This window comes from Nocardia sp. NPDC046763, from assembly GCF_040645495.1.
In the GTDB taxonomy this organism is placed as follows: domain Bacteria; phylum Actinomycetota; class Actinomycetes; order Mycobacteriales; family Mycobacteriaceae; genus Nocardia.
Map to the genome: position 1 here is coordinate 170,965 of NZ_JBEYYI010000007.1, position 115,343 is coordinate 286,307.

The window sequence follows — 115,343 nt, forward strand, 5'->3', positions numbered from 1 at the left end:
GGCGGACCGGGTGGGCAGCTCCAGTTCGGCGTACACCACGCAGACGGCCAGCACCCGGCCGATCGGACCGGCGGCGTTCACCGGCCGCGCAGTTTCTCGACGGCGAGCCGGCCGGCCTGCGGCTCGTCGTGGGCGGGTACCGAATCCGGGTCGATGGCCGCCGCGCACGGGCCCGCCACCAGGGCGGTGTCGGCCGGGATGGTGCGTTTGATCAGGGCTAGGGCGATCGGGCCGAGTTCGTAGTGGTCGATCACGGTGCCCAGGACGCCGACGGCCCGGCCGCCCGCGGTCACAGGGTCGCCGGTCTCGGGGCGGGAATCCGCGGAACCGTCCAGGTGCAGCAGCACCAGGTGCCGAGGCGGCTTGCCGAGGTTGTGCACCCGGGCCACCGTCTCCTGGCCGCGGTAGCAGCCCTTGTTCAGGTGCACCGCACCGTGTTCGGCGGGGCCGCCGATCCAGTTCACCTCGTGCGGGATGGTGCGGTCGTCGGTGTCGACGCCCAGGCGCGGGCGCAGCGCGGCCACCCGTAGCGCCTCGAACGCCCACAGTCCCGCGGCCGCCGCGCCCGCGTCGCGCAGCCGCGCCCACCAGGTGGCCAGCTGTTCGCGGGGGACGATCAGGTCGAAGGAGTCCGCGGTGGGCCAGGGCATGCGGCGCAGGAAACCGCCGCCGGGCAGGGGGACCGCGCGATAGGTGCCGGGAAGGGCTGGGACGCCGAGGGTTTCGGTGAGCTCGGCCACACCCGGGCCCAGCAGGCTCAGCACCGCATGGTCGTTCGCGTCAACGGGTTTGGCGTCGGCCCAGAACACCATCTTCTGCAGGAAGCTCAGCAGCTCGGGGCCGCGCACGCCCTCGGTGTCGATCCACACCGTGCCGTCCAGGTCGGTGAGCACGAAGTGGTTGAGCACCCGGCCGTTCAGATCCAGGTCCAGATTCTCGGCCGATTCCCCGTCACCCAGATCGGCGACCGCCTGACTGGAGATGGTGTGCAGCCAGCTCAGCCGTTCCTTGCCGGTGATCGACAGCACGAATCGGTGGGAGCGATCGACCACCGCGACCCCGTGTATCGCCGTGCGCTGCTCGCCGAAGGGATCGCCGTAATGCCACGCGACCGGGGCATCCGGTGACTGCGGCAGCCCCGCGACAGCCCCTGGAACCTGCAGAATCGGACTGGGTGCAACCGATGTGGACACACTCCCACACTAACCCGCCTCTCCGAGCCTTCAGCGCACGGCTTCGGAGCCGTCGCCGGTTGGCACGCGTGCCGGCGGTCGGGAGCCGACCCGATTTTGGACGTACCGGTGAGTTACCCGGATCGGTGCGCGATCAGTTGTCGCGTTGGGAGACGGGACCGGGTGGCGTGATCAGGTCATGGGTGGGTTCGTCGTGCCCGGAACGATGTCGCCAATGGGCCGCGGGCAGGGGTTTACGGCGTGGCGGCGGGCGGGTTGACCGGCTGGGTGGCACGGTATGGCCGCCGGGGTCCTCGATCTGTCATAGGGTCGAGTCCATGGTGGAACGGGTTTTGGTGACACTCGACGGCGCGATCCGGGATCCGGACGCGCCGTTGTTGTATGCGGACGATATCGGGGTGCTGCGGGGGGACGGCATCTTCGAGACGGTGCTGGTGCGCGGGGGCGTGCCCGGTGCGCTGGAGCTGCATCTGGCCCGGCTGCGCCGCTCGGCGGAGGCGCTCGAGTTGCCCGTGCCGGATCTGGAGGCGTGGCGGTTCGCCGTGGAGCTGGCCGCCGAACAGTGGGGGAGCGAGCGCGAGGGGACGCTGCGCATGGTGCTCACCCGGGGACGTGACAGCGATCACGGAGCCGGTGGCGAACGAATGGCAAACGACAGTGGGGTATTGGCCGGCGCCGAACCGGCAACCACCGGTTACGTTTTCGTGGTGCCGGTCCCGGACCGCGTGGAAAAGGCGCGCACCGAAGGTGTTTCGGTGATCACGCTCTCGAAGGGCATCTCCATCGACGTGGCGCAGAACGCGCCGTGGCTGCTGCTGGGCGCGAAGAGCCTGTCCTATGCCACCAATATGTCCGCGCTGCGGTTCGCCCAGCGGATGGGCGCCGACGACGTCATCTTCACCAGCACCGAGCATCGGGTGCTGGAGGGGCCGCGCTCGACAGTCGTCGTGCAGCGCGACAACAAGCTCATCACCCCGCCCGCGCGCAATGGCGTGCTGCCCGGCACCACCCAGCGCGCGTTGTTCGCGCAGGCGGAGAAGGCGGGCTGGGAGTGCCTGTACGAGCCGCTGTTCACCGCCGACCTGATCACCGCCGACGCGGTCTGGATGCTGTCCTCGATCACCCTGGCCGCGCGGGTCAATTCGCTGGACGGTCTGCGCATGTCGGCGCCCGATAGTGCGAACGAGATCGTCGAGATGGTGAATCGCGGTATCGCGCTGCCGGGGAGCCTGTCGGACTGGTGATTCCGGCCGGGCCGTCGGTCCGGGGATCAAGGGACTTTCGCCTGATTCGGTCCCTGATTCGCCCGGCGGGGCGGGGACCTTGGTGGTCGATTTGTCACCTAGGGGCAACTTTTCCGCACACTGTGGCGCGGCGCATGTTGATCTGAAGACCAGTCGGCGTAGTGTCGTTTACTACGTCATGTCGTAGATCGGCAGGGAGGTCAGATGAGCGTCGTAGATCTGGCGCGCTGGCAATTCGGAATTACCACCGTCTATCACTTCATCCTGGTGCCCCTCACCATCGGCCTCGCTCCGCTCGTCGCGGGTATGCAGACCGCCTGGGTGATCACCGGTAAGGAGCATTGGCTCAGGCTCACAAAGTTTTTCGGCAAGCTGTTCCTGATCAACTTCGCCCTCGGCGTCGCCACCGGCATCGTGCAGGAATTCCAGTTCGGCATGGGCTGGAGCGAATACTCCCGCTTCGTCGGCGACGTGTTCGGCGCTCCGCTGGCCATGGAGGCGCTGGTCGCCTTCTTCATGGAATCGACCTTCCTGGGCCTGTGGATCTTCGGCTGGACCCGGCTGCCGCAGAAAGTGCACCTGGCCTGCATCTGGCTGGTCGCCATCGGCACCAACGCCTCCGCGTACTTCATCATCGCGGCCAACTCGTTCATGCAGCACCCGGTCGGCGCGAAGTACAACCCGGAGACCGGCCGCGCTGAACTGCACAGCATCTGGCAGGTGCTGACCAACAACACCACCCTCGCCGCCTTCCCGCACGTGGTGGCCGGATCCTTCCTCACCGCAGGCACTTTCGTCGCGGGCATCGCCGGATGGTGGATGGTGCGCAATGCGCGCAAGGGCAAGGCCGAGAGCAGCGAGGCGCCGATCGAGGAGGCCCGCACCATGTGGCGGCCGAGTGCGCGGCTGGGCCTGTACGTGATCCTGGTCGCCTCGGTCGCCCTCATCTTCACCGGTGATATCCAGGGCAAGCTCATGTTCAAGCAGCAGCCCATGAAGATGGCCTCGGCGGAATCGCTGTGCCACACCCAGACCGACCCCGACTTCTCGGTCCTGACGGTCGGCACCCACAACAACTGCGACAGCGTCGACCACCTCATCGAGGTGCCCTACGTGCTGCCGTGGCTGGCCACCGGCGATTTCACCGGCGTCACCCTGAAGGGCGTCAAGGACCTGCAGGTCGAGTACAACCAGAAGTACGGCATCGGCGACTACCGGCCCAACCTGTTCGTGACCTACTGGTCCTTCCGCGCCATGATCGGTTTCATGGGCGGCCCGATCCTGTTGGCACTGGCCGGATTCTGGGTCACCCGCCGCGGCCGGGTACCGGACAAGACCTGGTACAAGTGGCTTTCGCTGCTCGCCATCGCCACCCCGTACCTGGGCAATATCTCCGGCTGGGTGTTCACCGAGATGGGCCGTCAGCCCTGGGTGGTCGCACCCAACCCCACCGGCGACCAGCACATCCGGATGACGGTGCAGCAGGGCGTCTCCGGGATATCGGCGGGCACGGTGCTCACCTCGCTGATCGTCTTCACGGCGCTCTACGGACTGCTGGCCATCGGGTGGTTCTACCTGATGCGCCGCTACGTGATCGCCGGACCCGAGAAGGCGTCCACCGATGCGGCCACCCCGAAGATGACCGGGGAGCCCGTCGAGAAGCTTTCCTTCGCCTACTAGGAGTCGAGGATGAGTCTCCCAGAATTCTGGTTTCTCCTGATCGCGGTGCTGTTCACCGGCTACTTCGTGCTGGAGGGCTTCGACTTCGGCGTCGGCATGCTGATGCCCGTCATCGGCCGCGGCGACGAGCAGAAGAAGCGGACCGTGCTCAACACCATCGGCCCGGTGTGGGACGGCAACGAGGTGTGGCTGCTCACCGGCGGCGGCGCCATGTTCGCCGCCTTCCCGGAGTGGTACGCCAGCCTGTTCTCCGGGTTCTACCTGGCGCTGCTGCTCATCCTGGTCGGGCTGATCGCACGGGCCTGCGCCATCGAATGGCGCGGCAAGATCGACGATCCGCGCTGGCGCGCCGGGTGTGACGTGGGCATCGCGCTCGGGTCGTGGATTCCGGCGCTGGCCTGGGGTCTGGCCTTCGCGAACATCGTGCGCGGCGTGAAGCTGAACGAGCACAAGCACATCGCGGGTACGCTGCTCGACCTGCTCAACCCGTACGGCATTCTCGGGGGGCTGGCCACGCTGCTGCTGTTCCTGCTGCACGGTGCGGTGTTCATCGCCCTGAAGACCGGCAACGAGGTGCGCGACGACGCCCAGCGCATCATCCGGCTGATCTTCGCGCCCACCGCGGTGGTGGTGGCGGCCTTCGGCATCTGGACCCAGCTCGCCCACGGCAAGGGCTGGACCTGGATTCCGCTGGTGCTGGCCGTGGTCGGACTGGTGGTGGCGGGTCTCGCCGCCACCCAGGGCCGGGACGGCTGGGCCTTCACCGGCACCGCGGTCACCATCGCGGCGGCCACCGTGCTGCTGTTCGGGTCGCTGTTCCCGAATGTGCTGCCGTCCACCATCAATGACGCGTACAGCCTCACCGTCGACGGCCGCGGCGGCACCGTGGCGGCGTCCTCGACCCACTACACGCTGGTGGTGATGAGCTGGGTCGCGGTGGCCCTGGTCCCGGTCGTGCTGATCTATCAGGCCTGGACGTACTGGGTGTTCCGCAAGCGGCTCACCGTGGAGCAGATCCCGGCCCCGATCGGGCTGCCCATGGAATCCGCGAAGAGCTGAACGGAGCGGGCGCGCCGAACGTGATGTCCACGGGCCCGGCGCGCCCGTTCGCAGAGGAGATCGACCATGGCACGACCGGTGGACCCGCGACTGTGGCGGCACGCCCGCTCCGCACGCAGGTATCTCGGGGTGAGCGTGGGGCTGTCGCTGGTCACCACGGGGTGCATCGTCGTCGCGGCGCTCGCGCTGGCGCGGGTGCTCGCGGGGGTCATCACCGAACCGGACCAGCGCCGCATCGGTTCCTGGACAACCGAACTGGTGATCTTCGTGGTCGCGGTCGGGTGCCGGGCGGCCGCCACCTGGTGGCAGTCGCGGCTCGCGCACCGGGCCGGGGCGCAGGTGGTCGCCGAACTCGAGACCGCCGCCCTGGCAGCGGGGGCCCAGCTCCCGCCACGGGAATTGGAGAGCCGCCGTACCGAACTCGCGGTCGTGGTCGGCTCCGGATTGAGCGGACTGCGCGCCTACCTCGCGGGCTACCTGCCCGCCCTGTTGCTGGCAATGCTCGTCCCACCGGTGGTGCTGGCCGTGATCGCGGTGCACGACTGGGTCTCCGGCCTGATCATTTTCGTCACCCTGCCGCTGATCCCGATCTTCATGATCCTCATCGGCCTGCTCACCCAGGGGAAATCCGCCGGCACCCTGGCCGCCACCACTCGGCTCTCCGACCAGCTTCTCGACCTCTTCGCGGGCATGCCGACCCTGCGCGCGCTCGGCCGCGAGACGGGACGCGCGGACAGCGGTGGGGGAGAGGGCGATTCGCCGCGCGGCATGGCGGGCCGGGTTCGCGAGCTCGGCGATGTTCTGCACCGCCGGACCATGTCGGCGCTGCGGCTGGCCTTCCTATCCTCGATGGTCCTGGAAATGCTCGCCACCCTGTGCGTGGCCCTGGTCGCGGTCTCCATCGGCATGCGCCTGGTGTTCGGCCACATGGGCCTGCACGCGGGGCTGCTCGCCCTCATTCTCGCCCCCGAGGTCTACCTCCCGTTGCGCGCCGTCGGTGAACGCTTCCACGCCGCCCAGGACGGAATGGCCGCCGCCGACAAGGCTTTCGCCATCCTCGAGCCGGACACCGCGTCCGCCGACTCGGACGCGAACACCGATGCGGCATCCGCTGCGCCGATGCCCGTGCCGACCGGACCTGAGCACCCGAACCCGCACGGCCATATCGACATCCGCGAACTCACCGTGCAGGCACGCGACGGATACGCACCCGAAGGGCTGTCCGCCGCCCTCCGGCCGGGCACGGTCACCGTCCTCACCGGCCCGAACGGGTGCGGCAAATCGACAGCGCTGCAAGCCATCCTGGGCTTGCTCACCCCCGACTCCGGAAGCGTTCTCGTCGACGGCGTCCCGGTCTCCGACCTGGACCCCGACCACTGGTGGTCACATATCGCCTGGCTGCCCCAGCGCCCGGTCCTCGTCCCCGGCACCCTCCGCGCCAACCTCGAACTCCTGGGCCCCCCATCCGGCCCCGGCCAGGTCGACGCCGCCTGCGCCGCAACCGGTTTCGATGCCGTCCTGGCCACCCTCCCGTCCCGCTGGGACACCGTGCTCGGTACCGGCGGCATCGGCCTCTCCCTGGGCCAGCGCCAGCGTCTCGCCCTCACCCGCACCCTCGCCGCCCCACGCTCGATCCTGCTCCTGGACGAACCCACCGCCCACCTCGACGACGCCTCCGAGACAACGGTTCTCGCGGCCCTGACCGCCCGCGCCCGCGCCGGAGCCACCGTTGTCCTGGTCGCCCACCGCCCCTCGGTTCTCGCCATCGCCGACCACGTGGTCGAGGTCCGTGCCACGACCACTGCGCCGTCCGAGCACGAACCCGCACAGTCGGATACGACGGCGACCGCCCCACCGCAATCACAGGCCGCGACGGACCCGTCCGCCGAGCTCAGCGGGAACAGTGCGCCGAGGTCTGCCAACGCCTCCGTCGGAGTCGGTATCGACGGGTCAGCGGCCGCTCCGGAATCGCGCGCCTTCGGACCCGCGCCCGAAACCACCGGCGCCGAGACGGTATCGGGTCCCGGAACCGATCCGAGTCCCCGTCGGGCGGACGGGGGCGCACTCGGCCGGGCCGGTAGCGGCGCGGCGGGGAGCGCGGGTGTGGTGAGCTCGATGGAGGTGTCGGCGCGATGAGGGCGGTACTGGCCGATTTCCGGCGGATTCGGGAGCTGCTCGAGCTGTCGCGGGGGCGGATGGCGCTGTCGGTGGGGTGGGGCGTGCTGGCGCTCGGGAGTGGGCTCGGGCTGGCGGCGTTGGCGGCGTGGCTGATTGCGCGGGCGTGGCAGATGCCGCCGGTGCTGGATCTGAGCATTGCCGTGGTGACCGTGCGGGCGCTGGGTATTTCGCGCGGGCTGTGCCGATATCTGGAGAGGCTGGCCACTCACGATGTGGCGCTGCGGTCCATGAGCACCGCGCGGACCACGACCTATCGGACGCTGGCGGGTGCGGACATCTGGCGGTTGCGGCGGAGCGGGCCCGCGGACGGCGATGCTGCCGGACCGGCGGGCACGGAAGACGAAGCCCGGCAGGGAGATCCGACGAATCTGCGGCGCGGTGAGCTGCTCGGCCGGGTCATGAGCGATATCGACGATCTCGGGGCCGTGGTGGTGCGCGCGTTCGTCCCGATCGCGGTGGCGCTGATCCTGTCGCTGCTGGCCGTCGGACTGCTGGCGAGTATCTCGGTGCTCGCGGCGGTGATTCTGGCGGTGGCGCTGGCCGTTTCGGGCATCATCGCGCCGTGGCTGTCGGCGCGCGCGGCCCGGGAGGCGGAGCTCGCGGTCCGGACCGATCGCACCGAGTTCACCGCCGAGGCGCTGACCGTGCTGGATCACGCACCCGAATTGCGGGTGGCGGGCCGGCTTTCCGAGGCGGTCGGCGCGGCCGCCGCGGCGGGGCAGCGGGCGGTCGCGGCGGAGGATCGGGCGGCGGCGCGCAGCGCGTGGGCCGCGGCGGTGCTGCCGCTGTCCATCGGGGCGAGCGTGCTGGGCGCGCTGCTCATCGGAATCGTGCTGTACGGCAGCGGTTCTCCCATCCCGACCGCGGGTTTCCAGACCGTCCCGCCGGGCGGCATCACGCCGATGGCGTTCACCGTGCTGGTCCTGGTTCCGCTGTCCGCCTTCGAGGCCGTGGCGGTGCTCCCGGCCGCCGCGCAGGCCCTCACCACCGGCCGCGCCGCCCTGCGCCGCCTGGATCGGCTCGAGCATGGCGAATCCGAGCCTTCCGCACCGAATCTCCCCGTGCTGCCGGCGGGCCGCCGGATCGCCGTGGTCGGCCCCAGCGGCGCGGGCAAGACCACGCTGCTGATGTCCTGGGCGGGGCTCTTCGAGACGCCGCGCCCGGGCGTCACCTTCTTCGCCGAGGACGCGCACCTGTTCGGCACCACCGTGCTGGAGAACCTGCGCGTGGCCCGCGGCGACATCACCCCGGGCGAGGCCGAATCGGCCCTGCGCGCAGTCGGAGCCGGCGACTGGCTGGACTCCCTCCCCGACGGCGTCGAGACCGATCTGGTCGGCGGCGCGGCCGCGGTCTCGGGTGGTCAGCGCCGGCGCATCCTGCTGGCCCGCGCCCTGCTCGCCCCGGCCCGCGTACTGCTGCTCGACGAACCCACCGAGCACCTGGAGGCCGAAGCCGGGGCCGAACTACTGCGCCGCCTGCTCGACGAATCCAGCGGCCTGGTGGAGCCGGACCGCACCGTGGTCGTCGTCACACACCAGCTGCCGCCGGACACGAAGGCGGACACCATCGTTCGCGTCGAGCCGGGCGGCACCGTCGCCATCGATCGATTCATTCCCACAACGACGACCTGACCTGCGATTTCGCGATCCGAGAAAATATGTTGCCGCAACTGTCTCATCCGACTAATTTCGTCGGTACACAGGAAGGAGGTGGTTCGAGAATGATTTCTAGGACGCGTGAGGTGGCTGCCAGCTAGGCGCTACCGCTGCAATCGGATTCCGATCGCGCGAGCCCTCGCGAATCCAAGGCAGTCACCCGGCCCCCGAGTTACGGTCTGTCCGACCGGACCCACGTGAATGTTGCATCCGTGGGTACAACTCGGGGGCCGTACCTGTTTCGTACCGAGCCGACCGGCTGCCGTGCACACAGTTTCGCGACTCGGCAACTGATCTCGTGAGGATCGGGGTAACTCCTGGGGTACCCCCGAAATCGGTTCGGTACCAACGCAGGCACGGAAATCCAACGCCGACGGCTCCCAGCCGTCCGCTGAAGTCTCGGGGAGGCGGGTTAACCGATATACCGCTGCAAACGCGCCGAGAGCCGCGGCTCCAGTGCGCCGTCGGCGGCGATGCGCTCCTCGACATAGCCCAGGTCGCCGCCCTCGACAATGCCGTAGAGCCGCTTCGCGCCGCCCACCACGATGCCGGACTGGCTGCGGATCACCACGTCGGTGGCCAGCTCCCAGGAGGACTGGGTGAGCGCCTGGCCGTAGAACAGCTCGACAATGCCGGTGGAGTGGGTGAGCAGCAACTCCAGCACCTCGTCGTCACCGTCGATGCCGACCCGCCAGAACCCGCTCTCTCGCAGATCCGGGCCCGCGTACTTGCCCTGGGCGTCCAGCTTCCAGGAGCGCGCCTCCCAGGTCAGGTAGTCGCCGCCGTCGTGCGAGACGATGATCTGCTGACCGAAGCGGTAGTCGCCGGTCTCGAAATCATTGCCCTCGCCCTCACCGCGCCACACGCCGATCAGCGGCAGCAGCGCGAGCATGGAGGAACTCAGATCCGGGCCCAGCCGCAGATTCGCGGTATCGACGGGCAACGGCAGATCGGGGAGCGTCGGAACATTGAGCGCCCCGGTCGACTGGGCACGCTCGGCCGCATCCGCGACCGCCTGGTCGACGCTGCGCCGGGCGGCGGCAGCATCAGCGGACTTCACGCCCTCGCCGTGGCGAACGATCGGCGTCGACGACGACGAACCGTTGGCCATTCCGTTTTCGATGTTCTCGTGGGCCGGATCTGTCACGACTCGGTGAACAGCCGGTAGAGGACGTACAGACCGAACCAAGCGATCAGCACGGAGACGAGAACCAGCAGAATCTCGAAGGTAAGCACCACGTCTGGGAGTCTAATCGCATCGCCGGGAGCACGTGAAAACGACCCCGGGAAAACTCCGGCACGCGCGAGAACGGCCCCGGGATCACGAATCCCGGGGCCGTTCTTGATGTTTCGCCTACTTGGCGACAGTGACGTCCACGTTGTGGATGCCGGCGCCCTCCGGCGACACCTCGACGGTGCCGTTGCCGGATGCGGACAGCGCGCGCAGGGTCCACGTGCCCGGCGCCGCGAAGAAGCGGAAGTCGCCGGTGCCCGAGGCCACGACCTCGGCGGTGAAGTCGCCGTTGCCGTCCAGCAGGCGGACGAACGCGCCGCCGACGGTCTGGCCGTCAGCGGTCAGGACGCGGCCGGTGATGACCGTCTCCTTCTCGACGTCGACATTGGCGGGCAGGGCCTGGCCCTGGGTAGGTGCTGCACACATAGGTAATTACGCTCCCAACTCGATCGGTGCACCGACGAGGGACCCGTACTCGGTCCAGGACCCGTCGTAGTTCTTGACGTTCTGGTGGCCCAGCAGCTCCTGCAGCACGAACCAGGTGTGCGAGGAACGCTCACCGATGCGGCAGTAGGCGATGGTCAGCTTGTCGCCGTCCAGCCCGGCCTCCTTGTAGATCTCCGCCAGCTCGGCGTCGCTCTTGAAGGTGCCGTCCTCGTTCGCGGCCTTGGACCACGGCACGTTGATGGCGGTCGGGATGTGGCCCGGACGCTGCGACTGCTCCTGCGGCAGGTGCGCGGGAGCCAGGATCTTGCCCGAGAACTCGTCGGGGGAGCGCACGTCGACCAGGTTCTTGGCGCCGATGGCGTCGATGACCTCGTCGCGGAAGGCGCGGATGGACAGGTCCTGCGCGGCGGCCTTGTACTCGGTGGCAGCGCGGTCCTTGACCTCCTTGGTCAGCTCACGGCCGTCCAGCTCCCACTTCTTGCGGCCGCCGTCGAGCAGCTTGACGTCCTGGTGGCCGTACAGCTTGAAGTACCAGTAGGCGTAGGCCGCGAACCAGTTGTTGTTGCCGCCGTACAGCACTACGGTGTCGTCGTTGGCGATGCCACGCTCGGACAGCAGGGCAGAGAACTGCTCCTGGCTCACGAAGTCGCGGCGAACCTGGTCCTGCAGGTCCTTCTTCCAGTCGAGACGCACGGCGCCCTCGATGTGTCCCAGGTCGTAGGCCGAGGTGTCTTCGTCGACCTCGACGAGGACGACGCCCGGGGTGTTGAGGTTCTCTTCGACCCAGTCTGCGGAGACCAGGACATCGGAGCGAGCCATGTTGTTCCTTTCGATGCGGTGCCGGTTCAGGCGTTGCGTTCGTGTGGTTGAGGGATGGGCAGGGACTAGACGGAGGTGTTCACGGAGCTGGTCGAGGCCGGGACGTTGCCGCCCTGGGCGGTACGGAACCGCACGACCAGCGGATAGATCTTGCAGCCCAGGCAGATTCCGAAGGCCGCGTTGAGGAAGGCCGCGAACAGCGCGAATCCGGTGAAGATCGCGCCGGCCACGGGGCTGCCGGCCGCGAAGCCCAGCACGCCCAGCACTGCGAAGGCCAGGCCCACCAGTTGCGCGAACCGCAGCGGCGCAACGGGTTCCAGCTCGGTCGGCGCGCCGATGCGCGGGGCGACCGCGGCGGCGTAGAGCCGGCCGTACGGGCTCCGGCGCGGACCATAGGCCGCCCCCAGGCCGAACACGATGGCCTGCAGCGCGAGTAGCACGGTGGCGGCGGGAACCGAGACGGCGGCGAGGATCAGAACGAGGGCGAGCACCGCGGTGGTGATCCAGGCGGCGAAGCGGGGGCCGCGGACATCCACCTGCCCGGCGGGCGGTTTGCTCGGATGAGGGTTCGACATGGGAGTACTCCTGCGCTGAAGGTGTATTGGCCAGATCGCCGGAGGATCGAAACGATCTCTCGACAGCGGGACAAATCCGGTCGGCGACAGAGGAATACGAAAGGCCGACCGGCTAGCGGCACAGGCAGCAACAACCACCGAGGCGGCACAGGTCTACCGTGCGGCGTCGGGTGAGCATCAGCTCGCGGTTGGATTGCACGAGGGGGAGTTTACCCAATTTTCGGGGGAAATTGGACCCGGGGTCCGTAATGCTGATCACTCGGCGGAGTCGGTGACCGTTAAAGGGGTCAATGACGTGCGCAGATCCGCCGCCTTCGGAACGCCGGAGATGCGAAAGCGTTCCAATCCTCGAGAATCCAATCCGAAAGTGGTGGGCAGCGAGAGCACGTTCAGCTCGCGCGACAGCTCCGGATACGCGTCGATGTCGACCTCGAGATCCAGCGGCGGCAGCTCGGCCGACTCCAGCTCGCCGACCACGGACGCGACCACCCGGCGCGCCGCCGCGCACGGGCCGCACCAGTCGGCCGAGAAGTGCAGCACGGTGGGCCGTCCCGGGACCACGCCGGCCGCGGCCAGCAGCGCGGCCCGATTCGATTCGGGCTCAGGCGGATTCGCCGTGGCGGCGGCGCGCACGCGACCCTCGTTGCGGCGCACCAGGATTCCCACGCCGGTCGCCAGGACCAGCATGACCACCAGGATCTCGATCGCGATCACTGCTTCTGCAACCTGTCCAGGTCGACGGTCGCATTGCGGCCGGAGCCCTCCACCACGATCTGCCCGCCACTGGCCTGGACCCGGGTCGGGATGATGCCGAACGGCATGTTCTTGGTGTCGATGGTGTGGCTGAAGCGGGCCAGCAACGCGGGCCGGTCCTGCTCGGGGATGACGACCCGGTCCTGGTCGGGGAGTACCGAATCGGTGTCGGCCTGCAGATCCCGGCCGGAGATGGCGGTGGCGGTGATCCGCACCTCGTCGCCCTCCAGCCGCAGATCGGCCAGCACGTGCACCTTCTTCTTCGTCACTTTCTCGCCGCCGTCGCCGCGCGGGTCGCTGACCGCCTCGGTGACCGCCGCGGTGTCGGCGTCCGGGCCGATCGGCACGGTGCCCTCCAGGATGATGATGCCCCCGTTGGTCGTGGGGACACTGCCGGAACCGCCGGCGCCGTCGGACTTGTCGGTGGGCGGGCCGAAGACCTGCAGGTCCGGAATCTTGAACAGCCGGCCGAGCTCGGTCGGCTCGATGCGCATGCGGGCCTGCACCTCGTCCACCGGGACCTGGCCCACATTGCCGTCGATGAGATTGCGCATCGACAGGTGCACGCCCGCCAGATTGGCCTCGACCGTGATCCGGCCGGGAATGTCCGGGCGCATGGCGCGGGCGCGGACGTCGATGTTTCCGTACTGGCCGTCCAGCGCCTGGGCGACGAACGGATTCCGCAGCGACTCGTGAATGGTGATCTCCGGATCGGCGCTCAGGTCCGAACCGGTCCGCAGGAGTCGCGAGACCCGGTACTCGGAATACGCCGCTACCCCGAAATCGAGTAGGACGGCCAACCCTGCCAGGCAGAGCAGTCCGATGAGCAGCCTCCGGAAACGCATAGCTGCACCCTAATAGGGAGGTGTGTCGTTACCACCCGCCGACGTCCGACTCGGGCCGGTCGCGGCCCGGTGAATGACAGGTGAATGGGAACCGGACCGGACCGAACGGTTGCGACGGCTGGCCGGAATACGAGGGTGTCGGGCGAGACACGCTAATGTAGGCAGCGATTACCTGTGATGACCTGCATGGGGTAGTGGCGGACAGTGCGGTAGCCACACACATGCCAGATGGGATGGAGGGCCCCCATGGAGCTGCTCCTGCTGACCTCCGACCCCAACCCCGAGTCGGTGTTGCCGTCGCTGGCGTTGCTGCCGCACCACGTGCGACCCGCGCCGACCGAGGTGGCATCGCTGCTCGAGGCGGGTTCTGCCGATGTGGCGCTGGTCGATGCCCGCACCGATCTGGCCGCCGCGCGCGGACTGTGCCGTTTGCTGGGCAGCACCGGATCGTCGGTACCGGTGGTGGCCGTGCTGACCGAGGGCGGTCTGGTGGCGGTGAACGCGGACTGGGGACTCGACGACATCCTGCTTCCGAGCACCGGGCCCGCCGAACTCGACGCCCGGCTGCGCCTGCTGGTGGCCCGCAACGGCGGAGTCGCCAGCCCGGAGAACACCGGCAAGATCACTCTCGGCGAGCTGGTGATCGACGAGGGCACCTACACCGCCCGGCTGCGCGGTCGCCCGCTCGACCTGACCTACAAGGAGTTCGAACTCCTCAAGTACCTGGCGCAGCACGCCGGCCGGGTGTTCACCCGTGCCCAGCTGCTGCAGGAGGTCTGGGGCTACGACTTCTTCGGTGGTACCCGCACCGTGGACGTACACGTGCGACGCCTGCGCGCCAAGCTGGGCAGTGAATACGAGTCGCTGATCGGCACGGTCCGCAATGTCGGCTACAAGGCGGTGCGCCCGGCGCGCACGGCCGGCAAGGGCGACGCGGTCACCTTCCCCGACTCCGACGGCACCGACGACTCCGAATTGACCACGGCGAACGGCGCTCTCTGATGACCTCCTGGACCGACCGCCTGTCCGCCGAGACCGCCGCGCAGGTGCGGGCGGTCCTGGAGCGGGCCACCGCCGCCGACGGGGTGGCACCGATATCGGAACAGGCGGTGCTTTCGCTCGAAAACGATTCGCCCGCACGACATCTGGTGGACATCCGCGATGGCGCGGTCGCCGGGTACGCGAATCTGGTTCCGGCCCATGACGAGCATCCGGCCATGGCGGAGGTCGCCGTCGATCCGGCCTCCCGCGGGCAGGGTATCGGCGCAGGTCTGGTGGCCGCCGCGTTGGCCGCGGGCGGGCCGGGGGCGCGGGTCTGGGCGCACGGTGATCTGCCACCCGCGCAGGCTGTGGCGGCCCGCTTGGGTCTGTCCGTTTCGCGTGAATTGTGGCAAATGCGTCGAGATTTGGCTAACTCTGAGCTACCGGAATTGACGGTGCCCGAGGGGCTCGAACTGCGTACCTACGCAGGGCCTTCCGACGATGCCGAACTGCTGCGCGTGAACGGTGCAGCCTTCTCGTGGCATCCCGAACAGGGCGGCTGGACCGAGCGCGATATCGACGCCCGCCGCGCCGAATCCTGGTTCGATCCCAAGGGCCTGTTCATCGCCGTGGATCCGGCGCGGCCGGACCATGTCCTCGGATTCCACTGGACCAAGGTGCATTCCGATGAGACCCCGCCGATCGGTGAGGTCTACGTGGTCGGCATCGACCCCGATGCGCAGGGGCGCGGCCTCGGCCGGCTGCTGACCCTGGCGGGTCTGCACTATCTGCGGGATCGCGGTCTCGGTGCGGTGCTGCTCTACACCGAGGGCGACAACACAGCGGCCGTGCACACCTACACCCGGCTCGGTTTCACCCGATTCCACATCGACGTCGCCTACTCGGGTAGGTCCTGAAATCCCTTCGGCAACAGTGCGGCTAATGTCACATCCGGTGTGCCGCAATCAGGGTGGGTTGTTCATCTCTCGTTCACCCACGCTGGTCCAACTGTCAACCAGGCGCCCTTACGTTGCAAGTGGGCCGCAGACCGCTGCCCGGTGCGCTAGTTCGCAGCGAACAGCCGCCAGATCGCGCCCGTCCGACCGTTGAGGGGTTGGACGTGCAATCGTGATTCCCGGAGGAATAGGTGAATCTCAAGCGCAGCAGCGCCCTGCTCGGTGTGTTGGCCGCGGCCGGTGCCCTGACCCTGTCCGCGTGTGGCAGTGACAACAACAGCACCGCCAACGGCGCCGCCAAGATCGACGTCGCGTGCGGCGGCAAGACCTCGCTGAAGTCCAGCGGCTCTACCGCTCAGAAGAACGCGATGGACCGCTTCGTCGCCGCCTACCAGGCGAACTGCAGCGGCGCCAAGCTGGACTACACCGGCTCGGGCTCCGGCGCCGGCGTGAACGAATTCATCGGCAACCAGACCGATTTCGCCGGTTCGGACTCGCCGCTGTCCGCCGACAAGGGCGAGACCGACAAGGCCGCCGCCCGCTGCGGCAGCCCGGCCTGGAACCTGCCGGCCGTCTTCGGCCCGATCGCCGTCGCCTACAACATCCCCGGCATGGACGACCTGGTCCTGGACCCGCCGACCCTCGCCAAGATCTTCTCCGGTGACATCACCACCTGGAACGACCCGCAGATCAAGGCCCTGAACACCAACAAGGCCGACAAGCTGCCGTCGGACAAGATCGGCGTGATCTTCCGCTCCGACGAGTCGGGCACCACCGACAACTTCCAGAAGTACCTGACCGCCGCCGGTGGCTACACCAAGGGCGCGGGCAAGGCCTTCAACGGCGGCGTCGGCGAGGGCGCCAAGGGTTCGGACGGCACCTCGGGCGCGGTCGCGAACACCAAGTTCACCATCACCTACACCGAGTGGTCCTTCGCCAAGGCGCAGAAGCTGTCCACCGTGCGCGTGCTGACCACCGCCACCTCCAACGACCCGAAGCCGGTCGAGCTGACCGCCGAGTCCGCGGGCAAGGCCGTCGACGCCGCCAAGGTCGCCGGTCAGGGTAACGACCTGGTGCTGGACAACAGCTCGATCTACAAGCCCACCACCGCGGGCGCGTACCCGATCATGCTGGCCACCTACGAGATCGTCTGCTCGAAGTACAGCGACGCCGACACCGCCAAGGCCGTCAAGGCGTTCCTGACCTCGGCGGTCGGCAACGGCCAGACCGGTCTCGCCGACGCCGGCTACGTGCCGCTGCCGGACGCGTTCAAGACCAAGCTGACGACCGCGATCAACGCCATTCAGTGATCGCCTGATCGAAAACCACGATGACCGTGCACGACGAAGCTGCATCCTCGGGTCTGTCCGTTTCGACCGACCCGAGGGAGGAGCGTGCCCAACTGCCGGGGGATACTGCGCTGATGCCGACCGAACCCAGCACCAAACCGGCCGCGGGGCGCGGCGCACCCACGAAGTTCGGCGCGGAGTTCGCCTTCCGCTCGGCGGCCACGGCCGCCGGTGGGATCATCGTCGCCGCCATCGCCCTGATCGCACTGTTCCTGCTGATCCGGGCGTGGCCTTCGATCATGGCCAACAAGGCGAACTTCTTCACCACCACCGAGTTCAACGTCAAGGACGAGAACAACCTGCGCTTCGGCATCAAGGACCTGTTCATGGTCACGGTGCTGAGCTCGGTGTTCGCGCTGGCGATCGCCGTGCCGATCGGTGTGGGCATCGCGCTGTTCCTGACGCAGTATTCGCCGAAGGCGCTCGCGCGGCCGTTCTCGATCATCGTGGATCTGCTGGCGGCCGTGCCGTCGATCGTGTTCGGTCTCTGGGGTCTCCTGGTCGTGGCCCCCAAGCTGGGTCCCTTCCAGGACTTCCTGAACAAGAATCTGAACTGGCTGTTCCTGTTCTCCGACGGCAATGTCAGCATCGCCGGTGGCGGCACCATCTTCACCGCCGGTGTGGTGCTGGCGGTGATGATCCTGCCGATCATCACCTCCGTCAGCCGTGAGGTCTTCGGCCTCACCCCGCGCTCGCAGATCGAGGCGGCACAGGCGCTGGGCGCCACCAAGTGGGAAGTGGTGCGCCTGACCGTGCTGCCGTTCGGCCGCTCGGGCGTGATCGCCGGTTCCATGCTCGGCCTGGGTCGCGCGCTCGGTGAGACCATCGCGGTCCTGATCGTGCTGCGCACCTCGACCAAGGCCGGCCACTGGTCGCTGTTCGACGGCGGCTATACCTTCGCCTCCAAGATCGCCTCGGCCGCTTCGGAATTCAGCTCGAAGCTGCCGACCGGCGCCTACATCGCCGCCGGTTTCGTGTTGTTCGCTCTGACGTTCGTCGTCAACGCACTGGCTCGGCTGGCGGCCGGCGGGAAGGTCAACGGATGACCACCACACTCGACAAGCCGATCAAGGCGCCGACCTTCCGGCATGTCAGCGTCGCCCGCCGGCTCAAGAACAATATCGCCACCGGCCTGGTCTGGCTGTGCTTCGGCCTGGCCCTGGTGCCGCTGCTCTGGGTGCTCTACGTGGTGATCCAGAAGGGCGCGAAGGCCGTCGCCAGCATCGACTGGTGGACCAAGTCGCAGAACGGTGTGCTGCCCGATCAGCATGCCGGCGGTGTCTACCACGCCATCTACGGCACCATCGTGCAGTCGGGCATCGCCGCGATCATCGCGGTGCCGCTCGGCATCATGGCCGCCGTTTTCCTGGTCGAGTACGGCCGGGGCTGGCTGGCCAAGACCACCACCTTCATGGTGGACATCCTGGCCGGTGTGCCCTCGATCGTGGCCGCGCTGTTCATCTTCGCGCTGTGGATCGCCACCTTCGGCAACCCGCAGAGCGCCTTCGCGGTGTCGTTGGCCCTGGTGCTGCTGATGCTGCCGGTGGTGGTGCGCAGCACCGAGGAGATGCTCAAGCTGGTTCCGGACGAATTGCGGGAAGCCTCATACGCTCTCGGCATTCCGAAGTGGAAAACCATTGTGCGGATCGTGATTCCGACCGCCGCGCCGGGCATGATCTCGGGCATGCTGCTGGCCATCGCCCGCGTCATGGGTGAGACCGCGCCGGTACTGGTGCTGGTGGGTTACTCGAAGGCCATCAACTTCGATGTCTTCAACGGCAATATGGCCTCGCTTCCGCTGCTGATGTACCAGGAGCTGTCGAATCCGGAGCCCGCTGGCCGCGAGCGTATCTGGGGTGCGGCGCTGACCCTGATCCTGATCATCGCGCTGCTGTACCTCGCCGCCGCGGCGGTCAACAAGCTGCTGACGCGGAACCGATAGAAGGAAAGACTGATGGCCAAGCGAATTGACGTCAAAGACCTCAATATCTACTACGGCAAGTTCCATGCGGTCGCCAATGTCGGGCTGACGGTGCTGCCGCGCAGCGTGACCGCGTTCATCGGTCCGTCCGGTTGTGGCAAGTCGACCGTGCTGCGCGCGCTCAACCGCATGCACGAGGTGACCCCGGAGGCCCGCGTCGAGGGCGCGGTGCTGCTCGACGGCGAGGACATCTACGGCGCCCAGGTCGATCCGGTCGGCGTGCGCCGCACCATCGGCATGGTGTTCCAGCGGCCGAACCCGTTCCCCACCATGTCGATTCGCGACAATGTGGTGGCCGGGCTGAAGCTGCAGGGCATTCGCAACAAGTCCCAGCTGGACGAGGTGGCCGAGCAGTCGCTGCGCGGCGCCAACCTCTGGAACGAGGTCAAGGACCGCCTCGACAAGCCGGGTGGCGGCCTGTCCGGTGGTCAGCAGCAGCGGCTGTGCATCGCCCGCGCCATCGCGGTGTCGCCGGACGTGCTGCTCATGGACGAGCCGTGTTCGGCGCTGGACCCCATCTCCACGCTCGCGATCGAGGATCTGATCACCGAGCTGAAGAAGGAGTTCACCATCGTCATCGTCACCCACAACATGCAGCAGGCCGCGCGTGTGAGTGACCAGACCGCGTTCTTCAATCTGGAGGCGCAGGGCAAGCCGGGCAAGCTCATCGAGATCGACGAGACGGAGAAGATCTTCTCCAACCCGTCGCAGAAGCAGACCGAGGACTACATCTCGGGTCGCTTCGGCTAAAAATAGACCTTCCGGCGTTCACGGCCCCTGCCATCAGGCAGGGGTCGTTCCGTTTGTGCAGGTGGGGCCAGGTAAGCGGCCGCTGTGTGGCGTCGGTCATATGGCCTGTCGGTAATTGTGTGCAACCGTTCGTAACAGTTAGTCTGACCCTATTGGTAAACCGATCGGTTTAGTAAGGAGGTGTCGGATGACCGTCTCAACGGCGAGCCTGGGATCCGGACAGACCGCGGCGGAACTGCCGCAGCGGGCCAAGGTGGCGGCCCTGATCGCCATCTGTCTCGCGGAACTGCTCGTGGTCCTGGACAACACACTGGTCAATGTGGCCCTGCCATCCATGGCCGTACAGCTGCAGGCCGACATGAGCGGCCTGCAATGGATCGTCGACGCGTTCACCCTGGCCTTCTCCGGCCTGCTGCTCGCCATGGGACACCTCGGCGATCGGTTCGGACGACGGCTGTTCATGATCATCGGACTCGGCGGCGTCGCGGTCATGTCCGCCGCCGGCGCGCTCTCCTCCGGCCTCGGACAGGTCATCGCGGCCCGCGCCGGCATGGGCGTGTTCGCGGCCGTGGTCTTCCCGGCCACGCTGGCGCTCATCACCAATATCTTCACCGCGGCCCGCGAACGCGCCGCCGCCATCGCGCTGTGGACGGCCATGGCCGGCATCGCCGTCGCCATCGGCCCGACCGTGGGCGGCTGGCTGCTCGAGTACTTCTCCTGGCACTCGGTGTTCTGGATCAATGTCCCGGTGGCGCTGGTGGGCATCGGGGCGGTGCTGGCCACCGTGCCGGAATCCCGTGCCGACCATGTGGATCGGCTCGACCGCATCGGCATCCTGCTTTCCCTGGCCGGCGTGACCGCGCTGGTGTGGTCCATCATCGAGGCCCCCAAGCACGGCTGGTTCGCGACCGAAAGCCTTGCGGGCTACCTGCTTTCGATCGCCCTGCTGGCCGCGTTCGTGGCCTGGGAGCTGCGGGTGCCCGCGCCGGTGCTGAACATGCGGCTGTTCCGCAATCGCCGCTTCGCGCTGCCGTCATTGGCCATCACGGTGTCCTACTTCTCGGCGTTCGGCTTCCTGTTCCTGATCACCCAGTACTTCCAGGGTGTGAAGGAACTCTCGCCGTTCGAATTCGGCATCCACTCACTGCCTTTCGCGGTGGCGGTGGGCTTCGGCGCACCCATCGCGACCATGCTGGCGCAGCGGGTGGGCACCACGGCCATGCTGGTGTCCGGGCTGCTGATCCTGGCGGCGGCCATGTACATCGCGGGCCGGACCACCGTCGAGACCCCGTACCTGGGACCGGTTGTGGTGTCCATGATCCTGATGGGCCTGGGCTTCGCGGTGGTGCAGGGACCGGCGACCGAATCCATCATGGGCGCGGTGCCGCTGGAGGAGGCGGGGGCGGGCTCGGCGGTCAACGACACCACGCGTGAGGTGGGCGGCGCGCTCGGGGTGGCCCTGCTGGGCTCCATCATGACCTCGGTCTACGCCGGGAAGATCGGCGGCCGGATCGACGCGATTCCCGCGCAGATCATGAACGTGCAGCAGAAGGAACTGGCGGGCAATACGCCCATCAGCATCATCGGGATCGTGAAGGCGCCGGTGAATCCGCTGCTGGCGCAGGCGAAGGCGGATCTGATCCACGCCATGAAGGTCGCGGCCATGCAGGGCGCCGAGGCCGCGTCGTATGTCGCGGTCGGCACCCTGGTGGTGTGCGCGGTCATCGTGGCCGCGACGCTCCCGTGGGGCCCCGAACGGGGTCGGTCGATCCTGATGGGCTGGCGCGAGTCCGACGAGGACTGACAGCACCGAATCGAGGGAGTTCCGGGGTGCGCCCCTGAACTCCCTCGATCGCCGTCCTAGATGCTTTCCTTCTCGGAATCCGGGTCGGGCGGCAGCACGCCGGTGACCAGGAACACCACCCGCCGCCCGATCTCGACGGCGTGGTCGGCGAAGCGCTCGTAGTAGCGGCCCAGCAGCGCCACGTCCACGGCCGCCGCCACGCCGAACTGCCAGTCGCGGTCCATGATCAGCGTGAACAGGTGCTTGCGCAGGTCGTCCATCGCCTCGTCGTCGTCGGTGAGCTTGGCGGCCCGCTCGGGATCGCGAGACTCCAGCACCTCCTTGGCGGTGGCGCCCATCTTGACCGCGACCCGGCCCATCTCGGCGAAGTAGCTGTTGACGGCCTCCGGCACGGCGTGCGCCGGGAAGCGCCGCCGGGTCATCTTGGCCACGTGCAGCGACAGCACGCCCATCCGGTTCACATCGGCGACGATCTGAATCGCGCTGACCACCTGCCGCAGATCACCGGCTACGGGGGCCTGCAGGGCCAGCAGTGCGAAGGCCTTCTCCTCCGCCAGCTGGATCATCTCGGCGATGCGGTCGTATTCGGTGATCACCTGCTCCGCGAGCTCGAGATCGGCGCTGAGCAGGGACTGGGTGGCCCGCTCCATCGCCGATCCGGCGAGCCCGGCCATGCCGCCGAGCAGATCGGCGAGCTCGGCCATTTGTTCGTTGTAGATGACACGCATGACTCAAGACATTAGTGCGCACCGCTGACCAAGTCACCAACTGCGGGTTAACCGTCGGTGCCGGTCGGTTCCAGCGCCGATGCCGCAGTTCCGGCCAGCGGGACGCGCGGTCACTTGCACAGGTCGTCGGCGGCGTTGACGTGCTCGAGATCGGACGGAAGTGTGACCGGAGCCGCACTGGGCCCACCCGAGTCGCTCGGTGTGTCGGGCAGCGGCTGGCCGAAGGCGGTGGGCGACTTCACGGTGCCGGTGAAATCGGAACCGGCGACCACTTCGACAATGCTGCCCAGCCCGCTCGCCGGTTCCAGGATGGCACCCGGAATGGCGCTGGCCACCGTCCCGGCCTCGGCCTCGTGGCCGCTGGAGTAGCGGACCTTGGTCTTGGGCGAGGTGCCGTCGGCATAGTTGCCGGTGCTGTAGATCTGGAAGCCCTGTGCGGCCAGCTTGGTCGCCGTGGTGCCCGCGATGCCCACCTGGCCGGAGCCGTTGGACACCTGCACCGAGACGGTGCTCGGATCCACGGCCGCCGCATGGGGCTTGGCCACGGGCGCGGCACTGGTGCTGGGCGGGGTGTCGGTCTGCTTCTCGCCGGGCAGCGGCTGGTCGTCGATGATGGCACGGAAGATGGCCTTGATATCCGATTCGCGCGGGATCTCGTTGCCGTAGGAGGTGGTGCCCGCGGTGGGGACGGTCAGGAAGGTGATGGCCCCGGCCTGCATCTTCTGCATCGAACGGCCAAGTGTCAGAAGGTCTTTGGTGGTGACGTTGTCCATGAACGAGTGCTTGGCGAAGGCATCGATGAAGCCGTTGAGCTTGCCCGGATCGAAGAGCACCTTGCTCGACAGCGCACTGCGCAGCAGTGAGGACAGGAACCGCTGCTGCCGGTTGATGCGGTCGTAGTCGCTGCGCTCCTCGCCGTACACGTGCCGGGCGCGCACGTAGTCCAGTGCGGTGGAGCCGTTCACGACCTGCTTGCCGGGCGTGGTGAGCACGGTGCCGAGGATCTCGTCGACCAGCGGCTTGGTGGTGCACACCTCGACGCCCCCGACCACGTCGACCATGGATTCGAAGCCCGAGAAGTCGATGCCGACGAAGTGGTTGATCTTCAGGCCGGACAGTTTGGTGATCACCTTGGTCAGGCACTTGGGTCCGCCGAGGGCGTAGGTGGCGTTGAGCTTGTCGCCGTCGGCCGCGGGGAACTTCTCGCTGGTGTAGGCGGCCTTGTCGTTGTCCCAGCCCTCGCAGACCGGGCGGGTGACGTCCAGGTCGCGGGGGAAGGATACGGCGACCACGCGGGCCCGGCTGGCGGGGATGTTGACCAGCATGACGGTGTCGGAGCGCGCGCCCTCGGCGTCGTCCACGGTGCCCGCGCCGAGGGCGCCGTTGGCGCCCGCGCGGGTGTCGGTGCCGACGATGAGGAAGTTCTCGTCGCCGGTCTGCCCGTCGGCGTCGACGACGTCGGGTGAGTTGTCGTCGAGTGCGGAAACCTGCTGGAAATTATTGTCTTTGGCGCGCAGGTAGCTCCAGCCGCTGCCGGTCACGATGAGCGCGATGACGGCGACGACGGCGAGCGTGGCGCGGCCGGCCAGCTGCAGCCGCCGGTTGCGGCGGCGGCGCGTGCTCGAAACCCATTTGGCCGGTGCGGGTCCCACGGCCGCCGGGAGCGCGGTGGTCGGATAGTCGGCGGGCGACTTGACCTTTCGCGCGATCAGCGCCCGGGTGCGAGCGGTCGCGGTCGGGGCGGCCGGCGGGGGCGGCACGGTGTCGGTGACCGGGGGTAGTTCCACGGTGACCGGTTCCGCGGTCGGGTCGGCCGGGCGCGCGCCGCGATTGCCGGGTGCGTTCGCGACCCGGCGTAGGTGGCTGGTATCGCGCACAGCGCGCTGTGACCCGGTGTTGGCCGCGGGCTGCGCGCCGGTCGAGGCCGCCGGCTGTGATCCGGTGGCGGGCACGGGAGTCTGCGGGGCTGCCGGTTGCGGCGGCACGGGTGCCGAGCCGTTCGGCCCGGGGATTTCGCGGCTCGTCTCGGCCGCGGGTTCTTTCGGAGTCTCCGGTTCGTCCCGGCGGCGTCGCCGGGTCTGGCGTTCGCTGTCCACGCGGTCGACCAGGTCCTGGACCGAAATAGGTGCTGCGGCAGTGGGTTCGGCGTCGTCGGTGTACCGGGAGCGGTGGTCGGTGCGCGCCGGATCGTCCTCGTCCGCGGGGTAGCGCTCCCAGGGGGCGCGACCTCGGGGCCGTGGCGTACGCCCGTACCGATCGTCACCCACCAACGAACCTCACTTCGCTCTTGATGCCGAGGGCCATGATAACGATTTCGCCACGGCAAACCACTCGAACGTATGTCCACCGCAGGTGGGGCCGGTTTTTCGTGCTGTCGGGGTATGCGGCACGCCCGGGTGGGCACGCTTCGCAAAGTGTGCCAGGGCGTCGTCGCATCGCCCGGCAGCTGCGCCGGGTGGTGATCGGATCGAGCTCGGAACGGGAGCGATCAGCTGCCGCCGTGAATGACTCAGCCGCCGCTGTGCATGACGTCGGCCGCGGTGGGCACGGTCGCGTCCTCGGGATCGTCGAGCCAGCCGTCGGGGAGGGCCACCTTGGTCTGTGGGGAACCCTGGCGTCCGCGCGGGCCGAGCGCATCGGCCGGGAACGGCACGTCCGGCTCCAGCTGCCCGACCAGATCCGCGATCTGCGCCAGGCTGGTCACCGTGGCGAACTGCCGGCGCAGTGCCGAGCCCACCGGGAAACCCATCAGGTACCAGGCCATGTGCTTGCGGATATCGCGCATGGCCTTGTCCTCGCCGTCGTGCTCGACGAGCAGCGCGGCGTGCCGGTGGAGGATCTCGCCGACCTTGCCGAGGGTGGGGCCCTCCGGAATCGGCTCGCCGCGCAGGGCGGCGCTCAGCTCCGCGAACAGCCAGGGCCGGCCGAGGCAGCCGCGGCCCACGACCACACCGTCGCAGCCGGTCTCGGCCATCATGCGCAGGGCGTCATCGGCGGTGAAGATATCGCCGTTGCCCAGCACCGGAATGCCGGTCACGGTCTCCTTGAGCCGGGCGATGGCGGACCAGTCCGCCTGCCCGGAGTACAGCTGCGCGGCCGTGCGGGCGTGCAGCGAAACCGCTGCGGCGCCTTCGGCTTCGGCGATGCGGCCGGTGTCCAGGTAGGTGTGGTGTTCGTCGTCGATGCCGATGCGGAACTTGAAGGTGACCGGCACATCGCCTGCGGCCGCGACCATTTCGCGCACGATCTCCCGGAACAGCCGCCGCTTGTAGGGCAGCGCCGACCCGCCGCCGAGGCGGGTGACCTTGCGCACCGGGCAGCCCAGGTTCATGTCGATGTGGTCGGCCCAGCCCTCGCCGACGACGATCCGCACCGCCTCGCCCAGGGTCTTGGGGTCGACGCCGTAGAGCTGCATGGACCGCGGCGACTCGTCCGGCCCGAAGGCCATCATGTTCAGCGTCTTCTCGTTGCGCTCCACGATGGCCCGCGCGGTGATCATCTCGCACACGTACAGCGAAGTGGCGCTGCCGAATTCGCGGCACAGGGTGCGGAAGGCGACATTGGTGATGCCCGCCATCGGGGCCAGCACGACCGGCGGATCGAGCGGGTAGGGCCCGATCCGCAGCTCGGTCTTGGGGGCTTCGAGCGAGACAGTCACATCGTCCAGTCTCTCATCCGCGCGCTCGCGGCCAGAGCCGCGTACCGCCCGCAGTGCCCCCGGTCACAGCGGTCACCACATTCGCAAGCCGCGGCGGCGCACCACGGCGACCGCGAGCACCGTGCCGACAAGCCAGACCGCGAGCCCGACCCCCAGGTGGATCGCACCGCGCAGATCGCCCGGCATCGAGCGGCCCAGGTGGTAGCCGAGGATGGCGCGCTGCTCGCCGTCGATCGGCGCGACGAAATAGTAGAGCCCGTACGGCAGGACCAGGTGGGTAAGCCAGGGCAGCGTGCTGCGCCAGTCCCGGCGCGCGGCCCAGCGCTGCCCGAGCGCGCGTGGCGGGACCGCGAGCAGCGCCGACACGATATTGCCCACCCCGAGCCAGGCCAGGATCGGCAGCGCCACATCGGCGACCGAAACCCCGGCGCGCCGCATTGGGTGCGCGCTGGTCTTCGCGGTGAGCACGGCCGTGGCCAGCAGCGTCGGCAGTCCCACGATGATCAGCAGCGCGAGGTTCTTGACCACCAGGATGCGCTGCACCGGTACCCCGGCGGCCAGGCTCAGCCGGGTCCGGTCGGCATCCACGCCGAGCACATTCGTGGTGGTGACGTCGGCGAGCACGAAGGTCGCGAAGTAGACGCCGACCAGCACCACCCAGCCGTGCTTGTGCAGGGTGAGCGGCGAGATCAGCAGAAAGAGCCCCGACAGCACCACATTCGCGCCGACGCCCTCCAGCCACAGCGCGGGCGGGGTGAACGACCAGCGCACCTCGCCCGCGACCTGCCGCCACAGCGGCCGTCCGGGATCGATCGGGCTGGGGGCGGGATGGCGGCGCTCGGTGCGGAACTGGGTGAGCGCGCGTTCTCGTACGGCCAGCAGGGTGCCGCGCATCGGTTCAGTCCAACGAGTCGACAAAGTCGCCTATCCGGGCGGCCACGGCGCCGGGCAGCCGTCGTGGCAGATGGTGGCCACCCCCGCTGATCAGATCGATTCGGGCACAAGGCAACTGCTCGCACAGTGCGTGGGAGGTGGAGATCGGCACGACCCTATCGGCCGGGTCGGCGATGATCAAGGCCGGCACGCGGATGTCCGCGAGCCGCGCGGTCCACCGGTCCAGCGTGTCGAACATTTCCCGCTGTTCGGTCAGGAAACTGCGCCATACCGGACCGTGCCGGTGATGCACGCCGGCGAGCAGCGCGAGCGCGGTCCCGGCGGCGGTCCCTGCCGGGCTGTGGTCGAGGCCCTTGCGTGCCAGCCACGGCAGCACCGACCACGCGGTCAACGCCAGTGCGGTGCCGGCGAACGGTGCGGCGAGCAGCTCGTCCCAGGCGGTCAGGCAGCCCGGTCCCACGCTGGAGACCAGCACCAGTCCACGCACCCGGTGCGGCGCCAGTGCCGCGGCCGCCAGCGCGACCGCCCCGCCGTACGAATGCCCGGCCAGGACGGCACTGTCGATGCCCTCGTGGTCCAGCCGGTCGAGCAGCCAGCGGGCATTGTCTTCGATGGATCCCGCCGGTTCCGGATTGTCGCCGTATCCGGGGCGGTCGAGGGCCAGCGCGGTGAGCGATCCGGGCAGCCGGGCGGTCACCGCGTCCCAGTCGGAGCGATCGCCCGGTTGCCCGTGCAGCAGCACCACATTCGCGGTGCGGACCCGGGTGTCGAGGCTCATGCAGTCATGATCGGGCCCGCGGGCCCGAACCGGCCGGGAAATCCCGGTGAGCTTGCTGTGAGTCGCGCGCAGGGCGCGAAAACGGCCCCTCCGGATCGAAATCCGGAGGGGCCGTTGCTATTCGCTCGAGAGGCCGGGAAAGCCCGCAGCCGGCTAGCTGCCGGTGGCGGCCAGCTCCTTCTCGCGCTTGGCGGCCTCGCGGGCCAGCATGCGGTCGCGCTGCTCCTCGAACTTCACGACGTCCTTGCTGAGCTTCTCGAGGAAGGTGCCCAGGCGCTCCCGGGTCTCCTCACCGCGCGCGGTGAAGTCGTCGCGCTCGAAGATCCGCCACTTCTTGAGCACCGGGTTCACCACCTCTTCGAGGTGCTGGCGCAGGTCGTAGATGCCGTGCTTGGCCATCAGCACGCCATTGCGGCGGAAGTTGGGCATGCCGGCGCCGGGCATCTGGAAGTTCTCCAGGATGAGGGTGATGGCCTCGAGGGTCTGGTCGGGCGACAGGTCGAGGGCCGCACCGCACATGTTGCGGTAGAAGATCATGTGGAGGTTCTCGTCGGCGGCGATGCGCTGCAGCATGCGATCGGCGATCGGGTCGTCGCAGACGCGGCCGGTGTTGCGGTGCGAGACGCGGGTGGCCAGTTCCTGGAAGGTCACGTACGCGACCGAATAGAGGAATCCGGCATTGTTCGACAGCTGCTCGAGCTCCTCGGTGGGCGAGGCGAACCCGTTGGTCATGTGGATCATGCGGGCCTGCTCGAGGGCGACCGGATCGACGCCGCGGGTCACGACCAGGTAGTCGCGCATGACGATGCCGTGCCGGTTCTCCTCGGCGGTCCAGCGGCCGACCCAGGTGCCCCAGGCGCCGTCCTGGGAGAAGTTCTCGGCGATCTCGCGGTGGTAGGAGGGCAGATTGTCCTCGGTGAGCAGGTTGGTGACCATGGCCGCCTTGGCGACCTCGCTCAGTTTCGACTGTTCCGGATCCCAGTCGACACCACCCATGGCGGCGAAGTTGCGGCCTTCGTCCCACGGCACGTAGTCGTGCGGGTGCCATTCCTTGGCCAGGGAGAGGTGGCGATTGACGTTCTCCTCGGCAACCGGCTCCAACTCCGTCAGCAGCTCGAGTTGAGTCAGATCCTTTGCCATACGTGTGCCCTTCGTGTCGTGCGTCGTGCTGTCGTACCCTCGCCGGCCTGCCGCCGCGCCCATACCTTACGTGACCGTAGGGTGATGTGAAACTCACATGTGCGCCATTGCGGCGTAGGTGAGAGATGTCATATGACAGGCGGCCCACAGCGACGGGTGTATCGCCGTGGGCCGTAGTTCGTTAGCCGCGCATCCGCGCGAGATGCCCGATTACTTCTTACCCAGTAGCCCGCCCAGTACGTTGCCGAGCACACTGCCCGCGTTCTGGCCGACCGCCCTGCCCGGAATGTCGCCCGGACCGCCGCCGCTGTTTCCACCGGTGGCGCCGCCGAGCAGACTGCCGAGCAGATCACCGATCCCGCCGCCGGGCTGCCCGGCCGCGCCGCCGCCTCCACTCAGGGCCTTCTTGCCGAGGTAGGCCAGCACGATCGGCGCGAGCATGGGGAGCAGGTTGCCCATCAGGTCCTGGCTGATGTTGTTACCGCCGACATTGCCGAGAGCGCTGATCACCGTGTTCTTCTCGGCGCCGAAGGTCTGATCGACGATCTGGTTGCCGTTGGAGACGTCCACCTGACTCATGTCGACACCGCCGTCGAGCAGGCCGTGTGGCTGGCCGGCGACTTCGCTCTCCAGGTTCAGTCCGACCTCGGGGTTGCCGACCTGTGTCTGGAAGCCGCCGAGTAGGACGGGGACGGCCGCATCGATCGCCGTCTTCGCGGTCGCCTCGTCGACGCCGAGCTTCTCGGCGATCTGGGCGACCGGGACATTGGAGAGCAGGTCATCGAAGGAAGTCATGAACTCCGCCTGTGGTGATGGTTCCCGGGAAAAGCTCTGCTCCGGTCACGGTAGGTGAAGTCCGGACAGATTGCTACGGATTCGCGGATGTGGCGAGGGGCCCGGAAGTATGACTCCGGGCCCCCGCGTGGGTGTGCCCCCACCAGGGCTCGAACCTGGGACCTGCGGATTAAAAGTCCGTAGCTCTACCAACTGAGCTATAGGGGCGTGCGGGACGTCAGTTTAGTGCGCCGACCCCGCAAGTGTTAAACGAGTATCCGATTGTGCTCTGGCGGACGGTATTTGCGCAGGTCACGATGTGCCGTCGAGGTCCGGGCGGTGCGGCGCGGGCGCGCAACGGGGAACCGCGGAGGGCGGTGGCGTTCGCGGGGGGACGACGCGGTGTGCCGTTGGGTGACGGGCCGTGCCGATCGAGTGACGGGCCGTGCCGATCGGCGGGGCTCGGGGAGTCGCGGAGGTCGGTTGGGGGGACGATGTGGCGCTGTGAGGGTGCGGACCGGTCGGTGCGGCACCGCGAGAAGGTGGACCCCGGGGTGGGCAGGGGTCGGCGCGGAGTGTGGGCGGGGTGGGGTGGCGGTGTGGTCTCGCCGTGTCCACTGCCCGATGGGTTCCGGGCAGCCCGGTAAGCGGGCGCTGATTGCCGGTGCCGAGGGGTCCGGCAATCGCCTTGCCACTCAGTTTGTTTCGCTGCGCAGAAGTGTGAATATCATCCAATGGTGATGTGTGGCAAGCTATTTGGTGCTGGGGGTGGAAACCGGTCGGAGCCGGCGCGGGCGTGGGGCGGCGGCTCGGTGGCACTGCGGTGTCGATGTGGACAGCGCGCGCGGCGGCGATCGGTCGGCCGAACATCGGTGGGATATGGGCGAATTCGTCGATTCGAACCAATCATCCTTACGATTGCTGGGGAATTGCGGTTTTCGATAGGGGGTGTGCTGGCTAACTGACTTTCCGGTACACCTCACGCTGGGTGCGCTTTCCGGGTACGGTGACCGACTGGTGAATTCCCGAGGAACCGGGATTGCCCCGGCGGCACGGGATTCGGCTTATCGTTGATGTGCCCGAACGTGTCGCGACCGGTCTGGCCGATCGCGGCGCCATTACGATGAAGCTGCGGGGAGGCGGACCTGGACGACGTGAACGCCCGGGTGCGCACCCCCTGCGGTGCACCCGGGCGGGAAAAACTATACCAGTTGGTGTGTTTCAAGTTTTTCGCGCTTTTTCGTACCAAGAGTTTGGTAATTCCGGGCGAAGCCCGTTTTGAAGTATTTGAAAGACACGTAACTTTGCGTCGAGGCCGCGCGGCGGTCGGCGACGGTTAGCTAGCTTCGGAGGCGTTTCGAGCATGGCACGGCAACAAGAGCGGGCCCGCCGGACACGCGCGGCGATCATCAGGTCCGCCGCCGTTGAGTTCGGGAAGAGCGGCTATGCCGCTGCTTCGCTCAACCGCATATTGGAAGGTTCCCGGGCGACCAAGGGGGCCATGTACTTTCACTTCGACTCCAAGGAGGACCTGGCTCGCGCGGTGCTGGAGGCGGCGGTCGACCGCTATCGGGCATCGACCGAAAGGTGGCTCGCTCGAACTGATCTCGGGCCACTGGACGTGCTGCACGGCATGATCGACGAGATCGCGCTGCGGCTGGAGAACGACATCATCATCCAGGCCGAGTTCCGGCTCATCATCGAGCCGGAGTTCTACCGCGACATCCAGGCCGGCGGCGGCCGCATCCTCGGGCGCGCCATCCGGCAGCTCGCGGTGAAAGCGGCCGAGCACAAACAGCTCCGCCCGGATTCGGATCCGGACCGGTTCACCCGCACCTTGGCGGCGGCGCTGGCGGGCCAGCGCTATATCTCCGATGTGCTGGCGGGACCGGTGGATCTGCGGGCCCGGTTCGCCGAGGCGCTCGAGGTGATAGTGGACGCCACCGCGACACCGGAGTGGAGCGAGGAGTTCCGTCGCACCGGCTGGCGGGTGTCCGCCCGGCTCGAAGATCTCAACTTGGGACTCTGACCAGCTGATTTGGGAATCACGCGGAGCCTGTCATAAGCTATCTCCGCTCCCAACGGAAGCCGTTGAGCAAACGGTCCGGAGAGATCCGGCGGGCCCCCTTCGTCTAGCGGCCTAGGACGCCGCCCTTTCAAGGCGGTAGCGCGGGTTCGAATCCCGTAGGGGGTACAACGATGGCAACATCGTTGTCGGAGCAAGAGCAAGGCCCTGTGGCGCAGTTGGTTAGCGCGCCGCCCTGTCACGGCGGAGGTCGCGGGTTCGAGTCCCGTCAGGGTCGCAAGACTCCTTGCATGGCAAGAAGTTAGTACAGCGTGGCATTCGAATCGGGTGCCCACGGCCAGGTAGCTCAGTTGGTACGAGCGTCCGCCTGAAAAGCGGAAGGTCGCCGGTTCGATCCCGGCCTTGGCCACCAGATCTGGAAGACCCCGTCCCTCGGACGGGGTCTTTCGGCGTTCCGGGGTTATCCGCGTGTTTTTCGGCCTGTGGGTCTGATCTTGGTGGAATGCTGGACCTCATGGCTGAGGACAATCAGTGGTATTACTGCATCTCCCATCAGAAGGCGGAGCAGGGGAAGACTTGCTGGGTCGGCGATCGGATCGGGCCTTATCCGGATAAGGCGACAGCGGAGCGGGCGTTGGATATTGTGCGGGAACGAAATCGGCGCGCGGACCAAGAGGACGACTGACGCCGGAGTGACGGGGGTGACGCGCTGCTCGGTGCGCTCACGAGGCACTCAGGTTGACCAGGTACGGTTTCGTAGCCAGAAAACGACCAAGCGGGAGGGTAAACCTTGAAGGTCACGGTGGTGGTGCCGACCTACAACGAGCGGGAGAACCTGCCGGTCGCGGTGGAGCGGCTGACCGCGCTACCGGTGGCCGACCTGCATGTGCTGGTGGTGGACGACAATTCGCCCGACGGCACGGGTGAGGTGGCCGACAAGCTGGCCGCCGACCTGCCGAACGTGGTGAGCGTGCTGCACCGCACCGAGAAGGACGGTCTGGGCCGGGCCTACATCGCCGGCATCACCAAGGCGCTGGACGAGGGCGCCGACGTGGTCATTCAGATGGACGCCGACCTGTCGCACCCGGCCGAGGTCATCCCGGCCATGCTGGACAAGCTGGAGTCCACCGATGCCGGCGTGGTGCTCGGATCCCGTTATGTTCCCGGGGGTTCCACCGCGGCGGAGTGGAAGTGGTACCGCAAGGCGCTGTCGGCCTGGGCCAACTTCTACGTGAATATGATTCTGCGCCTGGGCGTGAAGGACGCGACCGCCGGTTTCAAGGCGTGGAAGGCGGACACGCTGCGCGCCATCGACGTCGCGTCGATCAAGTCCAACGGCTATTCGTTCCAGGTCGAGATGAACTACCGGACGGTCAAGAAGGGCATTTCGATCGCCGAGGTGCCGATCCGTTTCGAGGAGCGCACCAAGGGCGCGTCCAAGATGAGCCTGAAGGTGCAGCTGGAGTCCGCGGCCATGCCGTGGAAGCTGCTCTTCGGTCGCGCTGTCTGACTAACTGCCGGGCTCACTTTCGGGCCAGTGGAGCAGCGTGTCCACGAACAGCTGCCGGACCTGTTCCACCTCGGCGTCCATCCGGGCCGGATCCCAGCCGCTGACATCGATCGGCGGTAGGACGGCCACGTCCACGACGCCTTTGCGTACCACGGCCGAATTGCGCCACGCGATTTCGCCCGCGTTCCGGATCACCACCGGAATCACCGGCACCCCTGCCTGCCGGGCAATATGGAACGCGCCCTTCTTGAACGGCCCGATGCGCGGGGTCAGGGATCGGGTTCCCTCGGGCGCGATCACAACCGACAGTCCGCCGCGCAGGGTGTCGACGACGGGTCCCAGCGCGGCCTTGGCGGCCGCGGTGTCGGCGCGGTCGATGAAGGTCACCTCGACGAAGCGCATGAGGGGACCGAAGATCGGGTTCTTGGTGATCTCCCGCTTGGCGATGCCGGTGAATCCGGTGCCCAGCACCTCGGCCAGCACCACGATGTCGAACTGGCTCTGGTGGTTGAAGATGAACACGGCCGGGCGTGGGGTGCGGGCGTTCTCGGCGCCCACCACCCGGACCTTCACACCGGTGCCGCGCAGGGTGGTGTCCGCGGCGTAGGTCATCATCGAATCCGCCATCTGGCGGCGCTGTTTCGTGTGCGCCTTGGCGGCCACGCCGAACAGGGCCCCGCCCAGCAGGCCGGTGAATCCGGCCAGGGTGCGGGCGTAGTCGGTGGCTCTGGGCGCTTGCCGGGGCCGGAAGTGCAGCACCGGCCAATCCTTTTCGGCCGCCTCCAGCACGACGCGCGGATCCGGGTTCACCGCGACCGGGTGCCCGGCGGTCTGCAGCAGCGGCAGGTCGGCGGCGCTGTCGGCGTAGGCCCAGCTCTGGGTGAGGTCGATGTCGTGGGTGATGGCGAAGCGGCGCACGGCGTCGGCTTTGCCGTTGCGCCACAGCGGCTTTCCCTCCACGTGCCCGGTGAGCACGCCGTCCTGCACGGCCATGGCGGTACACAGGACGTGCGGGACGCCGAGTTCCTCGGCCACCGGCCGCACCTGGTAGCAGGTGACCGAGCTGATCAGCACCAGCGTGTGCCCGGCCGCCTCGTGCTCGCGCACCAGCCGCCAGGCCTCCGGGTAGATGTGCCCGTACACGTTGCGCGCGAACGCCTGTCGCCCGAGTCGAGCCAGCTCGTCCTCGGCTGTCCCGGCCCAGCCGTACATCACCGATTGCAGGAAGCGCTCGTACTCGCCCTCACTGCGCGCCCCGCGAATACTGCCGAGCAGGGTGGCGGTGAGCGCGCCCTGGGTGCTGCTGCGCCGCAGCAGTCGCCGGGGCAGCGGCGGCGGGTTGAATCCGTGCACGACGGTGCCGCCGAAGTCGAAAATCGCTGCGGCGCGCGGTCCTTGCGGTCCGGTGCGCACGGCTTCGAGGGCCGCGCCGAGATCCTGTGCGCCGACCGGGCGCTGGGTGACGCCGACGCCGGGCCGGAGCGGCGGTGCGGGCCGGCCCGCGCCGATTACCCGGACCCGGTGCGTCATAGCGCTTCCAGGCGGTTGGAGGGGTCGAGGGTGGCGGCCAGGGAGAGGCGCTGGCCGATGGCGCGCAGTTCCGCGGCGAAGCGGCTGCGGCGGGCGGCCAGATCGGCGGGATCGTCGGACGGGGTGAGCAGGCCGTGGTTGTCGGCGAGTTTGACCGCGCTGCCGAACAATTCGGAGGACACCGATTCGGGGCTGTGCAGCCGCTGTTGCAGCAGCATCTGTTTGCCGACCTGCAGGCATTCGTCGACCAGGGCCTTCTTGTCGATCTCGGCGACCGGGTCGCGGGCGGCCAGCCGTTCGGCCACCACCAGTTGCGCGTCGAAGAACGATCGCAGCACCCGGTGCGCCATCATGAACCCGGATTCGGCCAGCCGGGCCAGGATGTCGGAGCCGACGGTGCCCGCGGCGGTGCGCTGATGCCAGTCGGGGTCCACCAGCAGCATTTCCGCGGTGAGCTGGCTGGTGAATTCGGCCCGCTCCGGGAAGAAGAACTCGAACTTGAGCAGGTCGCGCAGCCGGAAGGCGGCCTCCCAGCCGACCCGGAGCTGATCGCCCTCGGGCGCCTCGACGGCGGTGAGGATGGCCAGTTCGAGGATGGCGCGGTTGACGAACCAGTGCACGGCGCTGTTGCGATAGAACGCGGCCTCCAGGTGTGCCCCGGCATTGATGGCGTATACCGGTTCCAGCCCGCCGCGGTACACGGTGACCACGGTGGCGACGGTCAGCTGTTCGAGCACCACGGCCAGCCCGTGATCGTCACGCAGCGCGTCGAGTTCGCCGCTGGGCAGGTTCCGGCGCTGGATGTAGCCGAGGACGGGCGCGATGGCGGTGCGTAGTTCGCCGCGGGTGAGGGCGCGCTCGTGCACGCCCAGCAGCACCAGGGTGGTGAGGGCGTTGACGGTGATCGGGGTGACGTCGTTGATGCCGACGGCGACCTCGAAGGCCAGCCGCTGCACGGCCAGGTGCTCGAGTTCGAGAGTCCGCTCGGGCGCCGCATTCGGGTAGACCGTCAGCGGATCGCCGTTCACGGCCAGCCGGTCGCGGGCCGAGAGCGGGGTCCCGAAGCGCACGTACACGCGCCCGGCCGAGTGCTGCTGGTTGCGCACGTAGCGGGCCAGCCAGGTCAGGCCCTCGGGTTGTTTGCGGCCGCCGGTCTGTTCGCTGGCGATGGCCCCGATCTCGTTGAGCCGCTCGTAGGTGATGGATACCGGCACCAGCATGACGTCGTCGATGCGTTTCGAACGCAGCGCGGCCGCAAGGTAATTCAGCAGCCCGTAGCGGGGCGGCCGGAGTTTGCCGGTGCGGGTGCGCCCGCCCTCGAAGTACCACTCCAGGTTGAAGCGCTTGCTGAGCAGGTAGGCGAAGTACTCCTCGACGACCGCCTTGTACACCTCGTCGTCGCCGAAACTGCGGCGGATGAACACGGTTCCGGTACGCCGCGCGATGGGCCCGATCGGCCAGAACTTGAGGTTGGCCCCGCCGACCACGTGGTTGGGCGGAAAGTCGTTGCGCGCCAGGATGTCCCCGAGCACGAAGGCGTCCACGTAGGACCGGTGCGAGGGCAGGAAGACCAGCGGGTAGCGCCGGTTGAGCGAGCGCAGCCGGTCCAGCCCGGACTCGTCGGCGTCGACCTTCCAGGTGGAGGCGTGCACGGGCCGCATGGCCTGGGTGAACAGGTCCGACACCAGCCGGCTCTGCGCCGCGACGAGTTCGCGCAGGCCCTTCTCGGCCCGCCGATACACCTCGCGCGCGGGCACGCCGGACTCCTCTGCGATGGCGTCGAGCCGCCGCAGGAATTCGGGCGAGTCCAGGATCTCCTCGACCACCAGCCGCGGCACCTTGTACCGGTCGCCGATGACGGCGCGTTCGGCGCGTTCCAGGGCGACGATGCCGGCGCGCACGATGGCCCGCCCGAAAGCGTCGGGCGCACCGGCGGATCCGGGATTGTTGGCGCGCAGCTCGCTGAGCCGGGCGGGTTGCCCGGTCAGCACCAGGTGCCGGTCGGGGGCCTTGCTGAGCAGCCGCCGCTGCATGAGCCGGTTGGGTTTGCGGGGGTTGGTGAGGGTGAGCAGGTCGCTGAAGGTGGTGCGGCGCACGCCGTCTCGCTCCGGCGGCAGCCACAGCACCCGGACCGGCACCACCAGCGGGTCGTCGCTGCGCCCGACCAGCCGGGCGGTGACGGCCGCGGGGTCGAGGTCGAGCTGGGTGACGGGGGCGGCGGTGCCGAATTCCTGGGTGATGCCGCCCTCGGCCAGCCAGTGTCCGACGAGGGCGCGCTCCACCGGGGAGGCGGCGTCGACCAGGGCGACCACGGACTGCGGAGCGGTGAGCGCGGCTTCGGGGAGCCGGCTGTCATGATCGAGCATTCTGGTTACCTCCGCATGAGCCGCTGCGATCCATTGAAGCCCAAACGCGCGGCGTCGGGCGGTAGGTCGGGCAATTCCCCGGTCGGGGCGTGGGTTTCGCGGCGGCGCGGGGCGTCGTGACGCAGGTCGCGATCGACCCCTCCCCGCTCTGGGAAAGGTAATGCTAACCTCGCTCATCAAGTTAGGTAAGCATAACCTTGGAGGTCTGGTGTCGGTCGCTGGCGAACGGGTACGGCTCGAGGGGGAGCAGCGGTGGGGCGAACACGTCACCGATCCGGTCGCGGCGGTCACCGCGCTGGCGGCGGCGGATCGCTTCGGCGAATACGTGGTGTACGAGCGGCCCGGCGAATGGGTGTTCGCGGCCGACCCGCTGGGCGGCGTCGAGCTGGACGCGAACGAACTGCGGGTGAGCTGGGACGGGCGCACCACCGCCGGGCCGTGGACGGGGAATCCGGCGCAGGCCGTCGACGGCGCGCTGGCCGCATTGCCGCTGGGCGGCCGGAATGCGTTCGGGTGGATCGGATTCGAGTTCTGCGCCTGGTCGCTGGGCGCGACCACGCACGTGCATCCGCGAGCGACACTGGCGCACCTGATGATTCCGCGCATCGAGGTGCGCATCGACGCCGCCGGGGTGCGGGTGTCGGGTGCGACGCCGTCCGAAACCGGCGACATCCACGCGCTGATCGCGGCCGCGCAGGACACGAGGCTGCCGGTCGCGCACCCCGTCGACGTCACCGTGGATCCCACGGGCTACCGGGACCGGGTGGCCACCGGCATCGCCGAGATCCGGGACGGCAGGTACCAGAAGGTGATTCTGTCGCGGAAGGTGGAACTGCCCTTCGCGGTGAACATTCCGGCCACCTACCGGCTGGGCCGCGTACACAACACCCCGGCGCGCTCGTTCCTGCTGCGCCTGGGCGGACTGGAGGCCGCGGGCTTCAGCCCGGAACTCGTCGCGGCCGTGGACGAGGATCGGGTGGTCACCACCGAGCCGCTGGCCGGGACCCGGGCCTTCGGGCGTGGCGACGAGGTCGATCTGGCCGCCCGCGCCGACCTGGTGCGGGATCCGAAGGAGATTGTCGAGCACGCCATTTCGGTGCAGACCTCGTTCGCCGAGATCGCGGCCGTGGCGGAGCCGGCCACCACCGCGGTCTCGGACTTCATGGCCGTGCGGGAGCGCGGCAGCGTGCAGCACCTGGCCTCCACGGTGCGCGGGCGGCTGGCGGCCGACCGCAGCCCGTGGGACGCGCTGGAGATGCTGTTCCCGTCGGTCACCGCCTCCGGGATTCCCAAGGCCGCGGGCGTCGATGCGGTGTTCCGCCTCGACCGCGATCCGCGCGGCCTGTATTCCGGTGCGGTGGTGACGGTTTCGCCCGACGGTGCGCTGGAGGCGACGCTGGTGCTGCGCGCGGTCTATCAGACCGGCGCGGGCGCGTGGCTGCGCGCGGGCGCGGGCGTGGTCGGGCAGTCCCGGCCCGAACGCGAATTCGAGGAGACCTGCGAGAAACTCGGCAGTATCGCGCCGTACGTGGTGCGCGCCTGAGCGTCAGACGCCGAACTCGACCCCGGTCAACCGCTCGGACAGCTCCCAGAGCTGCCCGGCGGTCTTCTCGTCGTGGGAGGCGGCATTGGAGCCGACCCGGGCCGGGTGACCGCGCCAGTTGAACCGGTCCGGCCCGTAGTAGCCGCCCGGTTCGACCTCGGCGGTGGCGGCGTACAGCGTTGGGAGAGCGCCCATCTCGGCGCTCTGCGCCACCAGTCGATTGCCGAGGCCGACGATCTGCTCCAGCAGGTTCTGGGTCTCCGAGCTGATCTCGGTGGCGGCATAGCCCGGGTGCGCGGCCACCGACAGTGTGGGTGAGCCGGTGAGCGTCAGCCGTCGCTGCAGTTCATAGGTGAACAGCAGCAGCGCCAACTTGGACTGCGCGTACGCGCCGAAACGGGAGTAGGTGCGCCGCTCCCAGTTCAGGTCCTCCAGATCGATGCGGCCGATGAAGTGGGTGATGCTGGAGGTGTTCACCACCCGCTCCGAAATCCGGTCCAGCAGTAGGCCGGTCAGGGCGAAGTGGCCCAGATAGTTGGTGCCGATCTGCAATTCGAAGCCGTCGGCGGTGCGCTGTTTCGGCACCGCCATCACCCCGGCGTTGTTGATGAGGACATCGGCGCGCTCGACACCCGCGGCGAAGGCGCGTACCGAGGCCAGGTCGGCCAGGTCGAGCTGGCGGATCTGCACGCTCCCCGGCATGGTCCGGGCCACGGCCTGCGCCTTGATCTCGTTGCGGCAGGCCATGATCACCTGGGCGCCGGCGGTGGCCAGGGCGCGCGCGGTGGCCTCGCCCAGACCGCTGGTGGCGCCGGTGACGATCACGATCCGGCCGGTCTGGTCAGGAATGTCCGATGTGTTCCACCCGCCCATGGCTGAACCCTAGGGCGTGTGGCTCAGTAGCGCGCGGCGAGGGCCTTCTTGTCGATCTTGCCGACCGCGGTGACGGGCAGGACGTCGGCCTGCCGCAACACATCCGGGAGCTTGTAGGCGGCCAGGCCGCGCTCGGTCAGGAAGGCCTTGATGGCGGCCGGCGACGGCAGCTCGCCCGCGGTCACCAGGACCACGCAGACCTTCTCGCCGAGCGCCGGATCGGGCAGGCCCACGGCGGCCGCGTGCCGGACGCCCGGATAGGAGAGCAGGTGTTCCTCGAGCTCGTCACAGGAGATGTTCTCGCCGCCGCGATTGATGACGTCCTTGATGCGGCCCGACACTATCAGGTGGCCGCTGGGCAGGCGGCGCACGAGATCGCCGCTGCGGTAGTAGCCGTCCGGGGTGAAGGCGCGCGAATTGTGTTCGGGGGCGCGGTAGTAGCCGCGCAGGGTGTAGGGGCCGCGGGTGAGCAGTTCGCCCTCCTCGCCGTCGGCGACGTCGTCGCCCTGCTCGTCCACCACCCGGACCTCGTCGGCGGGGGAGAGGGGGCGGCCCTGGGTGGCGCAGACCAGTTCGTCGGAGTCCCCGGCGCGGGTGTAGTTGAGCAGGCCCTCCGCCATGCCGAACACCTGTTGCAGTCGCACGCCCAGGGCGGGAACGACATCGCGGGCGTTCACCTCGGCCAGCTTCGCGCCGCCGACCTGGAGCAGGCGCAGCGAGGAAATGTCGGCGTCCTCCCACTCCGCGGCCGCGCACCACAGCTGGGCCAGCGGCGGCACCACGGCGGTGACGGTCACACGGTGGCGTTCGATGGCGGCGAAGGCACTCTCCGGGCTGGGATCGGTCACGAACGCCATGGCGCCGCCGGTGCCCACCGTGCCCAGCACGCCGGGGCAGGCCAGCGGGAAGTTGTGGGCGACCGGGAGGGTCGCGAGATAGACGTCGTCCGGGCCGAGCTCGCAGACCTCGGCGCTGGCCTGCGCGTTGTAGGCGTAGTCGTCGTGAGTGCGGGCAATGAGCTTGGGCTGGCCGGTGGTGCCGCCGGAGACCAGCATGAGCGCGATATCGGAGGCGTCGACCTCGGGTAGCGAATCGCCGTCGGCGGGAATCGAATTCAGGTCGGTGAACGGGCCGGGGTCGCCGAGCACCAGGACGTGCCGCAGGGCCGGGACCTGCGTGCTCACCTCGGCGGCGAGGGTGCGGTAGTCGAAGTCGGCGAGCCGGTCCGCCGTCACATAGGCGACCGCGCCGGAAAGCCTTGTCAGATGCTCGATCTCGGCGCGCCGGTGGGCGGGCAGGGTGAGCACGGGGATGATCCCGGCGCGCAGCAGGCCGAACAGCACCGGAACGAACTCGGGGACATTGGGCAGCTGCAGCACGACTCGATCGCCCGGCCGGATGCCCAGGGCGAGGAGTCCGTGCGCCATCCGGTCGGCCGCTAGATCGAGCGCCGCGTAGGAGGTCTCGGCGTCGCCCAGCAGCGCCGGTCGATCGGGCCACTGCCGGGCCGCGTCGCGCAGGAGTTCGCCCAGCGGCCGGCCCGCCCAATATCCGGCCTGCCGGTACTGCTCGGCCAGGTCGTCGGGAAACGGGACGAAGCCGTCGCGATGGTCCGTGGCGGTCGATGCGGTCGATGTCCCCGCGAAGGCGGTCGTTGTCTCGGCGGATGCACTCGATGTCACAGCTCTGACCTCCGACTAGTAAGGGTGACCTTGCATAGGTTAGGCAACCCTATCTCAATGGGTTACTCTGCTGTCGAAGGACATCCGAATTCCGGATCGGCAGCGGCCATCCCCTCCCTCGAACAAGGAGTACCAGCGGAAATGGAGTCACCCCAGGGGTCAGTGGCGAGCATCGCCCGGGACGAGATCCGCACCGCCATCGCCGGCCACCTCGGCCTCGACCCCGCCACCATCCCCGACCACGCCGACCTCATCGAGCTCGGCCTCGACTCCATCCGCACCATGAAACTCGCGGGTTCCTGGCGCAAACGCGGCCTGTCCGTCAACTTCGCCCAACTCGCCGCCGAACCCACCGTCGCCGCCTGGCACCGCCTCCTCGGCGGGGCGGGATCGAATACCCCCGCAGGCGACGGTGCCGCACCGACGGTGAATCCGGCCGCCGCCCAGGATGATTCGGGTGTATCGAGCCCGGAGCGCGTACCGAGTGGCCGCTCGGCCGCGCGCGATGTGATCGGCGACGCGGTGGTGCTCGGCGCGACCCGCGATGCGGTACCGGCCGGCGCGAATCAGGTTGTGGCCGCGGGCACTGCGACCGGAGCTGCGAGAACGGATAGCGAGGAGGCGGTCGCCTGGGCGGATGACGGGAGTCCGTTCGGGCTGGCACCGATGCAGCACGCGTACTGGGTCGGGCGGGGCGAGGGGCAGGAGCTCGGGGCGGTAGCGGCTCATCTCTATGTCGAATTCGACGGGGCCGGTGTCGATCCAGAGAAGCTGGCGGTGGCGGTTGAGAGGCTGGTGCGGCGGCATCCGATGTTGCGGACGCGGTTCCTGCCCGACGGGACCCAGCAGACGCTGGAGCGACCGGGGCGGGACGTCTGGAGTGTCACCGACCTTCGCGCGGCGGCCGCCGAATCGGTGGAGCGGACGCTGGAGGCGTTGCGGGAGCGCCGGACTCATCAACTCATGGCGGTGGAAGACGGTCAGGTCGTCGATATCGCACTGACCCTGCTGCCGGACGGGCGCACCCGGCTGCACCTGGATGTGGACATGCTCGCGGCCGACGCCATGAGCTACCGGATCCTGGTGGCCGACCTGGCGCGGCTCTATCACGGCGAGCAATTGCCGCCGCAGCACTACACATTCCGGCAGTACCTGGCCGAACATGCCGGTCCCGCACCGGAACACACCGCCGATCGCGAGTGGTGGCAGCGGCGGTTGCCGGAACTGCCGGGCGCACCGGAACTTCCGCGCGCCTCGGCTCCCGTCGTGCAACCCAGCCGCGGAACGACATCGGGCGCACACCCGAGCCCCGAGGTGGCGGTGCAAACCAGCTCCGGTACGGCGCCCGAGACTGCCGTGCACGTGAGCACCAGCGCGGCCGCCGAGGCCGGTGTACCGCCGGCTCCCGGCCCGGCATCGGGTGCGGGAGAGCGGGCCGCGCGGACGGTGCGGCTGCATCGCTGGCTGTCGCCGGAGGCCAAGGCACGCATGTTCGCCGCGGCGCACGCGCGGGGGATCACCCCCGCGATGGCGTTGGCGTCGGTGTTCGCCGAGACCATCGGCGGGTGGTCGGCGCAGCGGCGGTTCCTGCTGAATTTGCCGCTGTTCCATCGGGAACCGGTGCATCCGCAGGTGGACGGGGTGGTGGGTGACTTCACCTCCTCGGTGTTGCTGGAGGTCGATGTAACCGAGCCGGCCACCGTCACCGACCGGGCCCGCGCCCTGCAACGCGAATTGCATGCCGCCGGAGCGCATTCCGGCTACCCGGGCCTCGAGGTGCTGCGCGACCTGGGCCGTCTGCGCGGCGAACCGGTGCTGGCCCCCATCGTCTACACCAGCGCCATCAATCTCGGCGAACTGTTCGCCGACCAGGTCACCGCCACCTTCGGCGACCCGGTCTGGATCATCTCCCAGGGCCCGCAGGTGCTGCTCGATGCCCAGGTCACCGAGGTCCGCGGCGGCCTCCTGTTGAACTGGGACGTCCGCGCCGACGCCTTCCCGCCCGCCATGGTCGATACCATGTTCACCCGCTACATCGACGCCGTCCTGCGTCTGGCGGGCACCGGCGACACCGCCGAATTCCCGTGCGGCGTGGGGGCGGAGGCCGAGGCGGTCAGCGACCCATCGCCCGGTGCGGCGGCCGGGCCGACGACCACGCCGGTCGCCGCACCAGGCGATCCGACAGCCGCAGCACGCCATGCCGCGCCGCAGGGCGGCGATTCGGTCCGGGCGGATGTCCGCGACGCGGGGTGGGATGCCGAGGCGGCGGTGCGAATTCCGGTGGAGCAGGCGGTGGTTCGCGCTCGGGTGAACGGCACCGATGGTCCGGTGAGCGGGCGGGCGCTGCACAGTGGGCTGTTCGAGTTCGCCGCTGCGAATCCGGGTGCGTCCGCGGTCATCTGGGACGACGACCGCGCGGACGTATCCGGGGCACGGGTGCTGACCTATGGCGAGCTGGCCGGGCAGGCGCTCGCGGTGGCGGGCGCGTTGCGTGCGGCGGGGGTGCGGCCCGGAGATGCGGTCGCTGTGCAGTTACCGAAGGGGCCCGATCAGATCCTGGCTACCGCGGGTGTGCTGGCGGCCGGCGGCGTGTATGTGCCGATCGGGTTCGATCAGCCCGCGGCGCGCCGGGACGAGATCGTGCGGATCGGTGCCGTGGTGGCGGCGGTGTCGGCCGGGGCGGAGGTCACCGGGGTGCCGACGCTGGCGCTGAACGAGGCGCGACGGTATCCGGCACCGTTGGCCGAGGCGGTGATTCCGGATCCGGAGGCCATCGCGTATGTGCTGTTCACGTCGGGGTCGACGGGCCAGCCGAAGGGCGTGGAGGTGCCGCATCGGGCGGCGATGAACACCATCGACGACCTCAACGAGCGGTTCGGGATCGGCGCTGACGATCGGGCGCTCGCCCTGTCGGCGTTGGAGTTCGACCTGTCCGTCTACGACATCTTCGGCCTGCTGAGTGCCGGGGGTGCGGTCGTCGCGCTGGATGAGGGACAGCGCGGCGAGCCGGGCCGGTGGGCCGAAATGATTCGGCGCCACCGGGTTTCGGTGGTCAACTGTGTCCCCAGCCTGCTGGACATGCTGCTGGAGGCGGCGGCCGGGAAACCTGTGCATAGTTTGCGCATGGTCGTTCTCGGCGGCGACCGGGTGGACGTGGCGCTGCCCGGACGGCTCGCCGCGGTGGCCCCGGACTGCCGGTTCGCCGGACTGGGCGGGGCCACCGAGGCGGCCATCCACTCCACCATCTGTGAAGTGGTGAATGCCGGAGTGCCGCAGGAGTGGTCGGCCGTCCCGTACGGCACTCCGCTCCGTAATGTGCGCTGCCGTGTGGTCGGGCCGTCGGGGCAGGACTGCCCGGACTGGGTCACCGGCGAGCTGTGGATCGGCGGCGCGGGCGTGGCCGCCGGATACCGCGGCGACGCCGCGCGCACCACCGACCGGTTCGTCACCCACGAGGGCCTGAACTGGTATCGCACCGGCGATCTCGCGCGGTACCTGCCGGACGGCTGCCTGGAGTTCCTGGGCCGCGCCGACCATCGGGTCAAGATCCGCGGGTATCGCGTGGAACTCGGCGAGGTGGAGAGCGCCCTGCGCGCCCTGCCGGGCGTGCGGCACGCCATCGCGGCGGTGATCGGCGCGTCCGCACCGAAACTCGCGGCGGTCGTGGTGGCGGGCGACGGCGTCGCCCTCGAGGGCCCGGCCCTGCTGGCGTCGGCCGCGGACCTGCTGCCCGCCTACATGATTCCGTCCAGGGTCGAGCTCCTGGGCGAGCTGCCCTTCACCGCGAACGGCAAGCCGGACCGCAAGGCCATCGCGACCCTGCTGACCGCGGGTGAACGGGACGGCGAATTCATCGCTCCCCGAACCGATACCGAGCGCGCGGTGGCCGATATCGTCGCCACGGTGCTGGGCCGCGAGCGGGTCGGGGTGACCGACGACTTCTTCGCCCTCGGCGGCGATTCGGTGCTGGCGACCGCGGTCGTCGCGCGCGTGCGGGATTGGCTGGATTCCCCGGACACCGTGGTCGCCGACTTCTTCGCGGCCCGCACGGTCGCGGGACTGGCCCGCCGCCTGCTGGATCGTGAGGAGCGCGCCGGCGCGGCCGGCCGGCTGGACGAAGTGGCCCGCCTCTACCTGGAGGTGGCCGCCATGTCCGACGACGAGGTCCTCGCCCTGTCCTGAAATGCCCGATCCCCTCCCACGACTCTGTCACCGCCGTGCTCGGTGACGGTGGTGACGGTGTTCGCGGCGGTCACCATGCCGGACTCGGGCCGAGGCCGCTGGTGATGTGGTGCTTCGGCAATCCGGCGCGCACCAAATCCGGCGCAGACCAAGGGCCACAATCCACCAGACCACCGGGACATTCCGGCGGGAACCCTGTTTCCAGATCGGCACCAGAACGCCCGGCAAACCCGCGCGTAGCAGCGTGCCATGGTCGCGGACGCTACCGCTCGAGCAGGTCACCGTGTTAGAACGCGAGGCGGACACGGCGCGCCGGAGAACCCTCGGGAGGCGTCGGCAAATTCCGAATCCCGGAGCGGTTCGCGCCGACATCAGACGAGCACGCCGCCGCGCCCCTAGACTCGACCCCGTGAGTGGTTGGGACATCTCCGACATCCCCGATCAGGCGGGCCGGACGATCATCGTGACCGGCGCCAACAGCGGGCTGGGCGCCGTCACCGCGCGTGCGCTCGCCGGCGCCGGGGCGCGCGTGATCATGGCGTGCCGAAATGAGGTCAAGGCGCGGGCCGTCGCCGACGAGATCGGCCCCAATGCCCAGGTGCGCCGGCTGGATCTGGCCGACCTGACCTCGATCCACGAATTCGCCGACTCCGTCGACGGCGCCGACGTGCTGATCAACAATGCGGGCGTGATGGCGGTGCCGCTCAAGCGCACCGCCGACGGCTTCGAAATGCAGATCGGCACAAACCATCTCGGTCATTTCGCGCTGACCGGGCTGCTGCTGGACAAGATTCGCGACCGGGTGGTCACGCTCTCGAGCGGCATGCACGCCATCGGCCGCATCGATCTCGAGGATCTCAACTGGGAGGGGCGCTCCTATCAGCGCTGGGCCGCCTACGGGCAGTCCAAGCTGGCCAATCTCATGTTCGCGCGGGAACTGCAGCGCCGCCTGACCGCCGCCGGATCCACCAAGGTCTCGGTGGCCGCGCATCCCGGCTACGCCGCGACCGAGCTGCAGGGGCACACCGAGTCCCTGTACGACGCGCTCATGTCCATCGGCAACCGGCTGTTCGCGCAGAGCGCCGAAATGGGCGCGCTGCCAACGCTGTTCGCCGCCACCTCGGAGGTCGAGCCGGGTGGCTTCTACGGCCCGACCGGGCTGCGCGGCATGCGCGGCTACCCCGGGCCCAGCACCTCCACCGCCGCCTCCAAGGACGAGGTGACCGCGCGGCGGCTGTGGGAGCTGTCCGAGCAACTGACCAAGGTCACCTATCCGTTCGTTCGCCGCTGACCCGGAGGCCGGGGAAATGAGCATTCCATTCGACCGGCGGGATCAGCTCGACAAGATCCAGCAGGGACTGCTGCCGGGTGAACAGATCCTGGCCGTGTACGACGCCATCGGGGTGGGCACCGGATTCCTGGGGCTCACCGACCGGCGGGTCGTCATCCAGGACAACTCGTTCGTCGGGAAGAAGATCGCCATCACGAGCATCCCGTACGCGCGGATCTCGAGCGTCAGCATCCTGACCAACAAGTCGTTCGCGGGACAGTTCTTCTCGTCCGGGCATATCGCCATCAGCACCGGGCACCACATCTACGAGGTGGAGTTCCGGGGCGACGACAAGACGCGCCACGTGCACGATGTGATCCTGCACTACATCCTCCGCTGACCTGGTCCGTCCCAGCCTGTGAGATGCCCATCTCATCGATGGTGTCCCACGCCACACGCACGATTCGGGATCTCTGGTACAGTCCGGGACATGCAGCGTACGTATTTCTGGTTTAGCCAGCCGGCCCCGGGTGGGTCGCGCGGCGTGAACCTGCGCTGACATCCTCCACCCCGAGCCGGACGAAAACAGACCGGCTCGAAGGGGTTTCGAACAACTCTCCGTGGGTCGGCCTGGGACAGGAAACCCACCCATGACTACCACCGCCGATCTCGAACGGCATGCCGATCTGGACGATCAGCGCACGCTCAGCGTGAGCCCGCTGCGGTCGCCCCGTGAGATCCGTGCCGCCCACCCGATCGACGACACCCTCGCCGACATCGTGCGCGCCGGCCGCAAGGTCACCGTCGACGTGCTCAACGGCTCCGACGACCGCCTGATGGTGATCGTCGGCCCGTGTTCGGTGCACGATCCCGACGCCGCCATGGACTACGCGCGCCGGCTCGCCGCCAAGGCCGCCGAGCTGGACGACCGGCTGCACGTGGTGATGCGCGTCTACTTCGAGAAGCCGCGCACCACGCTCGGCTGGAAGGGTCTCATCAACGACCCGCACCTGGACGGCAGCTTCGACATCAACACCGGCCTGGACCTGGGCCGTCGCCTGCTGGTCGACATCACCGCGCTCGGGCTGCCGGTCGCGTGCGAGTTCCTGGACCCGATCACCCCGCAGTACATCGCTGACCTGGTCGCCTACGGTGCGATCGGTGCGCGGACCGCGGCCAGCCAGGTGCACCGGCAGCTGTCCTCGGCGCTGTCCATGCCGGTCGGCATCAAGAACGGCACCGACGGCGACGTGCAGGTCGCGGTGGACGGCGTGCGCGCCGCGGCCGCCTCGCACGTCTTCCCCGGCACCGACCTGGACGGGCGTTCCGCGCTCATCCGCACCGCCGGCAACCCGGACTGCCACGTCATCCTGCGCGGCGGCAGCAACGGCCCCAACTTCGACGCCGCCTCCTGCGCGGAAGCCCTGCTGCGCCTGGAGAAGTCCTCGCTGCCGCAGCGGCTGGTCGTGGACGCCTCGCACGGCAACTCCAACAAGGACCACAACAAGCAGGTCGACGTCGTCACCGATCTCGCCGAGCGCATCGCGGCGGGTGAGGACACCGTGGTCGGTCTCATGATGGAGTCTTTCATTGTGGCGGGCCGCCAGGACCTCACCCTCGGCCACCCGGAGGAGCTCACCTACGGGCAGTCCATCACCGACGCCTGCATCGACTGGGACACCACTGCGGCCCAGCTCGACCGGCTCGCCGACGCCGTCACCCGCCGCCGCGAGGCCCGCGGCTAGGCGGCCCGGCCACCTGACCAGCACCCGCTCGTCGCAAGTTCGCCTCGCGCGGAACGAGTCCGGCGTGCACACTGTGTTCGGCGCACACCCAGTCCGGCGGGTGTGCGCCGAACACCCTTCCGGGTGTGTCAGACACCCTCGGGCCAGTGCGGGCTGGGTGTCGCGGGGTCGTCGCGCAGGCGACCCGCCACCCAGGTGTCGCGGCGGACGCCGCGCTGGAGCGAGCCGCCGCGCAGCAGCCCCTCGTAGTGGTAACCGGCGCGGCGGGCCACTGCCGCGGAGGCGTGATTGCCGGCGAAGGCACGCCACTCCAGTCGCTCGAAGGCCAGCCCGGCGGGATCCAGACCCGCCGCGGTGACCAGGAGCGCGGCCCGCGTCATCAGGCCCTCGCCGCGGGCGGCCGGGGCGAGCCAGAAACCGATCTCGGCGGTATCCTCGTCCCGCCGGCGATTGGGCAGGGTCAGGCCGATCATGCCGATCACGGGCCCGTCCGCGGCGCGGCGCAGCGCCCAGGTGGGGCTGCGGGTGGCCCAGCCGGGGCCGACGATGTCGTAGATGAACTTCTCGGCGTCGGCGCGGTGATACGGGACCGGCATGGTGGTCCAGGCGCCGATGGACGGTTCCTGACACAGGGCCGTGATGGCGTCGATGTCGGAAACTGCGGGCGGCGACAGCCGGACCACGCCGTCGGAGAGAAATTCCGCGTCCATGCGGTCATGCTGTCACGGAAACGTGCGCGGGCACAGTGGGTTCTGGCCACCGGGGCGGTGGCGAGGCTGTCGGAGCCCGGCCGTAGGATCGATCCGATGGTTGCCGCTCTCCTTGCCGACTTGTTCGAAACGCATCGGCCGCATCTGCTGTCGGTGGCCTACCGGCTCACCGGCAGTATCAGCGACGCCGAGGACGCGGTGCAGGAGAGCTGGTTGCGGCTCGCGGTGGCCCGCCAATCCGAGATCGAGGATTTGCGTGCCTGGCTCACCACGGTGGTCAGCCGCATCTGCCTGGACCGGCTGCGCAGCGCCGCGGTCCGGCGGGAAAAGTATGTGGGGCAATGGCTCCCGGAGCCCGTGGTCACCGCGGTGACGCCCTCCAGCGCCCCGGACCCGCTGGCGGCCGTGGTGCGCAAACAGGAATTCCGATTCGCCGCCCTCGTGGTGCTGGATACGCTGACCCCGCCGCAACGTGTGGCATTCGTTCTGCACGACGGCTTCTCGCTGCCGTTCAGCGAAATCGCCGACATCCTGGGCATTTCCGTGGACTCCGCACGGCAGCTGGCCACCCGGGCCCGCAAGGCGGTGGCGGCCGCGCCCGCACCGGTCACCGACGACGAGCACAATGCCGCGGTGCAGCGACTGCTCGCCGCGCTGGGCAGCGGCGACGTCGACGCCATCGTGGCGGCGCTGCACCCGGACGTGCGTACCGTGGGCGACGGTGGCGGCGCCGTGTCCACCGCCATCAATGTGGTTGCGGGCGTGGACAAGAACGTCCGCCTCTGGCTGGGTCTGTGGCGCCGATTCGGGCTCTTCGACGCCGACCACATCGGACCCGCCCGGCAGCTCGAACCGGTCCTGGTCAACGGGCAGTGGGGAATTCTCGCGCACGCGATCCCGGCCCGGAACGGGTCCACCGGGAACCCGCAGCGCGTATACGCCTTCACCGTGTGGGAGGGCCGGGTGTGGGGCGTCTACGACGTGGTGAACCCTGCCAAGCTGATGGGCATCCGGCTGCCGCAGTGAAACGCGGCCGTGGTTGTGAGGTAACTCACCGTCGAAGGCCGTTTTCGCCGATGGATTAGGCTCCGGACATGCCGCGCATTCCCACCGTCGCCCGACTGCAGCCCTTCGCGTCGACGATCTTCGCCGAGATGACCGAGCTCGCCGTGCGCCACGGCGCGGTCAACCTCGGTCAGGGTTTTCCGGACAGCGACGGCCCCGCGAGCATGCTCGAGGTGGCGCGGCAGGCCATCGCCGACGGATTCAACCAGTACCCGCCCGGCCGCGGCGTGCCAGCCCTGCGGCAGGCCATCGCCGCCGACCGCGCCCGTCGCTACGGCACCCACTACGACCCGGACACCCAGGTGCTGGTCACCGTCGGCGCCACCGAGGCCATCGCGGCCACCGTGCTCGGACTGGTCGAACCCGGCGAGGACGTGGTGCTCATCGAGCCCTACTACGACTCCTACGCCGCCGCCATCGCGCTGGCCGGGGCGCGGCGCCGCACCGCGCGCCTGGTGCCCGACGGCGACGGCTTCGCCCTCGACCTGGACAGTCTGCGCGCCGCCATCACCCCGAAAACCCGGCTGCTGCTGGTGAATTCGCCGCACAATCCGACCGGGACCGTGCTCTCGCGCGCCGACCTCACCGCCATCGCGGACATCGCCATCGAACACGACCTGTACGTCATGTCGGACGAGGCGTACGAGCACCTCTACTACGACGGGCACGAGCACATCAGCCTGTCCACCCTGCCCGGCATGTTCGAGCGCACCATCGTGATCTCCAGCGCCGCCAAGACATTCAGCGTCACCGGCTGGAAGATCGGCTGGGCCTGCGCGCCCGCGCCGCTGCTGGACGCGGTGCTCGCGGCCAAGCAGTTCCTCACCTTCGTCGGCGGCGGGCCGTTCCAGCCCGCGGTCGCGCACGCGCTGAACACCGAGCAGCAGTGGGTGGCCGCGCTGCGGGACACGCTGTCGGAGAAGCGGCTTCGGCTCTCGGCGGCGCTCGCCGACGCCGGGTTCGGGGTGAAGCGCAGTGACGGTACCTATTTCGTGTGCGCCGACATCACGCCGCTAGGCAAGCGCGGGGAGGCGGAGCGGACCGAGGCCTACGCCTTCTGCAAGGAGCTGCCCGAACGCCTCGGGGTGGTCGCGGTGCCGGTGAGCGTCTTCGCCGACGACAAGGCCGCCTGGAATCACCTGGTGCGCTTCACCTTCTGCAAGAAGGAGGAGACCATCGCCGAGGGTGTCCGCCGCCTGCGCGCGGGCCACACCGCCGACGTCGTCCGCTAGCGCCGGACCGCCGGATGGCTCCGGGTTCGGGGTCCAGATGGTGGTGAGTGGACCGTGACAGCGGGTGGGTGGGGCCCGGAGAATTGGCCGCGTGATCGAGACGAGTGCGGTGTTGGGGGTGGCTGCGGCGGCGCTGGGGCTGGTGCTCACGCCGGGGCCGAACATGATGTATCTGGTGTCGCGGACCGTGTCGCAGGGGCGGCGGGCCGGGCTGGTGTCGCTGGCGGGGGTGGCGGTCGGGTTCGGGGTGTATCTGGCGGCCGCGACCGCGGGGATCACCGCGGTGTTCGCCATGGTGCCGGCGCTGTATCTGACGCTGAAGGTGGCGGGGGCGGTGTACCTGCTCCATCTGGCGTGGAAGACGTTCCGGCCCGGCGGGGTTTCGCTGTTCACACCGACGGAGTTGCCCGCGGATCCGACGCGGCGGCTGTTCACCATGGGAGTCGTCACCAATCTGCTGAATCCGAAGATCGCCATCCTGTACATGGCGCTCATTCCGCAGTTCGTGGTGCCCGCGCACGGGCGGGTGTGGCTCCAGAGTCTGTGCCTGGGCGCGGTCCAGATCAGCATCGCCATCACGGTGAACGGGTTGATCGTGCTCAGCGCGGGCGCCATCTCGGCCTTCCTGGCGCGGCGGCCGCTCTGGCTGCGGGCGCAGCGGTTCGTCACCGGCTCGGTGCTCGGCGCCATGGCCGCGCTGGTGCTGTCGGACCGCACCCGCCCGCTTCCGGCCTGACCGAATCGGTCACCGACGCGGTGGCCCGCCGCGAATTCCCGCGGCGGGCAACGCCTCACGCACGCAGCGTGCCTGGGTAGAGGAACTCGTCGGCGGGGCGGTCGGTGCGGTCGAGCCAGGCGGTGAAGAAGTCCTTCAGGTCGTGGGGTGTGCGGCTCTGCACGAACGCGCGGAACTCGGGCATGGACGCATTGCCGTACTGGTGTCCCATGACGAAGTCGCGCATAGCCGGGAAGAAGGCGTCGTCACCCATGGTGCGGCGCAGGGCGTGCAGGAACAGCGGACCGCGGTAGTAGACCGAGGTGAATTCGCTGCCCTTGCCGGGGTTCTGGAGCGCTATCTCCCAGAACTTGGGATCGTCATGGTATTTCGCGACGGTCTCTCGGTACTCGGCGTCGACGTCCTTGCCGTCCTTGCGTTCCGGCCACAGGTAGTCGGCGGTGTAGCTGGCGAAGCACTCGTTCAGGCAGACGTCCGACCACTGCTTCACCGACATGGAGTCGCCCCACCACTGATGGGTGATCTCGTGCACCACGGTGTCCAGGTCGGTCCAGGGCGCGTAGATGGGCCGCGTCTGGGTCTCCAGCGAGAACTGCAGATCGGTGTCGACGTAGATGCCGCCCGCGGTGTCGAACGGGTAGGGGCCGTACAGCTGCTCCTGGAAGTCCAGGATCTCCGGCAACCGCGACTCCACCTCCCTGGCCTTCAACGCGTCCGGCGCGAACGCGCTCAGCAACGGAGTTCCATTGGCGCGCCGCTGTTCCAGGAACTGGAACCGGTCGATGGCGACGGTGGTGAGGTAGCCCGCCACAGGCTGGCGCATCTCCCAGGAGACCGTACGGTCCGCGCCCTGCACGGTGTCGGACACCTTGTCGCCGTTGGACATCACCTCCCACTCCTGCGGCACGGTGGCGTGCAGCGTGAAAGTCGCCTTGTCCAAGGGCGTGTCGTTGAGCGGATACCAGGCGCTCGCCGAATGCGGTTCGCCCGCAACGAAAGCTCCGCCACTGGGCGAGAACACCCACCCCTCGCCGTCGGTGCCGGTCACCGCGCCCGCGTACTGCACCTGCACGGTGAACGGCAGGCCGGGCAGCAGCGGGATCAGCGGCGTGACGACCAGTTCGTGCTCATCGGTGCGGTCGAACCAGGCCGGCAGGTTGTCGACCGTCACCTTGGAGATCTGCGGCCCGTTGTAATCCAGGTTGAAGGTCCGCAGCGCCTGTGTGGCCACCGCGTCGATCCGGGTCGACCCGGTCAGCTGATGGAACGGCGGATCGTAGGAGATGGTGACGTCGTAATGGTCGGCGTGATAGCCGCCATTGCCGTCCATCGGATAGTAGGGATCGCCCAGCCCCGGCGAGCCGGCGAATGGGTCACCCGAATCCGCCTGCGCGGGAGCCATATTCGCGCCCGCCAGCAATACCGCCCCCACCGCCAGGTACCGCCAGTTCCGCCTCATGCGCTGCACCGACCCCTTTCCGCGCCGACCGCCGACCAGCCCGATGCTAATCCGCGCATCCGTCAGTTACCGCTGCCCGACACGGCAACGCTCGCGCCCAGTCCGATGATCATCACTCCGCCCGCGGCGCCGACCACCTCCAGCCGCTTGGGCGACCGGGCGAACCAGTTCCGCGCGGTACCCGCAAGCAGGGCGTAGACCGAGTCCGAGATCAACGCGACCACCAGGAACAACCCGCCCAGGATCAGCATCTGCGCCGGGACCGCACCCGCCTTCGGTGCCACGAACTGCGGCAGCACCGCGGAGAAGAAGATGATGGCCTTCGGATTGGTGAGCCCGACCAGCACCGCCTGGCGCAGCACCCGGCCGTTCTCCATGGGTTCGACCTTCGCCTCGAAGGCCTCGCGCAGCGAACGCCGTTGCCGGACGGCCTGGATGCCCAGGTAGATCAGGTACAGCGCGCCGGCCAGCTTCACGATCGAGAGCGCGATGGCCGAGGCGGCGAGAACGGCGCCCAGCCCGGCGGCCACCAGGCCCAGGACCACCATGATGCCGGCCGAATGGCCCAGTACCGACAGCAGTGCCGCGCGCCGCCCGTAGGTCAGCGCCCGGCCGATCACGAAAAGCACGCCGGGACCGGGGATTATGACAATGACAATGGATGCGACGAGAAACGCCAGCATATTCGCGGCGGGAATCATCGGATCATTCTATTTTCAACGGCCGCGCCTGTCGCCCGGATTGTTGCCTGTCGCCCGGATTGTTCAGCCGCGCAGTTCTTCCGGCAGCTGCTGCGGGTCCAGCAGCAGGCGCTTGGCATCCGCGCCGCGCACCTTGGTGGCCAGGTCCAGATTGTCGGTGAGCAGCTTCCACTCCACCTCGTGGATGGCCCCGCGGGCGCGCTCGATGATGTTCAGATCCCGGGTGCCCCAGGCAATGGGCATGGCGCTCACCGACTGCCACAGATCCCCGACGGGGCCGGGCGCGCGGTCCACCCGCACGGTCACCGCGGGCACGCGCTCCCCGGCCCGGGCCCGATGCCCGGGTAGTGAGCGGACCGTGCGGGTCACCAGCGCGTAGCGCGGCCCCGCGGTATTCGGCTTGGCCAGATCGACCAGGGCCAGCAGGGTGGCCCCGTTCCCGTGGGTCTCCGACACCACCGCGGGCACCAGATCGCCGGCGGCGTACAGCTTGTCCACCCGGCCGCGATGCGGCGTCCAGTACCCGATGAACAGCGCGGTCACCGCGGCGAGCAGGAACGCCACTGCCAGCAGCCACGACCAGGGGTGGTTCACCCAGATCAGGAATGCGGTGCCCAGTCCCAGCCCGATGGCCGCGCTGTACGCCCAGATGCGAAGCCGCCGCAGGTACGCCACGACCTCGTTGACCGCCCGGGCATGGTCGCGATCCACCGCGAATTCGAAGCGCCGCACGTGCGTCCCTCCCGCCTTATGGAGGCTCTTCCTCCACTTATCCTATCGTCGGCCCCAGCAGGTCGTCCGCATCGGTGATGCGATAGGCATACCCCTGCTCCGCCAGGAAACGCTGCCGGTGCGCGGCATACTCGGCGTCCAGCGTGTCACGTGCGACCACGGAATAGAAGTGAGCTTGGCCGCCATCGTGTTTGGGGCGCAGCAGCCGCCCGAGCCGCTGCGCCTCCTCCTGCCGCGACCCGAATGTGCCCGAAACCTGCACCGCCACCGAGGCTTCCGGTAGGTCGATGGAGAAATTGGCCACCTTCGACACCACCAGCACCGGGATCTCGCCGCGGCGGAAGGCGTCGAAGAGCTCCTCGCGCTCCCTGGTGCGGGTGGAACCCTGGATGACCGGGGCGTTCAGGTGCTCGCCCAGCTCGTCCAGCTGATCCAGGTAGGCCCCGATCACCAGGCTCGGCGCATCCTGGTGCCGGGCCAGAATCGATTCCACCACCGGCAGTTTCGTGCGCGCGGTGGAGCACAGCCGGTAGCGCTCCTCCGGCTCGGCGGTCGCGTAGGTCATGCGCTCGGTGTCGGTCAGGGTGACCCGCACCTCGATGCAGTCCGCGGGCGCGATCCAGCCCTGCGACTCGATGTCCTTCCACGGCGCGTCGTAGCGCTTGGGGCCGATCAGCGAGAACACATCGCCCTCACGGCCGTCCTCGCGGACCAGGGTGGCGGTCAGCCCGAGCCGGCGGCGCGACTGCAGGTCCGCGGTCATGCGGAAGACGGGGGCGGGCAGCAGATGCACCTCGTCGTAGATGACCAGGCCCCAGTCCCGGCTGTCGAAGAGCTCGAGATGCCGGTACTCGCCCTTGGTCTTGCGGGTGATGACCTGGTACGTGGCAATGGTGACCGGGCGGATCTCCTTGCGCTCACCGGAGTATTCGCCGATCTCGTCCTCGGTCAGCGAGGTGCGGGCCAGCAGCTCGCGCCGCCACTGCCGCCCGGCCACGGTATTGGTGACCAGGATCAGCGTGGTGGCCTTGGCCATGGCCATGGCCGCCGCGCCCACCATGGTCTTGCCCGCGCCACAGGGCAGCACGACCACGCCGGACCCACCCGCCCAGAAGGATTCCGCGGCCATTTCCTGGTAGTCGCGCAGGTGCCAGTCGCTGGACTCGTAGTCCAGGTTGATCTCGTGGGCCTCGCCGTCCACGTATCCGGCGAGATCCTCGGCGGGCCAGCCGATCTTGAGCAGCATCTGCTTGATGCGCCCGCGTTCGGACGGATGCACGACCACCGTGTCGTCGTCGAGGCGCGCGCCCAGCATGGGCTGAATCTTCTTGTGCCGCAGCACTTCTTCCAGCACCGCGCGGTCCAGGCTGACCAGCACCAGCCCGTGCGCGGGATGCTTGACCAGCTGCAACCGCCCGTAGCGGGCCATGGTGTCGACAATGTCCACCAGCAGCGGCTGCGGCACCGCGTACCGGCTGAAGCTGACCAGCGCGTCCACCACCTGCTCCGCGTCGTGCCCGGCCGCGCGGGCGTTCCACAGCGCGAGCGGCGTCACCCGATAGGTGTGCACATGCTCGGGCGCGCGCTCCAGTTCCGCGAACGGCGCGATGGCCTGACGCGCCGCATCGGCCGACTCGTGGTCGACCTCCAGCAGCAGCGTTTTGTCGCTCTGCACGATGAGTGGACCGTCGGTCACGACACCTCCTGGCTTTGTCCGGGCCCGAATGGGCCTGGTCCATTCTCCAGGAAGCCACCGACAATGCCACGTGACCTGCGTCCTTTTCGCTCAGGGCGCGCGTGACCGGCCGCGATACGGCCGGTCGATCTCGCGAAAAACGGTCAAGACCCGAGTTTCAGTGGCTACGATCACAAAACTTGGACGAATGTCCATTTGGACGATTGACCTGAAAGAACCGAACAGGGATGCCGATACACAGGACCATCACGGCCCGGATCGGGCGCGGGCGCGGGCGCTGGATCCGCGGACTGCTCACCGCGGCACTGGCGGGTGCGCTGATCGCGCCCGCCGTCGCCCAGGCCGCGCCCGAGGGCTCCACGCTCGCGCGACTCCACACCGACGGCGCGCGGTTCGTCGACGACAGCGGGCGGGTCGTCCTGCTGCACGGCGTCAACAATGTCGACAAGGTGCCACCCTTCATCGAACCCGGCGACGGCATCACCGTCACCGCCGACGATGCGGCGCTGCTCGCGCGCCACGGGTTCAACACCGTGCGCCTCGGCGTCTCCTTCGATGCGCTCATGCCGACCAAGGGCGTGGTCGACACCGCCTACCTCGACCGCGTCGCCGGCGTGGTGGACACCTTGGCGCAGTACGGGATTCACACTCTGCTCGACAACCACCAGGACGGACTCTCGACGATCTGGGGCGGCAACGGCTTTCCCGAATGGGCCATCCACGCGCGGCCCAGCAGCCTGGAGCCCAATGTCGGCTTCCCGTTCTACTACCTGATGCCCAGCATGAACTCCGGCTGGGACGAGGTCTGGAACAACACCTACGGAGTGCTCGACTACCTGGGTGACGCGCTCGGGGCGCTCGCGGCGCGGGTGAGCGGGCACCCGGGCGCGCTCGGCATCGAACTGCTGAACGAGCCGTGGCCGGGCACGGCCTTCCTGTCCTGTTTCCCGAACGGCTGCCCGGGCTTCGACGTCAAATACCAGGCGGCCATGCAGAAGCTGACCGATGCCGTGCGCGGCCGCAACGGCGACCTCATGGTGATGTGGGAACCCAATGTCACCTGGAACGAGACCATGCCCACCAACCTGGGCAAGAATCCGCCGATCAGCGCGCCCGACATCGCCTTCGCGCCACACGACTACTGCATCCCGAGTCAGCTCGCCATCTATTCGGGGCTGCCGACCTTTCTCCGCGGTCTGTGCCCGGTGCAGCAGGCCAAGACCTGGAGCAATATCGACGCCTTCACCGCCCGCACCCAATTGCCCACCCTGGTCACCGAATTCGGTGACGGCGACGCGACCGTGCTCGGCAATACCCTGAGTCGCGCCGACGAACGCTTCGTCAGCTGGCAGTACTGGACCTACACCACGCGGTTCGGCGCAGGCGCGCCGAAGCCGGACCCGTTCCTCGGAGATGTCGGCAAGCAGTTGGTGCGGACCTACCCGCAGGCCACCGCCGGAACACCGGGCCGGATGATCTTCGATCCCGGCACCGGCGACTTCGCCTACCGGTACACCCCCCGACCGGCGAGCGGGCCGACCGAGATCTATGTGTCCGATGTGCACTATCCGGACGGGTACGCGGTACGGGTCGACGGCGGCCATGTCACCTCCGCGGCGGGTGCCCGGGTGGTGACGGTGGAGGCGGACGCATCGACGCCGGTGACCGTCTACGTCAACCGGCCGGGGTCGAAGGGCGCGACCGTGCCCAGCGGTCCGATCGGGACGGGTTCGGCCGACAGTGGTTCGGCCGGCGGCTCCTCCGACAGTGGTTCGGCCAGCGGTTCGGCGGGCACCGGGTCGGGGGCCGGTTCGGCGCGGTGATGCGCGAAACCCGTTGATGTGCTTATGTAACGAGTTGAGGGTGGGGTGCGACACAGGGCGCAGGGACATCGTTGGACCTGCGCCCAGTTTGATCCGATCGAGAGGTATAGACCGTGAACGCCTTCAGCCTGCAATTGCTCAATGCCCTCCCCACCATCCTCGTGAACCTCTCGTGGCTGGGCATGCGCGGGCTGTCCATGCTGCACTGAGAAACTCATACAGTCCTGATATAACCCCCATGTCGGATGCGGGTATGGGCGGCACACAGGTATTCTCACCGCGTTCACAGCCGTGAATTGTTCGGTGAGAAAGGTTTTCGCTAGTGAAGTTCGCAGGAACGAGGACGCTGGTGCGCCTCGTACTCGCCCTCGTGGCGGTGGCCGTGGCCGTGCTGGCCGTTTCCGGCTGTTCGATGCTCAAGGACGCCAGTAAGTCCGACACCGCCAAGTCCAAGGTGGGTGACTGCATCAATGTCATCGAAGGCTCGGCCACCGACTCGAAGACGACGCCCGTCGACTGCTCCGACCAGAAGGCGGTGTACAAGGTCGCGGCGGTCTACGACAAGAAGACCGACTGCAAGGAAGAGGAGACCTCCTACGAGGAGACCCTCAATGGCGGCACCACCGCGTTCCTGTGCCTGAGCCCGAACTTCAAGGAGGGCGCCTGCTACAACGAGAGCCCGTCCACCGGCTACAAGTACGTGGCGTGCACGGCTCCCGAGGCGTCCTTCAAGGTGCTCAAGCGGATCGAAGGCCAGGACGACGAATTCGCCTGTGACGCCAACACCGCCACCAGCTTCCGCATCATTCACGACCCGAAGACCACCTTCTGCCTGGGCAGCCCGAAGGGGTAGCCCGACGCTCGGGACTTTCGGCCCGGTTCACGGACGGCATGACGAATGTCGTTCGGGTACCGGGCTTTTCCTGTTCCAGGGCGACCGAGTCCGCTATTCGACCAGGGCGACGGACGCGATGCGGTGCAGCGTGAAGTGACGGACCGCGCCGGTGACCGGATCCAGGGCGTCGAGCTGGCCGCCGCCGACCTTGAGGGGTTCGACCACGCGCTGGGTGGCGATGCCCTGGGCGTCCACGTAACCGATGTGGACGGGGCGGCGGGTGCGGGCGGCCAGCTGCAGCAGGTTGAGGGTGGCGGCGGTGCTGGTGCGGGAGCCGTCGGAGCGCACCGCCCGGCCGGGGCGGGCATTGGCGGCGCGTTCGCCCGCGCGGAGTTCGGCGACCAGGGACTGGAGCTGTTCGGTGCTCGGCGGGTTGGGCCGCCAGTTGGGGCGCTGCTGGCCCCGCGCGGCCAGGCGGGCCCCGCGAGGACGCAGGTCGACGATGGCGCCGGACGAATCCTCGCCCGCCGGACTGAAACCGGCGGCGCGCAGCCGCCCCAGCACCTCGCCCAGCGGCGCCTGCGAGATGGCGACGGTCGGGGCCACGGCGCGCAGCGCGAGTTCACCGGCCACGGGGGCTGCCAGCACCTCCGCCAGCAGCGTCGGGTCCTCACTGCGAACGAAGCTCTGCGCCATGCCCGCGCGCAGGCGGCCGTGGCGGCGGGCCACATCGTCGATGAGATAGGTCAGCGACTGGGGGACCGGGGTGCGGGAGTGCGTGGTGAACAGGTTGTGCAGTTCCGCGGCCGTCGCGCCCGCGTCCAGCGCCCGGCGCACCGAGATCTCGCTGATGCGGTAAACCGTTGCGGCGCCCGCAGATTCGACATCGGCGACCATGGCTACCCGGTCCTGGAGTTCCGGGGCGAGCGGACCGGGCGCGATGACCGTCAGATCCGCCTGCACCAGGACGTGGTCCACCGGCTCCGGCAGCGCGATCGCCATCTCGGATTCGGCGTCCTCGGGAATGCCGTGCAGCAGGGCCCGGCCCGCCGAGGTGACGGCGCCGCGCGCCAGCAGCCCGAGCGCCTCGGCCTCGGCCAGCGTGTTCGCCACCGCCTCCAGCCGGTAGTGCCGTCGACGGCGCGGCTGCCGCCAGGCCAGGATCCGGCCCAGGGCGGCGGCGGAAACCTCGGTGCCGGGCGGGAATTCGGCCAGCGCGCCCAGCACGGCGTGCCGGTCGCGCACGGCGTGCGCATTCCGCAGCTCCGCCGACAGCGCGGCCAGGGGCTTGTCATTGGCGTCGCGCAGGCCGATCATCCACGGGAACCGGTCCAGGTCCAGCCAGGCCTGCGCCAGCACCGTCCAGCGGCGCGGCGGCACCACCGCGAGCCAGGCGTCGGCGGTGGTAGTGGGTGTCCAGTAGTCCTCGGCTCCGTCGGCGTCGGGCGCGGGCTCGGGAGTGCCCTTGTCGATCAGCCGGGCAGCGGTGAGGACTTCGGCCAGCAGGCCGACCCGGTTCTCGTCGATGCCGGTCTGCTTGGCGACGCGGCGCAGCTCGCGGACGCCGAGACCGCCGGAGCGCAGCACCGGGGCGGGTGACCCGCCCAGCGCGTCCAGGACGGCCGTGCTGTGCCGCAGTAGTTCTCCCACCTCGCCCGCGGCCACCGCATTGATGTCGGCAGGGGCGTGCTTGGTCGAATCCGGGTGCGGCGGCACCAGCGCGTGCGGATCGCTGACCGGCTCGTTGCGCAGCACCTGTCCGACCGAGACCGGCAGCTCCACGGTCTCCTCGTCGATCCAGTTCAGCAGTCGATGCGCCAGCAGCCGCTGCACCGGGCGCTCGGAGGGGGTGCCGGGCGCGGCATCGCGGGTGCGTCCGCGCGGACCGGTGCCGGCCAGTTTCTCCAGCAGGGTCCGCTCCTGCGGAGTCGACGCGGCCAGGGCCGCGGTGATCTCGGGTTCGGTGAGCGCGTCCGGCAGTTCGGTGGTGCTGCCCAGCGGCCACGGCAGCGCCTCCTGGGCGGCGGGCGTCACACGCAGGGCGGTATCCGGGCCCCAGACGAGGGCGCGGGCGCGCAGCTTCTGTAGCGCGGCATTGACCGTGGCCGCCGGAACCCGGTCCGACAGCAGCTTGCGCAGAGTCTTGGCGGGCAGCGGCACGCCGCGGCCGCCGTCTCCGGCTCCTTGCACCACAAGGGTTTCGATGACGGCGAAATCGAGGGTGTCCAGCTCGTCGCCCGCGCGCAGCACCGAGGCGCGCTGTTCGGTGCGCGCGGCCAGCACGGCCATCGAACCGGGCAGGGGGACGGCCAGATCGGGCCGCAGCTGCAGCAGCGTCACGAGATCCTCGTCGCTGCGCTTGGAAAGCCATTCGGCCAGAGTCACATCCGCGCGGACGGCGGATTTCGCGGACTTGGCGGGACGGGCGGGCGCGGTCGCCGATGTTGCGGGCGCGGAGGCTGATCCTGCGGGAGCGGAGCCCGGTTCGGTGGGCGCGGCCGCGTCGCCGGTCGTGGCTGGGGTGGGGAGGTCGGTCACTTCACCCGATCCATCGGGCAGCCGGCATGCCGGGCAATGCGCGGGCGCGGTTCATCGGGCACGGTGCGGACGCGGTTCAGCGGCCGCCGCGGCGACCAGGCGGTAGGTGGGGCTTCGGGCACTATGCCCGCCCCGCGGGCCTGGGGTCGTATGCGCGGCGGCCGCCCGGGAACGAGCGCCGTTAACCGCATGGTTGTCGGTCGTGCGTCGGATCAGCGGTTGACGATGGTGTGCGGGTGCACATAGGGCAGCTGATCGGCCGGCAGCGGGAACTCGGTGTCCTCGCCATACGGGGACAGGCCGCCGGATCGGGTCGACGAGAGTTCGGTGACCGCGTGATCGCCATTGGCCATGTCCGGCCAGCCATTGTCGACATAGGGTTTGTTCGATTTGTTCACCACGCGCCCATTCTGGCATGCGGCCACCGGGACCGCCCCCTCCGGCACCCGAAGTTTGCCCCCGCCACGGCGTTCCACCAGCAACCCCGGAAATCGAGAATGCCCCGCATCGGCATTGATGCGGGGCATTCCGAAGAGGGAACGGGTGCTACTGCGGCAGCAGGCCCTTGTTCGCCTCGAAGAAGTTCACGACGCCGGGGTCCAGCTTGGTGCCGTTGGCCTTGGTGGCGTTGAGGAAATCCAGTGCGGGCTGCGGGATCTGGACGCCCTGCGACTGGGCGACCGCGATGGCGCGGTCCACGGCCTGGAAGACCTCCTGGGTGCCGTCGGTGCCGGCGCCGGGGCCCGCCTGCTGCGGGTTCCACTGCGGGGTGTCCGAGGTCGCGGGCGCGGGGGCGGTCCGCGGAGTGGAACCACTGGTCAGGCCGAGGCTCGAGGAGCAGGAGGGCCAGGCGCCCCAGCCCTGCGTGGCGAGCACCTTCTCGGCGACCGCGATCTGCTGCTCGCGGGTGGCCTGGTTGGCGGTGGGGGCGTACTCGCCGCCGCCCGATGCGTTCCAGGTGCCGGGGGAGAACTGCAGCCCACCCTGGAAACCGTTACCGGTGTTGATGCCCCAATTGCCGCCGGCTTCGCACTGTGCGAGGCGATCCCAGTCGGAGTCGGGTGCCGCGCTGGCGTTACCTGCCATGGCCACTCCGGCGCCGCCGAGAGCGATGCCCGTCAGGGCAACCTTGGCGACAGTGCGGCCGGTGTTGGTCGGCTTGCGATGGCGTCCACTCATTTTCGGGTCTTTCCTCTCGTACGCGCCTGCGAGGCCGACTACCGGGGTCGAACTGAGAGGTCGTCCGGCCCGGCGCACTGGATGTGCGCTGTTCCTCGTCTTCGCCCCTTTTCTCCAGTTGGGGGTCCGGTACCCGCGGGGCGAAGTTCGGTGCGGCGGGCCGGTGGCGCCGGGCTGACCCGGCGAGGAAGACACTACGACGACCGCCGCCAAAAATCACCATTTGGTAACCGCCGTGTCTGTCCGGGTCGCTAACCGGTGCAAGGGGTTCCGGATGGCTTCTTCGCAGGTGGTCACGGCGAGTCCCCGCCGATAGGGGTCTGTCACCGCTCTGTGACCTTCTTGTTATGTGACGAAGATCACATGCATGCTCGGGTAACGAACTGGGCAATCTCCGTGTCGTCGCCCGCGTGTCGGCAGGCTCCCGATCCTGACCCGGACGGTCAGCGGGACCGGCGACCCGACCAGAGCGCGTAGACCACCGAGAGCAGGAAACCCAGCGGCGCGCACATGGCGAGCAGATACAGCCACAGGCCCGGCTTCGCATCGGTCAGCAGATGCACGCCGAAGATCGCGAACACCGCCAGCAATCCAATCGCGAACAGGCCCAAGGCGATATACAGCAGCCAGCCCGCGGAACCGCGAGGGGCCTGCTTGGAAGAAGTGTCGGACACCTCTGAACCGTAAAACTGATGTGCTTGCGCTATTCGCACCGGGGTAGACTCTGTGTCAGTCGCGTCCTGCATAGCTGTGTGGGGCGCGTTCTTTTCGCAAACGGAAAGGTCGCCGGCGCATGCGTCCGGCGACCACGAATGTGCCCGGCTGCCCGGGCTTGAATGACGAACGGGTGAGCGCAGTGCCGACCGGCAAGGTGAAGTGGTACGACGTCGAAAAGGGCTTCGGCTTCCTTTCCCAGGATGAGGGCGAGGACGTCTATGTTCGATCGTCGGCGCTGCCCGATGGCGTGGAGGCCCTCAAACCGGGCCAGCGCGTCGAATTCGGAATGGCGGCGGGTCGCCGTGGCCCGCAGGCGCTTTCGCTGAAGCTGCTGGAGACCCCGTCCCTGCGCGAGGAGCGCGGCGGCCGTGGCGAGCGCGGCGACCGTCGCGGCGGCGGGCGCAATGACGCCCCCATCAACCGCAAGAGTACCGACGAGTTGCACGGCCTCATCGAGGACATGATCACGCTGCTGGAGACCAAGGTGCAGCCGGATCTCCGCCGCGGCAAGTACCCCGACCGCAAGACCGCCCAGCGCATCGCCGAAGTGGTGCGCGGCGTGGCGCGGGAGCTCGACCACTAGGTCGAGACGAGAAGCCAACGGGCCCCGGTGATTCCATCACCGGGGCCCGTTACGTTGTTGCGGCAGGACGGATCTCAGCTGAACAGCGCGGGATCGAACGCGGGGGTGTGCAGCGCCCAGATCCCGCGGGAGATGACACCCTCGTTGCCGTTCTCGTCCCGGGCGGGAATCGGCAGGTGCAGTTCCATGATGGCCAGGCGCACGTGCTCGGTCGGCGGGGTCTTGATGGTCAGGGTGAGCGGCTTGTCGTATTTGCGATCCTGATCCCGCTCCGGCTTGCCCGACAGCCGCCAGGGCTGCTTGTAGGTCAGGACCTCCGCGTCGGCCTTGTTGTTCGGCAGGCGGTAGCCGATCAGCATTTCCCACGGCGCGTCGGCGACCTCCTTGGGCAGCGAGATCTGCACCGTCGAGCCCGGGGGCACATCGAGATCGGAGATGGACTGGGTGGAATTGCACTTGCCCAACGCCAGCCGGTCCTTCGACACCTCGAGATTGCAGTACAGGAACGGATTCACCGACACCGACTTCCCGTGCGCGTACGCGGTGATCTGCGGATCCGGCTTGGTGGTGTGGCGGGCGATGACCACGATCGCGGCGAAATAGGCCACTGCCACCACGACTAGAACCGCCAGCAGAGCGATGATCGTGCGGGCTTTGGGTTGGTTCACCGGGGTTTCCTGTCCGTCACTGGGTGGGTTCCCCCGCGCCGTGCGCGGCGGGGATCTCCTGCTTGGCGTGCTGAGGTCGGTTACCGCCCAAACCAGGCAGCAGCGAATGACCACGGTAGCTGACCACGGTTTGGATCAAGCCCAGCGCCATCGCCGACGCGACCACGGTGAAACCGATCCACCAGGTCGGCGGCAGCATCACGCCCATCGCACCGCCGATCACCCAGGACAGCTGCAGCACGGTCTCCGAGCGGCCGAAACCGGAGGCGATCGATTCCGGCGGCAGATCGTCCTGGATGGCGGCATCGAGGGAGACCTTGGCCAGCGCGCTCGCGCACGCGGCGACCATGGTCGCGATCGCCGCGCCCATCAGGTTGTCCAGCAGGGCCGCCACGATCGCGACCGCCACGCAGGCGATGGTGCAGCTCAACACGATCAGTTGCGGGCGGCCGAGTTTCATGCGCGCGCCGCTCGCATTGCCGGTGAAGTTACCGATGGTCGCGGCCGCGCCGATCACGCCCAGCATGGCGATCTGCTGCACCGGACGATGCTCGGTGGCCTTGGCCACGAACGCGCCGTAGAAGGTGAGGAAGCCGGTGAGGACGCGCACGGTGCTATTGCCCCACAACCCGGTCACCACCGAACGGCCCAGTGGCTGACGGCGTTTGCTGGGCTGCACCTGGTCGGCCCGGTTGGGGTCGAGCACCTCGGTGCGGGCGTCGTTGCCGTGATACCCGAGGGTGGCCGGGACCTCGCCCTCGGTGACCTCGACCCAGGACGGGATGCGCAGGCTCAGATACGCGCCCGCGGCCGCGAGCGCGGCGGCGAAGAGCAGTGCACCGGTCGAGCCGGTCAGCTTGGCGATCAGCGCGGCCACGCCGCCCGCGCCCAGCGTGCCGCCGACCAGGCCGAAGACGGTGAGCCGGGAATTGGTGCGCACCAGGTCCATTCCCGGTGGCAGCACGCGCGGGGTCACCGCGGACTTCAGCACCGAGAACGACTTGCTGAGGATCATCATGCACAGGGCGAGCGGGTACAGCGCCCAGTTGTCGATATTGAAGATGAGCAGCCCGGCGATGAACACACGCAGCGCGAACGAGCCCGCCAGCGCGACCCGGCGACCGCGTTGCAGGCGGTCCAGCATGGGGCCGATGACCGGGGCGATCACCGCGAACGGCGCGATCGTGATCAAGAGGTACAGCGCCACTTTGGTTTTGGATTCCGCCGTGGCGCTCGCGAAGAACAGCGTGTTGGCCAGGGCCACCGCGATCGCGGCGTCGGTGGCGAAGTTGGCCATGGTGGCGTAGATGAGCGCGGTGAGACCCGACTCCTCCGCCCCGTCGGCCTTGGCGGCGCGCTGGAAGGTCGCGAAACCGCTCTGCGTCAGCTCGATGCTGCGGCGCGCCGCGACCCGGGTGACGGTCAGTTTGCGGGGCGGCTTGTGCAGCCCGCCGCTGTCCTGGGCATCCGGGGCGGCTTCGGGTGAAAACGATTGCGTGTGAGCCGTTTCCGGGTGCGGCGGTTCGGTGTGCGCGTGCCGCGTGTCGTCGGGGCGCGTCGGATGACCCTGATCGCGGTGTGCGGGCGGCGCGGATTCCGGCTCGTGTCGCCGGGATCGAGACGTGGACTCCGCGTCGTACCCTTCGGGGTCGTGCGAGCGCTCGTGGCGGTGCGAGCGCTTGGACTCCGGGGAGTATCCGGACTCCGGGTCGTAGCGCACCCGCCGCGTGGTGCCGAAGTCGTGCGGCTGCTGCCACGCTTGCGGCTCGCTCGCAGTTCCCTCGGGCGGCTGGGTCTCGTACGGCCGAGTCGGTGGGTTGTCCTTGGCCCTGTCGTGAGTTTCGGCCTTGTCGTGGCGGCGGCGCGCCCAGCGCGAGGTCCGGCCCTCGGGTTCGCCACCAGGGCTCGAGGGAGATTCGCCGCGTGACCTCGACGGCGGGTCGGTGGGACGCGCGGACGTACGCCGGGCCAGGAATTCCGGCACTTCGTTCTCGTCGCCCGGCGGGACGGGTCGACGGCCCGCGCGGTTGGCGGGCGGATAGCGGTCGTACCCCGGGTGCCGTTCGATCATGGGAGAGTCCTCGTCGCCCCAGCGACCTGGGTCGGCACCGGGGTCACGGGGAGGAGTCACGCACCCAATTCTTGCAGTGCCGTCGGCCGGTGGCTGCACTACGGCCGGTGTGGGCCGCCACAAGTTCGCGGCGACCGGTCGCGAGGGACCCGCTCAGGCGGGTACGAAACGCACTTCATAGGACGTCGGCCACTTCTTGCCGGTGAGAAGGAAGTGGTCGGTGCCGGGGAGGTGGGTGATGCCGTTGAGGACATCGGTGTCGGGGGTGCGGGCGCTGTCGGGGAGCAGGCCGGAGGCGTCGATCGTGGCGAGCACCTCGCCGGTGCCCGGATCGATGCGCAGGATGGTGTTGGTCGGCCAGGTGTTGGCGTAGACGGAACCGTCGGGGGCACAATCCAGTTCATTGAGCCTGGCGTCCTTGTGGCTGGTAAGCGCCATAGTCCCGGTGATCGCGAAGGTCTGCGGATCGCGGAAGGTGAGGGTCGAGCTGCCATTGCTCATGACCACGCGATTGTCCCGGGTGCACAGGCCCCAGCCCTCACCGTCGAAATGTGTGGTGCGCAGTTCCGCGAGGGTGCCCGGGTCGCGGGCGATGGCCACGCCGTCCTTGTAGGTGAGCTGCCACAGCACGTCGCCGGCCCGGGTGATGCCCTCGCCGAACAGGGGTGCGGGCAGGTCGGCGCGGGCGAGTTCGGCGCCGGTGTTCAGGTCCGTGGCCCGGATATAGGAATTGCCGGCGAGTCCGGTGCTCTCGTAGAGAACCGACCCGTCGACCTCCAAGCCCTCGGTGAACGCACCCGGGTCGTGCGGCCGGGTGGCGACCACCTCGACCCGCAGCTTCGGCGTGTTGTCAGTGCTGGTGCAGCCGGTCGCGGTCGCGGCCAGGGCCAGGGCCGCGGACAGCATGATCGTGGCGGCCGCTACCGGTGCACGGCGTTTACGCTCCATACGGCAAAATGTAGGGCGTGAGCGCGGTTGGAGTTTCGGAGTCCGGTATGCGGCCGATCCTGGCGGAGGCGGTCGAGCTGGCCCGCCGTGCGCTCCTGGACCTGGAACCGGTCGGGGTGGGCGCGCATCTGGGCGTGACCGGCGAGGACGAATCCTCGGCCACCCATCACTTCGAGGCGACGCTGCCCGGCTATCGCGGCTGGCAGTGGGCGGTCGTGGTGGCCGCGCCGCCGGAGGCGACCAGCGCCACGGTGAGCGAGTCGGCGCTGCTGCCCGGGCCGGACGCGCTGGTTGCGCCCGACTTCATTCCGTGGGATCAGCGCATCCGCCCCGGCGATCTCGCGCCGGGTGATCTGCTGGCCCCGCCGCTCGGCGACCCGCGCCTGGTGCCCGGCTATGTCGCCACCGGTGACCCGGCCGTCGACGAGGTCGCCCTCGAGATCGGGCTCGGCCGCACCCAGGTGCTCTCCCGCGAGGGTCGCGAGGAGGCCGCCGACCGCTGGTTCTCCGAATACGGCCCCGACACCGACATGGCCCGCGCCGCGCCGTCCACCTGTGGCCGCTGCGCCTTCTTCGTCCCGATTGCCGGCGCCCTGCATGCCGCCTTCGGCGTCTGCGCCAATGCCATGGGCGCCGACGGCCATGTGGTCCACGTCGCCTACGGCTGCGGCGCTCACTCCGACGTCGAACTCCCCACCGGCGGCGGCTCTCCCCTCTACGAGGCCTACGACGACGCCGCCGTGGACCTGTTCCCGACCGCCGACCTCCACACCGAAACCGCCGCGCTGGAAGCAGCATCCGCCGAGCCCGGCGAAACAGACGATTCCGGCGAGATAGCGGGTGCGGAAGCGCCTGCGAGCGACACTGATTCGACGCCCACCCTGGCCGATGCCGCCGTGACAGCTGATGCCGCCGACGCGACGGCCGACGCCGATGCGACCGCCGACGCTGCCACGACTATCGAGGCCGCGGCAACTGAACTTGCCGTCGTGGCCCAGGTGGAATCGGGCGAGACGGACGAATCTGGCGCGGTTCGGGCTGTGGAGACCGACGCGGTCGCCGCGGATACGAGTGTTGCGGCTGACGCTGATCCGGCGGCAGACCTGGCTGATGCCGCGGATGCGCGGGCAGGTGTAGTCGATGCGGACGTCGAGGTCGCCGCTGTTTCGGTGGTGCTCGAGAGCGGCGAGGCCGCACGAGCGTCCGAGAACGGCGAGGCTGCGGGAGCATCCGAGAAGACGGTGGCTGCGGACGATTCCGGCGCGGCCGGGTTGTTCGAGGCGGGTGATCCGGATGCGGTGTACGACGATGCGTGGGCCGTGAATGCGGTGCCGGTGGAGCCCGAGACCGGTTCGGCCGAGTCGCGCTGAGGCGATCGCCCGGCTAGGTTGTAGCGCCACCGGATTCCCGGCGGCGGGTGCGGTTTTCGATGGATCGTGCCGGAGTTCTGTGAGATACCCGGATGCTTGGCTCTGGCGTGCCATCAACGGTTGTGCGGAAGGGGTGTAGGGCGTGGTCGCGACCGATGCGGGGGATCCGTTCGGGACGGCGGAACTGCGGGCCGGGGTGGTGGCCGCCTGGCGCGGGTCGCCCACCCGGTTGCGGGAGGACGCCGCCACGGAGGCGGACCTGGTCCGGGCCGGATACCGGGACAGGTTGCTGACCGAGCTGGCGCAGAACGCCGCTGACGCGGCCGCCAAGGCGGGCGTCGACGGGCGGATCGCGGTGTGGCTGGACGGCCGTACCCTGCATGTGGCCAATACCGGTGCACCGCTGGATGTTTCGGGCGTGCACGCGCTCACCGCGCTGCGCGCCTCGGGGAAGACGGCCGCCGCGGCCGTCGGGCAGTTCGGCGTGGGATTCACCGCCGTGCTGACGGTGTCGGACGAGGTGGAGTTCCGCTCGACCGGTGGCTCGGTGCGGTTTTCGCGGGCGGAGACCTGGGCGCTGCTCGGCGTGGAGGGCATCGCGATTCCGGAGACGCCGGGCGATTTCGAGCCGCCCGCGCTGCGACTGGCCTGGGCCACCGCGGAGAAGCCCGCGAACGGCTTCGACAGCGAGATCGTGCTGCGGTTGCGCGAGAACGTGGACACCGTCGCCCTGCTCGCGGAGATGCGGTCGGAGGCGGCCGATCTGCTGCTGGAATTGCTCGCGCTGCACGCCATCCGGATCGGTGACGACGAGATCGCCAGTGCCGAGCGGGAACTCGGTGACGGCCTCACGGAACTGCGGGTCACCGGCCCGAATTCCGATGAGCGCGTGTGGTGGCAGTATCGCACCGAACGCGCCCGCTGGCTGCTGCCCGTGCGCGACGGCCGCCCGATCGCCACCCGGCCCGATGTGCTGCGCGCACCCACCCGCTCCGATGAGGAGCTGTCCATCCCGGCCCTGGTCATCGCCGATATCCCCATGCAGCCGGACCGCCGCCGCCTGCTCCCCGGTGCGCACCTGACCGCCCTCGCCGCCGGTTACGCCGCGTTCGCTCGCGCCCTGCCGCCACGCGACCGCCTGGTCCTGGTCCCGACTCCCGGCTTCGCCCGCAGCGAGGCCGACGGCCTGCTCCGCGAGGCCCTGATCGCCGAGCTCCGCGACAACGAGTGGCTTCCGGTCCTCACCGGCCGCCCGGAGCGCGCTGCCGAATACGCGCCGGCGCCAGAGGAATTCGACGCCGCGATCGGCGAGGCGGCAGCCGACGCGCCGGCCGGTCACGGTGTCGAGGCCGGTCGGGTGCAGGCATCGGGTGATCCCGATACCGCGGCCGCGCTCGAACTGGCCGCCGCGCCGGACGTCGACGCCGCTGCCGCGCCGACCGCCAAGGCGAGCGCGGCATGGGAGCAGGAAACCCTGCCGCTGTGGGATCTTCCGGCCCAGGACGAAGCGCCCGGCGACACGGTCGAACCCCACGACGCCATCGGACCGCACGATGTGGTCGCGACCTTCGACCCGACCGAGTTCGAAGAACCATCCCCAGCGGACCTGGGGATGGTTGTGGATGAGTCGGCGATCACCGAAACCCCCGGGGCGGGTGGAGATTCGCGGGCGAATGTCGCCTCGCCGCGCCGGGCCACCGTATTCACCGGTGCGACCGTGGAATTGGCCGACTTGCTGGCGGACATGGTCGGCCCGCTGGTGATTCCGGAGCTGTCGGGCCGCATGTACGCCGACGCCCTCGCCGTGCTGGATGTGCACCGGATCGGCCTGGCCCGGATCGCCGAGCTCTCGAGCAGCCTGGAACGTGAACCGCAGTGGTGGTATTCGCTCTACGACGCCCTGGAGCCGTTCGCGGTGGATCCGCTGGCGGTGGAGGAGCTGGGCGCGCTGGCGGTACCGCTGACCGACGGCCGCCTGGTGACCGGGCCGCGCACGGTAGTGCTGGATGACCGTCTGGAACAGGCGATTCCGGTGCACTGGGCACGCCTGGTGCATCCGGAGGCTGTGCACGAGCTGCTGGGCCGGCTGGGCGCGCGCCCGGCCGCGCCGGAGGATCTGCTCAATGACGCCGGGCTGCAGGCGGTGCTGGAGGACGATCCGGGCGATCCGGACACCGTCGACGCGGTGCTGAGGCTGGCGGCCACCACCCTGGCCGCACCGGGTGTGCTCCCGTCCTGGCTGGGTCTGGTCGAATTGCCCGATGTCGACGGCGAATCGACGCCGGCCGACGAACTGCTGCTGCCCGGAGCGCCGCTGGCCCGCGTGCTCGTCGAGGATTCGCCCTTCACCACCGTGGACGCCGGCGTGCTCGAGCGCTACGGCCCGGAGGCCCTGCGCGCCATCGGTGTCGGCTGGAGCTTCACCCTGGTCGCCGAGTCGGATCCGACCGGCCCGGACCACCACCTCGACGACGAGGAGACCTGGTGGGAGGGCCTGGCCGAGGATCCGGCCGAACTGGTGGCCGTCCGCGACCTGGACCTGGTGGACGACGCCGAATGGCCGGAGGCGCTGCGGCTGTTGCTGTCCGACGAGACGACTCGCCGGCTGCTCGCGGACCGCGACGGCTACACCGCGTGGTGGCTGCGCCATCACGCCCACATCGATGGTATTCCGCTGGGCCTGCTGCGCCACCCGGACGACACCCTGTTCGCGGGTCTGCTCCCGCAGCTGCCGGGCTTCGACGCGAACGATCTGGCGGTGCTGCGCGCCGTGCTCGCCGACCCGGAGGTGCTCACCCCCGCGCTGGCCGAGGAACTTCTCGACGCCCTCGCCGATCCGGCGAGAATGCCCACCCCGGAATCGATTTCACAGACGTACCGGCATCTGGCGGAGGCCCTCGACGCGGGCCGCTTGGACACCGAGGATCTGGTACTGCCGGGTCAGGTGCGCGCCCTGACCGGCGAGGTGATCCCGGCCGCGGACGCCCTGGTGCTGGATCGCCCGTGGCTGGGCCCGGCGCTGCCCGCCGATCGGCTGGTCGTGGGTGACCTGGCGTCGGCGCGCCCGCTGGCCACGCTGCTGGATCTGCCGCTGGCCTCCGAGGCGGTGACGGCGGAGGTGGTGAGCACCGGCCGGGAGACCAGCTGGACCGCCGAGCCGCTGGGCGTGCTGCTGCGCCTGCAGTTCGACTTGCCGTTGCCCACAGGCGATCTCGTGGTGCACGACGAACTCCGGGTCCGGCTGACGGGTGCGTTCGAGGCCACGGTGACGGTCGCGTGGTGGCGGGAGGGCGATATCACCCACGTGCAGGCGCAGCCGCAGAACTTCTCGCGCCGCTGAGGGTTCGCGGCGGCCCGAAAGGCCGTACGCGGGCCCGGCCTGGATGAGATACACAGGCGGGCAGGCGAATTCGGGTCCGGCGCGGGCGATGCTGCACAGTGCCCGCGCCGGAGCGGGGGAGGCCCGGGTCAGGCCGCGTGGGCTGCCACGGTGGTGGCGAGGACGTCCAACTGCTGACGGACAGCGGCGCTGTCGTTGTCGACCAGCCAGCGCAGCACGATGCCGTCGATGGCGGCCAGGATGAAACGGGACAGGGTGTCGACGGAGACGGTCCAGGAGGTGCCGGTGGCTTCGCGCGCGTGTTCGATGACGTCGGCGACCGTGGAGTCGTTGAAGGTGTACTGCTCCCGTGCGATGGCGAGTTTCGCGGGGGTCTGTTCGCCTTCGCGTAGGGCGTAGGTGGTGGTTTCGTAGGTGAGTAGTTGGCGTTCCGGAGTGGCTTCGATGTTGAGCCACATGAGTTCCAGACCGGCGCGCACCAATTGTTGTAGCGCTTCTTTTCCGGTTCCGACGTCCTGCCATACCGTTTCGTTGGCATCGACGGAATCGCGCAATTCCATCGAGAGCGCCTTGACCAGCTCGGTCATCAGCTGATCTTTGTTTTCGAAACAGTAATGCACCACACCGAGGGAAACACCGGCTGCCTGGGCAACATCGCGCGTGGTAACTCCTGCCACGCCCTTTTTTTCGGCAAGGCCGATGGCTGCCTCGATAAGGTGGGCCCGTCGTTCTTCGACGCTCAATCGGGAGGACACTCCAGGGAGTTAAGCCTCCGAGGCGCGTGCAGTCAATTCGCACGGTCCGCAAGTTCGTTTTGTCAGACCCTCCGGACGGCCGACCGGTCGCTTCGAGCGCTAATCCGGACCCGGGCCCCGCTAATCCAGACCGAGCTGTGCGCCTTTGTCCCCGCGCCGCGCGGCCCGGCGTTGAATCGTGAAGATCGTGTAGCCGAGCAGACCCACCGCCAGACCCATCAGACATACCGGCCGCGCAGTGGCCCACGCGTCGTTCCCCCACACCGCCACCGTCGCGATCAGGAAACCGATGGTGCCCACGGCCAGTACCGGGCGCGGATCGGTGAAGCGCGGGGGGATCTCCGGAACGGGCGGCGTGGTCACCCCACCAGACTAGAGGGGATGGCCCGGTTCGGGTGGCGCGCCGGGGCGGCCCGCCCGCACGCACCGGAACAGCCGACTCCCGCGCGGGCGGTCCCGTATCGTTTGCCTCTGTGACAACGCCTTCCGACATTCGAGCGCTCGCCGGTGAACTTTCGCTGGCGGTGGTGCGCTTGACTCGACATCTGCGAGGCCGGCGGGCCGATGCCCAGATTTCGCTGACCCAGCTGTCCGCGCTCGCCACGCTGAATCGGGAGGGCGCCATGACGCCGGGCATGCTGGCCGCCAAGGAGCGGGTGCAGCCGCCATCGATGACACGGGTCATTGCCTCGCTGTCGGAAATGGATCTGGTGGAACGCAACCCGCACCCCACCGACGGACGGCAGATCATCGTGTCGCTGTCCGACGCCGGGCGGGCCCTGATCGCCGACGAGAACCAGGCCCGCGAGGCGTGGATGACCGATCAGCTGTCCCGGCTGTCCCCCGCCCAGGTCGGCGTGCTCGCCGAGGCGGTCGGGATCATGAAGCAGATCGTCGACGAATCCGAGTGACTCAATAGCCGAAACGCCGGTCGCTGTCGACGATTTCGCGGCCCAGGGGAAACAGGGAGATCGGGATCAGCTTGAGATTGGCCCAGGCGAACGGAATCCCGATGATGGTGACGGCGAGGGCGATGCTGGTCATCAGATGACCCAGCGCCAGCCACCAGCCCGCCACGATGATCCAGATGATGTTGCCGAGCATCGAGCCCACGCCCGCGCTCGGCTTCTCCACCGCTTCCCGGCCGAAGGGCCAGAGCACGAAATTGGCGATGCGGAAGGACGCGACCCCCCACGGGATGGTCACGATCAGCACGCAGCAGATCAGTCCGGCGATGACATAGCCGATGGCCATCCAGAATCCGACCAGCACGAGCCACAGGACGTTGAGTATCAACTGGATGGGTTTCACGTACCCCAGCATGCCAGCGTCCGGTGCTCACCCACCACCGGGAAAACCCTGAACTCGCCAGGGATGGCCCTCGCCCGAATCGGGTGAAATGCCCTGAAATGCGGTTTGACGCTTTGACTCGTCGCTAATGTCGCGCAATCTCAGCTCATGCAGCTCTACTCATTCTTTCTGGCAAGGAAAGAATGAGGAGCGAATTTTGAGCAAAGTAATGCGACTATCGGTGGGCCCAGCTGCGTCAGCATGACTTATGACAGGCACATCCCGGTCGCCACCGCGCGCGCTGCTGTTCGACAGCGTCGGCAGCCGTTTTCGTCCATCCGCTCAGAAGAACCAGCCGAGTTCGGCGTCGCGTTCGGCGGTGAACGCCTCGTCGAACGCGCGCAGCACGGCCGTGTCCTTGGCCTGGATCCGGTTGGCGGCGGCGAAGACCCGGGCCCGGTACGCGCCGAAGTAGAGGCTGCCGAGTACATCTATGCCGAGTTCGAGATCCGGGGTGCGGCCGGTGGGCGCGCACTCGGCGATACCGTCGCGCACCCGCAGTGCGAAGCTGCCGCCCGCGTCGCGGAACGGATCGTCCACGGCCAGCACGATATCCAGATCCCGCTGGTAGGTGCGGGCGGTGAGGGCGGCGGGGACGTCCATGACCCGGGTCCACAGCGCGTCGCGGCGGCCGGTGACGCGCACCAGGCGCGGATTCGTGACCAGGTAGGGGAGTGGATCGTTATCGCTCAGCGCGGCCTCGACCGTGTCCACCAGATCCAGGCTCAGCAGCACCCGCCACAGCGCCGCATGGGCTTCAGCTGTGACCGCCCGCAATTCGCGGACGGAGGCGGTGTTCTTGTCCCGGTGCCAGGCGCGTCGCAGGATGGCGTAGCCGTCCGGATGGATCAGGAAGAACTGCGGTGAGCTCTCCTCGCTCTGCACGGCATCGGCGAAGAACCGCTGCTGCCAGCGGGCCGCGGGCCGCGCCTGCGCACCCGGGACCAGCCGCCGCCAGCGGTCGTAGATCTCGGGCAACCGGAGCTTCGCCTCTTCCGGATCGGCGACCTGCACGCCGCCGGGATCCGGTGTGGTGGAACGGAATTCGGCGGTGCGACCGCGCACGGAGATCTCGTTCTCGACAATGGACGGGCCGTAGCCGAAGCGGCCGTAGATGGTGCCCTCACTGGCGGTGAAGATGGTGAGCGGTATGCCCTCGGCCTCGGTGCGCCGATGCTGCTCGGTGTAGAGCGCCCGCAGAATGCCGCGCCGCCGATGAGTGGGCGCGACCACGACGCTGGTGACGCCGCAGGCCTGCACGGTGCGCGCGCCGGGCACGGTGAGGGTCATGGTGCGGTCGTTGGTGTGCCCGACTATGCGATCGCCGTCCACCGCCACCAGGGCCCGCTCGGTCGGAAAGACGCCGTCGCCGTATTCCAGATCGGCCGGGCCGACCCGCATCCCGAAGCAGATCTCCGAGAGCCGGATGATCTCCGCCCGCTCGTCCGCTCGCGCCGAACGCACGGTAATGCCAGTCGTCGATGCCATACCCCGAACATCCCACGTATTACCGGGCCCTGCACCCGATTTTCTCCGGTGTCACCTGCCGCGCCCCCGCGGCAGGTGACACCGAAGCTGAGATCGTTTCCGGCCCACGGGAACAAGATTGCCGTCGCACCCCGGCAGGATTCTCGACAAGTCCTTTTAAACGAAGAACCCCGCCGCAACGAAGTGTTGCGGCGGGGTTCTTCGGAAACCCTTCGGGCACCGGGCCCGTCGGGGTCAGCGACCGTTGATCTGCACGTAGTCGCGCTCGCCGTAGCCGGTGTAGATCTGGCGCGGACGGCCGATCTTCAGCGGCTCGCGGTGCATTTCGCGCCAGTGGGCGATCCAGCCCGGCAGGCGGCCCATGGCGAAGAGCACGGTGAACATGCGGGTCGGGAAGCCCATGGCCCGGTAGATGACGCCGGTGTAGAAGTCGACGTTCGGGTACAGGCGACGCTCGATGAAGTACTCATCGGTCAGGGCGGCCTCTTCGAGGGCCTTGGCGATGTCGAGCAGCTGGTCGTCGCCGCCGATCTTGGACAGGATGTTGTCCGCGACCTGCTTGACCAGGGTGGCGCGCGGGTCGTAGTTGCGGTAGACGCGGTGCCCGAAGCCCATGAGCTTCACGCCGTCTTCCTTGTTCTTGACCTTGCGGACGAACTCCTTGACGTCGCCGCCCTGGGCCTTGATGTCGTCCAGCATCTCCAGCACGGCCTGGTTGGCGCCGCCGTGCAGCGGGCCCCACAGCGCGTTGATGCCGCCGGAAACGGAGGTGAACAGGTTGGCGTCGGACGAACCCACCAGGCGCACAGTCGAAGTCGAGCAGTTCTGCTCGTGGTCGGCGTGCAGGATGAGCAGCATGTCCAGCGCCGCGGCGATCTCCGGGTCGACCTCGTAGGGCTCGGCCGGGAAGCCGAAGGTCATCCGCAGGAAGTTCTCCACCAGCGACAGCGAGTTGTCCGGGTACAGGAACGGCTGGCCGACCGACTTCTTGTACGCGTAGGCCGCGATGGTCGGCAGCTTGGCGAGTAGTCGGATGGTGGACAGCTCGACCTGCTCGGGGTCGCGCGGGTCCAGCGAGTCCTGGTAGTAGGCCGATAGCGCGTTGACCGCGGAGGACAGCACCGGCATCGGGTGCGCGTTGCGCGGGAAGCCGTCGAAGAACCGCTTCAGGTCCTCGTGCAGCAGGGTGTGCCGGCGGATCCGGTCGGTGAAGTCGTCGAGCTGGGCCTGGGTCGGCAGCTCGCCGTAGATCAGCAGGTAGCTGACCTCGATGAAGGTCGACTTACCGGCCAGCTGCTCGATCGGGTACCCGCGGTAGCGCAGGATGCCCGCCTCGCCGTCGATGTAGGTGATGGCCGACTTGGTCGAGGCAGTGTTCATGAAACCGGGGTCATAGGTGACGTACCCGGTGCTGGCGAGCAGCTTGCCCAGGTCGATTCCGTCATTGCCCTCGACAGCCTTGGCGACGGTCATCGGGTACTCGCCGCCCGGGTATTGCAGTACCGGCTTGGCGTCGTCGTCGACGTTGATGATGTTCTCAGCGGGCACGGAAGGATCCCTCTCAGGCTTGTAACCGTAGGCATCGGACACGGTCGGCGTGCGATGCGCTCGAGTCAACGCTAGCCGCTGTCCACTGCGCCCGACCAATGAGGGTGGCTCTTTGCTACCTCACAGTCACATCGTTCGCGGGTGAGGAGAGCGGCGGTCATGTGCTATGTGCATGAACCCCGCGACGTCACGCGAGCTGCACCTCCGAATGCGCACGTGCCACTCGGTATCGCACGAACGCCGGAAAAGCCAAGGCCGCGATCATCATGCCGATCACGACCAGGACACCACCGCCGGCCGCAGCCGTCGCGGTACCCACCGCCGCGGCCGCGAAACCGTGCGCAACATCACCGATGCGCGGTCCACCCGCCACGACGACGATGAAGACCCCTTGCAGCCGTCCACGCATCTCGTCGGTCGCCACCGACTGCAGCATGGTGGTGCGCAGGGCCGCGGAGAACATGTCCACCGCGCCGCCGAAGGCCAGGCAGGCCAGCGCGATCCAGAGCGCGAGCGTCATGCTCAAGCCGTACCCGGCCAGGCCCACGGCCAGGCCGAACCCGACCATGCCCAGCCCCCACAGCACGATGCAGACCACCACGGCCAGACCCTGGCGCCGCACCCGCGACAGCCAGCCGGAGAACACCCCGCCCAGCACCGCGCCCACCGACATGGCCGCGAACAGCAGGCCCAGTGCCGTTCCGCCGGAAGCGGTGTCGCCGAAGCTGTCCTGGGCGATCTGCGGGAACAGGGCGCGCGGCATGCCGAACACCATGGCCACCACGTCGACCGCGAACGAGGCCAGCAGGATGCGCTGGGTGGCCAGGTAGGCGAAGCCGTCGAACACCTCGCGCAGGCCCGCGCGCCGGGTCTCGCCGTGCGGCGGGATGGGCGGCAGCTTCCAGGTGGCCCACAGCGTGGCCAGCAGCGCGATGGAGTCGATCAGGTACAGCGTGGCCAGGCCCGCGAACGGAATCAGCATGCCCGCCAGCACGGGACCGGCGATGGCGCCGAACTGCATGACCGTCATGCTCAGCGAATTGGCCGCGGGCAGTTGCTCGGGCGGCAGCAGCCGGGGATAGATGGCGCTGCGCGCGGGCTGGTTCATGGCGAAGAACGCCTGCTGCACCGAGAACAGGATCAGCACCAGCCAGGCGTTGTTCAGCCCGGCGGCGGCCTGCGCCCAGAAGACCAGCGAGGTCAGGCCGGTGCCCGCGCCGGTGATGAGCAGCATCTTGCGGCGGTCCATGGCGTCGGCGAGCGCGCCGCCCCACAGGCCGAAGACGATGAGCGGGATGAGGCCGAACAGTCCGGCCAGGCCGACATACGAAGAGCTGTGGGTGATGTCGTAGAGCTGTTTGGGGACGGCTACGACGGAGAGCTGTGCGCCGATCACGGTGACGATGCCGGTGGTCCAGAGCCTCCGGTAGTCGGGATTCCGTAATGGAGTCATGTCGGCGAGCAGCTTCACCGACCCAACCTAGCGACGCTGAAGAGCGCTTGGGAAGGCATTTTGGGCCGATCATCCCACCATTTGAACGTGAGATATCCAACTCTTTCGGGTAGCTGCCAGGGGAGGCCCCCGGCAGCCACGAGAGCCGGTCAGGGTTGCAGGCGTTCGACTTTCATGACCGACACGTTGGTATTGCCCGGTTCGACGGTGACCCGGATGCGGTTGTGCATGCGGCTGCGGCGGCCCTGCCAGAACTCCACGGTCTCCGGCTGAATCTGGAAGCCGCCCCAGAACGGCGGCACCGGGATGTCGCCGACCTCGGCGAACCGGGCGGCCGTCACATCCATCTGCCGGTCCAGCTCGGCACGGGAGGCGATGGGCCGCGACTGCTCCGAGGCCCACGCGCCGAGCCGGGAACCGCGCGGACGGGACTGCCAGTACACCTCGGTGGCCTCGGCCGGGACCCGCCGCACCGGCCCGCGCACCGTGACCTGCCGGCCCATGGTGGGCCACACGAAAGTGGCCGAGGCATACGGGGTTCGGGTCAGCTGGCGGCCCTTGAACGATTCGTAATTCGTGTAAAAAGTCACACCTTCGGGAGAAAGCCCTTTGCACAGGACAGTTCGCGACGCGGGCCGCGGACCGGTTTCGGTGATCTCGACGGTGCTCAGCACCATCGAGTTCGGATCGGTCATCCCCGCGCTGGTCGCGTCCTCGATCCAGTTGCGCAGCAACGGCTCCCAGCCGTCGGACAGCCAGGTCTCGTCGAGGTCGGTTTCGGGGCCCGGATGGTTGTCGCCCTGATCGACTCCGTACTCGACCCGCAGGGCCGCGATATCGACGTCGGGGGTGGCGAATTTCTCCTGGTCAACCATGGGGCAGACGTTACTCCGGAGTAATGCGGGGGTTAAGCTCCAGTTGATCGGCGTGGCTGCCCAGAGATCGGGCGGCCCGACTTTGCAAGGAGAGTCACAACATGACTGCCAGCGCTGCGGTACCAAGCTCGGTCGTCCCCGACGGCTTCGTGAGCGGTCTCGAAGGAGTGGTGGCCTTCACCACCGATATCGCCGAACCCGACAAGGACGGCGGTGCGCTCCGGTACCGCGGCGTCGACATCGAGGACCTCGTCGGCAACTCGGTCACCTTCGGCGACGTGTGGGCCCTGCTGGTCGATGGCGAATTCGGCCGCGGCCTACCGCCCGCCGAGCCGTTCCCGCTCCCCATCCACACCGGCGACGTGCGCGTCGACGTGCAGGCCGGCCTGGCCATGCTGGCCCCGATCTGGGGCTACGAGCCGCTGCTCGACATCGACGACGACACCGCCCGCGAGAACCTCGCCCGGGCCTCGGTCATGGCGCTGTCCTACGTCGCCCAGTCGGCGCGCGGCATCTACCAGCCGGCCGTGCCGCAGGCGAAGATCGACGAATCGGCCACCATTACCGAGCGGTTCATGACCCGCTGGAAGGGTGACCCGGACCCGCGCCACATCGAGGCCATCGACGCCTACTGGGTGTCGGCCGCCGAGCACGGCATGAACGCCTCCACCTTCACCGCCCGCGTCATCGCCTCCACCGGCGCCGACGTGGCGGCCTCGCTGTCCGGTGCCATCGGCGCCATGTCCGGCCCGCTGCACGGCGGCGCCCCGGCCCGCGTGCTGCCCATGATCGAAGCCGTCGAGAAGAGCGGCGACGCCCGGGCTCTGGTCAAGGGCATCCTGGACCGCAAGGAGAAGCTGATGGGCTTCGGCCACCGCGTCTACCGGGCCGAGGACCCGCGCGCCCGCGTGCTGCGTGCCACCGCCGAGCGCCTCGATGCCCCGCGCTACGAGGTCGCCGCCGCCCTGGAGCAGGCCGCCCTGGCCGAGCTGCGCGAGCGCCGCCCCGACCGCGCCATCGAGACCAATGTCGAGTTCTGGGCCGCCGTGATCCTGGACTTCGCCGAGGTTCCGGCGCACATGATGCCCGCCATGTTCACCTGTGGCCGCACCGCCGGCTGGTGTGCCCACATCCTGGAGCAGAAGAAGCTGGGCAAGCTGGTCCGCCCGGCTGCCATCTACACCGGCCCGGCGCCGCGCAAGCCGGACGCCGTCCCGGGCTGGGATCTGGTGTCGCACAAGTAATCCGATCCGAACACGACGGTGGCCCGCAGCGAGAATCGCTGCGGGCCACCGTTTTTCATATCCTTCCCCGGGTCACCCCCCAGCCCCGGGAATCTCTCAGCCCTTCACGACGATGGTGCTGACGATCTTGTCGGCGAAGGTCTGCTTCTTGTCGTCCCAGGCGGGCCACAGGAAACCGAGGTAGCACGGGAGGGCGTCGATGAAATGCAGCAGGCGGCGCCCGAGGGCGAGACCGAAACCGACCGGCTGGCCCGTGGATTCGCGGATCAACCGGATGCCGACCACGCGCTTGCCCGGGGTCTGACCGGTGGTGCCCTCCTGGTGGCTGATGAACAGCAGGCCCGCGACGCCGACGACGAAGCCGAGCAGCAGGCAGATGATGCCCACCGCGTTCATCCCACCGCCCGTGCAGGACGTGTGGTACGTGCCGGGCGTGACGCTGCACTGCACCTTCGACGTGCCGGCGGTGACCGCGATGGTGCGCAGGATCGCCCCGGGCAGAATCCAGATCGCCCCGTCGATCAGGTACGCGCCCACGCGAGCGCCCCAGCTCGCATACTGTGCCCCGTACCCTCCGAACGGCGCATAGCCGGGCTGCGGCGCGCCGAACGCGGGTTGCGCTGCGCCGTAGGCGGGTTGGGGCGCGCCGTACGCGGGCTGCTGCGGAGCGCCATAGGGGGACTGGGCGTCATAGCCGGGCTGCGGCGCGCCGTACGCGGGCTGCTGCGGTGCGCCGTAGCCGGGTTGGGGTGCGCCGTACGCGGGCTGCTGCGGTGCGCCGTAGCCGGGCTGGGGAGCGCCGTAGCCGGGCTGGGGGGCGCCGTAGCCGGGGGCGGGCTGATCGGCGGGCGGGTAGCCGTATCCGGGCTGCTGCTGCGGGTACGGGTTGTTCGGGTATGTCAATGCGCTTCCTTGCAAAGGGATTGTTTCGGTCGGGCAGGCTACAGTCTGGAGCAATCCGGCCTTCGGGATGAACTGGAAATCCGACACGCTGTGAGCGCTGCACAATTGCTGATCCGCTCACCGGCGGCCCGGCCCCGAGGTGCCCGGCTGTGGGCGGCTGCGGCGAATTCTCTGGTGAAACAATGGATTGCAGCTGCACCAACGGCGGTGGCGAATTGGTTGCCGGACCGCAACGATTCGAACAATCATGATCGTGGTCCTGGCTACTGCGACCGGATTCACATAACCTGCACCGGTGCTCGACGCAGGACTGTCCAGGCGCGGCTTGTTTGCCGCGGGCGCGGCGCTCGCCGCGGGCCTCGTCACCGCCGGATGCGGTGTGGCGAACGGCAATTCGTCCGACCGCATCCTCGATCCGCGCGCCGGGGCCGATCCGGCCACCGCGCCATCGCGGTTACCCGCCACCACGGTGTCGCCAGACGCCGTGGCCGCGAAGTACGCCGGTCGGCAGCCGCAGGACTGGGGCATGGACCTCGACGGCATCGTGACGGGGTTCAATGCCACGGGCAAGCAGTTCGCGATCACCTTCGATGCCTGCGGCGGCCCCGGCAACAACGACATCGACGAGAACCTGCTGGCCTTCCTGCAGGCCCAGCAGATTCCGGCCACCCTGTTCCTGAACAAGCGCTGGATCGACGCGAATCCCGGTCGCGCGGGGCAGCTGGCCGCCAACCCGCTCTTCGAGATCGGCAATCACGGCACCGCGCACTGCCCGCTGTCGGTGACCGGCCGCGCCGCCTACGAGATCAAGGGCACCGCCTCCGCGCAGGCGGCCGTGGACGAGGTGTGGGGCAACCACCAGCGCATCACCGCCCTGACCGGCCACGCGCCCCGCTTCTTCCGCACGGGCACCGCGCATTACGACGACGTGGCCGTGGCGATCGTGAAGGAACTGGGCGAGACCCCGGTCGGCTTCTCGGTCAACGCCGACTTCGGCGCGACCGCGACCGCCGCCCAGGTCCAGAACAATATGACGGCCGCCAAGGCCGGCGGCATCTCCCTGGCGCACATGCACCGCCCGAAGTCGGGCACCGGCGCGGGCATGCTCGCCGCCCTGCCCACCCTGAAGTCCAACGGCTTCCAATTCGTGCACCTGCCATAGCAATTCGTGCACGTGCCATAACCGTTTCGGGCCCTTCGGTCAGTCGGGTTGCGAGGCCGCCCAATCCACCGCGACGGATTCGCCGCGGTCGACGGTGAAGAAGGCGACCTCCAGCTGCCGGCCCAGATCCACCAATTCCAGGCCGGACAGGGGCACCGGCTGCACCACCCGCACCCGCCACGGCCCCGGCTCGTCCCAGGCGTGCAGTTCCAGATCCAGCCGCAGCACCGGATCGTCTCTGCCGGTGTAGTCGGCTGCGACCGGTGTCGCGGCCAGCACGGTGGCGTGAGCGCGGCGGCCGTCGGTCAGGATCTTGGCGATACCGGTGCGCGAGGTCTCCTCGGGCGCGGGCAGATACAGCACCACCCGGTCGTCATCGCCCGGATCGACCCGGCAGCAGACCACATCGCCGGGCTGCATCCACTCCCGATCGGCGGCGTTCACCCGCTGCCGGACTCGCGTCTCGTAGGCATGCCGACCCTCGAGCTCGATCCGCACCCAGAACTCCTGCCCCGGCTCGGCCTCGGCGGTGCCGTGGACGCTGAGCACGGTCGCGGCGCCCTCGACGCCGTGCAGCAGCAGTTCGCGCCGGGCGGCGCCGTCGAGTGCGGGCCCGCGGCGGGCGAGGCCGCAGGAACCGAATTGGGAGGACAACCGTGCGAGCAGTCCGAGTCGGGGGCCGGGCGCGACCTGCGTACCGCGGCGCGGCCGACCGGGCGCGCCGGGTCCGGAAGCGGGCGGCTGGTCGGAAGCGCCGCGCGGTCGCTCGTGTGCGGCCATGTCCATGGCGGTCACCGTAACGGCTGTGTGGTCCCCGGCACAGCGATACGCTCGGTTTGCCGAACCCGCTCATGGGAATGTTTTCCGACCGGACCCGGGCGTGAGCGCGGGTGATAGCACCTCTACCCTTGTCGCCATGACCTCTGCGTTCCCGACCATCCCCGACGATCTCAAGCCCGCCGACGGACGGTTCGGTTGCGGCCCCTCCAAGGTCCGCCCCGAGCAGCTGCAGTCCCTGGTGGATACCGGTGCCTCGGTGTTCGGTACCTCGCATCGGCAGAAGCCGGTCAAGGACGTGGTGGCGCGGGTGCGCTCCGGTCTGCGCGACCTGTTCTCGCTGCCCGACGGTTACGAGGTCGTGCTGGGCAACGGTGGCACCACCGCGTTCTGGGACGCCGCCGCCTTCGGCCTGATCCGCGAGAAGTCGCTGCACCTGAGCAATGGCGAGTTCTCCTCGAAGTTCGCCTCGGTCGCCAAGGGCAACCCGTTCATCGGTGACCCGATCGTGGTGAAGTCGGAGCCGGGCGACGCCCCCGAGCCGACCTCCGACCCGTCGGCCGACCTGATCGGCTGGGCCCACAACGAGACCTCCACCGGTGTCGCCATCCCGGTCTCGCGCCCGGCCGGTTCCGAGCACGCGCTGGTCGCCATTGACGCCACCTCCGGCGCGGGCGGTCTGCCGGTGAACGTCGCCGACACCGACGTCTACTACTTCGCCCCGCAGAAGTGCTTCGCCTCCGACGGCGGCCTGTGGATCGCGCTCATGAGCCCCAAGGCGCTCGAGCGGGTGGAGGAAATCAAGAACTCGGGTCGCTGGACCCCCGAATTCCTCTCGCTGCCGATCGCGATCGACAACTCCACCAAGGACCAGACCTACAACACCCCGGCGCTTGCCACCCTGTTGCTGTTCGCCAACCAGATCGAGTGGCTGAATGGCAACGGCGGCCTGGACTGGGCCGTGAAGCGCACCGCCGACTCGTCCTCGCGCCTGTACTCGTGGGCCGAGACCAGCGCGTACGCAACCCCGTTCGTGCAGAACCCGGCGCTGCGCTCGCAGGTTGTCGGCACCATCGACTTCGCCGACAGCGTGGACGCCGCGCAGGTGGCGAAGGTGCTGCGCGCCAATGGAATCGTGGACACCGAGCCGTACCGGAAGCTGGGCCGCAACCAGCTGCGCATCGGCATGTTCCCGGCCATCGACCCCGAAGATGTGTCGCAGCTGACCCGCTGTGTCGACTGGGTCGTCGAAAAGCTTGCCTGAGCAGTAAAAACGACATCGGTTCACGGTTCTCTCACGATCTTCGGGAGATCGTGAAACCGGTTTCGCCGCTGGGGCGAATCGCTCACACTAATGCGGCGCGGAAGTCTGGGAACAGATTTCCGCGCCGCGTGTCTTGCCCCATGATTCTCAGAAGTGCACTACTGTTCCAGAACGTGGGCGGTGTCGCGAGCCTAGCTATAGCTGTGAGTTGCGCAGCGAACAGGAGGTAACGGTGCGTGAACTTCGAGTAATCGGATTGACGCCCGATTCCACGCACATCGTGTGCATCGATACCGAGAGCGGCCAGAAGTACCGGCTCGCCGCCGACGATAAACTGCGCGCCGCTGCCCGCGGAGATCTTGCCCGATTCGGCCAAATCGAGATCGAAACGGAAGCCACGATGCGTCCTCGCGATATCCAGGCCCGTATCCGTGCCGGTGCGTCGGTGGAGCAGGTCACCGAAGAGTCGGGTATGCCGCTGTCGCGGGTGGAGCGTTTCGCGTATCCCGTTCTGCTGGAACGCGCCCGGGCCGCCGAGCTGGCGCAGAAGGCGCACCCGGTCCGCAATGACGGTCCCGCGGTGGAGACCCTGATCGAGATCGTGTCGGCCGCCTTCGCCGAGCGCGGCCACAATATCGAGGTCGCCGAATGGGACGCCTGGAAGGACGAGAAGGGCTACTGGGTGGCCCAATTGCAGTGGCAGGCGGGCCGTTCCGTGATCGCCGCGCACTGGCGCTACCAGCCGGACGCGCACGGCGGCTCGGTGGTGCCGCTCGATGATCCGGCCTCGGACCTGATCGATCCCGATTTCGGCCGGGCGCTGCGCGGCCTGGCGACCATCCTGCCGGACCAGACCGACCCGGTGGTGGACGAGGTGCCGGTCCCCGTGCCCGCGCCCGCCCCGCGCGAGGAGCGGACCCCCGACTACGAGTCCGCGCCGGCGCGAGTCGCCAAGCAGCAGAACGTGGACGACTACTTCGAGCAGCGTGCCGCGGTCGGCGACGGCACCGTGCCGGTGACCACCGCCGCTGCCCCGGCGCCCGCGCCCGCTCCGGCGGCGAAGGAGCAGCCCGCTCCGGCGCTCCCGGCTGCGCCCGCTCCGGCCGCTGCCGCCGAGCCCGCGGAACCGGCTCCCGCCCCGGCGCAGCCGGCGGCGAAGGCCAACGCGCAGAAGCCGAATCGTGCGAAACGAGGCGGCAAGGCTCCCATGCCGTCCTGGGAGGATGTGCTCCTAGGCGTGCGGTCCTCGGGTCACTGAGTCCGTTTCAGGGGCCAACCGGGTCGGCCGCTCGAATCTTTCGGATGCTAGTGGATTGCTGAATCCGCAGACCATCCGCTCTGCGCCGCGCTGTGAAACAGCGTTGGCAACGGCGATATTTCGGCCCTCGCGGGAGTAGATTCATTGGGTCGGCGGTCAGTGCCGGACCGATCCACGTCGATGCCGACTGTCGGCCGCCGCATGTTTGCTACAAAGCAGCCAACCTGTGTGTAGTGACTGAGGGGAGGTGACGTCGGTGCCATCAACGGTCTCATCCCTGTGGTACGTCGACGCACCCGATCCGGTGGCCGTGCTGCGTGCGCACCCGGGATCCGACCCGGATGCCGCCTTCGCACTCGCCAAACAGCTCAACCCGGACCGCGACGTGGTGCCCGCCGCCTCGGGCACCATGAAGGTGTGGGCGGGCCCGGATCCCGGATCCATCTATATCGGTTGCTATCCCGGCGTCACGGTTGTCTGCTCCACTCGGGCCGCGCTGCCGCGCCCCACCAGACTGCCGGAGCTGCTGGTGCGTCCGCTCGCCTCCGAGCGGACCTACCTGATCTCCTACAACCTGTCCCTGGGCTGGGGCGCGTTCGCGTATTGGGAGCGCGGCGAATTCCGCCGTTCCTTCAGCGCGACCCGGGTCAATATCCTCGAGGACGAGGGCATGCCGCGGGTGTGGGAGCGGCCGCACTGGGCGGGCGAACATCCCATCCAGCTCGCGCCCGGCGAGCTGCCCGACCCGCAGCTGCTGCCCTTCGACCCGCCGAACTTCGCCGACGCCGCCAATCAGGAGTGGCTCGGGTTCCGTTATCGCGGGCAGGATTCCGAGCAGGGGCTGACCGCCGACCGGATCGAGGTGTGCGGCTTCTCGCTTTTCGCCAGGGGCGAGGCGCCGACGGTGGCGGAGGTCGTGCCGGAGGCGCCCGTCGAACACAACGACAGCAAACGCGGACTGCTGCGCTGGCTGCGCGGCCGCGACCGGGTCTCCTGACTCAGAGCAGCAGCAGACCCAGCCATGCCAGCAGCACGCCCGCGCCCAGGCCCGCGATCACCCAGCGGGTCACCGGGGCGTAGCGCCAGCGCCAGGCGGTCGGCGCGGCCCCGCCCACCGCGATCAGATTGACCGCCACCGACAGCACTGGATGGATCTGGGCCAGCGCCGCGCCGAAGGCGTAGACGCCGACGGCGGTCAGCGCGGCCACCATGACGACCACGGCGATGCCGCTGGCCCACGGGGTGGGCTCGGAATAGCCGTATCCATACGGTCCGTCGGGTGGATGGCTCACTGGGCACGCACTCTCTCGTAGAAGGCCATGGCGGCTGCGGTCGCCACATTAAGCGAATCGGTGCCCGCCGTCATGGGGATGCGGGCACGAATGTCACTGGCCCGCATGGTCTCCCCGGTGAGGCCGGGGCCCTCCGCGCCGAGCAGCAGGGCCACCTTCTCGCCGGTCATGGCGGTGGCAAGGGTGTCAGCCTTCGGGTTCGGAGTCAGGGCGATGATCTGGAAGCCGTTGTCGCGCAGCAGGTCCAGCCCCGCCGGGAAGGGCGGCAGCTGGGCGAAGGGGACCCGCAGTACGTGGCCCATGGAGACCCGCACGGCGCGGCGGTACAGCGGATCCGAGCAGCGGTCGCCGAACAGCACGGCGTCCGCACCCAATCCGGCGGCATTGCGGAAGATCGACCCGATGTTCTCGTGGTCGTTCACGCCCTCGAGCACCGCCACCGTGCGCGCGTCCGCGAGCACCTCGCCGGCGGTGAGTTCACGCGGGCGATAGGCGCCCGCGAGAACGCCCCGATTCAAATGGAATCCGACGACCTGCGCCATCACCTCGGCGCTTGCCCGATAATACGGAATTTCCACTCCGGTCAGCTCCTCGGCGAGCTGTTCGTATCTCTTCGCGACACCGAACAATGCGAAGGGAGTGAATCGTGAGGCCAGCATGCGCTGCACGACCACCACGCCCTCGGCGATCACCAATCCCTTGCCGCCTGGCAGGTCGGGGCGTCGATCGGCATTACTGAGGTCGCGGAATTCGGCGACCCGCGGGTCGTCCGGGTCGTCGATATCGATCACTTCGGCCACCGGGACATTTTCGCCTCCGCTGCGGGCGGGCGAATGCCCGGGGCATAAGGTGATCGAGACCCGATTCCGATCTATCGAAGAGGACAGCCCATGAGCAGCAAGCCGGAAATCGAGTTCCAGGACGGCCCCGCCCCCGCCGAGCTCGTGATCAAGGACCTCGTTGTGGGTGACGGCGCCGAAGCCAAGCCCGGCGACACCGTCGATGTCCACTACGTGGGCGTCGAGTACGACTCGGGCGAGCAGTTCGACGCCTCCTGGGACCGTGGTGAGTCCATCGTCTTCCCGCTGCGCGGCCTGATCCAGGGCTGGCAGGACGGCATCCCGGGCATGAAGGTGGGCGGCCGTCGCCAGCTGACCATCCCGCCGAAGCTGGCCTACGGCGAGGCGGGTGGCCACCAGCTGTCCGGCAAGACCCTCGTCTTCGTCATCGACCTCCTGGACGTCGTGAACTGACGACTTCCCGTCGACGAAAAACCCGTGCCCGCCGTGCTTTTCAGCGCGGCGGGCACGGTTGTTTTCCGGCCGGACCTCACACCTTCACGACGATGCTGCTGATGATCTTGTCGGCGAAGGTCTGCCGCTTGGCGTCCCAGAGCGGCCAGAGCCAGCCGAGATAGCAGGGGAGGGTGTCGACGATGTGGCAGATCTGGCGGACGAAGGCCATGCCGAAGCCCAGGGTCTGCCCGTCGGCCTCGCGGATCAGCTTGATGCCCAGCAGCTTCTTACCGGGGGTCTGGCCGCTGGTGCCCTCCATATAGATGAGGTACAGCCCGCCGATGATCGCGATGGCCGCGCCGATGAGCACCAGCACGATCCCGCCCGCGGACAGCCCGCCCGAGCAGGACGTGCTGTAGGAGGAGTCGGTCGAGTCGGTGGTGCAGTTCATGTCCTTGGACCCGACCGCGAAGCCGATGCCGTAGAAGATGCCCGCGGGCACGCCGATGATCAACCGGTCGATGAGGAACGCCCCCACGCGCGCGCCCCAACTGGCATAGGGCGCTTGGGGATACGCGGCGTAGCCGGGTCCGGGCAGATAACCCCCGGGCTGACCCGGATAGCCGCCCATCGGCTGCCCGTACCCGGGTGGCGGCTGTTGCCCATAGCCGGGCGGTGGCTGCTGGCCGTACCCGGGCTGCTGCCCGAATCCGGGCTGTTGCGGCTGCTGCGAGTAGGGATCGTTGCCGTAGGTCATCGGTTCCTCCCCAGGGGGAATGCGGGGCTTGGCCCCCGCATTGTCTCCCGAATCCCTAGCTCACGATGGCATTCATGATTGTTCCGGCGCTCGTGGCGATCGCGCCGCCGGCCATGGCGTTGGCGACCATCTTGGGGGAGGCCGAGCCGCCGCCCCACTTCTCCCAGCCGAAGCGCCCGCCGCCGTAGGTGATGGCCGCGAGGCCGGACATCTGGGTGAACCAGGTGAAGTAGCGGAACATCTTCATCACCTTGTCGGCTATGGGCGGGGCCTCCGCGGTGGGGTTGCCCATCTGGGCGAGAACCGTGCTGTACATGTCATGCGCGGCCATCAGCATGCTCACGATCGTTTCCTCTCCGGTACCAGGGCGCTGGGTGGAGCCAGGTCGGTAGAGCAGTCGAGCTTTCGAAACGGGTCGATTAGAGCAATCCGGGCAGATTCTATCCGGGTGAATCGCCGATCGTTGCTGATTGTTTGCGATCGTTATTTCCGAATGATGTCGACCGGGTCGGTGAGGGTGGCCGCGATGGCCGTCTGCTGCGGTACCCCGAGCTGCGGGAGCGCGCCCATCGCCTGATTGGTCTGATTGCCCAATATCTTGGTCACGGCTTGCAATTGGGTGACGCCACCGGTCAGCGCCTGCATGGCCGCCACCAGCTGGGTGCCCGCCTGATCGGCGATGGCCGGAATGCTCTGTGCCAGCGATGCGCCCTGATTCAGTTGCGTGCTCGCGTCGTTCAGCCTGCCGGCCGCGTCGCGCAGTAGTTGTCCGACCTTGGTATCCGGAGTGACCTGCGTACCCGTCAGATTGGCGAAGCCGCTGAGCTGGGTGTTGGCCTGATTCGCCACATTCTGCAGACCCTGCAGCTGGGTGATGACATTCGCCAGCTGCGGATCATTGGCGAACGGCAGCGCCTGCAACAGGGGCACCACGAAGTCGAGTCCATTGGACAGCGTGCCCGCCGCCTGGGTGACCTGTCCCATGGTAACGCCGGTCGAATCCAGCGCCGCGGCAAGCTGATTCGCCTGTGTGGTGGCGGCGCTCAGGGTGGAATTCAGCGCGTCGATGCCGGAGGTCAGCTGTCCCGCACCGGATTTCGCCTGATTCAGGAAGTCCATCATCTGGTCGGCGCCGCCGGAGAACTGCTGCGCCCCGTCGGCGGCCGCCTGCACGCCCGCACCGAGCAGCTGCGAGGTGCCCGCGATCTGCGACACCTGCAGCCGCGCGGTGTTCATGGTCGCGAACAGGGTGTCCAGCCCGGCGGCGCTGATCTTCTTGGTCACCTCGGTCACCGCGTCGTTGACCAGATTCGGGTCGGCGCGATCGTGGGTGGTGACGGTGACCTGCGCCCGCTTCGGCTTGTCGGTGAGCAGGGAGGTGATATCGGTACTGAGGTCGGTGGGCAGCGTGACCGCCGCGGCGTAGTCCTTGGTGCTCGCCTCGTCGACCACATCCCAGTGCCGGGTTCCGCTGCCCTGCAGCTCCTTTGCGATGCGCGCGCCCAGTGGCCCGGTATCGGCGTTGATGAGCGCGACCGCGGTGGGCGCGGAGCGCAGCCGGAGGACGCTGATCGTGCCCGCGGTGACCGCGGCGGCGAGCAGCAGGACGATCAGGACCCAGCGGGTGCGTTTTCCGAACACCATTCAGACCGTAGAGGGACGGCTTGTCCCCGGTTCTGATGGTTGTCTGAGAGTTCGGTAAAGACAGGTACGTTCACCCGCGGCCGGGCGGCGGCCCCGGCGGCGGCGCATCGCGGTCCGGAAGCTCCAGCACCAGGCGCACCCCGCCCAGCGTGCCGTCGTCGAAATAGGCTCGGCCGCCGTGCAATTGGGCCTGCTGCGCGACCAGCGCCAGCCCCAGCCCGGACCCGCCCTTGGCGGCATGGCTGCCCCGGAAGAACCGTTCGAACACCGCCTCCCGCTCCGCGGTCGGCAGTCCGCGCCCGTTGTCGTCGATGGAGATGACGATGCGCCCGTTCGCCGCCCGGTGCGCCGATACCAGCGCCTCGGTGGCCTCGCCGTGCCGCGCCGAATTGGTGAGTGCGTTGTCCACGGCCAGCCGCAGCCCGGTGGGCAGGCCCCGGGTGACGAGTTCGGCGTCGGTGTCGATGCGTACCTTCAGCTGCGGGAAGTGCCGCATGGCGTCGTGCGCGGCGGCGTCGCAGAGCTCGGCCACATCGGTGACCACGTGGTCGCGTTCATTGGTGAGGTCACCGGCGGCCAGCCGTTCCAGCGCCGCGAGGGTGGTCTCCACCCGGTTCTGGCCGCGCTGCAGGTCGCCGAGGATCTCCCGGCGCTGATCCTCGCTGAGGTCGAGGGTGCGCAGCACTTCCAGATCGGTGCGCATGGCGGTGAGCGGGGTGCGCAGTTCGTGCGCGGACACCGCGGCGAAGTCGCGTGCGGTCTCCAGCGCCGCGGCGATCTCGGCCTGCGCCCGATCCAGCCGCTCCAGCATGGTGTTGACGGCCTCGCCCAGCTTGTCGGCCTCCCTGACCCCCGAACCGTCCACGGGTAGCGGCGCATTCGGGCCGCCGGTGGGCCCGCGCTGATCGACCGCCGCGGTGAGCCGGACGATGGGCCGCACCGCGCGGCCGCCGAACAGCCAGCCCAGTCCGGCCGCCGCCGCCACCGCGGCCAGGGCAGCGAAGAACACGAACCGCCGCTGCTCCGCGGTGGCGTGCTCGGTCTCGGTGGTCGGAATGCCCAGGGAGACAACGCGTCCCGCGGGCTGGTTCTCGGTGGTGGTGAGCACGCGGTAGGTATTGCCGTCCACGGTGACGGTGTGATTGCCCACCGACAGGACGGGTAGTTGCACGGCGGTGCTGGTCATGGAGCCGTCGGCATTGCGCACGGTGAGCGCCAGCTGGTTGGTGGGTCCCAGCACATCGAGGACGGTCACCGCGAGTTGCGGCTCGATGAGCACGATCCGCGAGGTCAGCGCCAGCTGCTGATCGGCCTGACCGAGATTGTTGCGCTCGATGGCGGTGACGGTGACCCAGCTGAGCACCGCCACGATGATGTTCGCGCCCAGCGCCGCGGCCGCCGCGACCCGGAAGCGCAGCGAATAGGAGTGGCGGCGCCGACGCATTGGCGTGGAATCGGGTGCGGGCCGGTTCATTTGGGTGCGCGTAAGACGAATCCCACCCCGCGAATGGTGTGCAGCAGGCGCGGGGTGCCGTCGACCTCGAGTTTGCGGCGCAGGTAGCCGACGAAGACGTCCACCACATTGGTGTCGGCCGCGAAGTCGTAGCCCCACACCAGTTCCAGCAGTCGCTCCCGGCTCAGCACCACGCCGGCGCTGCGGGCCAGGGTGGACAGCAGCTCGAATTCCCTCTTGGTGAGCTCGATCTCGGTGCCGTGCAGCAGCGCCCGGTAGCCGGCGACATCGACTTCCAAGGGGCCCACGGTGATCGCGCCCGGAATGACGGAGGCGGGTACGTCGCTGCGCCGGCGCAGCAGCGCCTTGATGCGGGCGACCAGTTCTGCGAGCACGAACGGCTTCACCAGATAGTCGTCGGCCCCGGACTCCAGCCCGGCGATCCGGTCGTCGACCGAACTGCGCGCCGACAGGACGCAGATCGGCACCTCATTGCCCATGGCGCGCAGCGCGGTGACCACGCCCGCGCCGTCCAGCACCGGCATGTTCATATCGAGCACGACCGCGTCGGGGGCGGATTCGTTCACACTGCGCAGCGCCGCCGCGCCGTCCCGGGCGATGACCACCCGGAACCCCGACAGCCGGAGCCCGCGCTCGACCGATGCGAGCACATCCTCGTCGTCGTCGACGACCAGGACAGTGGGTACCGCTGTATCCAATTTGCCCTCCGCTTCGCTCCGGGCGGGTTCGCGGCCCTGGAGGTCTCGTTCTTCCCTCCCTGCGCTCCTCCGCTTCGCTCCCCCGCTCCAAGGCGGAGGTCGATCAAGCCGCAGTCCAGAACGAGACGGTCCGCGAACCTGATGTGGTGTGCCACCCGGGCGGCACACCACATCAGTATCGTCCGACGAAGGTCAGTAGTTGTGGCAGGAGTCGGCGACCTGCTGGATCGCCGCGGCGATTCCACCGGCCCGCGGGTCGGCCGCGGCCTGGTCGGCGGCGTCCGGGTTGTCCTTCAGGTACTGGTCGAGTTCGGCCTGACGCTGCTCGGGCGACAGCGCGAACTTGGCCTGCAACTCGGACTTGTAGCCCGGGTTCTGGTCCAGGAACTGGGCCAGGGCCGGGGCCTTGTCGTGCAGGGCGGCGTCCACCTGGGTGAAGGTGCAGGTCGAGTTCAGTAGCGGCGCAACCAGATCCGCGGGGGAGGCGGAGGCGGTGGCGGGCACGAGGGCGAGGGCCACGGCGGCGACCGCGCCGGCTCCGAAGAGCGCACCGACGCGGCGATTACGGACGAAGCTCATGCATCGACCTTTCTTGTTCGACAAGCAGAGCGAAACTTGGCGCGCGCGAATCCCGCGATCCGCGCCCGCCCGACGCTAAACCACCCGCATGGGAGGCCGATGAGCGAAGTATGAAAACTCTCTGAGGCTAGCCCGAGACGGTCGAATCCCCGGCCTGAGCGGCCGGATCCACCCCGGGCGCGCCGGTATCGAGGCTGGCCGGATCGACCCGGCGGAACGGGGTGGTGGCGACCGCGGCGGCCTCGGCGGCGGCAATGCGCTCCTTGTCCTCCATCAGGGTCACCGCGTCGCGGATCTGCTTCTCCAGGGTGGGCAGCATGGCGGCGTCGTCGATGGTCGGCGGCACCTCGAAGGTTTCACCCGCCGCGATCTGACGCATGGTGCGGCGCAGGATCTTTCCGGAGCGGGTCTTGGGCAGCGCGGTCACCGCGACCACGTCGTAGAGGGTGGCGATGGCGCCGACCCGCTCGCGCACCCGCTCGATGACCTCGGCGCGCAGCCGCTCGGACTCGATGTCGATGCCGGTCTTGAGCACCACGTACCCGATCGGCCGCTGCCCCTTCAGCTCGTCCGGGATACCGACCACCGCGGTCTCGGCCACGGCCGGATGCCCGGAGATGGCCGCCTCGATACCGCCCGCCGAGAGCCGGTGCCCGGCCATATTGATGACGTCGTCACTGCGGCCCAGGACGAACAGGTAACCGTCCTCGTCGAAGAAGCCGGAGTCCCCGGTCAGATAGTGGCCGGGATACGCGGAGAGATAGGAGCGCTCGTAGCGGGCGTCGTCGCGCCACAGTGTGGTCAGCGTGCCGGGCGGCAGCGGCAGCCCGATCACGATGTTTCCTTCTGTATTGGGTGGGACCGCATTGCCTTCGGAATCCAGCACCCGCAGCCGGTACCCCGGCACCGGCACCGAGGCCGAACCGGACTTGATCGGAAGCTGCTGCAGTCCGAGCGGATCGGCGCAGATGGGCCAGCCGGTCTCGGTCTGCCACCAGTGGTCCACGACCGGGCAGTCGGGCCGCTCCGCGAGCAGGGTCTCCACCGCCCACTCGTAGGTTGCCGGATCCAGCCGCTCGCCGGCGCAGAACAGCGCCCGCAACCGGGTGAGATCGTGCCGATGCGCGAGCGCGGCGTCCGGATCGGCGCGGCGGATGGCCCGCAGTGCCGTCGGTGCGGTGAACATCACGTCCACCTTGTACTCGTCCACCAGTCGCCAGTAGGTCCCGGCGTCCGGGGTCCCGATCGGCTTGCCCTCGTAGAGGATGGTGGTCGCCCCGACCAGCAGCGGCGCGTACACGATGTAGGAGTGCCCGACCACCCAGCCGATGTCGGAGGTGGTGAGCATGGTCTGCCCGGGGCCGACCTCGTAGATATTGCGCATGGACCAGGCCAGTGCGACCGCGTGCCCGCCGTTGTCGCGCACCACGCCCTTGGGCTTCCCGGTGGTCCCGGAGGTGTAGAGGATATAGAGCGGATCGGTCGCGGCCACCGAGACCGGATCGGCCGGTTCCGCGCCGACCTGCGCCTCGTCCCAGTCCAGCCAGCGGGCGGCGACGGTGTCGGAGGAGGCGGGCAGATGTTCGGTGGCAGCCTGCTCGGCGGGAAAACGAATGGTGGGGAAGCCGTCCCGATGCTTGACCAGCACGGTGCGGGGCGCGGTGGTCTGCGCGAGGTCGAGGGCGGCCAGCACGATCGGCGGGTATTCGATGCGGCGGCCGGGCTCCAGTCCGCCGGAGGCGGTGATAATCAGCACAGGTTCGGCATCGTCGATGCGGGCCGCGAGTTCATGGGCGGCGAATCCGCCGAAGACCACCGAGTGCACCGCGCCGATGCGGGCGCAGGCGAGCATGGCCACCACGGCTTCCGGAATCATCGGCATATAGATGACGACGCGGTCACCGGTCTTGACGCCCAGTCGGAGCATGGATCCGGCAAATCGGGCGACTTCGTCCAGCAGCTCCCGATAGGTGTAGATCCTTCTGGACCCGGTCATAGCCGAGTCGTATATTAGGGCCGGTTGTTCAGCGCGACCCCCTGCCTGGCCTCCGGTCGAGCCCTCCGGGGATGTGATCTCGCGCACATGCCGATCCAGGGCGTTGTAGGAGGTGTTGAGGCGAGCGTCGGGAAACCAGCGCGTCGGACGGGCCGCGGTATCGAGAATCTGGGTGGGGGGCACATCCCAGCTGATGGCTTCGGCCGCATCGCGCCAGAACTCCGAGGGATCGACCAGGCTCAGCTGATACGCCTGTCGGTACTCCTGCTTCGCGTTCAACCCGGTGACTCCCTAGCTCCGCCATGTGTCTTTTGAGATGCGCTGAGATGCCCGCCTCGATAGATCCAGCTGATTGTGGCAGACTTCACGCGACGTCCGGGCGGACGCCGCGACCTTTGATTTTGCCTGCAAATGGCAGGTCAGGGACCGGTGGTTGCCAAGAGGTCACACAAGAAGTTATTGATCCGTTAGAATCGCATGTCACATATTTCGGCCGTCATGGACGCAATTTCTCGGCCAGCCGCAGTTCTCGGCCAGCTGTGCCAGTCGAGCCCAGCGTGCGATCGCGGAGGCTCGCTGATGGCGCGTGGCTGGGGCCAGTTTGGAAAGTGAGTGGGAGATGCGTGACGCCGCTAGGTCCGGCAGCACCAAGCGCTGGGCGCTGAGCAACTGGGACCTGCGATGGAAGGTCACGGCGGTGCTCGCCGTGCCGCTGTTGGTCGCTGTTGTGCTGGGAGCGTCCAGGATCTCGGCGGAGTTCGCCGACTCCAGCCGGCTTTCGACGGCGACCGATCATGTCGGGGTCATCCCGGCGATCACCGGTCTCAGTGCTGATGCTGCGCAGGTCGCGAGTGGTCAGATGGTCATGCTGGGCCCGACCCAGTCGCTGACCTCGGATCCGGAACTCGCGCAGTTGGATACGGCCATCGCGTTCGCCGAGAAGGCCGCCGCGCGGTTGAGCGATATGCCCAGCGCCCGCTCGGCGCTGGACGAGATGATCGCGGGCGCCAAGAGCATCCGGGCCCAGGGTCTGGCGCCGTCGAAGTCGATTCCGGATACCGTCACCGCGGTCGAACGGATCCGCGGCGACAGCGTGCGCACGGTGGAGAACATCGTGTCCAGCGTCGCCGACAAGAACGTGGACCAGGCCAAGCTGCGCCTGGTCGACTCGCTGAACACCCGTTGGATGCTGTTCAACGAGGTCGCCGGTATGGCCGAGGCGTTGCGCAACAACCCGAAGGATGGCCTCAAGGACATTCAGATCGGCGTCAATACCGAGCGGCAGATGCTGGCCGTGCTCGCGCACCGCTTCCCGGACGGCGACGCCACCATCGCGGAGCTCGATCGGCAGGCAGACACTCGCGTGCAGCTGGTCAACGGCCCGCAGGCGCTGGCCGGGCAGCTGCCCGTCGCCGAGCTGAAGGATTCGCTGGTCGCCAGCATCAACGGCTACCAGTCCATCGCGACCGCCGCCACCAAGGACATCGTGTCCCGGGTGGACGATCTGGCCGCAGCGGCCCGCTCGGGCGCCATCCGCTACTCGATCATCGTCATCGCCACCATCCTCGGCGCCTTGGCGCTGGCCGTGCTGATCGCACGCGCGATGATCGTCCCGCTGCGCCGTCTGCGCCTGGCCGCCCTGCGCGTCGCCGAATACGACCTCGGCCAGGAAGTTTCCTCGCTGCGTGATGGTGCGGATCCCGAAGACGTTCCGCTGGAACCGATGCCGGTGCACACCGACGAGGAGATCGGCCAGCTGGCCCGCGCCGTCGACGACATCCACGGTCAGGCGCTCCGCCTGGCCGCCGACCAGGCCGCCATGCGTACCCAGGTCAACGACATGTTCGAGACCCTGGCCCGCCGCTCCAAGTCTCTTGTCGATCACCAGCTCTCGCTCATCGAGGCGATGGAGTACGACGAGAAGGACCCGCGCCTGCTCGAGAACCTCTTCCGCCTCGACCACCTCGCCGCCCGTATGCGGCGAAACGGCGACAACCTGCTGATTCTGGCCGGTACCAAACAGCGCCGGGGCAAGTCCGCGCCCGTCGAGATCGCCGACGTACTGCGCGCCGCCATCTCCGAGGTGGAGGACTACGAACGCGTCAAGCTGGGCGCCACCCCGCGGGGTGCGCTCGTCGAGCCCGCCGCCTCCGACCTCGCGCACCTGTTCGCCGAGCTCCTGGACAACGCGCTGCGCGCCTCGCCCCCGGAGACGGACGTCAAGTTCACCTTCGCGCAGGCGCACGATCAGGGTCTGCTGATCGAGGTCGCCGACCGCGGTATCGGTATGCCCCCGGCCGAAATGGCCGAGATCAACCGGCGACTGGAGGCCGTGGCCGAGGTCGGTCCCGACACCGCCCGTCACATGGGTCTGTTCGTCGTCGGCCGCCTGGCCGAGCGGCACGGCCTGACCGTGCGGCTGCGCCCGACCTTCGACATCGCCCGGGACCCGGGCGTGACGGTCACCGTGCACGTGCCCAAGCCGCTGATCGTCTCGGCGGGCGGGCCGATCTCGGTGCCGCCGCAGCAGGGTCAGCAGCCGCCGTCGGCTCCGGCTCCCGCGCCGCAGGGTGCGGGCAACCAGGCCGGTGCGCCGTCCTCCATGCAGATGCGCGCGGTCACCCGCACGGCGACCGGCAATGTGATGGTCACCGTGGATCCGGGTGTGAGCGGGCCGATTCCGGCTCCGGCGGGACAGACGCCGGGCGCCGCCCCGAGCCCGGCGGCGGCCAGCGCCTCGACCGGACTGCCGACGCGGCAGCCGGGCGCCCAGGTGCCGGGCGGTCTGCCGACCCGGCAGCCCGGTGTGAACGGGCCCACCGTCAAGCACACCATGACGGCCCCGGGCGGGTCGAAACCCGCCGGACTACCCCAGCGTGATCCGGGCGCACACGGTCCGTCCGCGCCCTCGGCCCAGCCGGGCGCCAATCTGCCGCAGCGCGGCCAGAGCACCGAGGGCCCGTCGCAGCCGCGTGGCGGTCTCGCCGCCAACATGCTCAAGCGTCAAGGTGCACCGGGCGGCATGCCGCCGCGACCGGGCGAGCCGGGAGCCGCGCCGGGCGGTCTGGAAACACGGGGAGGCGGAGCGCAGGGGGGTTTGCCGCAGCCGGGCCAGTCGGGTGCGATGCCGCAGCGCAATCCCGCTGTCGGCATGCCGCAGCGCGATTCCGCGCCGGGCGGAGCTCCGTCGGGACCGGGTGGTCTGCCGCAGCGTCAGCCGGGCACCAACGGTGCGCCGGGCCGCGAGACCGGCCTCGGCCAGCCGCAGCGCCCCGCGCCCGGCGGCCTGCCGCAGCGCGACGCGGGTAGCAATGCTGCGCCGCAGCAAGCGCGGGGAGGCGGAGCGGATTCGGGTCCGACCCGTCGTGAGCCCGCCGCCGGTGGTCTGCCGCAGCGTGATTCCGCCGCGGGTGGTCTGCCGCGTCGGGAGCCGGGCGCCAATGGCGCTCCGCCGCAGCGTGGTCCGGGTGCTCCGGGCCAGGGGCTGCCGCAGCGGGGTGCCGCGCCGCAGCGGGACGGGGCCAATGGCCTCGCCGCCGCTCAGAATTCGGACGTGCCGGGTCTGCCGAAGCGTGATGGCCTCGCGCCGCGCGACGGTGGCCTGCCGCCGCGTGATCCGGCCGCGGGTGGTCTGCCGCAGCGCGATTCGGCCGCCGGGGGACTTCCCCAGCGTGATCCGGCCGCGGGTGGTCTGCCGCAGCGTGGTGCGGCGGCCGGTGGCCTGCCCCAGCGCGACGCGGGCAAGGGTCTTCCCCAGCGCGACGCGGGCAACGGTCTGCCGCAGCGTGACGCGGGCAGTGGTCTGCCGCAGCGTGGTGCCGCGGGTGCTGACCCGTTGTCGGGTGGTCTGACTCAGCGTGATCCGCTGGGAGGTGGAGCAGCGCAGCGTGATTCCGCTGCCGGTGGTCTGCCCCAGCGCGGTGGCAACGGCCTGCCGCAGCGGGACGCTGGCAGTGGTCTGCCGCAGCGTGGTGCCGCGGGTGCTGATCCGTTGTCGGGTGGTCTGACTCAGCGTGATCCGCTGGGCGGTCCGCTGCCGCAGCGGGGCGCGACCGGTCTGCCGCAGCGTGATCCGGGTGCGGTGCTGCCGCAGCGCCCGAGCCCGATTCCGGGTGTTGGCCTGCCGCAGAACGGCTCCGACGCTGTCAAGGAGCCAGGACGGCACAGCTTCCGGTCGAATCCGCAGAAGGCGGCGTCGTTCTTCCAGACCCGTTTGCAGCCCGCCGAATCCGGTGGTGATGCGATCATGGGCGGCACGCCGATTTTCGCGGAGATGATGTCGGCGTGGCTGTCGGATCCGAATGCCGACCGGTCCCAGGTGGCATCTTCCTTCGAATCACCGGGTGACGAGGGCTGGCAGGCGGCCCGCCGCGTCAACGAGTCCGCGGCGGACAAGCGGACCGCCGCGGGTCTGCCGCAGCGCGATCCCGGTAACCGACTTGTGCCCGGCGGTGTCACCGGAAACGCTGACAAGGCGGCCCATCGGGACCCAGAATCCATCAGGTCAAGTCTGAGTCGTCACCAGCAGGGCGTCCGGGATGGCCGCGCGATGAAAGCTATGAACCTAACCGGAGATAAAGGAGACCGATGAACCCCGATCTAGGTGGTACGAAGCGTCAGCTGGATTGGCTGGTTTCGAATTTCGCCAATGAGGTTCCCGGCGTTGCGCACGCGGTCCTGGTGTCGGCTGACGGCCTGCTGATGGCCGCGAGTGCGCAGCTGCCCGTGGACCGTGCCGAACAGCTGTCAGCGGTGACCGCGGGGCTCGCGAGCCTCTCGGTGGGTGTCTCGAACTTGTTCGAGGGCGGCACCGTGTTGCAGTCGGTGGTCGAGATGGAACACGGCTACCTGCTGCTCATGGCGGTCGGCGACGGCTCGTACCTGGCGGTCCTGACGAATACGTCCTGCGACATCGGCCAGGTGGGATACGAGATGGCGTTGTTGGTCGAGCGAGTGGGCCAGACGGTTCAGGCCACACCTCGCGTCACGATGGGTTCCTGATGGCGGGATGGACATAGACAACGAACGCGTTGGGAGCGCCGAACCGAGCCTGGTTCGCCCTTATTCACTGACGGCCGGTCGCACCCGGCCGAAGGTGGAGCTCGCCCTGGAGGCGCTCGTCGCATCGCATCCGGTCGCCCTCGAGCGGCAGTTCGAACTCACCAATATCGAGACGTCAATCGTGGAGTTGTGCAGAGAATCGCCGTCGGTTGCCGAGGTAGCCGCGCGTCTGGGCATCCCGCTCGGGGTCGCGCGGGTGCTGGTCGCCGACCTCATCGATGCCGGCCATGTGCGGGTATCGGCGACATTGAAAGACGATTCCAGCGACGATGAACGTCGCGAGCTGATCGAAAGGGTTCTCAGTGGACTCCGGCGTATTTGATTCGACGACACAGGTCGACACGCGCACCAGCAAGCCCACGTCGGCCAAGATCGTCGTGGCCGGTGGTTTCGGTGTCGGCAAGACCACCCTGGTCGGTGCCGTGTCGGAGATCGTTCCGCTGCGCACCGAGGCTTTGGTGACCAATGCCAGTGTCGGCGTGGACTCCTTGACCGGGATCCCGTCGAAGGCCACCACCACGGTGGCCATGGACTTCGGCCGCATCAGCCTGGCCGATGACCTGGTGCTGTACCTGTTCGGCACGCCCGGCCAGTACCGCTTCTGGTTCATGTGGGACGACCTGATCAAGGGCGCCATCGGCGCGGTGGTGCTGGTCGACACCCGCCGGCTGGAGGACAGTTTCGCCGCCGTCGACTACTTCGAGGCGCGTAACCTACCCTTCCTGGTGGCCATCAACGAATTCGATGATGCGCCACGGTATCCGGTCGAGGACATTCGCCAGGCCCTGGCGGTGCCCGCGGACGTGCCGATCCTCTCGATCGACGCTCGTCGCCGGGAGCCGGTGAAGCAGGCTCTGGTCGCGGTCACCGAGTACGCACTGCGCAAGGTCGTGCAGGGGTACTGACACGCGGTTATCGGCGTCGACAGCAGCGACGCCGAGCACCGATATGCTGCCCGGACCCACCCTCTGGTTCGCGGCGCGTCTCGTTCTGGACCGAGTGGAGCGGGGGAGCGCAGCGGAGGAGCGGAGGGAGGGAAGAACGAGACCTCCAGCGCCGCGAACCCGCCCGGAGCGAAGCGGAGGGCAAATTGGGCACAGCGCGGGAGCTGCTCGGCGCATTGCTCGATCCCGGTTCCTTCGTGAGCTGGGATCGGCCACCCGTTGCGGTGGCGGCATCGGCCGAGTATTGCGAGGATTTGCTGGCTGCTGCGGCAACGGCGGGCACCGATGAGGCGGTGCTCACCGGGGAGGGGTTGCTGCGCGGACGGCGGGTCGCCGTGCTCGCGTGTGAATTCGGGTTTCTCGCGGGGTCCATCGGGGTGGCCGCGGCCGAGCGCATCGTGTCGGCGGTGGAGCGTGCCACCGAGCTGGGACTGCCGCTGCTCGCCTCGCCGACCTCCGGCGGTACCCGAATGCAGGAGGGCACAGTCGCTTTCGTGCAGATGGTGAAGGTCGCCGGGGCCCTGGCCGCGCACAGGGCGGCAGGGCATCCGTATCTGGTGTATCTGCGCGACCCGACCATGGGCGGGGTGTTCGCCTCGTGGGGATCGTTGGGGCACATGACATTTGCCGAGCCGGGCGCGCTGGTCGGGTTTCTCGGGCCGCGAGTTTACAAGGCGCTGTATGGGAAATCGTTCCCCGAGGGCGTGCAGACGGCCGAAAACCTTTACCACAATGGCGTTATCGACGGAGTTGTACCGGTGCCGGTCTTCCGCCGGATCGCGCATCGCGCCCTGAACGTCTTGTGCGACGGACCGCTGCCGCTGCCCGAAAACGATGGCGACCCACGCCGTTCCAAGGAGGGCGCCGCTTCCTTGCCGACGGGTCCGGAGGAGCGTGGCGGCCCGGCGCTGCTCGAGACCGGCGATGTCCACGGCTGGCAGTCGGTGCTCATCTCGCGGAGGGCCGATCGGCCGGGAACCCGGGAACTGCTGCGCCACGCCACCGATCGAGTTCCGTTGTCCGGCACCGGACAGGGGGAGCTGGATCGCACCGTGGTGCACGCGCTCGCCCGCTTCCGGGGTCAGCCCTGCATTGTGTTCGGTCACGATCGCGCGGGGCAGTCGCCCGAGAACACCATGGGTCCGGCGGCGTTGCGCGAGGCCCGCCGCAGCATGCACCTGGCCGCCGAACTCCACGTCCCCCTGGTCCTCGTCATCGATACCGCGGGCGCGGCGTTGTCCCGTGAGGCGGAGGAGCGCGGCCTGGCACCCGAAATCGCCCGCTGCATAGCCGATCTCGTCACCCTCGATACGCCGACGGTGTCGGTGCTGCTCGGGCAGGGCACCGGTGGTGGTGCACTGGCCCTGCTGCCGGCGGACCGGGTGCTGGCGGCCGCGAACGGCTGGCTGGCTCCGCTCCCGCCGGAGGGCGCGAGCGAGATCGTCTACCGCGACACCCGGCACGCCCCGGAACTGGCCGCCGCCCAGCGGATTCGCGCGCAGGATCTGCGGGCCGACGGGATCGTGGACCGCATCGTGTCCGAGTATCCCGATGCCGCGGACGAGCCGGTGGATTTCGCGCTGCGCATGGTGGCGGCCATTGCCGACGAACTGGCCGGTCTGACCAGTCGGTCCTCCGCGGATCTGCTGACGGCGCGGCAGCGGCGATACCGTCGCCTGGGTCTCGGGTCGTAGTTCTCGTCACATCGCACCAGGGCGACGCTGAGAAGTTGCCGCCGTGCGGATCCGATCCATTTTCTTCCCCATCGCGCGTTCGGTTGACGGGGTGGAACGGCGCTTCTACCTTCGGACTGGTGACTTATCGGTTCGAGGCCAGCGGCATTCCAGCGATTGTGCTCAGTGATGGCCAGGTCATGCCGAAGCTGGGGTTCGGTGTGTACAAACTCGTCGGCGACGAGGCAGTCGGCACCATTTCGACGGCCCTCGAGCTCGGGTACCGGAGCATCGACACGGCCGCCTTCTACGGCAATGAGGAGGAGGTCGGCCGCGCGGTCCGCGAATCGGGCCTACCGCGGGACGAGGTGTTCGTCACCACCAAGCTGTGGAACGCCGACCACGGCTACGACGCTGCCATGCGCGCCTTCGACGCCAGCGTCAAGCGACTGGGCCTCGACACCATCGATCTGTTCCTGATCCACTGGCCGCTACCCACGGTCGATCTGTACGTCGACACCTTCCGCGCGCTGCAGACGCTCAAGCAACAGGGCCGGGTGGTCTCGATCGGTGTCTCCAACTTCACCCGGGCGCATCTGGAGCGGGTGATGGGCGAGACCGGTGAGGTGCCGGCCATCAATCAGATTGAGCTGCATCCGTATTACGCGCAGTCGGAGCTGCGGGCCTTCCATGCCGCGCACGGCATCGTGACCGAGGCGTGGAGTCCGCTGGGGCGCGGGGCGGAGTTCAACGACTCGGTCATCATCGCGCTGGCGGACAAGCTCGGCCGGACGCCCGCGCAGATCATCCTGCGCTGGCACATGCAGTTGGGGAATGTGGCCATTCCGAAGTCCACGACGCCGTCCCGGATGGCGGAGAACCTGGTGGTCTTCGATTTCGAGCTGTCCGGCCGGGAGATGACGCAGATCGCCGGCATCGACAAGGGCGCGCGGCAGGGCGCGGATCCGCACTTCTTCGATCTGGACGCCCCCGCCTGAGCTCACGGTTCGTGCCGGGTGGGAATACCCAGGTACGAGGTCAATTCGACGGCGGCGGCCCGGCCCGCGCGATTCGCGCCGATGGTGCTGGCGGACGGCCCGTAGCCGATCAGGTGGATGCGCGGATCGGCCTCGACCCGGGTGGCGAGCCGACCGCCCATGATGATGCCGCCGCCGGGGCCGCGCAGCCGCAGCGGGGCCAGATGGTCGAGGGCGCTGCGGAATCCGGTGGCCCACAGGATCACGTCGGCGTGCTGGAAAGTGCCGTCGGCCCAGCGGATTCCATCGGCTTCGAGGTGATCGAACATGGGTCGCCGGTCCAGCACGCCGCGGTCGCGCATGGCCCGCACCCGCGCGTCCTCGGGCAGGCCGGTGACCGAGACCACGGAACCGGGCGGGAGTCCGCGCCGCACACGGTCTTCCACCATGGCCACCGCCGCCCGCCCATCTTCGGGTGCGAATTGCCCGGAGCGGAACACGGGTTCGCGCCGGGTCACCCACGTGGTGCCGGTGACCTGCGAGATCTCGTCCAGCAGTTGGATGGCGGTGATCCCGCCGCCCACCACGACCACGCGCTTGCCCGCGAATTCCGTTGCGGTGCGGTAATCGTGGGCGTGCAGCTGACGCCCCGTGAAGGTGTCCGCGCCCCGGTAGTAGGGAATGAACGGCTTGTCCCAGGTGCCCGTCGCATTGACCAGCCCGCGCACCCGCAGTGTCGCGTCCGGTGTCAGCTCCGCGTGCAGCAGCCCGTCGACCTCCCGATCCGGGCAGGTGGCCGCGGTGGCCCGGTCGCACACCAGACTGACCGACACCGGCCGGTGCACCCGCAGATCGAAGCGTTTCTCGTAGAGCTCGAAGTAGAGCGGCACGGCCGTGGCCGCCTGCGCGTTCTCCGAGCCCTCGGGCAGCGTCTCCGCGAACGACATGCCGGGAAGATCATGCACCCGATTGACGTTGCTCAATGTCAGTGACGGCCACCGGAACTGCCACGCCCCGCCGGGCGCGGGAGCGTGGTCGACAATGAGAAAGTCCTGCTCCGGCCGTAAACCGAGCCGCCGCAGGTGATAGCCGACCGATAAACCGGCCTGCCCGGCGCCGATTACGAGGATGTCGACATCGGGTGTTGCGGTCACCGACCCGACGGTACGCGCACCTAGAGTGAAGGCCGATCATGGGTCGACAGCGCAGGTGAGGTGGACAGTGGGGAAGGGACAGATGCTCGGAGTCAGCCGCGATGGCGAGGTAGTGACCATCGAACTGCAGCGTCCGGATCGACGGAACGCCCTGAACGAGGAGCTGATCGGGCTGCTGCGCGCGGCGCTCGAGGAGGCCGCGACCTCGGCCCGGGTGATCGTGCTGACCGGCCAGGGGCCGATCTTCAGTGCGGGCGCGGATCTGGACGGCGTGTATTCGGACAAGTTCCTGACCGGGCTGCTCGGCATGCTGCGCACCATCGAGACGATCCCGGTGCCGGTGATCGCGGCCATCAACGGCGGGGCGCTGGGCGCCGGCGTGCAGCTGGCCCTGGCGTCGGACCTGCGGGTCATGACACCGGACTCCTTCATCGCCGTTCCGGCGGCGAAACTCGGTATCTCCGTGGACCGTTGGACCGTGCGCCGGTTGTCCAACCTGATCGGGCCCGGCCCGGCGCGCACCATCCTGATAGGCGCCGAGCGGGTGCAGGCCGCGGACGCGTACCACTTCGGCTTCGCCAACCGAATCGGCACGCTGGCCGACGCGCAGGCCTGGGCCAGGCAGATCGCCGAACTCGCGCCACTGTCGCTGCGGCATCTGAAACTGGTCTTCAACGACGACGACACCCGCGGCCCCGACTCCCTCCAGCAGACCGCGGCCCTGGACGCCGCGTGGCAGAGTGCCGACGCGCAGGAGGCGCGCGTGGCACGCCAGGAGAAGCGGTCCGCGAAGTTCGAGGGCAAATGAACGAGCAGCGCGCGACCGCGAATGCGCGGAAACTGGTGGGTATGTCTGCGGGTGCATTCGGTCTTTCCTGGTTGGTGCGGGCGGCGTGGGGGATTCCCTCCGCCATGGGGGCCTCCATGTCCGCCATCGCGCCGACGGCGCACGGGGCGACCACCTATCGCAATCGGCAGTTCCACAACACCGAACCGAGCAGCCAGATCACCGGTTCCCCGCTGGAGCTGCTGTATCAGCTGGCCACCCAGCGCGACCGGGGCCGCCCGGCCGGGACGATCCCACTGGTGAAGCCCGCGCTGCCGGAGCAGGCGGGCGACCTGGCCGTCACCTGGTACGGGCACGCCACCTGCCTGATCGAGGTGGACGGCTACCGGGTGCTGGCCGATCCAGTGTGGAGCGAGCGGGTCTCGCCGTCGCCGCTGGTGGGTCCGGCCCGGCTGCATCCGGTGCCGTCGCCGCTGTCGGAGCTGCCGGCGCTGGACGCGGTGCTCATCTCCCACGACCACTACGACCATCTGGATCGCGACACCGTGATCGAGCTCGTGGACAGTCAGGACTGCGTGTTCATCGTGCCGATCGGCATCGGCGCGCATCTGCGGCACTGGGCGGTGCCCGATCATCGCATTGTCGAATTGGACTGGGCTGCTTCGGTTTCGCTGTCGGAGCTGCAGCGGGATCACGGTGACGGCACCGATCTGGTGATCACCTGCGCGGAGGCGCGGCACTTCTCCGGCCGCGGGCTGGTGCGCAACACCACGCTGTGGGCGTCCTGGTCGATCGCCGGTCCGACCCGCCGGGTCTACTTCGGCGGTGACACCGGCTACACCAAGGCCTTCGCGGAAGCGGGTGCGCGGCTGGGCCCGTTCGACCTGACCCTGCTGCCCATCGGCGCCTATGACCAGCACTGGCCGGATGTGCACATGAACCCCGAGGAGGCGGTGCGCGCCCACGCCGATCTGTGTGTCGGCGATGCGGGCTACGGGCTGCTGGTGCCGATCCATTGGGCCACCTTCAATCTGGCTTTCCACGGCTGGTCGGAGCCGGTCCGGCGACTCGTCGAGGCGGCAGAGGCGGCGGGGACACGCATCGCCGTGCCGAAGCCGGGCGAGCGGATCGATCCGATTGGCCTGCCACCACGGGATTCGTGGTGGGAAGATGTCCGCCAATAACGGGACAGAGATCGAAGGAGCAGCGCTGTGAGTCTCATGGACACGCTCAAGGGCTTGGTCGGCAAGGGCAAAGAGGTGGCGGCCCAGAACGCCGAGAAGATCGAGCAGGCGGTCGATAAGGCCGGACATGTGATCGACGAGAAGACCGGGGGGAAGTTCTCCTCCCAGATCGACAAGGGCGCGGAGGCGATCAAGTCCGCCATCAAGCCCGAGGCGGGCGCCGAGGCGCCGGCAGCGGCCTCCGCGGAGGCTCCCGCGGCCGAACCGGCCGCGGAGCCGGCACCCGCCGAGGCGACGGCCGAACCGGCCCCGGAACCCGCGCCGGAGGCCGCGGAAGGCGAACAGCCTCCGGCGTAATCGTCGCGGCGTCTCGCAGTGGTCGCACCGGTCGTTCCACGGGCTGTTCGGGAGTGGCGGGATCCCCGTCGCTGACCTGAACGGCCCGTTGGCATTTCACGGGTGGCGCGAGTTCTTCCGGGCCGGTTCGGGTTGCCGGTCTTTGTCGGGACCCGGACCTAAACTGCTGTCATGGGGTCCCGCAGGGATTTCGGGGGTATCGAGGTTGGGCTGACCAACCTCGACAAGGTGCTGTACCCGGCCACCGGGACCACCAAGGGGGAGGTCATCGACTATTTCACGGCCATCGCCCCGGCCCTGCTGCCACATATCGCGCAGCGGCCGGTGACCCGCAAGCGGTGGCCGAACGGGGTGGACGAGCAGTCGTTCTTCGAGAAGAATCTGGCCGAGCACGCGCCGAAGTGGTTGGAGCGGAGGACGGTTCAGCATTCCGACCGACCGGTCACGTACCCGCTCATCGACAATCTCGCGGGCATGGCCTGGCTCGGGCAGCAGGCGGCGCTGGAACTGCATGTGCCGCAATGGTGTTTCGACGGGGCCGAGGTCGGGGACATCACCCGGCTGGTCTTCGATCTGGATCCCGGGCCGGGGGCCGGGCTGGCGCAGTGCGCCGAGGTGGCGCTCATCCTGCGGGACGTGGTGCGCGAGGTGGGGCTGGAAGCCTACCCGGTCACCAGCGGCTCCAAGGGAATTCACGTCTACGTACCGCTGGACCGCAGACTCGGGCCGAACGGGGCGTCGGCGGTTGCCAAGCAGGTCGCCACCAACCTGCAGCAGCTGCGGCCGGAGCTGGTGACGGCCACCATGGCCAAATCGGCGCGCGGCGGGAAGGTGTTCCTGGACTGGAGCCAGAACAATCCGGCCAAGACCACCATCGCGCCGTATTCGCTGCGCGGGCGCACCGAGCCGTGGGTGGCCGCGCCGCGGGCCTGGACGGAGATAGAGAAGCCGAAACGGCTGCGGCACTTGCGCTTCGACGAGGTGCTGCGGCGCTGGCGGGAGCAAGGGGATCTGCTCGACGGATTGGACGAGCCACTGCCGGAACCGGTTCCGGACCGGCTCGACACCTACCGATCGATGCGCGACCCGGAGCGCACGCCCGAACCGGTGCCGCCGGGCCCGCCCGCCGCCGGGTCGGGGGATCGGTTCGTGGTGCAGGAGCATCACGCCCGGCGGCTGCACTGGGATGTCCGGCTGGAACGCGAGGGCGTGCTGGTCTCCTGGGCGGTGCCCAAAGGCCCGCCCACCGAAACCGGCGAGAACCGGCTGGCCGTGCACACCGAGGACCATCCGATGGAGTACCTCACCTTTCACGGGACGATCCCCAAGGGCGAGTACGGCGGCGGCGAGATGACCATCTGGGATACCGGCACCTACGAGACCGAGAAGTGGCGTGACGACGAGGTCATCGTCTGGCTGCGCGGTCAGCGGCTGACGGGGCGGTACGCGCTGATCCAGACCAATGGCAACCAGTGGCTCATGCACCTGATGAAGGATCAGACGCCGCCGGGGGTGAAATACAATGGGGCGCAGCCGGTTCCGGTCACGCCGCGCACCCCGGCGCCCATGCCGCGGGGACTGAAGCCCATGCTGGCGACGGCGGGTGATGTGGGGACCCTCGACGCCGAGCACTGGGCCTTCGAGACCAAGTGGGACGGGTTCCGGCTGATCGCCGAGATCGAGGACGGCGCGGTCACGCTGCGCAGCCGGGCCGGGCACGTGGTCACCGGGAAGTATCCGGGCCTGGCGGTGCTGGGTTCGGAACTGTCCGGGCACAGCGCGGTGCTGGACGGCGAGGCGGTGGTCTTCGACGATCACGGCGGCGCGAATCTCGGCCTGCTGCGGGAGGATTCGACGCGGGCGGTCTTCCTGGCCTTCGATCTGCTGTATCTGGACGGCACCTCGCTGGTCCGAAAACGCTACGATGACCGGCGGCGGGTGCTGGAAGCCCTTGCCGGGCAGGCGCGTTCGCTGATCGTGCCGAAACAGTTGCACGGGTCGGGTGCGGAAGCCCTGCGGTACAGCCAGGATCACGGCATGGAGGGTGTGGTCGCCAAGCGACGGGACTCGGTCTATCTGCCCGCGCGGCGCGGGCAGTCGTGGATCAAGACCCGGAACTGGCGGACGCTGTCGGTAGTGGTCGGCGGCTACCGGAGATCGGAGGTGCGGCAGTTCGCTTCGCTGCTGGTCGGTGTTCCGCACGAGGGGGAGCTGTACTACCTGGGCCGGGTCGGCACCGGGTTCAGTGAGCAGGAGATGAGCGACCTCGCCGATCGGCTGCGCCGCCTGGAACGCAAGACCAGTCCGTTCGACAATGAACTCACCGCCGACGAGCACAAGGACGCGGTGTGGGTGACGCCGAAACTCACCGGCACCGTGCGCTTCATGAACTGGACCGAGACCGGACGCCTCTGGCATCCGGCCTGGATTCCCAGCTCCGACTGACCGTTTCGGCTAGCTCGACTTCTCGAGCAGCGGCACGATGGTGTCGATATCGGTGACGATGGCGTGGCCCTGGAACGCGACCGCGCCGCATGGGCCCTCCGCAATCTCCCACTGCCCCACCCTCTTTCGCCACCCTACCCCTCCGGCGAACCGTGATCGGTGAGTTCTCGGCGCGGGGAATCGGGCGGAATTCCTCGGTGAGAGCTCCCCGATCCCGGCGCTCAGGCGGCGGTGCGGGCGGGGCGAGGCGCGGGGACCAGGCCGAAGCGGATGAGGCTTTCGGCGGTGTCGAAGAGTGTTTCCGATATGGGGCGCATGGTCCAGTTCAGGTCGTGTTCGGCCTTGGCGGCGCTCAGGCGTGCCTCGCGGCCGAGGTAGCGGACGGCAGTGCGGGCGTCGGGGTTGAAGCGGGCGCTGAGGCGGACGAGCCAGTCGGGGAGCACGCGGGTCGGTACGCGGTAGCGCTGTGCGAGGATCTGGGCCATCCGCGGGAAGGAGACTTCCTCGCCCGCGCAGATGTAGCGGTTGCCCGCGGCCTGCGGGGTTTCCATGGCGAGGCGGTGCGCGATCGCGAAGTCGCGGACGTCGACGGTCGCGAAGTTCAGGCGCGGGACGCCGGGCATGCCGCCGGCCAGCAGGGCGCGAATGCCGTCGACGGAGGTGCCGGCCTCGGCGCGCAGGAGGGGTCCGAAGATCGCTCCCGGATTGATCACGGCCAGTTCGAGATCCGGGTGCTCGGCGGCGAAATCCCAGGCGGCGCGCTCGGCGAGGGTCTTGCTCTTCTGGTAGGCGTCGCAGCGCGCGGTGTCCGACCAGTCCTTCTCGGTGTTCAGGTGGCCCTCGTTGCCGACCTCGACCGCCGCGATGGAGGAGGTCACGACGACCCGTTCGACACCACTCGCGGCGGCCGCGCCCAGCACCCGCAGCGTGCCGTCGACGGCGGGGCGCACCAGTTCGTCCTCGTGCTCGGGTACGCCCGAGGGGAAGGGCGAGGCGGTGTGCAGCACATAGCGGCAGCCCGCTGTGGCCGCTGCCCAGCCCGCGTCCGAACCCAGGTCGGCCTCGGCCAGCTCGATGCCGGGCAGGAGTTCGGCCACCTGCGCGGCGCGCGCGGTCGAGCGCACCGTGCCGCGCACTCGGTAGCCCTGGCCGAGTAATTCCTGGATGACATGGCCCGCGACATAGCCGGAGGCGCCGGTGACGAGAACGAGGTCGGACATTGCCGGACTCCAATCTGAGCAGTGCTTAGAATCTAAACAATGTATAGATTCCGAGGCCGGGAGCCGTCAACCCTTTACGCTCATCCCATGCCGCCGACCAAGGACCGCTATCACCACGGGGACCTCCGCGAGGAACTCCTGCGCGCCTCCCTGCAGCTGATCGAGTCCGAGGGCCTGGCCGCCGTGAGCCTCCGCAAGGTCGCCCGCGAAGCCGGCGTCAGCCCCGGCGCGCCTTACCACCACTTCGCCGACCGTGCCGCCCTGATGTCGGCCCTCGCCGCCCGCGGCTACGAAATCCTCGGCGCCGCAATGACTGTCGTCCGCGACAGCGCCCCCGACCCGCGCACCGCCCTGATCGCCATGGCCGAGGGCTACGTCGGCTTCGCCCGCGACCACGCCGCCTACTTCCGGATCATGTTCCGCCCCGAGCTCTCCCAGCCCGAGAAACACCCCGACACCGAGGCCGCCGGCGAGGCCGCCTACGCCGTCCTCGAATCCGCCGTCGCCGACGCCGTGGCCTCCGGCTTCCTCCCCGCCACCGACGCCGAAACCATGGCCCTGGCCTGGTGGTCCCTGGCCCACGGCATGGCCGCCCTCACCGTCGACGGCAAATTCGACCTCCGCGCAACCCAATCCGGCACCACCCCCGAGGCCCTCACCACACGCATCACTCACATCTTCGCCAACCTCATCGACCACCACCCGGCCTGACGGCGTTCCGGTCGAAGCGGCGGCACTCCGGTCGAACCAAGGGCACAGTGCCGTTGCGTGGTGGGCTGTGCCATAGCGAACCGGTGCTTCCCCTGGCCGACCGCGGAGATTCGTGGGGCCGACCGCGGAGATCTGTGCGGGCATTGCCCGCAGTCTGTGGAGATGTTGAGAGGTCGCGGTGGGTTGGGGTGCGGACACGGCAGACTGGTAGGCGTGACCGATTCGTACCAGATTCGCGGTGGGCTGGCCGAGCAGGTTGGCGTGTCCCGTGCCGGGAGCAGTGCCGGGGCGACGCTCCCCACGGGAGCGTTGCGGCCGATCGAGCTGGCCGCGTCGGCCGTGCTGGGCGGGGCGACGGTGGGGCTGGTGACGCTGGGGTCGCTGGTGCCGTTCGCGGCGGCGCTGCAACTGGTGGCGGCGGTGCCCATGGGGCTGCTGGCGCATCGGCACCGGTTCCGGGCGCAGCTGGCGACCACCATCGCGGGGACGTTGGTGACATTCGTGGCGGCGGGACTGCTGCCCGCGGAGAATCTGGTCGGTGTGGCGGTGATCGGGGGGATCATCGGGACGGTCAAGCGCAGGCGCGGGGGTCTGCCCGCGGTGGCGGTGCTGTCAGCGATGGCGGGATCCGCCATGGCGGCTTTGACGATCGGCATGCTGCTGGCCTTCGCGCAGTCTCGGCACCTGCTGTTCGACAACATCCGCAATTCCGCCGCGGGCATCGAAAACCTTGCGGCGCGCCAGTCTGCGCTGGAACCGCTGGGCCGCGCGGTCGCGAGCTACACCGACACCGTCCTGCACTGGTGGTGGGCCTTCGTGGGCGGCGGCATCATTGCGGCCATGCTGGTCAGCGGGGTGTTCTCCTGGTTCGTGCTCGGGCGGGTGCTGGATCGCCTGTCCTGGCTGCCGGGCCGTGACAGCCTGCTGGATGCGCCCGCGGACCCGCGTCCGGTCGCGCCGCTGCCGGTTACGTTGCAGGAGGTCGCGTTCCGATACCGGGGAGCGCGCACCGATGCCCTGCACAATATCGACCTGACCGTCGACGTCGGCGAATTCGTGGCGGTGGTCGGCCACAACGGGTCCGGAAAGTCCACGCTCACCAGGATTCTCGCGGGTCGCCCGCCGACCGCGGGCACCGTCACCCGGCCGGGCGCGGCGGGTCTGGGCGTGCGTGGCGGCACCGCGATGGTGCTGCAGCGACCGGAGAGCCAGACGCTGGGCGTGCTCGTCGCGGATGATGTGGTGTGGGGCCTGCCCACCGCGGATGCCGCGGCTGTCGATATCGACGGATTGCTGGCCGAGGTCGGCCTGGCCGGTATGGGCGGCCGCGAAACCTCGACCCTGTCGGGCGGCCAGCAGCAGCGGCTCGCGGTCGCCGCCGCCCTGGCCCGGCAGCCCACGCTGCTCATCGCCGACGAAGCGACCTCGATGATCGACCCCGATGGCCGTCGCGACCTGGTCGCATTGCTGGCCGACCTGCCGCGCAGGCATCCGATGGCCGTGGTCCTGGTGACCCATCACGAGGCGGACGCGGCCGCCGCGGATCGGGTGGTCCATCTGGAACAGGGCCGCTCGGTCGGCCATCTGCCCGCCTGGCCGCGTCCCGTCCGTGATTCACGCCGCCGGCCCATGGGCGACGCCGTCCTCGAATTGCAGGGCGTCGGCCACGCCTACAACCTCGGCACCCCCTGGGAAGCGCCCGCCCTGCACGACATCGACCTGAGTGTCCGCCGCGGCGAAGCCCTGCTCATCGTGGGCGGCAATGGTTCCGGCAAGTCCACGCTGGCCTGGATCATGGCCGGGCTGACCATGCCCACCGCCGGCAGCTGTGTGCTGCGCGAACCCATGGGCACGACCCGTCCGGTGCACAAGCGGATCGGGGCGGTGCAGCTGGCCTTCCAGCATTCCCGCCTGCAATTGCAGCGCCAGGACGTCGGCACCGAGATCGAGGACTGGGGCGGCCGCGGCAGTTACGCGGTCGCGCGTGCCCTCGATGCCGTGGGGTTGGACCGCGCGCTGGCCTCGCGCTCGGTCGAGGAGCTCAGCGGCGGGCAGGCCAAGCGGGTGGTGCTGGCGGCGATCGTGGCGAGCCACCCCCAGGTCGTGGTGCTCGACGAGCCACTGGCCGGGCTCGATCCGGAGGGCCGCGCCGGAGTAGTGGAACTGCTTGCCCGGCTCCGGGATTCGGGCCTGACCCTCATCGTCATCTCGCACGACGTGTCCGACATGGCCGCGGTGTGCGACCGTACCGTCCACCTGCGCGACGGCCGCCTCGTCGAGAACGGTTCCAATACTGTGCACGACAACCGAATTCAGGATTTCACCGGAGGTGTCCGATGAGCAGCGTCGTCCTCCGCGAGGTCCCCGTCGACAGCCCCGTGCATCGACTCTGGGCCGGTACCAAGATGATCGGCGTCTTCGCCGTCAGCGTACTGCTCATGTTCATCCCGACCTGGGGCCTGCTCGGTGTCGC

96 protein-coding genes, 4 tRNA genes and 2 pseudogenes (2 of these 102 only partly in view) are annotated in these 115,343 nt (G+C 68.9%); 50 read left to right on the forward strand and 52 right to left on the reverse strand.

Translation table 11 applies throughout. The features are described 5' to 3' along the window. Positions 1 to 81, reverse strand: the 5' portion of a protein-coding gene (locus ABZ909_RS14410; RefSeq protein ID WP_356998889.1) for an MOSC domain-containing protein. The gene continues 591 nt to the left of window position 1, outside the view; only the first 81 of its 672 coding nucleotides appear in the window; the start codon lies at positions 79 to 81; its stop codon lies beyond the left edge, outside the window. After that, on the reverse strand, positions 78 to 1,193 hold the full coding sequence (locus tag ABZ909_RS14415) for a folate-binding protein (protein ID WP_356998892.1): 1,116 nt from the start codon (positions 1,191 to 1,193) through the stop codon (positions 78 to 80). Before ABZ909_RS14415 ends, ABZ909_RS14410 begins: the two co-directional genes overlap by 4 nt. Positions 1,194 to 1,510: 317 nt before the next feature. Between ABZ909_RS14415 and ABZ909_RS14420 the strand changes: the two genes are divergently transcribed. The 5 genes and pseudogenes from ABZ909_RS14420 to ABZ909_RS14440 all read left to right on the forward strand — a co-directional run bounded on the left by ABZ909_RS14420 (position 1,511) and on the right by ABZ909_RS14440 (position 8,985). Next, positions 1,511 to 2,437: an aminodeoxychorismate lyase gene (locus tag ABZ909_RS14420; RefSeq protein WP_356998895.1), complete on the forward strand. Its 927-nt coding sequence runs from the start codon at positions 1,511 to 1,513 to the stop codon at positions 2,435 to 2,437. Positions 2,438 to 2,641: 204 nt separating this feature from the next. Next, complete coding sequence (locus ABZ909_RS14425) at positions 2,642 to 4,117, forward strand: cytochrome ubiquinol oxidase subunit I (protein ID WP_356998897.1); 1,476 nt, start codon at positions 2,642 to 2,644, stop codon at positions 4,115 to 4,117. Positions 4,118 to 4,126: 9 nt separating this feature from the next. Beyond that, on the forward strand, positions 4,127 to 5,176 hold the full coding sequence (gene cydB, locus ABZ909_RS14430; RefSeq protein WP_356998899.1) for a cytochrome d ubiquinol oxidase subunit II: 1,050 nt from the start codon (positions 4,127 to 4,129) through the stop codon (positions 5,174 to 5,176). A 66-nt stretch (positions 5,177 to 5,242) separates the two neighbouring features. Beyond that, a pseudogene (gene cydD / locus ABZ909_RS14435) lies at positions 5,243 to 6,970 on the forward strand (thiol reductant ABC exporter subunit CydD); the annotation flags it as partial. Between the two features lie 338 nt (positions 6,971 to 7,308). Continuing rightward, complete coding sequence (locus ABZ909_RS14440; protein WP_356998902.1) at positions 7,309 to 8,985, forward strand: ATP-binding cassette domain-containing protein; 1,677 nt, start codon at positions 7,309 to 7,311, stop codon at positions 8,983 to 8,985. Between the two features lie 436 nt (positions 8,986 to 9,421). Here the strand turns inward: ABZ909_RS14440 and ABZ909_RS14445 are convergent, their stop codons facing one another. From ABZ909_RS14445 to ABZ909_RS14470, 6 genes are all read right to left on the reverse strand, one after another. Next, positions 9,422 to 10,120 carry an FABP family protein gene (locus ABZ909_RS14445; RefSeq protein WP_356999258.1) on the reverse strand — a complete coding sequence of 233 codons (699 nt, stop codon included), beginning with the start codon at positions 10,118 to 10,120 and terminating at the stop codon, positions 9,422 to 9,424. Positions 10,121 to 10,363: 243 nt separating this feature from the next. Further along, positions 10,364 to 10,669 carry a DUF1416 domain-containing protein gene (locus ABZ909_RS14450; RefSeq protein ID WP_040854871.1) on the reverse strand — a complete coding sequence of 102 codons (306 nt, stop codon included), beginning with the start codon at positions 10,667 to 10,669 and terminating at the stop codon, positions 10,364 to 10,366. Positions 10,670 to 10,675: 6 nt separating this feature from the next. After that, positions 10,676 to 11,509 carry a sulfurtransferase gene (locus tag ABZ909_RS14455; RefSeq protein ID WP_356998904.1) on the reverse strand — a complete coding sequence of 278 codons (834 nt, stop codon included), beginning with the start codon at positions 11,507 to 11,509 and terminating at the stop codon, positions 10,676 to 10,678. Between the two features lie 65 nt (positions 11,510 to 11,574). Next, positions 11,575 to 12,084 (reverse strand): DUF4395 domain-containing protein, encoded by a 510-nt coding sequence (locus ABZ909_RS14460; protein ID WP_356998906.1) that lies wholly within the window; start codon positions 12,082 to 12,084, stop codon positions 11,575 to 11,577. Between the two features lie 255 nt (positions 12,085 to 12,339). Continuing rightward, positions 12,340 to 12,798, reverse strand: a complete 459-nt coding sequence (locus tag ABZ909_RS14465) for a thioredoxin family protein (RefSeq protein WP_356998909.1) — start codon at positions 12,796 to 12,798, stop codon at positions 12,340 to 12,342. Continuing rightward, positions 12,795 to 13,682, reverse strand: coding sequence for an LmeA family phospholipid-binding protein (locus ABZ909_RS14470; protein ID WP_356998912.1), 888 nt, complete (start codon positions 13,680 to 13,682; stop codon positions 12,795 to 12,797). Before ABZ909_RS14470 ends, ABZ909_RS14465 begins: the two co-directional genes overlap by 4 nt. Before the next feature lie 246 nt (positions 13,683 to 13,928). Between ABZ909_RS14470 and ABZ909_RS14475 the strand changes: the two genes are divergently transcribed. The 7 genes from ABZ909_RS14475 to ABZ909_RS14505 all read left to right on the forward strand — a co-directional run bounded on the left by ABZ909_RS14475 (position 13,929) and on the right by ABZ909_RS14505 (position 21,503). Next, the gene (locus ABZ909_RS14475; protein ID WP_356998914.1) at positions 13,929 to 14,684 is read left to right on the forward strand and encodes a response regulator transcription factor; all 756 of its coding nucleotides are present in this window, start codon (positions 13,929 to 13,931) and stop codon (positions 14,682 to 14,684) included. Then, positions 14,684 to 15,580 carry a mycothiol synthase gene (gene mshD / locus ABZ909_RS14480; protein ID WP_356998916.1) on the forward strand — a complete coding sequence of 299 codons (897 nt, stop codon included), beginning with the start codon at positions 14,684 to 14,686 and terminating at the stop codon, positions 15,578 to 15,580. The genes ABZ909_RS14475 and mshD overlap by 1 nt, the downstream gene beginning before the upstream one ends. Before the next feature lie 230 nt (positions 15,581 to 15,810). Then, positions 15,811 to 16,929, forward strand: a complete 1,119-nt coding sequence (pstS, locus tag ABZ909_RS14485; RefSeq protein ID WP_356998919.1) for a phosphate ABC transporter substrate-binding protein PstS — start codon at positions 15,811 to 15,813, stop codon at positions 16,927 to 16,929. Positions 16,930 to 17,042: 113 nt separating this feature from the next. Then, positions 17,043 to 18,014: a phosphate ABC transporter permease subunit PstC gene (gene pstC / locus ABZ909_RS14490; protein ID WP_356998922.1), complete on the forward strand. Its 972-nt coding sequence runs from the start codon at positions 17,043 to 17,045 to the stop codon at positions 18,012 to 18,014. Next, positions 18,011 to 18,910, forward strand: a complete 900-nt coding sequence (gene pstA, locus ABZ909_RS14495; protein WP_356998925.1) for a phosphate ABC transporter permease PstA — start codon at positions 18,011 to 18,013, stop codon at positions 18,908 to 18,910. The genes pstC and pstA overlap by 4 nt, the downstream gene beginning before the upstream one ends. Positions 18,911 to 18,922: 12 nt before the next feature. Next, positions 18,923 to 19,699: a phosphate ABC transporter ATP-binding protein PstB gene (gene pstB, locus ABZ909_RS14500; protein ID WP_040854892.1), complete on the forward strand. Its 777-nt coding sequence runs from the start codon at positions 18,923 to 18,925 to the stop codon at positions 19,697 to 19,699. Between the two features lie 187 nt (positions 19,700 to 19,886). Continuing rightward, positions 19,887 to 21,503, forward strand: coding sequence for an MFS transporter (locus ABZ909_RS14505; protein ID WP_356998927.1), 1,617 nt, complete (start codon positions 19,887 to 19,889; stop codon positions 21,501 to 21,503). 56 nt (positions 21,504 to 21,559) lie between these two features. Here the strand turns inward: ABZ909_RS14505 and phoU are convergent, their stop codons facing one another. The 8 genes from phoU to ABZ909_RS14545 form a co-directional block, all read right to left on the reverse strand. Then, the gene (gene phoU / locus ABZ909_RS14510) at positions 21,560 to 22,231 is read right to left on the reverse strand and encodes a phosphate signaling complex protein PhoU (RefSeq protein WP_356998930.1); all 672 of its coding nucleotides are present in this window, start codon (positions 22,229 to 22,231) and stop codon (positions 21,560 to 21,562) included. 110 nt (positions 22,232 to 22,341) lie between these two features. Then, entirely contained in the window at positions 22,342 to 24,498 is a 2,157-nt protein-coding gene (locus ABZ909_RS14515) for an LCP family protein (RefSeq protein ID WP_356998933.1), read from the reverse strand. Between the two features lie 242 nt (positions 24,499 to 24,740). Continuing rightward, a complete protein-coding gene (gene dusB / locus ABZ909_RS14520) occupies positions 24,741 to 25,889 on the reverse strand; it encodes a tRNA dihydrouridine synthase DusB (RefSeq protein ID WP_356998936.1) in 1,149 nt (382 codons plus the stop codon). A 72-nt stretch (positions 25,890 to 25,961) separates the two neighbouring features. Beyond that, the gene (locus ABZ909_RS14525) at positions 25,962 to 26,783 is read right to left on the reverse strand and encodes a hypothetical protein (RefSeq protein ID WP_356998939.1); all 822 of its coding nucleotides are present in this window, start codon (positions 26,781 to 26,783) and stop codon (positions 25,962 to 25,964) included. Positions 26,784 to 26,787: 4 nt separating this feature from the next. After that, on the reverse strand, positions 26,788 to 27,561 hold the full coding sequence (locus ABZ909_RS14530) for an alpha/beta hydrolase (RefSeq protein ID WP_356998942.1): 774 nt from the start codon (positions 27,559 to 27,561) through the stop codon (positions 26,788 to 26,790). Between the two features lie 153 nt (positions 27,562 to 27,714). Beyond that, the gene (locus tag ABZ909_RS14535) at positions 27,715 to 28,701 is read right to left on the reverse strand and encodes an acyl-ACP desaturase (protein WP_356998944.1); all 987 of its coding nucleotides are present in this window, start codon (positions 28,699 to 28,701) and stop codon (positions 27,715 to 27,717) included. A gap of 210 nt (positions 28,702 to 28,911) precedes the next feature. Next, positions 28,912 to 29,496: a DUF937 domain-containing protein gene (locus tag ABZ909_RS14540; protein WP_356998947.1), complete on the reverse strand. Its 585-nt coding sequence runs from the start codon at positions 29,494 to 29,496 to the stop codon at positions 28,912 to 28,914. A 134-nt stretch (positions 29,497 to 29,630) separates the two neighbouring features. Continuing rightward, a tRNA-Lys gene (locus tag ABZ909_RS14545) sits at positions 29,631 to 29,703 on the reverse strand. A gap of 1,135 nt (positions 29,704 to 30,838) precedes the next feature. Here ABZ909_RS14545 and ABZ909_RS14550 point away from each other — a divergent pair. The 5 genes from ABZ909_RS14550 to ABZ909_RS14570 all read left to right on the forward strand — a co-directional run bounded on the left by ABZ909_RS14550 (position 30,839) and on the right by ABZ909_RS14570 (position 33,011). Beyond that, complete coding sequence (locus ABZ909_RS14550) at positions 30,839 to 31,504, forward strand: TetR/AcrR family transcriptional regulator (RefSeq protein WP_356998950.1); 666 nt, start codon at positions 30,839 to 30,841, stop codon at positions 31,502 to 31,504. A 92-nt stretch (positions 31,505 to 31,596) separates the two neighbouring features. After that, a tRNA-Glu gene (locus ABZ909_RS14555) sits at positions 31,597 to 31,669 on the forward strand. Between the two features lie 35 nt (positions 31,670 to 31,704). Beyond that, a tRNA-Asp gene (locus ABZ909_RS14560) sits at positions 31,705 to 31,778 on the forward strand. Between the two features lie 58 nt (positions 31,779 to 31,836). After that, positions 31,837 to 31,913, forward strand: a tRNA-Phe gene (locus tag ABZ909_RS14565). Between the two features lie 396 nt (positions 31,914 to 32,309). Then, positions 32,310 to 33,011: a polyprenol monophosphomannose synthase gene (locus ABZ909_RS14570; protein WP_040855099.1), complete on the forward strand. Its 702-nt coding sequence runs from the start codon at positions 32,310 to 32,312 to the stop codon at positions 33,009 to 33,011. Here ABZ909_RS14570 and ABZ909_RS14575 read toward each other — a convergent pair whose 3' ends face one another. Further along, the gene (locus ABZ909_RS14575; protein WP_356998953.1) at positions 33,012 to 34,541 is read right to left on the reverse strand and encodes an HAD-IB family hydrolase; all 1,530 of its coding nucleotides are present in this window, start codon (positions 34,539 to 34,541) and stop codon (positions 33,012 to 33,014) included. It lies immediately after the preceding gene. Beyond that, a complete protein-coding gene (locus ABZ909_RS14580; RefSeq protein ID WP_356998956.1) occupies positions 34,538 to 36,907 on the reverse strand; it encodes a glycerol-3-phosphate 1-O-acyltransferase in 2,370 nt (789 codons plus the stop codon). Before ABZ909_RS14580 ends, ABZ909_RS14575 begins: the two co-directional genes overlap by 4 nt. A 208-nt stretch (positions 36,908 to 37,115) precedes the next feature. Between ABZ909_RS14580 and ABZ909_RS14585 the strand changes: the two genes are divergently transcribed. Beyond that, the gene (locus ABZ909_RS14585; RefSeq protein ID WP_356998958.1) at positions 37,116 to 38,450 is read left to right on the forward strand and encodes a salicylate synthase; all 1,335 of its coding nucleotides are present in this window, start codon (positions 37,116 to 37,118) and stop codon (positions 38,448 to 38,450) included. A 3-nt stretch (positions 38,451 to 38,453) separates the two neighbouring features. Here ABZ909_RS14585 and ABZ909_RS14590 read toward each other — a convergent pair whose 3' ends face one another. Together ABZ909_RS14590 and ABZ909_RS14595 are read right to left on the reverse strand one after the other, a co-directional pair. Further along, positions 38,454 to 39,323 (reverse strand): oxidoreductase, encoded by an 870-nt coding sequence (locus ABZ909_RS14590; protein WP_356998960.1) that lies wholly within the window; start codon positions 39,321 to 39,323, stop codon positions 38,454 to 38,456. A gap of 23 nt (positions 39,324 to 39,346) precedes the next feature. Further along, a complete protein-coding gene (locus ABZ909_RS14595; RefSeq protein WP_356998962.1) occupies positions 39,347 to 41,005 on the reverse strand; it encodes an AMP-binding protein in 1,659 nt (552 codons plus the stop codon). A gap of 141 nt (positions 41,006 to 41,146) precedes the next feature. On the opposite strand from ABZ909_RS14595, the gene ABZ909_RS14600 reads away from it, so the two are divergent. From ABZ909_RS14600 to ABZ909_RS14615, 4 genes are all read left to right on the forward strand, one after another. Next, positions 41,147 to 45,187, forward strand: coding sequence for an amino acid adenylation domain-containing protein (locus ABZ909_RS14600; protein WP_356998964.1), 4,041 nt, complete (start codon positions 41,147 to 41,149; stop codon positions 45,185 to 45,187). Positions 45,188 to 45,596: 409 nt separating this feature from the next. Then, positions 45,597 to 46,478, forward strand: coding sequence for an oxidoreductase (locus ABZ909_RS14605; RefSeq protein WP_356998967.1), 882 nt, complete (start codon positions 45,597 to 45,599; stop codon positions 46,476 to 46,478). 16 nt (positions 46,479 to 46,494) lie between these two features. Next, positions 46,495 to 46,857, forward strand: coding sequence for a PH domain-containing protein (locus tag ABZ909_RS14610; protein WP_356998970.1), 363 nt, complete (start codon positions 46,495 to 46,497; stop codon positions 46,855 to 46,857). 250 nt (positions 46,858 to 47,107) lie between these two features. After that, entirely contained in the window at positions 47,108 to 48,202 is a 1,095-nt protein-coding gene (locus ABZ909_RS14615) for a 3-deoxy-7-phosphoheptulonate synthase (RefSeq protein ID WP_356998973.1), read from the forward strand. A gap of 128 nt (positions 48,203 to 48,330) precedes the next feature. Here ABZ909_RS14615 and ABZ909_RS14620 read toward each other — a convergent pair whose 3' ends face one another. Then, the gene (locus tag ABZ909_RS14620; RefSeq protein WP_356998975.1) at positions 48,331 to 48,912 is read right to left on the reverse strand and encodes a GNAT family N-acetyltransferase; all 582 of its coding nucleotides are present in this window, start codon (positions 48,910 to 48,912) and stop codon (positions 48,331 to 48,333) included. A gap of 96 nt (positions 48,913 to 49,008) precedes the next feature. Between ABZ909_RS14620 and sigJ the strand changes: the two genes are divergently transcribed. From sigJ to ABZ909_RS14635, 3 genes are all read left to right on the forward strand, one after another. Continuing rightward, positions 49,009 to 49,938: an RNA polymerase sigma factor SigJ gene (gene sigJ / locus ABZ909_RS14625; protein WP_356998978.1), complete on the forward strand. Its 930-nt coding sequence runs from the start codon at positions 49,009 to 49,011 to the stop codon at positions 49,936 to 49,938. Between the two features lie 68 nt (positions 49,939 to 50,006). After that, the gene (locus tag ABZ909_RS14630; protein ID WP_356998981.1) at positions 50,007 to 51,209 is read left to right on the forward strand and encodes a pyridoxal phosphate-dependent aminotransferase; all 1,203 of its coding nucleotides are present in this window, start codon (positions 50,007 to 50,009) and stop codon (positions 51,207 to 51,209) included. A gap of 91 nt (positions 51,210 to 51,300) precedes the next feature. Beyond that, positions 51,301 to 51,945 carry a LysE family translocator gene (locus ABZ909_RS14635; RefSeq protein WP_356998984.1) on the forward strand — a complete coding sequence of 215 codons (645 nt, stop codon included), beginning with the start codon at positions 51,301 to 51,303 and terminating at the stop codon, positions 51,943 to 51,945. Between the two features lie 55 nt (positions 51,946 to 52,000). Here the strand turns inward: ABZ909_RS14635 and ABZ909_RS14640 are convergent, their stop codons facing one another. The 4 genes from ABZ909_RS14640 to ABZ909_RS14655 all read right to left on the reverse strand — a co-directional run bounded on the left by ABZ909_RS14640 (position 52,001) and on the right by ABZ909_RS14655 (position 56,533). Next, the gene (locus ABZ909_RS14640; RefSeq protein WP_356998987.1) at positions 52,001 to 53,404 is read right to left on the reverse strand and encodes a M1 family metallopeptidase; all 1,404 of its coding nucleotides are present in this window, start codon (positions 53,402 to 53,404) and stop codon (positions 52,001 to 52,003) included. 62 nt (positions 53,405 to 53,466) lie between these two features. Further along, complete coding sequence (locus ABZ909_RS14645) at positions 53,467 to 54,105, reverse strand: LysE family translocator (RefSeq protein ID WP_356998990.1); 639 nt, start codon at positions 54,103 to 54,105, stop codon at positions 53,467 to 53,469. Between the two features lie 63 nt (positions 54,106 to 54,168). Beyond that, positions 54,169 to 54,837, reverse strand: a complete 669-nt coding sequence (locus ABZ909_RS14650) for a DUF3239 domain-containing protein (protein WP_356998993.1) — start codon at positions 54,835 to 54,837, stop codon at positions 54,169 to 54,171. A gap of 37 nt (positions 54,838 to 54,874) precedes the next feature. After that, positions 54,875 to 56,533, reverse strand: a complete 1,659-nt coding sequence (locus ABZ909_RS14655; RefSeq protein WP_356998995.1) for a DNA repair helicase XPB — start codon at positions 56,531 to 56,533, stop codon at positions 54,875 to 54,877. A gap of 227 nt (positions 56,534 to 56,760) precedes the next feature. On the opposite strand from ABZ909_RS14655, the gene ABZ909_RS14660 reads away from it, so the two are divergent. Together ABZ909_RS14660 and ABZ909_RS14665 are read left to right on the forward strand one after the other, a co-directional pair. Continuing rightward, complete coding sequence (locus tag ABZ909_RS14660; protein ID WP_356998998.1) at positions 56,761 to 58,356, forward strand: cellulase family glycosylhydrolase; 1,596 nt, start codon at positions 56,761 to 56,763, stop codon at positions 58,354 to 58,356. A gap of 322 nt (positions 58,357 to 58,678) precedes the next feature. Further along, entirely contained in the window at positions 58,679 to 59,209 is a 531-nt protein-coding gene (locus tag ABZ909_RS14665; protein ID WP_356999001.1) for a hypothetical protein, read from the forward strand. Positions 59,210 to 59,302: 93 nt separating this feature from the next. On the opposite strand, the gene ABZ909_RS14670 is transcribed toward ABZ909_RS14665, so the two are convergent. The 4 genes from ABZ909_RS14670 to ABZ909_RS14685 all read right to left on the reverse strand — a co-directional run bounded on the left by ABZ909_RS14670 (position 59,303) and on the right by ABZ909_RS14685 (position 63,582). After that, a complete protein-coding gene (locus ABZ909_RS14670) occupies positions 59,303 to 61,576 on the reverse strand; it encodes a helicase-associated domain-containing protein (protein ID WP_356999261.1) in 2,274 nt (757 codons plus the stop codon). A gap of 365 nt (positions 61,577 to 61,941) precedes the next feature. Next, positions 61,942 to 62,130, reverse strand: a complete 189-nt coding sequence (locus tag ABZ909_RS14675) for a hypothetical protein (protein ID WP_356999003.1) — start codon at positions 62,128 to 62,130, stop codon at positions 61,942 to 61,944. Between the two features lie 145 nt (positions 62,131 to 62,275). Further along, positions 62,276 to 62,908, reverse strand: coding sequence for a transglycosylase family protein (locus ABZ909_RS14680; RefSeq protein WP_356999005.1), 633 nt, complete (start codon positions 62,906 to 62,908; stop codon positions 62,276 to 62,278). A gap of 443 nt (positions 62,909 to 63,351) precedes the next feature. Continuing rightward, a complete protein-coding gene (locus tag ABZ909_RS14685; RefSeq protein ID WP_356999008.1) occupies positions 63,352 to 63,582 on the reverse strand; it encodes a hypothetical protein in 231 nt (76 codons plus the stop codon). A gap of 182 nt (positions 63,583 to 63,764) precedes the next feature. Here ABZ909_RS14685 and ABZ909_RS14690 point away from each other — a divergent pair, with 182 nt between their 5' ends. Then, on the forward strand, positions 63,765 to 64,208 hold the full coding sequence (locus ABZ909_RS14690; RefSeq protein WP_356999264.1) for a cold-shock protein: 444 nt from the start codon (positions 63,765 to 63,767) through the stop codon (positions 64,206 to 64,208). 74 nt (positions 64,209 to 64,282) lie between these two features. Here ABZ909_RS14690 and ABZ909_RS14695 read toward each other — a convergent pair whose 3' ends face one another. The 3 genes from ABZ909_RS14695 to ABZ909_RS14705 all read right to left on the reverse strand — a co-directional run bounded on the left by ABZ909_RS14695 (position 64,283) and on the right by ABZ909_RS14705 (position 67,895). Beyond that, on the reverse strand, positions 64,283 to 64,876 hold the full coding sequence (locus ABZ909_RS14695; RefSeq protein ID WP_356999010.1) for a DUF2771 family protein: 594 nt from the start codon (positions 64,874 to 64,876) through the stop codon (positions 64,283 to 64,285). A gap of 16 nt (positions 64,877 to 64,892) precedes the next feature. Then, the gene (locus ABZ909_RS14700) at positions 64,893 to 66,947 is read right to left on the reverse strand and encodes an MFS transporter (protein WP_356999012.1); all 2,055 of its coding nucleotides are present in this window, start codon (positions 66,945 to 66,947) and stop codon (positions 64,893 to 64,895) included. A 153-nt stretch (positions 66,948 to 67,100) separates the two neighbouring features. Continuing rightward, positions 67,101 to 67,895 (reverse strand): glutaminyl-peptide cyclotransferase, encoded by a 795-nt coding sequence (locus ABZ909_RS14705; protein ID WP_356999014.1) that lies wholly within the window; start codon positions 67,893 to 67,895, stop codon positions 67,101 to 67,103. Between the two features lie 47 nt (positions 67,896 to 67,942). Between ABZ909_RS14705 and ABZ909_RS14710 the strand changes: the two are divergent. Both ABZ909_RS14710 and ABZ909_RS14715 read left to right on the forward strand, forming a co-directional pair. Continuing rightward, positions 67,943 to 68,644: pseudogene (locus ABZ909_RS14710) on the forward strand (DUF3027 domain-containing protein); the annotation flags it as partial. A gap of 763 nt (positions 68,645 to 69,407) precedes the next feature. After that, entirely contained in the window at positions 69,408 to 72,605 is a 3,198-nt protein-coding gene (locus ABZ909_RS14715; protein ID WP_356999017.1) for an ATP-binding protein, read from the forward strand. 128 nt (positions 72,606 to 72,733) lie between these two features. Here the strand turns inward: ABZ909_RS14715 and ABZ909_RS14720 are convergent, their stop codons facing one another. Together ABZ909_RS14720 and ABZ909_RS14725 are read right to left on the reverse strand one after the other, a co-directional pair. Next, complete coding sequence (locus ABZ909_RS14720; protein WP_354830864.1) at positions 72,734 to 73,348, reverse strand: TetR family transcriptional regulator; 615 nt, start codon at positions 73,346 to 73,348, stop codon at positions 72,734 to 72,736. A 132-nt stretch (positions 73,349 to 73,480) separates the two neighbouring features. Beyond that, positions 73,481 to 73,723 carry a DUF2530 domain-containing protein gene (locus ABZ909_RS14725; RefSeq protein WP_356999020.1) on the reverse strand — a complete coding sequence of 81 codons (243 nt, stop codon included), beginning with the start codon at positions 73,721 to 73,723 and terminating at the stop codon, positions 73,481 to 73,483. Between the two features lie 110 nt (positions 73,724 to 73,833). Here ABZ909_RS14725 and ABZ909_RS14730 point away from each other — a divergent pair, with 110 nt between their 5' ends. Next, positions 73,834 to 74,271 carry a MarR family transcriptional regulator gene (locus tag ABZ909_RS14730; protein ID WP_356999022.1) on the forward strand — a complete coding sequence of 146 codons (438 nt, stop codon included), beginning with the start codon at positions 73,834 to 73,836 and terminating at the stop codon, positions 74,269 to 74,271. Position 74,272: 1 nt separating this feature from the next. Here the strand turns inward: ABZ909_RS14730 and ABZ909_RS14735 are convergent, their stop codons facing one another. The 5 genes from ABZ909_RS14735 to pdxH form a co-directional block, all read right to left on the reverse strand. Then, positions 74,273 to 74,662, reverse strand: a complete 390-nt coding sequence (locus tag ABZ909_RS14735) for a YccF domain-containing protein (protein ID WP_356999267.1) — start codon at positions 74,660 to 74,662, stop codon at positions 74,273 to 74,275. A 330-nt stretch (positions 74,663 to 74,992) separates the two neighbouring features. Then, positions 74,993 to 76,198, reverse strand: coding sequence for a GNAT family N-acetyltransferase (locus tag ABZ909_RS14740; protein WP_356999025.1), 1,206 nt, complete (start codon positions 76,196 to 76,198; stop codon positions 74,993 to 74,995). Positions 76,199 to 76,432: 234 nt separating this feature from the next. Next, positions 76,433 to 77,746, reverse strand: a complete 1,314-nt coding sequence (locus tag ABZ909_RS14745; RefSeq protein WP_356999027.1) for a citrate synthase — start codon at positions 77,744 to 77,746, stop codon at positions 76,433 to 76,435. A 187-nt stretch (positions 77,747 to 77,933) separates the two neighbouring features. After that, positions 77,934 to 79,199 carry an MFS transporter gene (locus ABZ909_RS14750; protein ID WP_356999270.1) on the reverse strand — a complete coding sequence of 422 codons (1,266 nt, stop codon included), beginning with the start codon at positions 79,197 to 79,199 and terminating at the stop codon, positions 77,934 to 77,936. A 149-nt stretch (positions 79,200 to 79,348) separates the two neighbouring features. Continuing rightward, positions 79,349 to 80,074: a pyridoxamine 5'-phosphate oxidase gene (pdxH, locus tag ABZ909_RS14755; RefSeq protein ID WP_356999029.1), complete on the reverse strand. Its 726-nt coding sequence runs from the start codon at positions 80,072 to 80,074 to the stop codon at positions 79,349 to 79,351. Positions 80,075 to 80,175: 101 nt separating this feature from the next. Here pdxH and ABZ909_RS14760 point away from each other — a divergent pair, with 101 nt between their 5' ends. Continuing rightward, positions 80,176 to 81,318 (forward strand): citrate synthase 2, encoded by a 1,143-nt coding sequence (locus ABZ909_RS14760; RefSeq protein WP_356999031.1) that lies wholly within the window; start codon positions 80,176 to 80,178, stop codon positions 81,316 to 81,318. A 96-nt stretch (positions 81,319 to 81,414) separates the two neighbouring features. Here the strand turns inward: ABZ909_RS14760 and ABZ909_RS14765 are convergent, their stop codons facing one another. After that, entirely contained in the window at positions 81,415 to 82,221 is an 807-nt protein-coding gene (locus ABZ909_RS14765) for an RDD family protein (RefSeq protein WP_356999032.1), read from the reverse strand. 295 nt (positions 82,222 to 82,516) lie between these two features. Between ABZ909_RS14765 and ABZ909_RS14770 the strand changes: the two genes are divergently transcribed. Further along, the gene (locus ABZ909_RS14770) at positions 82,517 to 83,383 is read left to right on the forward strand and encodes a polysaccharide deacetylase family protein (RefSeq protein ID WP_356999035.1); all 867 of its coding nucleotides are present in this window, start codon (positions 82,517 to 82,519) and stop codon (positions 83,381 to 83,383) included. Positions 83,384 to 83,422: 39 nt separating this feature from the next. Here the strand turns inward: ABZ909_RS14770 and ABZ909_RS14775 are convergent, their stop codons facing one another. Next, complete coding sequence (locus ABZ909_RS14775) at positions 83,423 to 84,169, reverse strand: hypothetical protein (protein WP_356999037.1); 747 nt, start codon at positions 84,167 to 84,169, stop codon at positions 83,423 to 83,425. Between the two features lie 130 nt (positions 84,170 to 84,299). On the opposite strand from ABZ909_RS14775, the gene serC reads away from it, so the two are divergent. The 3 genes from serC to ABZ909_RS14790 all read left to right on the forward strand — a co-directional run bounded on the left by serC (position 84,300) and on the right by ABZ909_RS14790 (position 87,679). Then, the gene (gene serC, locus ABZ909_RS14780; protein WP_356999040.1) at positions 84,300 to 85,424 is read left to right on the forward strand and encodes a phosphoserine transaminase; all 1,125 of its coding nucleotides are present in this window, start codon (positions 84,300 to 84,302) and stop codon (positions 85,422 to 85,424) included. 232 nt (positions 85,425 to 85,656) lie between these two features. After that, on the forward strand, positions 85,657 to 86,682 hold the full coding sequence (gene sepH, locus ABZ909_RS14785) for a septation protein SepH (RefSeq protein ID WP_356999042.1): 1,026 nt from the start codon (positions 85,657 to 85,659) through the stop codon (positions 86,680 to 86,682). A gap of 256 nt (positions 86,683 to 86,938) precedes the next feature. Then, positions 86,939 to 87,679: a hypothetical protein gene (locus tag ABZ909_RS14790; protein ID WP_356999045.1), complete on the forward strand. Its 741-nt coding sequence runs from the start codon at positions 86,939 to 86,941 to the stop codon at positions 87,677 to 87,679. A gap of 1 nt (position 87,680) precedes the next feature. On the opposite strand, the gene ABZ909_RS14795 is transcribed toward ABZ909_RS14790, so the two are convergent. Both ABZ909_RS14795 and ABZ909_RS14800 read right to left on the reverse strand, forming a co-directional pair. Further along, entirely contained in the window at positions 87,681 to 87,974 is a 294-nt protein-coding gene (locus ABZ909_RS14795) for a DUF2537 domain-containing protein (protein ID WP_356999047.1), read from the reverse strand. After that, positions 87,971 to 88,774, reverse strand: coding sequence for an RNA methyltransferase (locus tag ABZ909_RS14800; protein ID WP_356999049.1), 804 nt, complete (start codon positions 88,772 to 88,774; stop codon positions 87,971 to 87,973). The genes ABZ909_RS14795 and ABZ909_RS14800 overlap by 4 nt, the downstream gene beginning before the upstream one ends. A 90-nt stretch (positions 88,775 to 88,864) precedes the next feature. Between ABZ909_RS14800 and ABZ909_RS14805 the strand changes: the two genes are divergently transcribed. Beyond that, positions 88,865 to 89,227 (forward strand): FKBP-type peptidyl-prolyl cis-trans isomerase, encoded by a 363-nt coding sequence (locus ABZ909_RS14805; protein WP_356999052.1) that lies wholly within the window; start codon positions 88,865 to 88,867, stop codon positions 89,225 to 89,227. Positions 89,228 to 89,303: 76 nt separating this feature from the next. On the opposite strand, the gene ABZ909_RS14810 is transcribed toward ABZ909_RS14805, so the two are convergent. From ABZ909_RS14810 to ABZ909_RS14840, 7 genes are all read right to left on the reverse strand, one after another. Continuing rightward, positions 89,304 to 89,966 (reverse strand): RDD family protein, encoded by a 663-nt coding sequence (locus ABZ909_RS14810; RefSeq protein ID WP_356999054.1) that lies wholly within the window; start codon positions 89,964 to 89,966, stop codon positions 89,304 to 89,306. A 55-nt stretch (positions 89,967 to 90,021) separates the two neighbouring features. After that, positions 90,022 to 90,303, reverse strand: coding sequence for a hypothetical protein (locus tag ABZ909_RS14815; protein WP_356999273.1), 282 nt, complete (start codon positions 90,301 to 90,303; stop codon positions 90,022 to 90,024). Between the two features lie 146 nt (positions 90,304 to 90,449). Beyond that, entirely contained in the window at positions 90,450 to 91,610 is a 1,161-nt protein-coding gene (locus tag ABZ909_RS14820; protein ID WP_356999057.1) for a hypothetical protein, read from the reverse strand. 70 nt (positions 91,611 to 91,680) lie between these two features. Next, positions 91,681 to 93,084: a HAMP domain-containing sensor histidine kinase gene (locus ABZ909_RS14825; protein ID WP_356999060.1), complete on the reverse strand. Its 1,404-nt coding sequence runs from the start codon at positions 93,082 to 93,084 to the stop codon at positions 91,681 to 91,683. Further along, on the reverse strand, positions 93,081 to 93,782 hold the full coding sequence (locus ABZ909_RS14830) for a response regulator transcription factor (protein WP_356999062.1): 702 nt from the start codon (positions 93,780 to 93,782) through the stop codon (positions 93,081 to 93,083). Before ABZ909_RS14830 ends, ABZ909_RS14825 begins: the two co-directional genes overlap by 4 nt. 192 nt (positions 93,783 to 93,974) lie before the next feature. After that, complete coding sequence (locus tag ABZ909_RS14835) at positions 93,975 to 94,361, reverse strand: hemophore-related protein (RefSeq protein ID WP_356999065.1); 387 nt, start codon at positions 94,359 to 94,361, stop codon at positions 93,975 to 93,977. Between the two features lie 127 nt (positions 94,362 to 94,488). Continuing rightward, on the reverse strand, positions 94,489 to 96,636 hold the full coding sequence (locus ABZ909_RS14840) for an AMP-binding protein (protein ID WP_356999068.1): 2,148 nt from the start codon (positions 96,634 to 96,636) through the stop codon (positions 94,489 to 94,491). Positions 96,637 to 96,976: 340 nt separating this feature from the next. On the opposite strand from ABZ909_RS14840, the gene ABZ909_RS14845 reads away from it, so the two are divergent. From ABZ909_RS14845 to ABZ909_RS14870, 6 genes are all read left to right on the forward strand, one after another. After that, positions 96,977 to 100,948, forward strand: coding sequence for an ATP-binding protein (locus tag ABZ909_RS14845; RefSeq protein WP_356999071.1), 3,972 nt, complete (start codon positions 96,977 to 96,979; stop codon positions 100,946 to 100,948). Then, complete coding sequence (locus ABZ909_RS14850) at positions 100,945 to 101,358, forward strand: roadblock/LC7 domain-containing protein (protein WP_029930951.1); 414 nt, start codon at positions 100,945 to 100,947, stop codon at positions 101,356 to 101,358. Before ABZ909_RS14845 ends, ABZ909_RS14850 begins: the two co-directional genes overlap by 4 nt. A 7-nt stretch (positions 101,359 to 101,365) precedes the next feature. After that, entirely contained in the window at positions 101,366 to 101,740 is a 375-nt protein-coding gene (locus tag ABZ909_RS14855; protein ID WP_033085504.1) for a DUF742 domain-containing protein, read from the forward strand. Further along, entirely contained in the window at positions 101,721 to 102,323 is a 603-nt protein-coding gene (locus ABZ909_RS14860) for an ATP/GTP-binding protein (RefSeq protein ID WP_354830800.1), read from the forward strand. Before ABZ909_RS14855 ends, ABZ909_RS14860 begins: the two co-directional genes overlap by 20 nt. 185 nt (positions 102,324 to 102,508) lie before the next feature. Beyond that, complete coding sequence (locus tag ABZ909_RS14865) at positions 102,509 to 104,056, forward strand: carboxyl transferase domain-containing protein (protein WP_356999075.1); 1,548 nt, start codon at positions 102,509 to 102,511, stop codon at positions 104,054 to 104,056. A 119-nt stretch (positions 104,057 to 104,175) separates the two neighbouring features. Further along, positions 104,176 to 105,033, forward strand: coding sequence for an aldo/keto reductase (locus tag ABZ909_RS14870; RefSeq protein WP_356999078.1), 858 nt, complete (start codon positions 104,176 to 104,178; stop codon positions 105,031 to 105,033). Between the two features lie 2 nt (positions 105,034 to 105,035). Here the strand turns inward: ABZ909_RS14870 and ABZ909_RS14875 are convergent, their stop codons facing one another. Next, positions 105,036 to 106,166 (reverse strand): NAD(P)-binding domain-containing protein, encoded by a 1,131-nt coding sequence (locus ABZ909_RS14875; RefSeq protein ID WP_356999080.1) that lies wholly within the window; start codon positions 106,164 to 106,166, stop codon positions 105,036 to 105,038. A gap of 82 nt (positions 106,167 to 106,248) precedes the next feature. On the opposite strand from ABZ909_RS14875, the gene ABZ909_RS14880 reads away from it, so the two are divergent. The 4 genes from ABZ909_RS14880 to ABZ909_RS14895 all read left to right on the forward strand — a co-directional run bounded on the left by ABZ909_RS14880 (position 106,249) and on the right by ABZ909_RS14895 (position 110,939). Beyond that, a complete protein-coding gene (locus tag ABZ909_RS14880; RefSeq protein ID WP_356999083.1) occupies positions 106,249 to 106,974 on the forward strand; it encodes an enoyl-CoA hydratase in 726 nt (241 codons plus the stop codon). A 41-nt stretch (positions 106,975 to 107,015) separates the two neighbouring features. After that, a complete protein-coding gene (locus tag ABZ909_RS14885) occupies positions 107,016 to 108,137 on the forward strand; it encodes an MBL fold metallo-hydrolase (protein WP_356999086.1) in 1,122 nt (373 codons plus the stop codon). Between the two features lie 36 nt (positions 108,138 to 108,173). Beyond that, positions 108,174 to 108,494 carry an antitoxin gene (locus ABZ909_RS14890; RefSeq protein ID WP_356999276.1) on the forward strand — a complete coding sequence of 107 codons (321 nt, stop codon included), beginning with the start codon at positions 108,174 to 108,176 and terminating at the stop codon, positions 108,492 to 108,494. Positions 108,495 to 108,665: 171 nt separating this feature from the next. After that, positions 108,666 to 110,939, forward strand: coding sequence for an ATP-dependent DNA ligase (locus tag ABZ909_RS14895; protein WP_356999089.1), 2,274 nt, complete (start codon positions 108,666 to 108,668; stop codon positions 110,937 to 110,939). A gap of 221 nt (positions 110,940 to 111,160) precedes the next feature. On the opposite strand, the gene ABZ909_RS14900 is transcribed toward ABZ909_RS14895, so the two are convergent. Further along, positions 111,161 to 112,159: an aldehyde reductase gene (locus ABZ909_RS14900; RefSeq protein ID WP_356999091.1), complete on the reverse strand. Its 999-nt coding sequence runs from the start codon at positions 112,157 to 112,159 to the stop codon at positions 111,161 to 111,163. An 87-nt stretch (positions 112,160 to 112,246) separates the two neighbouring features. On the opposite strand from ABZ909_RS14900, the gene ABZ909_RS14905 reads away from it, so the two are divergent. From ABZ909_RS14905 to ABZ909_RS14915, 3 genes are all read left to right on the forward strand, one after another. Next, complete coding sequence (locus tag ABZ909_RS14905; protein ID WP_356999093.1) at positions 112,247 to 112,870, forward strand: TetR/AcrR family transcriptional regulator; 624 nt, start codon at positions 112,247 to 112,249, stop codon at positions 112,868 to 112,870. Positions 112,871 to 113,131: 261 nt separating this feature from the next. Continuing rightward, entirely contained in the window at positions 113,132 to 115,210 is a 2,079-nt protein-coding gene (locus ABZ909_RS14910; RefSeq protein WP_356999278.1) for an ATP-binding cassette domain-containing protein, read from the forward strand. Beyond that, positions 115,207 to 115,343, forward strand: the beginning of a protein-coding gene (locus tag ABZ909_RS14915; protein WP_356999096.1) for an energy-coupling factor transporter transmembrane protein EcfT. The gene runs 628 nt beyond the window's last position; 137 of the gene's 765 nt are visible here — the first part of the coding sequence; its start codon is at positions 115,207 to 115,209; the stop codon falls past the right edge of the window. The genes ABZ909_RS14910 and ABZ909_RS14915 overlap by 4 nt, the downstream gene beginning before the upstream one ends.

Coding starts and splice junctions, on each gene's coding strand:
- ABZ909_RS14420 (WP_356998895.1), top strand. CDS start 1,511: ATGGTGGAACGGGTTTTGGTGACACTCGACGGCGCGATCCGGGATCCG.
- ABZ909_RS14425 (WP_356998897.1), top strand. CDS start 2,642: ATGAGCGTCGTAGATCTGGCGCGCTGGCAATTCGGAATTACCACCGTC.
- cydB (WP_356998899.1), top strand. CDS start 4,127: ATGAGTCTCCCAGAATTCTGGTTTCTCCTGATCGCGGTGCTGTTCACC.
- ABZ909_RS14440 (WP_356998902.1), top strand. CDS start 7,309: ATGAGGGCGGTACTGGCCGATTTCCGGCGGATTCGGGAGCTGCTCGAG.
- ABZ909_RS14445 (WP_356999258.1), bottom strand. CDS start 10,120: ATGGCCAACGGTTCGTCGTCGTCGACGCCGATCGTTCGCCACGGCGAG.
- ABZ909_RS14450 (WP_040854871.1), bottom strand. CDS start 10,669: ATGTGTGCAGCACCTACCCAGGGCCAGGCCCTGCCCGCCAATGTCGAC.
- ABZ909_RS14455 (WP_356998904.1), bottom strand. CDS start 11,509: ATGGCTCGCTCCGATGTCCTGGTCTCCGCAGACTGGGTCGAAGAGAAC.
- ABZ909_RS14460 (WP_356998906.1), bottom strand. CDS start 12,084: ATGTCGAACCCTCATCCGAGCAAACCGCCCGCCGGGCAGGTGGATGTC.
- ABZ909_RS14470 (WP_356998912.1), bottom strand. CDS start 13,682: ATGCGTTTCCGGAGGCTGCTCATCGGACTGCTCTGCCTGGCAGGGTTG.
- ABZ909_RS14475 (WP_356998914.1), top strand. CDS start 13,929: ATGGAGCTGCTCCTGCTGACCTCCGACCCCAACCCCGAGTCGGTGTTG.
- mshD (WP_356998916.1), top strand. CDS start 14,684: ATGACCTCCTGGACCGACCGCCTGTCCGCCGAGACCGCCGCGCAGGTG.
- pstC (WP_356998922.1), top strand. CDS start 17,043: ATGCCGACCGAACCCAGCACCAAACCGGCCGCGGGGCGCGGCGCACCC.
- pstA (WP_356998925.1), top strand. CDS start 18,011: ATGACCACCACACTCGACAAGCCGATCAAGGCGCCGACCTTCCGGCAT.
- pstB (WP_040854892.1), top strand. CDS start 18,923: ATGGCCAAGCGAATTGACGTCAAAGACCTCAATATCTACTACGGCAAG.
- ABZ909_RS14505 (WP_356998927.1), top strand. CDS start 19,887: ATGACCGTCTCAACGGCGAGCCTGGGATCCGGACAGACCGCGGCGGAA.
- phoU (WP_356998930.1), bottom strand. CDS start 22,231: ATGCGTGTCATCTACAACGAACAAATGGCCGAGCTCGCCGATCTGCTC.
- ABZ909_RS14525 (WP_356998939.1), bottom strand. CDS start 26,783: ATGCGCGGCACCCTGCTGGCCGTACGAGAACGCGCGCTCACCCAGTTC.
- ABZ909_RS14530 (WP_356998942.1), bottom strand. CDS start 27,561: ATGAGCCTCGACACCCGGGTCCGCACCGCGAATGTGGTGCTGCTGCAC.
- ABZ909_RS14535 (WP_356998944.1), bottom strand. CDS start 28,701: ATGGCAAAGGATCTGACTCAACTCGAGCTGCTGACGGAGTTGGAGCCG.
- ABZ909_RS14540 (WP_356998947.1), bottom strand. CDS start 29,496: ATGACTTCCTTCGATGACCTGCTCTCCAATGTCCCGGTCGCCCAGATC.
- ABZ909_RS14550 (WP_356998950.1), top strand. CDS start 30,839: ATGGCACGGCAACAAGAGCGGGCCCGCCGGACACGCGCGGCGATCATC.
- ABZ909_RS14575 (WP_356998953.1), bottom strand. CDS start 34,541: ATGACGCACCGGGTCCGGGTAATCGGCGCGGGCCGGCCCGCACCGCCG.
- ABZ909_RS14580 (WP_356998956.1), bottom strand. CDS start 36,907: ATGCTCGATCATGACAGCCGGCTCCCCGAAGCCGCGCTCACCGCTCCG.
- ABZ909_RS14590 (WP_356998960.1), bottom strand. CDS start 39,323: ATGGGCGGGTGGAACACATCGGACATTCCTGACCAGACCGGCCGGATC.
- ABZ909_RS14600 (WP_356998964.1), top strand. CDS start 41,147: ATGGAGTCACCCCAGGGGTCAGTGGCGAGCATCGCCCGGGACGAGATC.
- ABZ909_RS14610 (WP_356998970.1), top strand. CDS start 46,495: ATGAGCATTCCATTCGACCGGCGGGATCAGCTCGACAAGATCCAGCAG.
- ABZ909_RS14615 (WP_356998973.1), top strand. CDS start 47,108: ATGACTACCACCGCCGATCTCGAACGGCATGCCGATCTGGACGATCAG.
- ABZ909_RS14620 (WP_356998975.1), bottom strand. CDS start 48,912: ATGGACGCGGAATTTCTCTCCGACGGCGTGGTCCGGCTGTCGCCGCCC.
- sigJ (WP_356998978.1), top strand. CDS start 49,009: ATGGTTGCCGCTCTCCTTGCCGACTTGTTCGAAACGCATCGGCCGCAT.
- ABZ909_RS14630 (WP_356998981.1), top strand. CDS start 50,007: ATGCCGCGCATTCCCACCGTCGCCCGACTGCAGCCCTTCGCGTCGACG.
- ABZ909_RS14640 (WP_356998987.1), bottom strand. CDS start 53,404: ATGAGGCGGAACTGGCGGTACCTGGCGGTGGGGGCGGTATTGCTGGCG.
- ABZ909_RS14645 (WP_356998990.1), bottom strand. CDS start 54,105: ATGATTCCCGCCGCGAATATGCTGGCGTTTCTCGTCGCATCCATTGTC.
- ABZ909_RS14660 (WP_356998998.1), top strand. CDS start 56,761: ATGCCGATACACAGGACCATCACGGCCCGGATCGGGCGCGGGCGCGGG.
- ABZ909_RS14680 (WP_356999005.1), bottom strand. CDS start 62,908: ATGAGTGGACGCCATCGCAAGCCGACCAACACCGGCCGCACTGTCGCC.
- ABZ909_RS14700 (WP_356999012.1), bottom strand. CDS start 66,947: ATGATCGAACGGCACCCGGGGTACGACCGCTATCCGCCCGCCAACCGC.
- ABZ909_RS14705 (WP_356999014.1), bottom strand. CDS start 67,895: ATGGAGCGTAAACGCCGTGCACCGGTAGCGGCCGCCACGATCATGCTG.
- ABZ909_RS14740 (WP_356999025.1), bottom strand. CDS start 76,198: ATGGCATCGACGACTGGCATTACCGTGCGTTCGGCGCGAGCGGACGAG.
- ABZ909_RS14750 (WP_356999270.1), bottom strand. CDS start 79,199: ATGACTCCATTACGGAATCCCGACTACCGGAGGCTCTGGACCACCGGC.
- pdxH (WP_356999029.1), bottom strand. CDS start 80,074: ATGGTTGACCAGGAGAAATTCGCCACCCCCGACGTCGATATCGCGGCC.
- ABZ909_RS14760 (WP_356999031.1), top strand. CDS start 80,176: ATGACTGCCAGCGCTGCGGTACCAAGCTCGGTCGTCCCCGACGGCTTC.
- ABZ909_RS14775 (WP_356999037.1), bottom strand. CDS start 84,169: ATGGACATGGCCGCACACGAGCGACCGCGCGGCGCTTCCGACCAGCCG.
- serC (WP_356999040.1), top strand. CDS start 84,300: ATGACCTCTGCGTTCCCGACCATCCCCGACGATCTCAAGCCCGCCGAC.
- ABZ909_RS14805 (WP_356999052.1), top strand. CDS start 88,865: ATGAGCAGCAAGCCGGAAATCGAGTTCCAGGACGGCCCCGCCCCCGCC.
- ABZ909_RS14810 (WP_356999054.1), bottom strand. CDS start 89,966: ATGACCTACGGCAACGATCCCTACTCGCAGCAGCCGCAACAGCCCGGA.
- ABZ909_RS14815 (WP_356999273.1), bottom strand. CDS start 90,303: ATGCTGATGGCCGCGCATGACATGTACAGCACGGTTCTCGCCCAGATG.
- ABZ909_RS14820 (WP_356999057.1), bottom strand. CDS start 91,610: ATGGTGTTCGGAAAACGCACCCGCTGGGTCCTGATCGTCCTGCTGCTC.
- ABZ909_RS14825 (WP_356999060.1), bottom strand. CDS start 93,084: ATGAACCGGCCCGCACCCGATTCCACGCCAATGCGTCGGCGCCGCCAC.
- ABZ909_RS14835 (WP_356999065.1), bottom strand. CDS start 94,361: ATGAGCTTCGTCCGTAATCGCCGCGTCGGTGCGCTCTTCGGAGCCGGC.
- ABZ909_RS14845 (WP_356999071.1), top strand. CDS start 96,977: ATGCGTGACGCCGCTAGGTCCGGCAGCACCAAGCGCTGGGCGCTGAGC.
- ABZ909_RS14850 (WP_029930951.1), top strand. CDS start 100,945: ATGAACCCCGATCTAGGTGGTACGAAGCGTCAGCTGGATTGGCTGGTT.
- ABZ909_RS14855 (WP_033085504.1), top strand. CDS start 101,366: ATGGACATAGACAACGAACGCGTTGGGAGCGCCGAACCGAGCCTGGTT.
- ABZ909_RS14880 (WP_356999083.1), top strand. CDS start 106,249: ATGCTCGGAGTCAGCCGCGATGGCGAGGTAGTGACCATCGAACTGCAG.
- ABZ909_RS14885 (WP_356999086.1), top strand. CDS start 107,016: ATGTCTGCGGGTGCATTCGGTCTTTCCTGGTTGGTGCGGGCGGCGTGG.
- ABZ909_RS14890 (WP_356999276.1), top strand. CDS start 108,174: ATGGACACGCTCAAGGGCTTGGTCGGCAAGGGCAAAGAGGTGGCGGCC.
- ABZ909_RS14895 (WP_356999089.1), top strand. CDS start 108,666: ATGGGGTCCCGCAGGGATTTCGGGGGTATCGAGGTTGGGCTGACCAAC.
- ABZ909_RS14900 (WP_356999091.1), bottom strand. CDS start 112,159: ATGTCCGACCTCGTTCTCGTCACCGGCGCCTCCGGCTATGTCGCGGGC.
- ABZ909_RS14905 (WP_356999093.1), top strand. CDS start 112,247: ATGCCGCCGACCAAGGACCGCTATCACCACGGGGACCTCCGCGAGGAA.